This window comes from Pseudomonas fluorescens (assembly GCF_003732425.1).
GTDB classification, from domain to species: Bacteria; Pseudomonadota; Gammaproteobacteria; order Pseudomonadales; family Pseudomonadaceae; genus Aquipseudomonas; species Aquipseudomonas fluorescens_BE.
This window is the reverse complement of the sequence record NZ_MOBX01000005.1, coordinates 1-115343: the sequence shown is the minus strand read 5'-3', so window position 1 is coordinate 115343 and position 115343 is coordinate 1. Positions and strand designations below refer to the sequence as shown.

Here is a 115343-nt window from a genome sequence, read left to right as displayed (position 1 = left end):
CTGAACGGTATTGCCGGTCTGGATCACACCGCCATGGCGGAAGACATGACCCCGCTGTACCAAGCGGTAGTCGACCACGTTCCGCCTCCGGCCGTTGACCGTGATGGTCCGTTCCAGATGCAGATCTCCGCTCTGGACTACAACAGCTTCCTGGGTGTTATCGGTGTTGGCCGTATCGCTCGTGGCCGCGTCAAGCCGAACACTCCGGTTGTCGCCATCGACGCCGAAGGCAAGCGCCGCAACGGTCGTATCCTGAAGCTGATGGGTCACCACGGTCTGCACCGCGTTGACGTTGAAGAAGCAGCTGCCGGCGACATCGTCTGCATCAGCGGCTTCGACGAGCTGTTCATCTCCGACACTCTGTGCGACCCGCTGAATGTTGAAGCGATGAAGCCGCTGACCGTTGACGAGCCAACCGTTTCCATGACGTTCCAGGTAAACGACTCGCCATTCTGCGGTAAAGAAGGCAAGTTCGTGACCTCCCGTAACATCAAGGATCGTCTGGACAAAGAGCTGCTGTACAACGTTGCCCTGAAAGTTGAAGAAGGCGACACCGCCGACAAGTTCAAGGTTTCCGGCCGTGGTGAGCTGCACCTCTCGGTTCTGATCGAAACCATGCGTCGCGAAGGCTTCGAACTGGCCCTGGGCCGTCCGGAAGTGATCATTCGTGAAGTGAACGGCGTGAAACAAGAACCGTTCGAAAACGTGACCATCGACATCCCTGAAGATTCGCAGGGCAAGGTCATGGAAGAGATGGGTCTGCGTAAAGGCGACCTGACCAACATGGTGCCGGATGGCAAGGGCCGTGTTCGTCTGGAGTACAACATCCCTGCTCGTGGTCTGATCGGTTTCCGTAACCAGTTCCTGACCCTGACCAACGGTGCTGGCATCCTGACCTCGATCTTCGATCGTTACGACACCGTCAAGTCGGGCCACATGTCCGGCCGTCAGAACGGCGTTCTGGTTTCGGTTGAAACCGGTAAGGCACTGACCTACTCGCTGGAAACCCTGCAGGCTCGTGGCAAGCTGTTCGTAGAACACGGTCAAGAGATCTACAACGGTCAAATCGTTGGCCAGAACAGCCGCGACAACGACCTGGGTGTGAACCCAACCAAAGGCAAGAAGCTCGACAACATGCGTGCTTCGGGTAAAGACGAAACCATCGCTCTGGTCCCACCTGTTCGCTTCACTCTGGAACAGGCTCTGGAATACATCCAGGAAGACGAGCTGTGCGAAGTAACTCCTAAGTCCATCCGTCTTCGCAAGAAGATCCTGGACGAAAGCGAGCGTACCCGCGCTGCCAAGAAAGCCAAGGCGTAATAATTAGCCCGGCTTGAAAAAAACGCCCCCGGTCGCGAGACCGGGGGCGTTTTTGTTTGTCTGGGGTTTACGCGCTGTTTGTGCCGGCCCCATCGCGAGCAGGCTCGCTCCCACAGGGGAGCGCATTCCAATGTGGGAGCGAGCCTGCTCGCGAAGGCGGCGGATCAGCCGCAGCAAATTCCAGAAGAGATCAGAACTTCTCGATTGCGCGGAAATTCTGCACTCGCTCGACTTCCTTCGGCTTGTACGCGCAATATCCCGGGCGCGGGCCGATTTTCGGGTGATTGCGGCACGTGTCGGGGCGCTTGTCATAAATGGTGCACAGGCGGCTCTTACGATCCAGGTAGTAGCAATCGTTGTTGCTCATGCGCTGGAGGGTGAAGATCCCCGACTTCTGATTGAAGCGCTCGACCAGGCCTTCCTTTTGCAGACGCTTGGCGATGTTCTTCGGCGGGTCGCCCAGTTCGAACTCGTCGACCACACCGATGCGCACCAGATCCTTGATCTTCACTTCGACCGGCAGCGTGCAGCAGCTGGACATGCAGGAACCGCACATCGGGGCCGAGTATTTGGCCCACGTATCGAGACGATCGATCTCGGCGGCGGCAATCAGGTTGGGCTTCATCATCGGGAGTTACCAGGCGTGTGTGCATCAGGGCGCGCGATCATACCGGGACTGGTGGATTTTTGAACAACCTTTCGCCAGATTTTTTCTCCATGCAGGCATTTTTCCGAACAATTCGGCACGGCCCCTGCATTCATTAGCTGATCCGCCAAGGTAATGCCGGGCCAGCTCAAAGTCTCTGGAAAAACTGCCGAACCAGAGCCTCTACCGTCGGTCAGACCGTCTAGGCTCAGACAATTCCCCGTTCGCCCGAGGTCCTATCGATGACTCAAGAACCACTAGTTCGCGAAGCAGAGGTGGCCGCATTTCGCGACGCCGTCCTGACCAAACTCACCTACGCGGTGGGCAAAGACCCCGATCACGCCTTCGATCATGACTGGTTCGAAGCCATCGCTTTGGCGGCGCGTGATCACATGGTCGAGCACTGGATGGACCACACCCGGCAGATCTATCGCAAAGGCCAGAAGCGGGTGTATTACCTCTCGCTGGAATTCCTTATCGGCCGTTTGCTTTACGACAGCCTGAGCAACCTTGGCTTGCTCGACGTCGCCCGCGAAGCGTTGACCGAACTTGGCGTCGATCTGGAGCGCATTCGTTTGCTGGAACCTGATGCGGCGCTTGGCAACGGCGGCCTCGGTCGTCTGGCCGCGTGCTTCATGGAAAGCATGTCGACCCTCGGCATCGCCGGCCACGGTTACGGCATTCGTTATGAGCACGGTTTGTTCCGTCAGGCCATCGTCGATGGCTGGCAGCAGGAGCAGACCGAACACTGGCTGGATTTCGGCAACCCGTGGGAATTTGAGCGTCCGGAAGTCGTGTACACCATTGGCTTCGGCGGCAGTGTGGAAACCGTCACCGATGTCAGCGGCCAATCCAGACAAGTCTGGTCGCCGGCGGAAACCGTCCGTGCCATTGCTTACGACACCCCGGTCGTCGGCTGGCGCGGGGCAAGCGTCAACACTTTGCGCCTGTGGCGTGCCCGCGCCATGGAAGACCTGCACCTGGAGCGCTTCAACGCCGGTGACCATTTGGGCGCGGTGGCCGAAGTGGCCCGCGCGGAAAGTATCTCCCGCGTGCTCTACCCGGCGGACAGCACCGAAGCCGGGCAGGAACTGCGCCTGCGTCAGGAATACTTCTTTGTCGCCGCTTCGCTTCAGGATCTGCTGCGCCGCCACCGCAACATGCACACCTCGGTGCTGACCCTGGGCGATCACGCGGCGATTCAGCTCAACGACACCCACCCTTCGATTGCCGTGGCCGAACTGATGCGCCAGCTGGTCGACGTCTACGACGTGGCGTGGGATGCGGCGTGGCAAGTCACCGTTGACACGCTGTCGTACACCAACCACACGCTGCTGCCGGAAGCGCTGGAAACCTGGCCAGTAGGCTTGATGGAACGCATGCTGCCACGGCACATGCAGATCATTTACCTGATCAACGCCCAGCACATCGACTCGCTGCGGGCCAAAGGCATTCACGATTTCGACGTGCTGCGCGCGGTGTCGCTGATCGAAGAAGACAATGGTCGCCGCGTGCGCATGGGCAACCTCGCGTTCCTTGGTTCGCACAGTGTTAACGGTGTGTCCGGGCTGCACACTCAGCTGATGCGCAGCACGGTATTTTCCGAACTGCACAAGCTCTACCCGGAGCGGATCAACAACAAAACCAACGGCATTACCTTCCGCCGCTGGCTGTTCCAGGCCAACTCCGAACTGACCTCGATGCTGGTCGATTCTCTAGGCCCGGAGGTGCTGGATAACCCCGAAGAACGCCTGCTCGATCTCGAACCGTTCGCCGAGAAAACCGCGTTCCGCAAAGCCTTTGCCGAGCAACGGCTGCACAGCAAGAAAGCCCTGGCCTATCTCATTCACGAACGGCTGGGCATCGCGGTCAATCCGGCGGCGATGTTCGATGTGCAGGTCAAACGCATCCATGAATACAAACGCCAGTTGCTCAATCTGATGCACACCGTGGCGCTGTATCAGGCGATTCGCGCCGAGCCGGAAGTCGACTGGGTACCGCGAGTGAAGATCTTCGCCGGTAAGGCAGCGGCGAGTTATCACCAAGCCAAACTGATCATCAAGCTGACCAACGATATCGCCCGGGTAGTGAACAACGACCCGACGGTGCGCGGCCTGCTGAAAGTGGTGTTCCTGCCCAACTACAACGTCAGCCTGGCGGAGAGCATCATTCCGGCGGCGGACTTGTCCGAGCAAATTTCCACCGCCGGTTTCGAGGCGTCGGGCACCAGTAACATGAAGTTCGGCCTCAACGGCGCGCTGACCATCGGCACGCTGGACGGCGCCAACGTGGAAATGTGCGAGCGCATCGGCGCCGAGCACATGTTCATCTTCGGCCTCAGTGCCCAGCAGGTGGAGGCGCGCAAACAGAACCACGAGTTCAGCGCCGCGCCGGATATCGCCGCGTCTCATCGTCTGAACGATGTGCTGCAAGCAATCCGTAGCGGGGTGTTCTCGCCGGATGACACCTCGCGTTATACCGGGCTGATCGATTCGCTGGTGGATTACGACCGTTTCCTGGTTTGCGCCGACTTCGATTCCTACTGGGAAGCGCAGAAACGCGTTGAAGCGCATTGGCACGACTCCAATAACTGGTGGCGTTCGGCGGTGCTCAATACGGCGCGGATGGGTTGGTTCTCGTCAGACCGGACGATTCGCGAGTACGCCACGGATATCTGGAAAGCACTGGAGTAACTTTCCGTTCGGCTCGATATAATCGCGTGCCGAAAAAGATCGCAGCCTTCGGCAGCTCCTACACAGGTGTTCGCATAACCCTGTAGGAGCTGCCGAAGGCTGCGATCTTTTTGGGTCCGGCTGCGCTAATCTTCCCGGATTGGCCTTTGCGCTTAGGGATATCGACCATGCAATGGATGTTCATGTTGATCGGGCTGGTGCTCGGCTGGCTGCTCGACGAGTCGTTTAGTGATGCGCTGTTGGGCGCGTTGCTGGGACTGGTGCTCGGGCAGACGATCCGCATCGCGCGGCTGGGCTCGCTGGCGACGGAGCAACAACGTCAACTTGAGCAGGCGAAGGTCGCTTTGCAGGGTGTCGAACAGCGTCTGTTTCTGCTCGAAGGTGCGCCGCTTCGTGCCGCGCCGCCACCGAGTGCGGCGCCTGTTTCCGCGCCAGTCGTAGAACCCCTCACAACAGCCGAAGAAGCCCCGGCGCCCGAACTGGTCTGGGAGCTGCCGCCCGAACTCGAACCGATTTCCGCCGTCGCCAGCGAAACCAGCCAAGCGCTGCCCGCTGATGTCTGGCGCCTCGACGCCGTCACACCCGAACCGCCAAAACCTGCCGAACCCCGAGGCCCGAACCTCATCGAGCGTGGCATCAGCGCCGCGCGCAACTGGCTGTTCGGCGGCAACACCGTGCTGCGGGTGGGCGTGGTGTTGCTGTTCTTCGGTCTGGCGTTCCTGCTGCGCTACGCCACTGAAGGCATGGTCGTGCCGATCGAATTGCGTTACGCCGGTGTCGCGGCAGCCGCGTTGGGCTTGCTCGCGCTGGGCTGGTGGCTGCGGCGGCGCAATAGCAATTACGCGTTGATGCTGCAAGGCACCGGCATCGCGGTGCTGTATCTGACGGTGTTTGCGGCGATGCGCCTGCACCCGTTGCTCGATCCGTCCGCTGCGCTCGGACTGTTGGTCGCGGTCACCGTTTTCTCGGCAATTCTCGCCATCACCCAGGATGCTTTGGGACTGGCCGCAGCGGCAGCGCTGGGCGGGTTTGCCGCGCCAATCCTGACCTCGACTGGCGCTGGCAATCACGTCGCGCTGTTCAGTTATTTCGCGCTGCTCAACGCCGGCATTCTCGCCATCGCCTGGTTCAAGGCCTGGCGTCTGCTCAACCTGATCGGTTTCGTCGGCACCTTCGGCATCGGTTTCGCCTGGGGCCTGCGCTCGTATGCGCCGGAGCTGTTGTGGAGCACCGAGCCGTTCCTGATTCTGTTCTTCCTGATGTACCTCGCCATTGGCTTGCTGTTCGCTCGGCGCAAGTTGCTCGACATGCCCGATGCGCCGGCGGAGGGCGACCGCGACGCGTTGCTGCACTGGTCGGCGCGCAAGGGCGATTACGTCGACGGCACGATGCTGTTCGGCCCGCCGATCATTGGCTTCGGATTGCAGTTTGCGTTGGTGCAGCATCTGGAATTTGCAGCGGCATTCAGTGCGCTGGTGCTCGGCATGATCTACATGGCACTGGCCAAGGTGTTGATGGGTGGCCGGGCGGTGTTACTGGGCGAAACCTGTCTGGCGCTCGGGGTGATTTTTGCCAGTCTGGCGATTCCGCTGGGGCTGGATGCGCGTTGGACCTCGGCCGCATGGGCGGTGGAAGGTGCGGGAATTTTCTGGCTCGGTCTGCGTCAGCATCGACCGTTCGCCCGGGCCTTCGCCTTGCTGCTGCAACTGGGTTCGGCGTTGGCGTTTCTCAGTCAGTTACGCGTCGGCGAAAGCAGTCTGCTCGACGGTGCACCGCTGGGCGCGTTGATGCTCGGGATTGCGTTGCTGTTCAGCTTCTATCAACTGCGCAAGGCCTCGCCGGAACAGACCTCACCTTGGGAGCGTCAAGGCTTGCCGGTGTTGGCGTGCCTGGGCCTGACCTTCCTCTATCTGCTGGCGCCGCTGTTTTTCTTCGTTCAGGCCACAGCGATCAGTTGGGCGCTGGCCGGATTGGCGACTCTGTTTGTCGGTCTGCGCATTCAGTCGCGCACGTTCCTGTTCACCGCGTTTGCCGTGCAGTTGCTTGGCGGTGCGTTGTTCCTGTTGCGTCTGCAAGGCGCGGGCGAGGATTCGGCGGCGGTGTTCAATGCCGGTTGGAGCGGCTTGTTCAGTGCGTCGTTGATCGGTCTGGCGTTGATCGCCGGCATGCTGTTGGCGGCTCGCGACGAGATGGTGCGCGGCGACGTGCGTCTGCTGCGTGGTCTGTCGGTGGTGCTGCTGGCCGGTCTGGTGCTGATCAATCTGGCGGTGCTGTTCGTGCTGCCGTGGCAAACGGCGAGCGCGGTGTGGGCCGCCAGTGGTTTGCTGATCATCTGGCTGAGCCTGTACCTCAAACAACGCGTGAGTTTCGTATTCGGTTTGTTGTTGCAGGTGATCGGTGGCGCGGCGTTTTTACTCGCCGGTCCCGAATGGCTTGGGCCGCTGTCCAGCGAAGGCCTGAAACCGTTGGCCCATGGCGGATTCTGGACGCCACTGGTATTGGGGCTGGCGGCGCTGATCGGTGCCTGGCGTCTGCAACTGGGCAACCATGCTTCAGCGTTCGACGCGTTGAGTCTGCAGCGCTTGTCCGACGTGTTGCTGGTGTGGGGCGCCGGTTGGTGGGCGCTGGCGTGGATCAGTGAAGTGCTGCGGTTTGCTTCGCCGAATCTGCAAGGCACGTTGTTGCTGTTGGTCGCGGCCATCAGTGTGGCGCTGTGGGCGGTGCTGTCGCTGCGGTTGAAATGGCCGGCGCTGGGCCTGCTCTGTACGTTGCTGATTCCGGCGGCTGCTCTCGTGCTGCTCGGCGCATGGCATTCGCGATATCACCCGGCGGCCGATTTTGGCTGGTTGGCATGGGCTGTGGTGTTCGCCGTGCACTTCTTCAGCCTGCGACGCCTGGCGCCGATGCTGCCGGCGCGTGCCTTGAGCACGGCGCATGTGCTCGGCTGCTGGCTGCTGATCGGCGTGCTGGCGCTGGAGTTACGCTACGGTCTGCTGCTGTTGTCCGAGCAATACAACGCCTGGCGCTGGCTCGGCTGGGCGATTCTGCCGAGCGTTTATCTGTTGCTGGCCGCGGCACCGCGCACCTGGCCGTGGCCGGTGGCGGCATTCCCTCGCGAATACCGCTTGTATGCCGCCGCGCCGTTGGCGGTGTTGATGCTGGTGTGGTTCTGGCTGGCCAATGGCGTCAGCGATGGTAATGCCGAGCCACTTCCTTACGTGCCGCTGCTCAACCCATTGGAGTTGGGGCTACTGTTCGCGCTGTTCGGCGTTTATGTGTGGTCGCGCAGCGCCGTTGCGCAACTGTCGATTCGCCAGGACTATGCCGAATACGCTACGCAATTGATCGCCGGGGTTTCGCTGTTCGTCTTCTGCACCGCACTGGTGACCCGCGCGGCGCACCATTGGGCCGGGATTCCGTTCGAACTCGATCAACTGCTCGCCTCGATGCTGGTGCAAGCCGGGTTGTCGATCGTCTGGACGCTGATGGCGCTGGGGTTGATGATTGGCGGCCATCTGCGCCATCGCCGCGAAGTGTGGCTGATCGGCGCGGCGCTGATTGCACTGGTGGTGGCCAAACTGATTTTTGTCGAATTGAGCAACCGTGGCGGTCTCGCCCGGATCGTCTCGTTTATCGGTGTCGGCGTGTTGCTGCTGGTGGTCGGCTATTTCGCGCCACTGCCGCCCAAACGCGTCGACGCTCAACCGGTGGCGGACAAACCGGCCCCGGACACCGAAGGAGTTTCATCTTGAGTCGCATGCGAAACCTGGGTTGGTTGGCGTTGGGCGTGGTGATGGTGGTCGGCGCTCAGGAAAAACCGGCGGACTTCGCCACGCAGGTGCCGCTGACGGTGAGCGGCAACGGCCCGTGGTATCGCCTCGAATTGCCGTTGAGCGTGCAATTGCAGGCGCGCCAGACGGATCTCAGTGATCTGCGTGTGTTCAACTCGGCCGGCGAACCTCAGGCCTACGCCTTGGCGCGCGAATCAGCGCAGACCCGCGACGACGGTCAGTTGCATGAGGTGAAATGGTTCCCGCTGTACAACGCCGCCGACGCCAGCGAACGCGCGCCGAACGTGCGCGTGCAATCGACCACCAACGGCACGCTGATCGAGGTGCAGCCGTCCAGCCAGTTGGAGGCGGGTGAGGAGGTGCTGCGTGGCTGGCTGCTGGATGCCAGCGCGATCAAGGCGCCGCTGCAGCAGTTGATCCTCGACTGGACCAGCGAGCGCGACGGCTTCCAGCGCTTCAGCATTGAGGCCAGCGACGACCTGCAACACTGGCAAGCGTGGGGCGAGGGGCAGGTCGCACGACTGACCTTTTCCGATGAGCGCATCGAGCAACACGAAGTGACGCTGCCGGGGCAGTCGGCGCGTTATGTGCGGTTGCTGTGGGAGTCGCCGAATTCGGCGCCGATCCTGACGGCGGCACAACTGAAAAGCAGTGATCCGCGCAATGTGCCGCTGCCGTTGGTCTGGTCGCAGGCATTGGCCGGCAGCAGCACCAAGGCCGGGGAATACACCTGGCAATTGCCGATGGGCTTGAACGTCGAGCGGGTGCAGGTTGAGTTGAAACAGCCGAACAGTCTGGCGCCGGTGACGCTGGCGGGACGTCGCGAAAGCAGCTTGCCGTGGCAGACGCTGAGCAGTGGTTTGCTCTATCGCCTGACCCAGAATGGTCAGGACGTGGTGCAGAACGAATTGCAGCTCTACGGGCAGACCGTGCAGCAGTTGAAACTGAGCGTGGATGAGCGTGGCGGTGGTCTGGGTGAGCAGGCGCCTGGCTTGAAATATGCGGTGCGGGCGACGCAGGTGATTTTCCTTGCGCGCGGGGAGGGGCCGTACAGTCTGGCGTTGGGCAACGCGAGCGTGAAAACGGCGAACTTGCCATTGACGACACTGATCCCGGATTTCAAACCGGAGAAGCTGGCGGCGTTGGGTAAGGCTGCGGTTCAGGGTGAGGCGGTTGTCACGCAGACTTCGACCGCTACAGCGGCAGCGGTGGCTGAGACCAATTGGAAGAAGATCGGCCTGTGGGCGGTGTTGTTGCTGAGTGTGGTTTTTCTCGGGGCGATGGCGTTCAGCCTATTGCGCAAGCCTCCTGCCAAATCCTGAAAAGGCGGGTGCTGCGCACCCGATCGCGAGCAGGCTCACTCCTACAGTTAATTGCATTTCTCCAGATGGAATGCGATCAACTGTAGGAGCGAGCCTGCTCGCGATAGTGGCCTACCAGCCAATAAAAATACTCAAACTGCCGCTTCACTTAGGCACCACCCGTCCCGAACCGGTCTACGCTAAACCCGCTACCTGAACTCTCCACCGACAATCACGTCTCATACAGGCAATTACACCCCAACGCACGTTACCGGGCGTCTTCGCTCGCTACGTTTTCAGACTCCCTGTAAACTGCGCGGGTTTTTAGCCCCCCATTCCACCGGAGCCGTCCATGTCCCGCGTTACCCTGAGTCGCTATTTGATTGAGCAGACCCGCAGCAATAACACTCCTGCCGATCTGCGTTTCCTGATCGAAGTGGTGGCGCGTGCCTGCAAGGAGATCAGCCACGCCGTGTCCAAAGGCGCCCTGGGTGGTGTGCTGGGCAGCATGGGCACTGAAAACGTCCAAGGCGAAGTGCAGAAGAAACTCGACGTGATCTCCAACGAGATTCTGCTCGAAGCCAACGAATGGGGCGGTCACCTGGCCGGCATGGCGTCCGAAGAAATGGACAATGCCTACCAGATCCCGGGCAAATACCCGAAAGGCGCGTACCTGCTGGTATTCGACCCACTGGACGGCTCGTCGAACATCGACATCAACGCCCCGGTCGGCACCATCTTCTCGGTACTGCGTTGCCCGAACGAATACCTGAGCCAGAACGAGCCGCTGAACGAAAAAGCGTTCCTGCAGCCAGGCACCCAGCAAGTTGCCGCCGGTTACGCGATCTACGGTCCGCAAACCATGCTGGTGCTGACCCTGGGCGACGGCGTCAAAGGCTTCACCCTCGACCGCGAAATGGGCAGCTTCGTCCTGACCCACGAAGACATCACCATTCCTGAAACCACCCAGGAATTCGCCATCAACATGTCCAACCAGCGCCACTGGGAAGCCCCGGTACAGCGCTACGTTGGCGAGCTGCTGGCCGGTGAAGAAGGTCCGCTGAAAAAGAACTACAACATGCGTTGGGTCGCGGCGATGGTTGCCGACGTTCACCGCATCCTGACCCGTGGCGGTCTGTTCATGTACCCGCGCGACAGCCGTGAGCCGTCCAAGCCGGGCAAACTGCGTCTGATGTACGAAGCCAACCCGATGTCGTTCCTCGTGGAACAAGCGGGCGGCGCGTCCACCGATGGTCACCAGCGCATCCTCGACATTCAACCGGAAGGCCTGCACCAGCGCGTAGCGGTGTTCCTCGGTTCGAAAGAAGAAGTGGCCCGCGCCACGGCTTACCACAAGGAATAAACCATGCACGCGCCCTGGCAGCCGTTGCTCGATTGGTGGTTCGGACAGGCCGAATCCCCGGACGAGATATCGGCTGACAAGGGCAAGTTGTGGTTCGGTAAGAAAGACAGTCAAGACCTCGAAGCGCGTGAGCGTTTCGGGGTCTTTGTCGATCAGGCCCTGGCCGGCGAATTGACCGAGTGGACGCAACGTCCCGAAGGTTGGCTGGCGGTGGTGTTACTGCTCGATCAACTGCCGCGAATGATCTTTCGCGACACCCCCAAAGCGTTTTCCGGTGATTTGCGTGCGCAGAAACTCGTCGCGCAAGGTATTGCTGCGGATTTCGACCGGCAATTGAAGCCGATCCAGCGGGTATTCATTTATCTGGTGTTCGAACACTGTGAAAACCTCGCGGTGCAGAATGAGGCGGTTTCACGGTTTATCGATCTGGTGGCTGAACAGCCGGAAGCCGAGCGGGCGGTGTTTGCCGACAATCTGGACTACGCCGAGCGGCATCGGAAAGTGATTGCGCGGTTTGGTCGGTTTCCGCATCGCAATGCGGTGTTGGGGCGGGAGTCGACGGCTGAGGAATTAGTGTTTCTCTCCGAACCGGGTTCCAGGTTCTAAATCTTCATTGCGGCTGAATCCTCCTTCGCGAGCAGGCGCGCTCCCACTTTGAAATGCATTCCAATGTGGGAGCGAGCCTGCTCGCGAAGGCGTCAGTGGCAGCGCTTTAAATCCTGAAGCTACCGACCAATTGCTTCAACCGCGCCGCCTGCTGCTCCAGATCCGAGCACGCGCGCAACGTCGCCTGCAAGTTCTCCACACCTTCCTGATTCAGCGTGTTGATCTCGTTGATATCGACATTGATCGACTCGACCACTGCGGTCTGCTCTTCGGTCGCGGTGGCCACCGACTGGTTCATCCCGTCGATCTCGCCGATACGCTGAGTCACGCTGCCCAGACGCTCGCCGGCCTGGTTGGCGATGCCGACGCTGCTTTCGCTCTCGCGCTGGCTCTCGGTCATGATGCTGACTGCCTGACGCGCGCCGACTTGCAGCTCTTCGATCATCTTCTGCACTTGCTGCGCCGAATCCTGGGTACGGTGGGCGAGGTTGCGCACTTCATCAGCGACCACGGCGAAACCACGCCCGGCTTCACCGGCACGCGCCGCTTCGATCGCGGCGTTGAGCGCGAGCAGGTTGGTTTGCTGGGAAATGCTGGTGATCACTTCAAGAATCTGGCCGATGTTCACCGTGTTGCTGTTCAGGGTTTCGATGTTGCCGCACGAATCGCTGATCTTCGCCGACAGCTGCTGCATGGCGTGGATGGTTTTATCCACAACCTGCTGACCGTCGACCGCGAGGCTGCGCGCATCGCTGGAGTGTTGCGAGGCGAGTGCGGCGTTCTGGGCGATTTCCTGAGCGGCTGCGCCGAGCTGGTTGATCGCCGCGGCCACGCTGTTGGTGCGACTGGCCTGTTGGTCGGAGTTGTACATCGACGAGTTCGATGCCGCGACCACGCGCAGGGCGACTTCGTTAACCTGGCCGGTGGCCGAGGACACTTCGCGGATCGAGGTGTGAATGCGCTCGACGAAGCGGTTGAACGAGGTGCCCAGTGCGCCGAATTCGTCGTTGCCGTGAATGACTAGACGTTTGGTCAAATCGCCTTCACCTTCGGCGATGTCGTGCATGGCGCGGCCCATGGTCAGCAGCGGTTGCATCAGCACGCGGATCAGCATGCCGAGCAGGGCGATGATGATGACCACGGCAATGACCATGGCGATCAGCGCCGAGGTGCGGAACTCGCTGAGCATCGAGAACGCGGTGTCTTTGTCCAGCACCAGCGCCACGTACCAGTCGGCCGATGGCACGCCGTTGACGTGGGTGAAGGAGATCAGTTGGGTTTTGCCGTCGAACTCGACCTCTTTCAGGCCCGGGCTGACTTTCGGCGCACCATTCGGGTAGGCCTCGGCGAGGGTCTTGAGCACCAGTTTGCTGTCCGGGTGGATCAGGATCTTGCCGTCGGCACTGACGATGAACGCGTGGCCGTGGCCACCGAAGTTCAGCGAGTTGATGATCGCGCTGACGCTGGTCAGGTCGATATCAGCACCGGCGACGCCGAGCATCTGCCCTTGGCGCTGCACGGGCGTAGCTACGGTGATCACCAGTTTGCCCGAGGACGCGGCGATGTACGGCTCGGTGACGATGGTTTGCTGGGCGCTGTTGGCCGCTTTGTACCAGCCGCGAGCGCGCGGATCGTAATCCGGCGCGCGATTGCCGGCCGGCACCGAGAACATCACGCCGTCGGCGCCGCCGAAGTAGCTGAGCTGGAAATTGCCGGTGTAGGCGGGCAGATCGATGATGCGCTTCAGGCTGGCCGGGGCATTACCGTCAACGGCCACTTGCTGCGACAGCGATTGCAGCAACTGAATGCGGCTTTCCAGCCAGGTCTGAATGTTGCTGGTGGTCAGGCTGCCCAGTTCCTGCATCGAGGCTTCGGTGCTGCTGCTCAGGGCTTCGCGCTGTCGATAGTCGTTGAACAAAATGAAACAGGCGAACGCAATGGCCACCACGAGGGCGGCAGCCAACAAGATCTTGTGGCTGAATTTCATGTTTCTGGTCATCGAATGAACTACCGCGAAGGGACTGGTCAAGAAAGGGCGGCAATTTGCCACACTCGGAGGCTTTGCGCTGCTTTTATGTCGACCGGGGCGCGCCAAAGATTAGGCGTCCTTGGTGAAATGCGACGAAATGCTCACTAGCGTTACAAAGTGACTGATTTATCGGCAAATGCCAGACGGGCGGGCTAATAAATAGCCGTCCAGCCACGGAACCAGATGAGGGTTTTCTCTTCTAAGCTTCTGGTTGGCACCATGCCATCCCCCCTCGTTCCAGGAGTTACACCATGTCGCTGCGATCTATCGCCCTTCTGACGTTTTGCGTGCTGTTGGCCGCATGCAGCAAGGTCAATCAGGAAAACTATTCGAAGCTCTCGGCCGGTATGGCCAAGGCCGAAGTCGAGACTCTGCTCGGCAAGCCCACCGATTGCTCGGGCGCGCTCGGCATGTCCAGTTGCACCTGGGGCGACAAGAACAGCTTTATCAGCGTGCAGTACGCCGGTGACAAAGTGCTGATGTTTTCCGGCCAAGGCCTGAAGTAAACCGGGGCTTCGCGCCCACGGAGAAGAAAAATGAAGCGGTTATTGCTGATCCTTTTTGCCGGCCTGGTACTGGCCGGCTGCGCCACTTCCGGCGTCGACCCGTTGGCGCCGAAAACCGTCAACAGCGTCAATCTCAAGCGCTATCAGGGCACCTGGTATGAACTGGCGCGCTTGCCGATGTACTTCCAGCGCAACTGCGCGCAATCCGAAGCCCATTACACCCTCAAGCCTGACGGCAATGTCGCGGTGCTCAATCGCTGCCTGACTCCGGACTGGCAATGGGAAGAGGCCAAGGGCACGGCTTATCCACAGGTGCCGGGCAAGACCGACAAGCTCTGGGTCGAATTCGATACCTGGTTCTCTCGTCTGATTCCGGGGGTGGCGAAAGGTGAATATTGGGTGTTGTACGTCAGCGATGACTACAAGACCGCTATCGTCGGCGACCCGAGTCGAAAGTACATGTGGTTGCTGTCGCGCACACCGAGCGTCAACGGTGTGGTGCGTGAAGAACTGCTGAGCAAGGCGCGTCAGCAAGGCTATGACACGACGCGATTGATCTGGCGCGCGTCGGATCGGCAGATGGCCAAGACTTCGAATTAAGCATCGCCACAAATCAAATGTGGGAGCGAGCCTGCTCGCGAAGGGGGCGTGTCAGTTAACGAAGATGTAACTGATACACCGCTTTCGCGAGCAGGCTCGCTCCCACATTTTTGTTTTGTGTCAGCCTAAAAGGTCGCGCAAGACCTGGGTGAACGCGCGAGCGCTGTCCTCTTCCCCAGCATGGCGGCCATCACGCACAACCCACTGGCCGTTGACCAGCACATCGCGCACCTGGCGATCGCCACCGGCAAACAACCAGCGATTCAAAATCCCGTCACCCGTGGCTGTTGCCAGATACGGATCGTTGCCATCGAGCACAATCCAGTCCGCACGCTTGCCCACTTCCAGCGCGCCAATCGGCTGCCCCAGCGCCTGCGCACCGCCATCCAGTGCCGCGTCATACAGCGTGCGCCCGACCATCGGCTGATCCGCGCCGTACAGGCGATTGCGCCGCTGATCGCGCAGGCGCTGGCCGTATTCCAGCCAACGCAACTCTTCCACCACGCTCAGTGACACATGGCTGTCGGAACCGATGCCCATGCGCCCGCCCTGGGCGAGGAAGTCCACCGCCGGGAAAATCCCGTCACCCAGATTCGCTTCAGTGGTCAGGCACAGCCCGGCGATGGCGCGACTCTTGGCCATCAGCGTGACTTCTTCCGGGTTTGCATGGGTCGCGTGAACGAGGCACCAGCGTTGATCGATATCGGCGTTTTCGTACAACCATTGCAACGGGCGACGACCGCTCCAGTTCAGGCAGTCATCGACTTCCTTTTGCTGTTCGGCGATGTGAATGTGCACCGGGCATTGCTTATCGCTGGCCGCCAGCACTTCGCTGATCTGCTGCGGCGTGACCGCGCGCAATGAGTGGAAGCACAGGCCAAGCGATTGGGCTTTTTGCTGCGCCAACAACGGCTGCAAGCGCGATTGCAGATTCAGGTAGTTTTCGGTGCTGTTGATAAAGCGGCGCTGGCCGTCATTCGGCGTCTGGCCGCCAAAACCGGAATGGCTGTAGAGCACCGGCAACAGGGTCAGGCCGATGCCGCTTTCACTCGCGGCCTGACTGATACGCAACGCCAGTTCAGCCGGATCGGCATAAGGCTGACCAGTGCTGTCGTGATGCACGTAGTGAAATTCAGCGACGGAGGTGTAACCGGCCTTGAGCATTTCGATGTACAGCTGACGCGCAATGACACCGAGTTGATCCGGGCTGATTTTTCCGACGAGCCGATACATCAGATCGCGCCACGTCCAGAAACTGTCGTTGGGGTTACCGGCCACTTCGGCCAGTCCCGCCATCGCTCGCTGGAAGGCGTGGGAGTGCAGATTCGGCATGCCCGGCAGCAATGGGCCGCTCAGCCGTTCGGCGCCATCTGCGGTGGAATCGGCCTGAATTTGGGTCAGCAGGCCCTCGGCGCTGACCTCAAGACGTACATTGTTGGCCCATCCGTTAGGCAGCAGCGCGCGTTCGGCAAAGAAGGCGGACATGGTTCAGCACCCCATCGTGTGTTATTTGTATATACATATACAGACGTTTGCCTGCCCGGTAAACTCCGGCAAGCTAGCCACTTTCACCAATGAACAGGGATCAACCGTGCCGACTCCGCCTCCAGTCTCCCCGTTGGCCGCGAACATGGGCGACAGTCCGGCGCCCTTGTACGCCCGCGTCAAACAGATGATCACCCAGCAGATCGACAGCGGAAACTGGCCGCCGCACTACCGCGTGCCGTCCGAGAGCGAGCTGGTCAATCAACTCGGTTTCAGCCGCATGACCATCAACCGCGCCCTGCGCGAGATGACCGCTGACGGTTTACTGGTGCGCATGCAAGGCGTCGGTACGTTTGTCGCCGAACCGAAGAGCCAGTCCGCGCTGTTCGAAGTGCATAACATCGCCGACGAAATCGCTTCGCGCGGCCATCGCCACACCTGCCAGGTGATCACGCTTGAAGAAGAGGCCGCGGGTTCCGAACGAGCCTTGGCACTGGACATGCGTGAAGGGCAGAAGGTGTTCCACTCGTTGATCGTGCATTACGAAAACGATATTCCGGTGCAAATCGAAGACCGTTTCGTCAACGCACTGGTCGCCCCGGAATACCTCAAGCAGGACTTTACCCTGCAAACGCCTTATGCCTATCTCAACCAGGTCGCTCCGTTGACCGAAGGCGAACACGTGGTCGAGGCAATCCTCGCCGAGCCGTCCGAGTGCAAGTTGCTGCAGATCGAAAAAGGTGAGCCGTGCCTGCTGATACGTCGTCGCACGTGGTCGGGGCGTCAGCCGGTGACTGCAGCTCGTCTGATTCACCCGGGTTCCCGTCATCGCTTGGAAGGTCGGTTCCATAAATAGAGAGCATAAATGAGTGCACTTAAGGTTTTACGCGCGGAAGGCTACCCGCGCATGCCGTGGAAAAACGGCGGCGGCAGCACTGAAGAAATCACCCGTGATGCGGGCGCCGGTCTGGACGGTTTTGGCTGGCGCCTGTCGATTGCCGACATTGCCGAGTCCGGCGGTTTCTCAACGTTTGCCGGTTACCAACGGGTGATCACCGTGTTGCAGGGCGATGGCATGACCCTGTGCGTCGACGGTGACGACACTCGACCGCTGTTACCGCTCGACCCGTTTGCCTTCAGCGGCGAAAGCCAGGTGTCGTGCACACTGCTCGGCGGCGCAATTCGCGACTTCAATCTGATCTACGCGCCGCAGCGCTACAGCGCACGGTTGCAGTGGCTGGACGGTGAGCAGCGGTTTTTCAGTTCGGCGGGCACGGTGTTGGTGTTCAGTGTCAGTGAGCTGCTACAAGTGCAGGTCGGTAACAGCGTTTCGCAACTCGGTCGCCATGATTGTCTGCAACTGGACGGTAACAGTGGCTTGGTCGAAGTCTCCGTCAATGCCGCTTGCTGCGTGATCGAGCTGACTGCGCGCTGATTCAAAAATCTCAAAAGATCGCAGCCTTCGGCAGCTCCTACAGGGTGTATATCAATCCCACTGTAGGAGCTGCCGAAGGCTGCGATCTTTTGCTTTTGGGTGTTCCCAACCCACGCACCACTTTGTTACCGAACGCCCCAGCGTGGCGCAAAATCACGCTTTCGTAACAAATCCTCAGCACCTCATTCCATCCCCACGAAAAATTTCATCCCCGCCAGAACCCCTGATTCAGGCGCCCTCCAGCCCTGTCCGCAATTTTTCCTGAACGCCCCTCCAACAAGTTGGCCGCTTGATTGCATATGCTTGTATGTACAAGTAAAGACGTATGCGTATGAGTTGTTCGAGACTCTCCGCAGCGTCCACTGATTCGCTTGTCGCGCATCGAAGCGCACAGGCTGCTTGCCCACTGCCAGGGTTGGTTTGAATTGATCGCTGAGGAGTCTTTTTCGTGACTGACAATAAGCCTACTAAGTTTCGTAACGTCGAAATCCGTGCATCGCGCGGCAACAAGCTGACCGCCAAGAGCTGGCTGACCGAAGCGCCGCTGCGCATGCTGATGAACAACCTCGACCCGGAAGTCGCCGAGAACCCGAAAGAGCTGGTGGTCTACGGTGGCATTGGTCGCGCTGCGCGTAACTGGGAGTGCTACGACAAAATCGTCGAGAGCCTGACCAATCTGAATGACGACGAGACCCTGCTGGTGCAATCCGGCAAGCCGGTCGGCGTATTCAAGACCCACGCTAACGCCCCGCGCGTGCTGATTGCCAACTCCAACCTCGTGCCGCACTGGGCCAGTTGGGAACACTTCAACGAACTCGACGCCAAAGGTCTGGCCATGTACGGCCAGATGACCGCCGGCAGCTGGATCTATATCGGCAGCCAGGGCATCGTTCAAGGCACCTACGAAACCTTCGTTGAGGCCGGTCGACAGCACTACAACGACAACCTTACCGGCAAGTGGGTCCTGACCGCAGGTCTCGGCGGCATGGGCGGCGCCCAACCGCTGGCAGCAACCCTCGCCGGCGCGTGCTCGCTGAACATTGAATGCCAACAAGTCAGCATCGATTTCCGCCTGAAAAGCCGTTACGTCGACGAGCAGGCCAAAGACCTCGACGACGCTCTGGCACGCATCGACAAGTACACCAAAGAAGGCAAAGCGATCTCCATCGCCCTGCTCGGTAACGCCGCAGAAATCCTCCCGGAACTGGTCAAGCGCGGCGTGCGCCCGGACATGGTCACCGACCAGACCAGCGCCCACGACCCGCTCAACGGCTACCTGCCGGCGGGCTGGACCTGGGACGAATACCGCGCCCGTGCCAAGACCGAACCGGCCGCGGTGATCAAAGCCGCCAAGCAGTCGATGGCCGTACACGTCAAAGCCATGCTGGAATTCCAGAAGCAAGGCATTCCGACCTTCGACTACGGCAACAACATCCGCCAGATGGCCCAGGAAGAAGGCGTCGAAAACGCCTTCGACTTCCCGGGTTTCGTACCGGCCTACATTCGTCCGCTGTTCTGCCGTGGCATTGGCCCGTTCCGTTGGGCGGCGCTGTCGGGCGATCCGCAAGACATCTACAAAACCGACGCCAAGGTCAAAGAGCTGATCCCGGACGACGCCCACTTGCACAACTGGCTGGACATGGCCCGCGAGCGCATCAGCTTCCAGGGTCTGCCGGCACGTATCTGCTGGGTCGGCCTGGGCCTGCGCGCCAAGCTCGGCCTGGCCTTCAACGAGATGGTCCGCAGCGGCGAGCTGTCGGCGCCAATCGTGATCGGTCGCGACCACCTCGACTCCGGCTCGGTGGCCAGCCCGAACCGTGAAACCGAATCGATGCAGGACGGTTCCGACGCCGTGTCCGACTGGCCACTGCTCAATGCTCTGCTGAACACCGCGAGCGGCGCGACCTGGGTTTCCTTGCACCACGGCGGCGGCGTCGGCATGGGCTTCTCGCAGCACTCGGGCATGGTGATTGTCTGCGACGGTACTGATGAAGCGGCCGAGCGTATTGCGCGCGTGCTGCACAACGACCCGGCCACTGGCGTTATGCGCCACGCCGATGCCGGTTACCAGATCGCCATCGATTGCGCCAAGGAGCAGGGGCTGAACCTGCCGATGATTACCGGCAAATAACGCACAACTCCTGTAGGAGCTGCCGAAGGCTGCGATCTTTTGATGTTGATTTTTTAAGATCAAGAGATCGCAGCCTCGTTTCACTCGACAGCTCCTACAGGCGTACGAACCAACCCAGAATAACAATCCACAGAGGTTGAATCATGGCTGTAACCACCGATCGTGCAGGCAACAAACCGTTGATCGAGAGGCGTTCGATCGACTACATCCCGGAAGCGGAAAGACACGGTCGTCTGTTGAGCCAGTTCACCCTGTGGATGGGTGCCAACCTGCAGATCACCGCGATTGTCACCGGGGCGCTGGCCGTGGTGCTGGGCGGTGATGTGTTCTGGTCGTTGATCGGTCTGTTGATCGGTCAACTGCTCGGCGGCGGCGTGATGGCGTTGCATGCCGCGCAAGGACCGAAGCTGGGCCTGCCGCAGATGATTTCCAGCCGTGTGCAGTTTGGCGTGTATGGCGCGGCGATCCCGATCGTGCTGGTGTGCCTGATGTACCTGGGCTTCACCGCCACCGGCACCGTGCTCTCCGGCCAGGCCTTGGGCCAGTTGTTTGGGGTCAGCGACACCGTTGGCATCCTGCTGTTCGCCAGTGTCATTGTGGTGGTCACGGTGCTCGGTTATCGGGTGATCCACTGGATTGGCCGGGTTGCCAGTGTCATCGGCGTGATCGCTTTCGTTTATCTGTTCAGCCGTCTGATCAGTCAGGTTGACGTGGGTGCGCTCCTGCAAATCCGTCACTTCAGCTGGAGCAGCTTCCTGCTGGCGGTATCGCTTGCGGCCTCTTGGCAGATCGCGTTCGGCCCGTATGTGGCGGACTATTCGCGTTACCTGCCGAGCAAGATTTCCTCGGTGAAAACGTTCTTTGCCGCTGGCGCAGGTTCCGTCATCGGTGCGCAGGTGGCGATGGTTCTTGGCGTGTTCGCCGCGGCTTCGGCCAACGGCCAGTTCGCCGGTCACGAAGTGGCTTACATCGTAGGCTTGGGCGGTACCGGTGCGACTGCTGCGCTGCTGTACTTCAGCATCGCGTTCGGCAAGGTGACCATCTCGACGCTGAACTCCTACGGCAGCTTCATGTGCATCGCCACCATCATCAGTGGTTTCAAAGGTCACCTGCAGGTCTCGCGTTTGCAGCGCCTGGTGTTCGTGCTGGTGATCGTCGGTGCGGCGACCCTGATCGCGCTGCTCGGTCAGCATTCGTTCCTCGGTGCGTTCAAGTCTTTCATCCTGTTCTTGCTCGCGTTCTTCACACCCTGGAGCGCGATCAACCTGGTGGATTACTACTGCATCACCCGTGAACGCTATGACGTTCCGGCCCTGGCCGATCCGAATGGGCGCTACGGTCGCTGGAACCTGCTCGGTATCAGCATCTATGTGTTCGGTGTGTTGGTGCAGCTGCCGTTCATCTCTACCAAGTTCTATACCGGTCCGCTGGTGGCCGCCCTCGGTGACGTGGATATTTCCTGGATCATCGGTCTGGTGCTGCCTGCTGCCCTTTACTACGTGTGCGCAAAAAAATGGCACGGCTCGGTGCCTGATCAACTGATTCTGCCGGTCGAGCAGAACAGCGTTGTACCACCTGAAAAAAGTGGGGCCGGGCGCGCTGCGGCGCAGGCCTGATTGGACGTGGACAGGGCTGGATGCCTCTTGACTGCCGTAAGCCAATTCATGATTAGGAGCGTCGAAACAATGAAATCGAACAAGACCCTGCTCACCACACTGCTGTCCATGGGCCTGTTGGCCAGTGCCGGCGCCACTCAGGCCGCCGGTTGGTGCGAATCGGGCAAACCGGTGAAATTTGCCGGCCTGAACTGGGAAAGCGGCATGCTGCTGACCGACGTGCTGCAAGTGGTGCTGGAGAAAGGTTACGACTGCAAGACCGACAGCCTGCCGGGCAACTCCATCACCATGGAGAACGCCCTGAGTAGCAACGATATTCAAGTGTTCGCCGAAGAATGGGTCGGCCGTAGCGAGGTCTGGAACAAGGCCGAGAAGGCCGGCAAGGTCGTCGGTGTCGGTGCGCCGATCGTCGGCGCCGTGGAAGGCTGGTACGTGCCGCGCTACGTGATCGAAGGCGATGCCAAACGCAAGCTGGAAGCCAAAGCCCCTGACTTGAAAAACATCGCTGACCTGGGCAAATACGCGGCGATCTTCAAGGACGCCGAAGAGCCCTCCAAGGGTCGTTTCTACAACTGCCCGGCCGGTTGGACTTGCGAACTCGATAACAGCGAAATGCTGAAAAGCTACGGCCTCGAAAACAGCTACACCAACTTCCGCCCGGGCACCGGTCCTGCGCTGGATGCGGCGGTGCTGTCGAGCTACAAGCGTGGCGAACCGATCCTGTTCTACTACTGGTCGCCAACCCCGCTGATGGGCCAGATCGACGCGGTGAAACTGGAAGAGAAACCGGGCGTCGACAAGACCGTGAGCATCAAGGTCGGCCTGTCGAAAACCTTTCACGACGAAGCCCCGGAACTGGTCGCCGTGCTGGAAAAGGTCAACCTGCCGATCGACCTGCTGAACCAGAATCTGGGCCGCATGGCGAAGCAACGTATCGAGTCGCCAAAACTGGCGAAAATCTTCCTCAAGGAACATCCTGAGGTCTGGCATGCGTGGGTCAGTGCGGACGCAGCCAAGAAAATCGACGCGGCGCTGTAGGTCGATACCTCCCGGCTAACCGTGAGGGCTGGCCGGGAGATATGCCGTAATCGCTTGATTGAGATTTCTGATTGAGAGCCGCTTATGTTTCCCGAAAGCTTTACCTTTTCCATCGCCGACTGGGTCAACGGTTGGGTCGATTCGCTGGTCACCAACTACGGTGATGTGTTCCGCCACATCTCTGACACGCTGCTGTGGGCCATCGTCAACCTCGAAGGCCTGCTGCGTGCGGCGCCGTGGTGGTTGATGCTGGCCATCGTTGGTGTGGTTGCCTGGCACGCCACGCGCAAAGTGGTGACCACCGCGGTCATCGTCGGTCTGCTGTTCCTCGTTGGCGCTGTCGGGCTGTGGGACAAGCTGATGCAGACGCTGGCGCTGATGATGGTCGCGACGATCATCTCGGTGCTGATCGGCATCCCGCTGGGGATTCTCTCGGCGCGCAGCAACCGCCTGCGTTCGGTGCTGATGCCGCTGCTCGACATCATGCAAACCATGCCAAGTTTTGTGTACCTGATCCCGGTGCTGATGCTGTTCGGTCTGGGCAAGGTCCCGGCGATTTTCGCCACGGTGATCTACGCCGCGCCGCCGCTGATTCGCCTGACCGATCTGGGTATTCGCCAGGTCGACGGCGAAGTCATGGAAGCGATCAACGCCTTCGGCGCCAACCGCTGGCAGCAACTGTTCGGCGTGCAATTGCCGCTGGCTCTGCCAAGCATCATGGCCGGGATCAACCAGACCACCATGATGGCCCTGTCGATGGTGGTGATCGCCTCGATGATCGGCGCCCGAGGTCTGGGTGAAGATGTGCTGGTGGGGATTCAGACCCTCAACGTCGGACGTGGCCTCGAGGCTGGTCTGGCGATCGTGATTCTCGCAGTGGTCATCGACCGCATTACTCAGGCGTACGGTCGGCCACGGCATGAGGTGAGCAAATGAGCAACGCAACCGTGAGCAAGATCGAAGTCAAAAACGTCTTCAAGATTTTCGGCAACCGCGCCAAGGATGCGCTGGCGATGGTCGGCCAGGGCAAGACCAAGGATCAGGTGCTTAACGAGACCGGTTGCGTGGTCGGGGTCAACGACCTGTCGCTGAGCATCGGCACTGGCGAGATCTTCGTGATCATGGGCCTGTCCGGTTCCGGCAAATCGACGCTGGTGCGCCACTTCAATCGCCTGATCGACCCGACCAGCGGCGCGATCCTGGTCGACGGCGTGGACATCCTGCAATACGACATGGACGCCCTGCGCGAATTTCGCCGGCACAAGATCAGCATGGTGTTCCAGAGCTTCGGCCTGCTGCCGCACAAGTCCGTACTCGACAACGTCGCTTACGGCCTGAAAGTGCGTGGCGAGAGCAAGCAAATGTGCTCGGAGCGCGCGCTGCACTGGATCAACACCGTGGGCCTCAAAGGCTACGAAAACAAATACCCGCATCAGCTCTCCGGCGGCATGCGCCAGCGTGTCGGCCTGGCCCGCGCCTTGGCGGCGGACACCGACATCATCCTGATGGACGAAGCGTTCAGTGCGCTGGACCCGCTGATCCGCGCCGAGATGCAGGACCAGTTGCTGGAGCTGCAAAAGACCCTGCACAAGACCATCGTCTTCATTACCCACGACCTCGACGAGGCCGTGCGTATCGGCAACCGCATCGCGATCCTCAAGGATGGGCGGCTGATTCAGGTCGGCACGCCAAGAGAGATCCTGCATTCGCCGGCGGATGAGTATGTTGACCGGTTCGTGCAGCGGCGGGCGGCGGTGGTTTGAGAGCTATCGAGGGAGACTGCTGTTGTGGCGAGGGAGCTTGCTCCCGCTCGAGCGCGCAGCGGTCGCAAAAACTTTGGGCCTGCTTCGCAGTCCAGCGGGAGCAAGCTCCCTCGCCACAGAGCGGTGTATCAACAGAATTGGTATGAGGTTTTAGATGTCCCAGGCTGAAAAAATCGTGATCACCGGCGCCCCTTTGCGTTGGCAGGACGTGGTCGCTGTCGCCCGTCACGGCGCGCCGCTGGAACTGTCCAGCGACACCTGGGCGCGCATCGAAAACGCCCAAGGCATCGTCCAGCGCATCGTCGCCAGCGGCGAACGGGCCTATGGTGTCAACACCGGCCTGGGCGGGTTGTCCAACGTCTCGTTGCAGGACGAACAACTCAGCCAACTCTCGCGCAACACCTTGCTCAGCCACGCCTGCGGCGTCGGCCCGGTGCTCGCCGACGAGCAGACTCGCGCGATCATCTGCGCGGCGATCCACAACTACAGCCACGGCAAATCCGGCATCTACCGCCAAGTGGTCGAAGGCCTGCTGGCGCTGCTCAATCGCGGCATCACTCCGCAAGTGCCGTCGCAAGGTTCGGTGGGTTATCTGACGCACATGGCGCACATCGGCATCGCGCTACTCGGCGTCGGCAATGTCAGCTATCGCGGGCAGATCACCTCAGCGCAACAGGCATTGGCCGAAGAAGACTTGAAGCCGGTGCAACTGGGTGCCAAGGACGGTTTGTGCCTGGTCAACGGCACGCCGTGCATGACCGGCCTCAGTTGCCTGGCGATTGCCGATGCGACGCGGCTGGTGCAATGGGCCGATGTCATCGGCGCGATGAGTTTCGAAGCCCAGCGCGGCCAGATCGACGCCTTCGATGCGGAAATCATCGCGCTGAAACCGCACCCGGGCATGCAGCAGGTCGGCAGCAATCTGCGCGCGTTGCTCGATGGCAGTGAAGTGATCGCCTCGAGCAAAGGCATTCGCACTCAGGATGCGCTGAGTATCCGCTCGATCCCGCAGGTCCACGGCGCCGCGCGCGATCAACTGGAGCACGCGATCAAGCAGGTTGAAGCCGAACTCAACGGCTGCACCGACAACCCGCTGTTGCTCGGCACGCCGGACAACTTCCGGGTGATGTCGCAAGCCAACCCGCATGGGCAATCGGTGGCGATGGCGGCGGACCTGCTGGCGATTGCCATGGCCGAAATCGGCTCGATCGCCGAGCGTCGCCTGGATCGTCTGGTGAACCCGCATGTCAGCGGTCTGCCGGCGTTTCTGGTGGCCAATCCGGGGGTGAATTCCGGGATGATGATCGTCCAGTACGTCGCCGCGTCGCTGTGTGCGGAAAACCGTCAATTGGCGCAACCGGCGGTGCTCGACAACTACATCACCTCGGGCCTGCAGGAAGACCATTTGAGCATGGGCACCAACGCCGCGCTGAAGCTGCACCGCGCGCTGGAAAACTGCACACAGATCCTCGCCATCGAATATTTGCTGGCGGCGCAGGCGTTTGAATTCCTCAAGGAACAGCGCTTTGGCGTGGGCACTGACCGAGCGTGGCGACTGCTGCGCGAAACGGTCCCGGCCTACGATCAGGATCGCTGGCTGGCGCCGGATATCGCTGCCGCTGCGAGCGTTTTGAAAGACTCGAATTCGCTGCACAACGTATTACCGAATCTGCACTGACAATACCCATACCAGCGTGCCAAGGCGCGGATCGCTCAGAAGGCGAGAGGCGACGGATAACGGAATGCTCCGGAGCGACTGGTAGTTAATAACAAACTCTCAAAAGGAGCATTTAAATGACTGCGCTTAACCTGATTCCCGGCCAACTGAGCCTGGCCCAACTGCGTGACGTCTACCAGAACCCGGTCAAGCTGAGCCTCGACAACAGCGCCTCCGCGCAGATCGAGGCCAGCGTCGCCTGCGTCGAGCAGATCCTCGCCGAGAATCGCACCGCCTACGGCATCAACACCGGTTTCGGCTTGCTGGCATCGACCCGCATCGCCAGCGAAGACCTGGAAAACCTCCAGCGTTCGCTGGTGCTGTCTCACGCCGCCGGCGTCGGCCAGCCGATCAGCGATGACCTCGTGCGTCTGATCATGGTGCTCAAGGTCAACAGCCTCAGCCGTGGGTTCTCCGGCATTCGCCGCGTAGTGATCGATGCGCTGATCGCGCTGATCAACGCCGAGGTTTATCCGCACATTCCGTTGAAAGGTTCGGTAGGTGCTTCGGGTGACCTCGCGCCATTGGCGCACATGTCGCTGGTGCTGCTCGGTGAGGGCAAGGCGCGCTACAAGGGCGAGTGGATGGAAGCCACCGAAGCGCTGAAAGTTGCCGGTCTGACCCCGCTGACGCTGGCGGCGAAAGAAGGTCTGGCGCTGCTTAACGGCACTCAGGTGTCCACCGCGTTCGCGCTGCGTGGTCTGTTTGAAGGTGAAGACCTGTTTGCCGGTGCACTGGCGCTGGGCGGTCTGACGGTTGAAGCGGTATTGGGTTCGCGCTCGCCGTTCGATGCACGCATTCATGCGGCTCGCGGCCAGAAAGGTCAGATCGACGCTGCCGCTGCTTACCGCGATCTGCTCGGTGAGCGCAGCGAAGTCTCCGACTCCCACCAGAATTGCGAGAAGGTTCAGGACCCGTATTCGCTGCGCTGCCAGCCGCAAGTCATGGGCGCCTGCCTGACGCAATTCCGTCAGGCTGCTGAAGTGTTGGCCGTCGAAGCCAACGCGGTTTCCGACAACCCATTGGTCTTCGCCGCTGAAGGTGACGTGATTTCCGGCGGTAACTTCCACGCCGAACCGGTGGCCATGGCCGCTGACAACATGGCCCTGGCCATCGCCGAAATCGGCTCGCTGAGCGAACGCCGAATCTCGCTGATGATGGACAAGCACATGTCGCAACTGCCGCCGTTCCTCGTTGCCAATGGCGGCGTGAACTCGGGGTTCATGATTGCTCAGGTGACTGCGGCAGCACTGGCCAGCGAAAACAAGGCGCTGTCCCATCCGCATTCGGTCGACAGCCTGCCGACTTCGGCCAACCAGGAAGACCACGTGTCGATGGCCCCGGCGGCCGGCAAGCGTCTGTGGGAAATGGCCGAAAACACTCGCGGAATTCTTGCGGTGGAATGGTTGGCGGCGGTGCAGGGGCTGGATCTGCGCAACGGCCTGAAGACCTCGGCGAAGCTGGAACAGGCGCGGGCGATTTTGCGTAAGGAAGTGCCATTTTATGAGAAGGATCGCTTCTTTGCGCCGGACATCAATGCAGCGACTGAGTTGTTGGCTTCGCGGTGTTTGACCGAGCTGGTTTCGGCGAAGCTTTTGCCTAGCCTGTAAGGGCCTCTTCGCGAGCATGCTCGCTCCCACATTGGAATATGCACCCTTGTGGGAGCGAGCCTGCTCGCGAAATCGATTTTGAATACTGTGGAGACTAAGGGATGAAAACCCTCTGGCAACACTGCCACGTCGCAACCATGGCGCAAGGCGTCTACTCGATCATCGAGGATGCGGCCATCGTGACGTCCGGTGCGCATATCGAGTGGATCGGCCCGCGTACTCAATTGCCGTCTGGTGAGTACCCGGCAGTCAATGATCTGCAAGGCGCATGGGTCACCCCCGGCCTGATCGACTGCCACACCCACACCGTGTTCGGTGGCAACCGCAGCGACGAATTCGAAAAACGTCTGCAGGGCGTCAGCTACGCTGAAATCGCAGCATCCGGCGGCGGCATCGCCAGCACTGTGCGTGCGACGCGCGAAGCCACTGAAGATGAACTGTTCGCCAGCGCCGCCAAACGCCTGAAAAGCCTGATGCGCGACGGCGTGACCACGGTTGAAATGAAATCCGGTTACGGCCTCGACCTGGCCAACGAACGCAAAATCCTCCGCGTCATCCGTCGCTTGGAAAAGGAGCTGCCGATCAGCGTACGCAGCACTTGCCTCGCTGCCCACGCGTTGCCGCCGGAATACAAGGATCGCGCCGACGATTACATCGATCTGATCTGCTCCGAGATGCTCCCGGCCCTTGCGGCTGAAGGTCTGGTCGATGCCGTGGACGCTTTCTGCGAATACCTGGCGTTCTCCCCGGAGCAGGTCGAGCGTGTGTTCATCGCCGCACAAAAACTCGGTCTGCCGGTGAAACTGCACGCTGAGCAACTGTCGTCGCTGCACGGCTCCAGCCTCGCCGCGCGCTATAAGGCGTTGTCCGCCGATCACCTGGAATTCATGGACGAAGCCGACGCCATCGCCATGGCCGCATCCGACACCGTCGCGGTGCTGTTGCCGGGCGCTTTCTATTTCCTGCGTGAAACCCAATTGCCGCCGATGGACGCCCTGCGCAAGCACAAGGTGAAAATCGCCATCGCCAGCGACCTCAACCCCGGCACCTCGCCGGCGCTGTCGTTGCGTCTGATGCTAAACATGGCCTGCACTTGCTTCCGCATGACCCCGGAAGAAGCCCTGGCCGGCGCGACCCTCCATGCCGCGCAAGCGCTGGGCATGGCCGACACCCATGGTTCGCTGGAAGTCGGCAAGGTCGCGGATTTCGTGGCCTGGCACATCGATCGTCCGGCGGATCTGGCCTATTGGCTCGGTGGTGATCTGGACAAACGCGTCGTGCGTCACGGCGTCGAATCAAATCTGTAGGAGGGCGGTTGTGGATAAGGTTCTGAACTTCAAACAAGGGCGTGTGCCGCTGCTGATCAGCATGCCGCATGCCGGGGTGCGGTTGACGCCTGCGGTGGAAGCCGGGTTGATCCCGGACGCGAAAAGCCTGCCGGACACTGACTGGCACATTCCGCAACTGTACGACTTCGCCGAAGAGTTGGGTGCGAGCACCCTGGCAGCCGAGTATTCGCGCTTCGTCATCGACCTGAATCGTCCGTCTGACGACAAGCCGCTGTACGCCGGCGCCACCACCGGGCTGTATCCGGCGACGCTGTTCGATGGCATCCCGTTATTCCGCGAAGGCCATGAACCTTCGAAAGAAGAACGTGCAACTTACCTGGAACAGATCTGGACGCCTTACCACCGCACGCTTCAGGAAGAACTGGCGCGGTTGAAGGCCGAGTTCGGCTACGCGCTGCTGTTCGATGCGCACTCGATCCGTTCGATCATCCCGCACCTGTTCGACGGCAAACTACCCGATTTCAACCTTGGCACCTTCAATGGCGCCAGTTGTGATCCGCAGCTAGCGACTCAACTGGAGGCGATCTGCGCGCGCCACAGCGACTACAGCCATGTCCTGAACGGACGCTTCAAGGGCGGCCACATCACCCGCCATTACGGCAACCCGGCCGAAAACATCCACGCCGTGCAACTGGAGCTTGGCCAGTGCACCTACATGGAAGAGTTTGAACCGTTCCGCTATCGCGCCGACCTGGCCGAGCCGACGCGGGTGGTGCTCAAAGAGTTGCTGCAAGGCTATCTGGCCTGGGCAAAGTCTCACTACACCGCATAACCCCTGTGGGAGCGAGCCTGCTCGCGAAGGCGTCAGGTCAGCCAACACCTGCGTTAAATGACAGACCGCTTTCGCGAGCAGGCTCGCTCCCACAGGTTTTGTATGCACCAGAAAAATTGCGACAGCGGACAGGCATGCTCATTGACGTAAATCGGGTTTATGATGCCCAACGGCAGAATAATAGAAGTCCCCCCAGGGATGACCTCGACCCCTTACGGAGCGCGCAATGCAGACTTTGTTTCCGCAGATCAAACCTCACGCCCGGCACGATCTGGCTGTCGATGACACCCATACGCTGTACGTCGACGAAAGCGGTTCACCAGAGGGTTTGCCGGTGGTGTTCATCCACGGCGGCCCCGGCGCCGGTTGCGACGCGCAGAGCCGGCGCTATTTCGATCCGAACCTGTACCGCATTGTCACCTTCGACCAGCGCGGCTGTGGTCGCTCCACACCGCACGCCAGCCTGGAAAACAACACCACTTGGGATCTGGTCGCCGACCTTGAGCGCATCCGTAAACACCTGGGCATCGACAAATGGGTGCTGTTCGGTGGCTCGTGGGGCTCGACCCTGGCGCTGGCTTACGCGCAAACCCACCCCGAGCGTGTGCACGGTCTGATCCTGCGCGGGATCTTTCTTTGCCGTCCGCAGGAAATCGAATGGTTCTATCAGGCCGGCGCCAGCCGTCTGTTCCCCGATTACTGGCAAGACTACATCGCGCCGATCCCGCTGGATGAACGCGACGACCTGCTCAGCGCTTTCCACAAACGCCTGACCGGCAACGACCAGATTGCCCAGATGCACGCGGCCAAAGCCTGGTCGACCTGGGAAGGGCGCACCGCGACTCTGCGGCCGAACCCGCTGGTGGTCGATCGCTTCTCCGAGCCGCAACGTGCGCTGTCGATTGCGCGAATCGAATGCCATTACTTCACCAACAATGCCTTCCTTGAGCCGAACCAGCTGATCCGCGACATGGGCAAGATTGCCCATTTGCCGGGCGTGATCATTCACGGTCGTTACGACGTGATCTGCCCGCTCGACAACGCCTGGGAATTGCACCAGGCCTGGCCGAACAGTGAACTGCAGGTGATTCGCGACGCCGGACATGCGGCGTCTGAGCCGGGCATCACCGATGCGCTGGTGCGCGCGGCGAGCAAAATGGCTCGGCGCCTGCTCGACCTGCCGCCTGAAGAAGCATGAAGGGGCTGTTACAGCGCGTACGCGGTGCGCGGGTTGAAGTCGCGGGCGAGGTGGTGGGCGCGGTAGATCACGGTTTGCTGGTGCTGGTGGCGGTAGAACCCGACGACACGCGTACCAGCGCCGACAAACTTCTGCATAAACTGCTTAACTATCGGGTATTCAGTGACGCGGAGGGCAAGATGAACTTGTCCCTCGCCGATGTCGGCGGTGGGTTGCTGCTGGTCTCGCAGTTCACCCTCGCGGCCGACACCAAAAGCGGGTTGCGCCCGAGCTTTTCGACGGCCGCGCCGCCAGCCTTGGGCGAGGAATTGTTCGACTATCTATTAAGCAGTGCGAAACAGGTGCATGGCACTGTGGCATCAGGTAGATTCGGCGCCGATATGCAGGTGCATTTGGTCAACGATGGCCCGGTTACCTTTTTGTTACAGACCTGAAAGCGCTTGAAACACCTTTTTGGGAAATTTCGACTGTTTTTAGGGTGTTTTCGCGATAAATACTTTGTTACCCCTGATGCGTTGTCATGCGGGCTACTAGATAATCGCGCGCACTGGGATCAGCGTTCGCTGATTCATTTTTGACTTAGGTAGAGACTTGTCTGGATCCGATTGGGGAATCATTTTGCCCCAGCGGAGTCGGAACAATGCTCGCCAACTTGGCAAGGGTGCTCTGGAAGGTCGGTTTTTCACTGCCGAAGCCTCACAGGCACTTCATCTGGCCGTTGGTTTTTTGATCTGTTTTCGGCGAGGGTTGCTCGTGATCGTTAGTCCCTGTAATGCAGCAAAAATGTCTGCCAAACGCATGCGAAGTGCCCTGGTAGCGGGTTCGGCGCTCCTGTGCCTGCTCAGTGCCGGTCAGCTTTGGGCGTTCAATCTTGACGATGTATCGGCCAAGGCCAAAGAACTGGCCGGGCAGAAGTTCGAAGCCCCGCGCAGCAACCTGCCGAACGAATTCCGCGACATGAAGTTCGCGGACTATCAGAAAATCCGCTTCCTCACCGAAAAGGCTGAGTGGGCTGATCAGAAGACTCCGTTCAAACTGTCCTTCTATCACCAGGGTATGCACTTCGATACACCGGTGAAAATCAACGAAATCACAGCGAACACCGTCGAAGAGATCAAATACGATCCGACGCGCTTCGATTTCGGCGACCTGAAATTCGATCCGAAAGCCACCGAACAACTGGGTTATGCCGGTTTCCGTGTGCTGTACCCGATCAACAAGGCCGACAAGCAAGACGAAATCATGACCATGCTCGGCGCGAGTTATTTCCGCGTTGTCGGCAAGGGCCACACCTACGGCCTCTCGGCCCGTGGTCTGGCGATTGATACCGCGCTGCCGTCGGGCGAAGAATTCCCGCGTTTCCGCGAGTTCTGGATTCAACAGCCGAAGCCGGGCGACAAGCACCTGGTGATCTTCGCCCTGCTGGATTCGCCGCGCGCCACCGGTGCCTACCGGCTGATCCTGCGTCCGGGCAGCGACACCATTGTTGACGTCAAAGCGCAGATGTTCCTGCGTGACAAGGTCGGCAAACTGGGTATCGCCCCGCTGACCAGCATGTTCCTGTTCGGCGCCAACCAGCCGTCGAAAGTCCTCAACTATCGTCGTGAGCTGCACGACTCCAGCGGTCTGTCGATCCATGCCGGCAACGGCGAGTGGATCTGGCGTCCGCTGAACAACCCGAAACACCTGGCCGTGAGCAACTTCAGCGTCGAGAACCCGCGTGGTTTCGGTCTGCTGCAGCGTGGTCGCGACTTCAGCCACTACGAAGACCTCGACGATCGCTACGACAAGCGCCCAAGCGCCTGGATCGAGCCGAAGGGCGAGTGGGGCAAAGGCACCGTTGATCTGGTAGAGATTCCGACCGCCGACGAAACCAACGACAACATCGTTGCGTTCTGGAACCCGGAAAAAATGCCGGAGCCGGGCCAGCCGCTGGAATTCGCCTACCGCATGCACTGGACCATGGACGAAGCGGCGATTCACGCGCCGGACAGCGCCTGGGTTTCGCAGACCCTGCGTTCGACCGGTGACGTCAAGCAATCGAACCTGATTCGTCAGCCGGACGGCAGTGTTGCCTACCTGGTCGACTTCGAAGGCCCATCGCTGGCCGCTCTGGCCCCGGATGCCGACGTGCGCAGTCAGGTCAGCGTCGGCGACAACGCCGAACTGGTCGAGAACAGCGTGCGCTACAACCCGGAAACCAAGGGCTGGCGCTTGACCCTGCGCATGAAGATCAAGGACGCGAGCAAGTCGACCGAGATGCGTGCCGCACTGGTGCAGCCAGTCGTGACCGCTGATCTGGCCAAGTCTTCGGTGCCGGCGTCCAACTCGTCCGTCGCCAAAGCCGACAAGGTTGCCGCCAAGCAACAAGAGAAAATCGACAAGGAAGCCAAAGCCGCCGAGGCCAAACAGGCCGACGCCAAGCCAGCCGCAGATGCCAAGGACAAGGCCAACAAAGACGCCAAGCAGCCTGTTGCTGCGGACGCGGCCCCAGCCACACCGGAATCGGCACCGACTGAAGAAGTCCTGACCGAGACCTGGAGCTATCAGTTGCCTGCCGATGAGTAACTCTCAAGTACAGCCAGAGACTCTGTCCGAGTATCTGGCGCATCTGCCGATGACCGACGAGCAGCGCGCGGAACTCGCGGGCTGCCAGTCGTTCAGCGAGCTGCATGAACGCCTGTCGTCTTCTACGTTCGACGCACCTGCCGAGGCCGCTCAGGCTTCGGTGGGCAAGCGCCTGATCCTCAGCACCGCCGAAGAGCTTGAAGACGCGGAGATGCTGGTGCTCGACGCCAGCGGTCGCGTCAGCATGAAGGCAACGCCGCCGATCCGTCGGACCAAGGTCGTACCGGAGCCGTGGCGCACCAATATTCTGGTGCGTGGCTGGCGCCGTATGACTGGTCGCACCAACCCGCCGCAGCCGCCGAAGGACGAAAATGTCCTGCCGGCCGCGCGCTGGCGCACCGTCGGCTCGATCCGTCGCTACATTCTGTTGCTGCTGATGCTGGGCCAGACCATCGTCGCCGGCTGGTACATGAAAGGCATCATGCCGTACCAGGGCTGGTCGTTCGTTGATCTGGAAGAAGTCCTGCACCAGCCGCTGCTGCAAACCGCCACGCAAGTGCTGCCGTATGCGCTGCAAACCAGCATCCTGATCCTGTTCGGGATTCTGTTCTGTTGGGTCTCGGCGGGTTTCTGGACCGCACTGATGGGCTTCCTCGAGTTGCTCACCGGTCACGATAAATACCGTATCTCCGGCAAAAGCGCCGGCAACGAGCCGATTGCCAAAGACGCCCGTACCGCGCTGGTCATGCCGATCTGCAACGAAGACGTACCGCGCGTGTTCGCCGGTTTGCGGGCGACGTTCGAATCGGTCGCTGCCACCGGTGATCTGGATCGCTTCGACTTCTTTGTCCTCAGCGACAGTAACGACACCGATATCTGCGTCGCCGAGCAACAAGCCTGGCTGGACGTCTGCCGTGAAGCCAAGGGCTTCGGCAAGATCTTCTACCGCCGTCGTCGCCGTCGTGTGAAACGCAAGAGCGGCAACCTCGACGACTTCTGCCGTCGTTGGGGCGGTGACTATAAATACATGGTCGTTCTCGACGCTGACTCGGTCATGAGCGGCGAGTGCCTGACCAGTCTGGTGCGCTTGATGGAAGCCACGCCGGACGCCGGGATCATCCAGACCGCGCCGCGCGCGTCGGGCATGGACACCCTGTATGCGCGCATGCAGCAGTTCGCCACCCGCGTTTACGGCCCACTGTTCACCGCCGGTCTGCACTTCTGGCAGTTGGGTGAATCCCACTACTGGGGTCACAACGCGATCATCCGCATGAAGCCGTTTATCGACCACTGCGCCCTGGCGCCGTTGCCGGGTAAAGGCGCGTTCTCCGGTGCGATCCTGTCCCACGACTTCGTTGAAGCCGCGCTGATGCGCCGTGCCGGTTGGGGCGTGTGGATTGCCTACGATCTGCCGGGCAGCTACGAAGAACTGCCGCCAAACCTGCTCGACGAACTCAAGCGTGACCGTCGCTGGTGCCACGGTAACCTGATGAACTTCCGTCTGTTCCTGGTTAAAGGCATGCACCCGGTGCACCGTGCGGTGTTCCTCACCGGCGTGATGTCCTACCTGTCGGCGCCGTTGTGGTTCTTCTTCCTGGTGTTGTCGACCGCGCTGCTGGCGGTGAACACGCTGATGGAGCCGCAGTACTTCCTCGAACCGCGTCAGCTTTATCCGCTGTGGCCACAATGGCACCCGGACAAGGCGATCGCGCTGTTCTCGACGACCATCGTGCTGCTGTTCCTGCCGAAACTGTTGAGCATCATCCTGATCTGGGCCAAGGGCGCGAAAGAGTTCGGCGGCAAGTTCAAGGTGACCCTGTCGATGCTGCTGGAGATGCTGTTCTCCATGCTGCTGGCGCCGGTGCGGATGATTTTCCACACCCGCTTTGTCCTCGCCGCGTTCCTCGGCTGGGCCGCAACGTGGAACTCGCCACAGCGTGACGACGACTCCACGCCATGGAGCGAAGCGGTCAAACGCCACGGTCCGCAAACCCTGCTGGGTTTCTGCTGGGCGCTGCTGGTGATCTGGCTGAACCCGAGCTTCCTCTGGTGGCTGGTGCCGATCGTCGGTTCGCTGATGCTGTCGATCCCGGTGTCGGTGATCTCCAGCCGTGTCGGTCTGGGCCTGAAGTCCCGTGACGAGAGCCTGTTCCTCATCCCTGAGGAATACAATCCGCCGCAGGCGCTGCTGGCGACCGATCAGTACACCCACGAAAATCGTTACCACGCCCTCAACGACGGGTTTGTCCGTGCGGTGGTCGATCCACAGCAGAACGCGCTGGCGTGCTCGCTGGCGACTTCGCGCCATGGTCAGGCCGAGCCAATTGAATGGCTGCGTCAGGAACGTGTGCGTCACGCGATCAAGGTTGGCCCGGCCGGGCTGAACAACCATGATCGCTTGCAACTGCTGAGCGATCCTGTGGCTCTGGCGCGTTTGCACGAGCAGGTCTGGGCCGAAGGTCACGCCGAGTGGCTGGATGCATGGCGGGCGTCGGTGAAAGCCGATCCGCATGCGCCGTTGCTGCCGCTGCGACCGGTGAGCCTGCAGGCGCAACCGGCCTGATAAAGAAACCCCGCGATGTTGCGGGGTTTTTTTTGCCTGCTGAAAAGCCCCTCACCCTAACCCTCTCCCAGAGGGAGAGGGGACCGACCGCGTTGAATATTCGAGTTACACCGACCTGATCCTGCTTTGCCGAATCCATAATCGACTCGATCTTTCAGGTCGGCGTATAGCTTGAGACACCTCGGTCGGCCCCCTCTCCCTCGGGGAGAGGCTGGGGTGAGGGTCAGCTCTTGATTGTTAAACAAATCGCCCATTAAACCTTGTGCAAAAAAACGAGTGCGTTAGCATCCGTCCCCGAATTGGCGCACCCGGGCTTTTTTGCCCGTCACTGTTGGTTTTCGCGCCGCAAACGCAATGGTTTTGGGGACTTGAAGATGAAGAAGTATCTGTCGATGCTGCTGGTCGGCGTCACGGCACTGGTTGCAGTCAATGCGGCGCACGCCGGTGCAATCGATGATGCGGTCAAGCGCGGCACCTTGAAAGTCGGTATGGATCCGACCTACATGCCGTTCGAAATGACCAACAAGCGCGGCGAAATCATCGGCTTCGAAGTCGACATCCTCAAAGCCATGTCCAAAGCCATGGGCGTCAAGCTGGAGCTGGTCTCTACCGGTTACGACGGCATCATCCCGGCGCTGATGACCGACAAGTTCGACATGATTGGCAGCGGCATGACCCTGACTCAGGAACGCAACCTGCGCCTGAACTTCAGCGAACCCTTCATCGTGGTTGGCCAGACCTTGCTGATCCGCAAGGAGCTGGAAGGCACCATCAAGTCGTATAAAGACCTCAACACTGCCGACTACCGCATCACCTCCAAGCTTGGCACCACTGGCGAGATGGTCGCCAAGAAGCTGATCTCCAAAGCCAAGTACCACGGCTACGACAACGAGCAGGAAGCCGTGCTCGACGTGGTCAACGGCAAGGCCGACGCCTTCATCTACGACGCGCCGTACAACGTTGTTGCGGTGAACAAGGTCGGTGCCGGCAAGCTGGTGTTCCTCGACAAACCGTTCACCTACGAGCCACTGGCGTTCGGTCTGAAGAAGGGTGATTACGACAGCCTCAACTTCATCAACAACTTCCTGCACCAGATCCACGAAGACGGCACCTACGATCGCATCCATGACAAGTGGTTCAAGAGCACTGAGTGGCTCAAGGACATGGAATAACGCCGGTCTGCCAGACCGCGTCGCCCCTTTCGCGAGCAGGCTCGCTCCCACATTGGAATGCATTTCAAATGTGGGAGCGAGCCTGCTCGCGAAGAGGGCCTTGTAAGCAACACCAATTCCGGAACCTGCAATGAAACAGAAAAAAGCCCAATGGCCCTGGCACGTCCTCACCGTGCTGGTGCTGGTCGGCCTGGCGGGCGCGTTGTATTACGCGACGTCGCTGATGTCCTACGAATGGCGCTGGAACCGTGTGCCGCAGTACTTCGCCTATCAAGCTGAAGAAACCCAGCGCGCCACGGATATTTCCACCGTCACCGAATTGGTGCGCAAGGGCAGCAGCGCGCAAGTCACTCTGCGCAATGACGTCGGCGACGAGCAGCATCTGACGGTCGACGAGAACAGCCTGCAGTTCGCTCAGGGCGACGATGTCGCCGAAGGTGACGTCGTGGGCGTGACCCGGCATTGGGCGGCAGGACCACTGTTGTGGGGCCTGTGGACGACGCTTTGGCTGTCGGTGGTGTCCGGCGTACTCGGTCTGTTGATCGGTCTGCTTACCGGCCTGTGCCGTCTGTCGAACAACCCGACCTTGCGCGACCTCTCGACGATCTACGTCGAACTGGTGCGTGGCACGCCGCTGCTGGTGCAGATCTTCATTTTCTACTTCTTCATCGGCACGGTGATGAACCTGTCCCGCGAGTTCGCCGGGATCGCCGCGCTGTCGCTGTTCACTGGCGCCTATGTGGCCGAGATCATCCGTTCCGGTGTGCAATCGATTGCCCGTGGCCAGAACGAAGCGGCGCGCTCGCTCGGCTTGAGTGCCGGCCAGTCGATGCGCCACGTGGTGCTGCCGCAAGCGTTCAAACGTGTGCTGCCGCCGCTGGCCGGGCAGTTCATCAGCTTGGTCAAGGACACCTCGCTGGTGTCGGTGATCGCCATCACCGAGCTGCTGAAGAGCGGCCGTGAAGTCATCACCACTTCGTTCTCGCCGTTCGAAATCCTGTTCTGCGTTGCCGGCCTGTACCTGTTGATCAACCTGCCGCTGTCGAAAATCGCCAGCCGGCTTGAGCGGAGGCTCGCGCAAAGTGATTGAAGTCCGCGATCTGGTAAAAGTCTTCGACACCCGTGGGCAAGTAGTGCGCGCGGTGGATAACGTCAGCACCACGGTGGCCAAGGGCGAAGTGCTTGTGGTGATCGGCCCGTCGGGTTCCGGCAAGTCGACCTTCCTGCGTTGCCTCAATGGCCTGGAAGAGTTCGACTCCGGCTCGGTGAGCATCGACGGCCTGCAACTGGCCGACCCGAAAACTGACGTCAACGCCTACCGCCGCGAAGTCGGCATGGTGTTCCAGCATTTCAACCTGTTCCCGCACATGACCGTGCTGGAAAATCTCTGCCTGGCGCAGAAAGTCGTGCGCAAGCGCGGCAAGCAAGAGCGCGAAGCCAAGGCGATGGAATTGCTGAAAAAGGTCGGGATTGCGCAGAAGGCCAACGAGTTTCCGTCACGCCTGTCCGGCGGTCAGCAGCAGCGCGTGGCGATTGCCCGGGCGCTGGCGATGGAGCCGAAGGTGATGTTGTTCGATGAACCGACCTCGGCCCTCGACCCGGAAATGGTCGGCGAGGTGCTGGACGTGATGAAGAACCTGGCCGTGGAAGGCATGACCATGGTCTGCGTGACCCACGAAATGGGGTTTGCCCGGGAAGTGGCGGATCGGGTGTTGTTTTTCGATCACGGCAAGTTGCTGGAAGATGCCGCGCCGGCAGAGTTCTTTGATGCGCCGAAGGATCCGCGGGCGCAGGCTTTCCTGCGTCAGGTCCTTTAAAAGCAGCGGCCTTGGGGGCCGCTAATCGCTAGCAGGCTGGCTCCCACAGGGTATCTGTGAGGTTCACAGTATTTGTGCAACACCACAAAACCCTGTGGGAGCCAGCCAGCTGGCGAGGGCATCACCTCGGTTCAGAGCGAACCGAGGTGGACGAATCACCTCAAACCTTGAATCGACCCACCAGCATCTGCAGATGCGTCCCCAGCCGCGCCAGCTCAACGCTGGAAGCCGCCGTCTCTTCACTCGCCGCCGACGTCTGATCCGACACATCGCGCACATTCAGCACGCTACGGTTGATCTCCTCAGCCACCGCGCTCTGCTGCTCGGCCGCTGCCGCAATCTGCTGGTTCATCGCCTGAATCGCCGACACCGTGCGGGTGATGCTTTCCAGTGAACCACCGGCGCGACGGGTCAGTTCGACGCTGCTGTCGGTCAGGGTGCGGCTGTTGTCCATGATCGTTGCGACTTGCTGGGTACCGTTTTGCAGGCCGACGATCAGCTCTTCGATTTCTTCAGTGGATTTCTGCGTGCGCTGCGCGAGGCTGCGTACTTCATCGGCCACCACGGCGAAGCCGCGTCCGGCTTCACCGGCACGTGCAGCCTCGATGGCAGCGTTGAGGGCCAGCAGGTTGGTTTGCTGGGCCACGGATTTGATCACGTCGAGGACGCTGCCGATCTTGTCGCTTTCACGCTTGAGTTCGCCCATGGCTTCGGTGGAATGGCCCACCTCAACCGCCAGACGCTCGATCTGTGCGATGGCTTCGCCGACGACTTTGTCGCCTTCGCGGGCCTGTTGGTCCGCAGCGACAGCGGCTTCGGAAGCCTCTTCAGCGTTGCGCGCAACTTCCTGAACGGTGGCAGCCATTTCGTTCATGGCGGTGGCGACCTGATCGGTCTCGATTTTCTGATTGTTGACCCCGGCGCTGGTTTGCTCGGTTACGGCGGACAGTTCTTCAGCGGCGCTGGCGATCTGCGTGACGCCATCGCTGATCCCGCCGACCAGTTCGCGCAGGCCTTGGGTCATGCTCTGCATCGAGCGCTGCAACTGGCCCAGTTCGTCACGGCGCAGCGAAACCAGATTGTGGGTCAGGTCGCCAGCGGCTACGCGCTCGGCGACTTTGAGGGTCTGATTCAGCGGGATGATGATCTGCCGGGTGATCGCCCATGCGGCCAGTAGTCCGAAAGCCACGGCCAGCAGGGTAGCGATGATCAGCATGTTCTTGGCGTGAGCGGCATCGGTGTCGCGCACCACGGTCTGCGATTCAGTGAGTTTTTTGCTGACGTCGATGAGGATGTCGCCCTGAGTCGACATGCGCGCGGCGGCCTTGGCATTGTTGACCTGCGAGTCGCGGAACTGCGCAACCGCTGCGCGATAGGCTTTGATCGACTCAGTAGCCTGTTGCAGGTTGGCAATGTGCTGTTCCGGCAGTTTGGCCGGCAGGCTGTCGAGGTTTTTCAGGGCGTTGTCGATGGCGTCGAGCGCCGGTTGTTCGGCTTCGGCCTTGCCGCTATAGGTGTAACCGCGCACTTGGTAGCGGGCTTGCTGCAGCAGCTTGCTCAGCTCGATCACGCTGTTGAATTGCGCGACGCTGTCACCCGCCAGCATGGATTTTTCCACTTCCGCGACTTTTGCCACGGCGTTGTCGGCATTCGCGCCAAGCTTGCTGCGGGCATCTTCGCGCTGCACGGTGGCCTGGGTCATGTCGGCGAAGGCGCGTTTGTATTCGGCAACGGCGGCCAGTTGTTGATCGACCATCGCTGCATCGGCCGGTTGCTCGATCAGGCTGCGCGCGGTTTGCAGGCCGCTGTCGAGTTTGCCGAGCAGGTCGTTGACCGCGCCCGGACCTTGTTCGCCACGGCGTGCTTCATAGTCCAGGCGCGCCAGGCGCAAGTCCTTGGTCAGCTCGTTGAGGCTGGAAATAAAGCCGAGCTTGTCACCACGGCTGATAATGCCGCTCATACCGGTCCAGCCGGTGAAGGTGATCAACAGTGTCAGCAACAGCACCAGGCCGAAACCGATTCCCAGCTTGCGTTTGACGCTGACGTTTCCAAGACTTTCGGCTAACCAACGGTACATGCGACGACTCCCGACCACTAATTGGACTTATGGAGAGTGTATCGGCCGAGTGATGGCAATCTGTAACCCGATTTGTCCTGAGCGCAGGGACATTGTGGCGAGGGAGCTTGCTCCCGCTTGGGCGCGAAGCGGCCATCGCTCTTTCTCCAAGAGCACCGCATTGGCCGGTATTACGACGGCTCCGCCGCCGAGCGGGAGCAAGCTCCCTCGCCACAGAAGTTTATGGTGTTAGAACAGGCGGGCGAGGAGGGCGGTGACGGCGGTTTCGACGCGCAGGATGCGTTCGCCGAGCTGCACCGGTTGCAGGCCGGACTTGGCCAGCAGATCGATTTCGTAAGGAATCCAGCCACCTTCGGGGCCGATGGCCAGAGTCACCGGTTCGCTCAGCGCGCGTGGACACGGCGGATAGTTGCCGGGATGGCCGACCAGACCGAGCGTGCCTTCGACAATCGCTGGCAGCCGGTCTTCCACGAAAGGCTTGAAGCGCTTTTCGATAATGATTTCCGGCAGCACGGTATCGCGGGCCTGTTCGAGGCCGAGGATCAAATTTTCGCGAATCGCTTCAGGCTCAAGAAACGGCGTCTGCCAGAAACTCTTCTCGACCCGATAGCTGTTGACCAGAATCACCTTCGACACGCCCATGGTCGCCACGGTTTGAAACACCCGACGCAGCATCTTCGGGCGTGGCAGAGCGAGGACCAACGTCAGCGGCAGCTTGGCCGGTGGCGGCTGATCGAGGCTGACGCGCAGCTCGGCTTCACCCGCTTCGAGGCGCAGCAGCTCAGCCGAACCCATGAGCCCGTTGATGCGGCCGACGCGCAGGTTGTCACCGACTTCCGAGCGGTGAACTTCCTGCATGTGGGTCAGGCGTCGATCACGCAGGACCACGCGGTCGGCCGCGATAAAGTCGGCTTCTTCGAGCAGCAGCAGGTTCATGCCTGGGTCGCTGGCGGCTGGTCGTTGTGATCGTCGGCCGGACTTTCGTCCGGACGTTCGCGCTTGCTGATCAAACCACCGAACAGAATGCCGATTTCAAACAGCATCCACATCGGCACGGCCAGCAGGGTCTGCGAGAAGATGTCCGGCGGCGTCAGGATCATGCCGACCACGAAGCAGCCGATGATCACGTACGGGCGGATCTTCTTCAGGTAGGCCACATCGACCACGCCGATCCACACCAGCAGCACCACGGCCACCGGGATCTCGAACGCCACGCCGAAGGCGAAGAACAGCGTCATGACGAAATCGAGGTAACTGGCGATGTCGGTCATCATTTCCACGCCGGCCGGGGTGGCTGCAGCGAAGAATTTGAAGATCAGCGGGAACACGAAGTAATAGGCGAACGCCATGCCGGTGTAGAACAGCAAAATGCTGGACACCAGCAGCGGTACCGCGATGCGCTTCTCATGTTTGTACAGACCCGGCGCGATAAAGCCCCAGATCTGATGCAGGATCACCGGGATCGCGAGGAACAGCGAGACCATCATCGTCAGCTTCAGCGGCGTCAGGAACGGCGACGACACGTCGGTGGCGATCATCGTCGCGCCGACTGGCAGGTACTGGCGCAGCGGCGTCGAGACGAATGTGTAGATCTGCTGGGTGAACGCAAACAGTCCGGCGAAGATGATGAAGATCGCCGCCACACAACGCAGCAGGCGGGTGCGCAACTCGGTGAGGTGCGAAACCAGCGGCATGTGCTGGTCGTTTTCGGGGAGATCGCTCATGGGGCTCGCGGCGGCAGAGTAGTGTCGTGAGGCGCTGTTGTGATCGGCGCGGCGTTTGGCGCAACGTGTTCAACAGAATGTTCCACGGCGGCTGGCGCCGTTTCTGTCGGAGCTACAACGGCAGCAGGTGCTGGTGGCGTCGTCGCGGCAGCAGGGCTGTGAATCGTCTGCTGCCCCACATGCTCAACCGGCGTCGGCTCTTGCTGAACCGGATTGAAAATCTTCCGCGCCTCCTGCTCCAGCGACAGAATGTGCTCGTTGTGCAGTTGCCGACGGATCTCGTCGGCACCGATTTCACGTTCAACTTCCTGTTTGATCGCGTTGAAGCTGCGCTTCAGCCGTCCGACCCACAGGCCGGCGGTGCGCGCAGCGCCCGGCAAGCGCTCGGGGCCAAGCACCAGCAGGGCGACGAGGCCGACGAGCAGCAGTTCAGAGAAGCTGATACCAAACATTAGTCAGTGCTCACACGTCTTTGCGGATCGGCTCTTCGACTTTCTGCGCCTGCACGTCGATAGTGTGCGGCGGGTTGGCCTGAGCGGTGGCTTGCGGCTGCACCGGTGGTACCGGTTGCGCAGGCGTCACGGTTGGATCTGCGGCTGGTTTTTCGTCGTCGTTCATGGCTTTGCGGAAGCCCTTGATCGACTCACCAACGTCGGTGCCGAGGTTTTTCAGTTTCTTGGTGCCGAACACCAGCACCACGACTACCAGAATGACGATCCAGTGTTTCCAGTCAAAAATGCCCATGTTGCTGTTCCTCTCTAGAAATTGTTCAGGCGGACGGACGCGAGGCTTTCTCGACGTGTCCGGACAGACCGAAGCGACGATCCAGCTCATCGAGCACGGCCTGCGGATGCTGCCCCAGTTGGGCGAGCATGACCATGCTGTGGAACCACAGGTCGGCGGTCTCGTAGATCACGTCGCTGCAGTCGCCGCTGACGGCGGCGTCCTTGGCGGCAATAATGGTTTCGACCGACTCTTCGCCGACTTTCTCCAGAATCTTGTTCAGACCCTTGTGATACAGGCTGGCTACATAGGAGCTGTCGGCCGCTGCGCCTTTGCGCTCTTCAAGCACTTGGGCCAGACGAGTCAGGGTGTCACTCATGTGTGTGTCCTGCGGAATAGATTGCGTGCGGATCTTTGAGGACCGGATCGACCGTTTTCCAGTCGCCGTTTTCGAAGACACGGTAAAAGCAGCTTTGACGGCCGGTATGGCAAGCGATGTCGCCGATCTGTTCAACCATCAAGATGATCACGTCGGCGTCACAGTCCAGACGCATTTCATGCAAGGTCTGCACATGGCCGGACTCTTCGCCCTTGCGCCACAGCTTGCCACGGGAACGTGACCAGTAGATTGCACGGTTTTCCGCAGCGGTCAGTTCGAGCGCTTCGCGGTTCATCCAGGCCATCATCAGTACGCGTCCGGTCTTGTGATCCTGGGCAATCGCCGGCACCAGGCCATCAGCGTCCCATTTGATCTCGTCCAGCCAGTTCTTCATTTTCGACTCCGACAGCGAACCCACACTTCAATAGTCGGGTTCAGGCGTTGAAACAGTGTGCCAGCCGATCACGGAACTGGCTATCGGCGAACGACCAGATACAAGCCGACGGCCACCATGATTCCGGCGGGCCAATGCCCCAATTCGTGCAGCGGGCCACCGATGGCGAGGATCACCCCGCCGGCCAGATGCGCGCAACCGAGCAGGCGCAGGAACCAGTCGTCCTTGCGTTTGTGCCACGGTGGCGGCGGGTCGTAGGCGTGCGGTTGCGACATGCGTTCGAGCAGATCGCGGGCCATGTTGGCCAGGTGCGGCAGTTGTTCGAACTGGCTCTGCACGTTGCCCAACAAGGCTTTCGGGCTGACGCGCTCGCGCATCCAGCGCTCCAGGAACGGCTGCGCGGTGTTCCACAGATCCAGATCCGGATACAACTGACGGCCGAGGCCTTCGATGTTAAGCAGGGTCTTTTGCAGCAGCACGAGTTGCGGCTGCACTTCCATATTGAAGCGCCGCGCGGTCTGGAACAGGCGCATCAGCACCTGGCCAAATGAAATATCTTTTAACGGTTTTTCGAAGATCGGTTCGCACACGGTGCGGATCGCCGCTTCGAATTCGTTGAGCTTGGTTTCCGCCGGCACCCAGCCCGAATCGATGTGCAACTGCGCCACGCGACGGTAGTCACGCTTGAAGAACGCGAACAGGTTGCGCGCCAGATAATCCTGGTCTTCCGGGGTCAGGCTGCCGACGATGCCGCAGTCGATCGCGATGTACTGCGGGCTCCACGGATTGACGGTGCTGACGAAGATATTGCCCGGGTGCATGTCGGCGTGGAAAAAGCTGTCGCGGAACACTTGAGTGAAGAAAATCTCCACGCCGCGCTCGGCGAGCATTTTCATGTCGGTGCGCTGATCGGCGAGGGTCGCCAGATCGGTGACCTGAATGCCGTAGATGCGCTCCATCACCAGCACTTTCGGCCGGCACCAGTCCCAATAGACTTGCGGCACGTAGAGCAGCGGTGAACCTTCAAAGTTGCGCTTCAACTGGCTGGCGTTGGCTGCCTCGCGCAGCAGGTCGAGTTCGTCGTAGATGGTTTTTTCGTAGTCCTGCACCACGTCGACCGGGTGCAGCAGGCGCGCGTCGGCGGAGACCTTTTCGGCGGCGCGGGCAAGGATGAACAGCCACGCCAGATCCTGCGCGATGATCGGCTTGAGGCCCGGACGGATGACCTTGACCACGACTTCTTCGCCGGTTTTCAGCTGCGCGGCATGCACCTGCGCCACCGAGGCCGAAGCCAGCGGTTCAACGTCGAAACGGCTGAACACGTCGCTGATTTTCTTGCCCAGCTGTTCTTCGATCAGCTTGATCGACAGTTGCGAGTCGAACGGCGGCACGCGATCCTGCAACAGCATCAGCTCATCGGCGATGTCTTCCGGCAACAGGTCGCGGCGGGTCGAGAGAATCTGCCCGAACTTGATGAAAATCGGCCCGAGATCCTGCAACGCCAAACGCAAACGCGCGCCGCGGCTCAGTTCCAGCGGCTTGCGCGGGAACCAGCGCCACGGCAGCACATAGCGCAGCGCCAGGAGGAACCAGGGCAGCGGCAGATCGAACAGCAGATCATCGAGGCGGTAGCGGATCACGACGCGCTGGATGCGCAACAGACGGCGGACGGCAAGCAGCTTCATGCGTTATCGCTTGGGTCGAGGGATCGGGAAAGGCGCTCGAAACGCGCCTCGAGACGTTCCAGATCAAGTTTGATCCGGTCCAGTTCGCTGAACCGTGCTTCGGCTTCGCGCTGCCCGACGAGGGTGCGCGATTCTTCGGCGAGGTATTCGGCGAGGTTCTGGTTGAGGCTGGCAAATCCTTGTTGATACCAGCGCGCGCGGCTGCGCAAATGACCGCCCACCAGTTGCGTCGCGACAGGTCCCAGCCAGCGCGAGAGTTCGTACTCCCAGTCCAGCTCGAGATCCTGCAGCACACCGGCCAGCTCCAGCAGCACGCCGCTGTCGCCATCGAGCTCGACTTCCGGGGCGTGCAACACCGCCGTCTTGTCTTTGCTCACGGCCAGTTTCACCAGGCTTGAGGCCGGCGCACGCAGGGTGCAGTCGACACCGGTTTCCCAGTGCGAGGCCAACATCAAACCTTCGTCACTCGGCAAAATGAACAGTTGCAGCGCCGGGCTGCGGCAGTCGACAGCAATCACCTTGCCGGTCAAATGCGCCAGTCGCGGCAGCGCCGTGCTGTCGAGACGCAGCACCCGGTTGAGGCCGAGTTCAACGCTGGCGAGCAGCCCGGTGAGCAACATCAGGGCTTGATGCCGCGGTGCAGGGCGACGATGCCTGCGGTCATGTTGTGATAGGTCACGCGGTCGAAACCGGCATCGACCATCATCGACTTCAGGGTTTCCTGATTCGGGTGCATGCGGATCGACTCGGCCAGGTAGCGATAGCTTTCCGAGTCATTGGTGATCAGCTTGCCCATCAGCGGCATGAAGGCGAACGAGTAGGCGTCGTAGGCTTTCGACATCAGCGCGTTGGTCGGCTTGGAGAACTCCAGCACCAGCAGACGACCACCAGGCTTGAGCACGCGCAGCATCGAGCGCAGGGCATCTTCTTTGTGCGTGACGTTGCGCAGGCCGAAGGCGATGGTCACGCAATCGAAATGGTTGTCCGGGAACGGCAGTTTTTCCGCGTCCGCCTGAACGAATTCGACGTTGCCCGACACACCCAGATCGAGCAGGCGGTCACGGCCGACCTTGAGCATCGATTCGTTGATGTCGGCCAGCACGACCTGACCGGTAGGGCCGACCAGATGTGAGAACTTTTTGGTCAGGTCACCGGTACCGCCGGCGATGTCCAGCACGCGGTTACCGCTGCGCACGCCCGACAGTTCGATCGCAAAACGCTTCCACAGACGGTGCATGCCGCCCGACAGAAGGTCGTTCATCAGGTCGTACTTGGCGGCTACCGAGTGGAAAACTTCAGCGACTTTTTCCGCTTTCTGGCTTTCCGGAACGTTTTTGAAGCCGAAGTGAGTGGTGGGTTCGGCATCGCTGCCTTTGCGCTGATCAGTCATATCGCTGTCACCAAAAGAGAATGCGCGACATTCTAATCCCCAAGCCATGCTTTGTCTTGGAATGGCTAAAGGTAAGATGGGCAACCTTCGGGACGATTTGCCGCAGCAGCGGTCAAGATTTACCGAGACCTATTCATAAAGCAGGAGTCATTCAATGGCCAAAATCAGTGTTGAGCGTGCCCACAAACTGGGTAAGGAAGCCGCCCGCGAGAAGGCCGACAAGCTGGCGCAGAAACTCTCCGACCAATATGGCCTGGAGCCGCAGTGGTCGGGCGACACCCTGAACCTCAAACGCTCGGGCGTAAAGGGCGCGGTGCATGTGGCGGACGATTCGATCAAGGTCGATGTCGAGCTGGGCATCATGATGTCGGCCATGAGCGGCATGATCAAAGCCGAGATCGAGAAAGCCCTCGACAAAGCCCTGGTTTGAACATCAAAAGATCGCAGCCTTCGGCAGCTCCTACAGACGCACACATTCCCCTGTAGGAGCTGCCGAAGGCTGCGATCTTTTCATTCAGGCCCCACCGATTCATGTCAGTTGTTAGGGTGCCGTTTCTAATTTTTCTACCTACTTTGTGCCTGAGCCCGACACATCTGCGGGCAGTTCCTCAAACCTTCTGCGCGTGAGGTGCACCATGGCCAAAGTTATTTTGAAGAAAAAAATCGACGCTTCGACTTCTGCTCTGAGCGACGTCAAATCCTATGCCCGCAAGATCTGGCTGGCAGGCCTGGGTGCCTACGCCAAGGTCGGCCAAGAGGGCAGCGACTACTTTCAAGAGCTGATCAAGGCTGGTCAAACTGTTGAAAAGAAAGGCAAAAAAGTCGTCACCGAAAAACTCGAAGCAGCCAACGCCGAGATTGATGAAGCCAAGAGCGAAGTGAGTTCTTTCAAAGGTCGCGTCGAAGTTCAACTCGACAAGGTCGAGAAGGCTTTCGACACCCGCGTAGCAAGCGCCTTGAATCGTATCGGCATTCCGTCTAAACATGACGTTGAGACACTCTCTGCTAAGCTCGATGAGCTGACGGCATTGCTCGAACGCGTCGCGCGTAAATCTTAAGGAGAACGGGATGGCTGGTAAAAAGAACACCGATAAAGAAGGCAGCTCGTGGATCGGGAAAGTCGAAGACTACTCCCGCAAAATCTGGCTGGCTGGTTTAGGCGTGTACTCGAAGATCGACACTGACGGCAGCAAGCTCTTCGATACATTGGTCAAAGACGGCGAGAAAGCCGAGAAGCTCACCAAGTCGGCAGTCGGCAAAAAAGTCGATGCCGCCAAGGACTCCGCTTCTTCGGCCAAGTCGCGCATCAGCGGCGTGAAAGATCGCGCACTGGGCAAGTGGGACGAACTGGAAGGGGCTTTCGACAAGCGCCTGAACAGCGCGATCTCGCGCCTGGGTGTACCGAGCCGCAATGAGGTCAAAGCACTGCATAGCAAGGTGGAAACCTTGACCAAGCAGATCGAAAAACTCACCGGTCTGAAAACCCAGCCCGTGGCGGCGAAAACCGCAGCAGCCAAACCGGCTGCGAAAACGGCTGCGGCCAAACCAGCAGCGAAAACTGCCGCCAAGCCTCTGGCTAAAGCAGCGGCCAAGCCTGCAGCCAAAGCAGCAGCCAAACCCGCTGCGAAAACCGCCGCCGCCAAGCCAGCAGCCAAAGCCGCAGCCAAACCGGTTGCCGCTAAAGCCGCTGCGAAACCTGCGGCCAAAACTGCAGCGAAACCCGCCGCTAAACCTGCAGCGAAAACCGCTGCCACCAAACCGGCTGCCAAGCCTGCAGCGAAACCTGCTGCGGCGAAGAAACCGGCAGTGAAAAAACCGGCCGCGCCGAAAGCCGCTGCGCCGAAACCGGCCGCACCTGCTGCAGCCAAACCGGCCACCCCGGCAGCTCCGGTGAGTGCGTCCAACTCCGCCGCAGCTCCGACTCCGGCGGCCACCCCGACTGCTGCATCGACCCCGTCGACGCCAACCAGTCAGTCCTGATTCTTCAGGGCAAAACAAAACGCCCGGCCTGTGAAGGTCGGGCGTTTTTTGTTTGAAGATCAAAAGATCGCAGCCTTCGGCAGCTGCTACAGAGGTCAGTGTAGGAGCTGCCGAAGGATGCGATCTTTTGATTCTGGGTCAATCATGGTCTTCAAGGTATTGCAGGGCCATCCGCTCCGTGGCGACCTTCACCGGCGGCAGCAGATGTGGCGCCACCAGCATCATGATCTGGTACACGACTAATCGAACCTCGCCTTCGCGATCCAGAATCCGCTGATAATCCAGCGAAAACAGCAGCGTCATAGTGATCTGCTCCACCAGTTGCCCCAACGCCTGCGTATCACTGACCAGTTGCCCCGAAGCCTTCAACCGTGCCAGCAACGACGCCAGTGTGCGCTTCAGCGCATTGAGCAGATGACGAATACCCTTGGCCAGTTTCGGCAAGCGCCCGGCCAGGTTCGACAGGTCCTGAAACAGGAAGCGGTACTGCGCCAGCCGCTCGACGATCAAATGCAAAAACAACCAGTAATCCTCCGGCGCCAGTTCCACATCCGACGGCGGATCGAGCAGTGGCGCCAGTTCATTCTGGAAACGTTCGAACAATCCGAGAATCAGCGGTTCCTTGCCGTGGAAGTGGTAGTAGAGGTTGCCCGGGCTGATCCCCATTTCATTGGCCACCTCCATGGTGGAGACGTTCGGCTCGCCCTTTTCGTTGAACAGTTGCAAAGCACATTCGAGAATCCGGTCGCGGGTTTTCATCCAGTCTTCTTAGAAAAGTTCGGTTAAGCGTCAGCGCACACGCACGTAAGTACCGGGCGCTGCCTCCATCGGTGGATAGTTCGGGTTGCCCAGGGCGAACGTGGTTTCGTGCTGCGCCCCGGAGCGTTGCTGAATCCACTCCAGCCACTGCGGCCACCAACTGCCGTCGACGTGCTTGCCGTCGTAGTACCAGGCACGCGGGTCGCTGCTCATCTTGCCGTTCTCGACGTAGGCAGCTTTCGGGTTGCTCGGCGGGTTGAGGATGCTCTGCACATGTCCGCTGTTGGACAGCACGAAACGCCGCTCGCCACCGAGCAGCAGGGTCGAGCGATACACCGCATCCCACGGCGTGATGTGATCATTCATGCCGGCGACGCTGAAGCTGTCGACAGTGACTTTCTGCAAGTCGATCGGCGTGCCGCACACTTCCAGGCCACCCGGATGGGTCAGCGGGTTGTGCTTGAAGAAGTCCAGCAGGTCGCCGTGAAATGCCGCCGGCAGACGGGTGTTGTCGTTGTTCCAGTAGAGGATGTCGAAGGCTGGCGGCTCTTTGCCCAGCAGGTAATTGTTGACGAAGTAGCTCCAGATCAAATCGTTGGGGCGCATCCAGGCGAAGACCTTGGCCATGTCACGACCATCGAGCACGCCCTTCTGATAGGAGCGACGCTTGGCAGCTTCGAGGGTCTGTTCGTCGGCGAACAGGGTGGCCGGGGTCTCGATCTGACTGTCCAGCAGGCTGACCAGATAGGTCGCGCTGGAAACCCGCCGCAGTTGCCGCTTGGCCTGCAAGTGGCCTTGCAGGGCGGCGATGGTCAGGCCGCCGGCGCAGGCGCCCATCAGGTTGACTTCGCGCGCGCCGGTGATCGCCCGGCAGATGTTCATCGCTTCTTCTACCGCTTCGACGTAGGTCGACAGGCCCCATTCGCGATGGCGGACATCGGGGTTGCGCCAACTGATCATGAACGTCTGCAGGCCGTTTTTTAGCGCGTACTGGACGAAGCTGTTGTGTGGGCTGAGGTCGAAAATGTAGTACTTGTTGATTTGCGGCGGCACCACCAGCAGCGGCTTGGCGTACTGCTTTTCGCTCATCGGTCTGTACTGGATCAGCTCCAGCATCTCGTTGCGAAACACCACCGAACCGGTGGTGGTGGCGACAGTCTTGCCGACCTCGAAAGCCTGCTTGGTCACTTGGCGCGGCAGGCCATCGTTGTGCAGCAAGTCATCGAACAAATGGCTGAGACCACGCACCAGACTGTGCCCGCCGGAGTTGAACAGCTCCTTGACCGCCAGCGGGTTGAGCAAGGTGTTCGACGGCGCCACGGCGTCGTTGAGCAGGGTGAAGGCGAAGTGCGCGCGGGCACGATCGTCGTCGCTCATGTTGCTCTCATCTATCCAGCTCTTGACCTGTTTTTGCCAGGCCAGATACGCCTGCAGGCTGCGCCGGTAGAACGGGTTGAGGCTCCACGCCGGATCAGCGAAACGGTTGTCGTTCGGATTGGTCGGGTGCAGGGTTTCGCCGAGGAGCACGCGGCCCAATTGACCGCCGAGCTTCAAGGCGTGCTTCGCACTGTGGATCGGGTTGCGCAGGCCATGGGCTGCCACACTGCGCAAGGTCGAAATCAAATCCCGGCCACGCAAACCGGTGATCGCACTTTGTGCATTGATGAACACGGCGGGGCTGGGCACCACGCCCGTCGCTGGTTTGTCGCGCATGACTCAACACTCCTTCGTCTTCAGGCCAAAAACAAACTCACCGAACCAGAACACCATAGACGCTGTTGCGGGTTGCTGCCTGCGCGGCGTCCTGCCGCGCACTCCATAACACTTGCATAAAGCCTGCCGCAGCGGTTAACCGCCCAGCGGTGTCGGGTGCGGGTGCATCACCGCGCGCTGACGTTCCTCCTGGAGAAATTTCATGATGATCGGCGCCACCGCTTCGGCACGGGTAATCAGGAACAGATGACCGTCGTCGATGATGTGCAGTTGGGCGTTGGGAATGCGCCAGGCGAGCATGCGCATGTTGATCAGCGGGATCAGCGGATCGTCATCGCCGGCCAGCACCAGCGTCGGTTGATGGATCTTGTGCAGCCAGTGAATGCTGGTCCAGCCGAGGCCTGCGAACAGTTGCCAGTAGTAACCGAGCTTGCCCGCCGAACGCACTTTCGCCGCATGGCTGGCTGCCAGCGTCGGGTCACGACGGAACGAGCCGCCGTAAATCAGCGGGGCAATGCGGATCACGTGGGACGGCTGAATGTAGCGTCGCGGACTGGCCATCATCCACAGCACTTTTGGCTTGCCCGGCACCATCACGGCACCGGCAGCGGTCGCCGCCAGCACCAGTTTCTTGCAGCGTTCGGGGTAGTCGTAGGCGAATTGCTGTGCGAGTGCGCCGCCCCACGACACGCCGATGACGTTGACCTGACCGTAGTCGAGGTAATCGAGCATGCGCGAGGTCAGCCTGGCCAGCCCGGGGAAGCGATACGGCCTGTTCGGCGTCGACGAGCCGCCGACACCGGGCACGTCGAACGCGATCACTTCCAGATCCGGGTCCAGCGCCGCGACAAACGGAAACACCAGCTCCAGGTTGGCGCCGATGCCGTTGAAAATCAGCAAGGGCGTCAAGTGAGGCTTGCCGGGGCGTACCGCCGTGCGGAGGGTCTGGCCATCCAGGTCGACGGTACGGAATATGAACGGTTGCGGCATGCTTCAGGCCCTGTGGATTTCAAGTACACCCGATTCCCTGTGTAGGAGCTGCCGAAGGCTGCGATCTTTTGATCTTGATTTTAAAAACAGAATCAAAAGATCGCAGCCTGCGGCAGCTCCTACATTGGGCAGGGTGGTGTCAGTTACCGCTCGTGAACGTAAGTGCCCGGCGATGCTTCACCCGCCGGATACGCTTTGTTGCCCAGTTTCAGCGGGGCCTTTTTCAGGTTGCCCGAGCGCTCGGCGTGCCACGCCTGCCAGTACAGCCACCAGGAATCGGTGTGCTTGGTCGAGTTCTCTTGCCACTCATCGGCATTGGCCGCCATTTCTTCGCCGGTCATGTAGCGCGATTTCGGGTTGCCCGGCGGGTTCAGAATGCTCTGGATATGCCCGCTGCTCGACAGCACGAACTCGACCTTGCCACCAAACAATTGCGCCGACTTGTAGCAGGACTTCCACGGGGTGATGTGGTCGTTGGTGCCGGCCAGCGAGAAGATGTCGGCCGTGACCTGCTTGAGGTCGATCGGCGTACCGCACACTTCCAGTGCATTGGGGCGAATCAGTGGGTTGTTTTTGAACATCTCGATCAGGTCGCCGTGGAACGCGGCGGGCAAGCGGGTGGTGTCGTTGTTCCAGAAGAGAATGTCGAACACCGGCGGCTCGTTGCCGAGCAGGTAGTTGTTGACCCAGTAGTTCCAGATCAGATCATTGGGGCGCATCCACGCGAAAACCTTGGCCATGTCTTTGCCTTCGAGCACGCCGGCCTGATACGAGTGGCGCTTGGCGGTCTCCAGGGTCTGCTCGTCGACGAACAGGGCGACATCGCTGTCCAGCGTCGTGTCGAGCACGCTGACCAGCAGCGTGAGGGCGTTGACCTTCTTCTCGCCGATCGCCGCGTAGTGGCCGAGCAGGGCGGTGCAGGTGATGCCGCCGGAGCAGGCACCGAGCATGTTCACGTCTTTGCTGCCGGTGATCGCCGTGACCACGTCGACGGCTTCTTTCAATGCATCGATGTAGGTCGACAGGCCCCACTCGCGCTGGGCCTTGGTCGGGTTGCGCCAGCTGACGATGAACGTCTGTACGTTATTGCGCAGGCAGAAGCGCGCCAGACTCTTGTCCGGGCTCAGATCGAAGACGTAGAACTTGTTGATCTGCGGCGGCACCACCAGCAGTGGACGCTCGTGGACCTGCTCGGTGATCGGCTTGTACTGGATCAGCTCCAGCACGTCGTTGCGAAACACCACCGCACCTTCGGTGACGCCGAGGCTCTTGCCGACTTCAAACGCGCCCATGTTGACCTGGCTCGGCATGCCGCCGTTGTGGACCAGATCCTTGGCCAGATGCGAGAGGCCATCGAGCAGGCTTTTGCCGCCGGTTTCGAAGAAGCGTTTCACCGCGGCCGGGTTGGCCGCCGTGTTGGTCGGGGCCATGGCTTCGGTCATCAGGTTGATGACGAAGTGGCCGCGGGCGATGTCTTTGGGTGAAAGGCTACTGTCATCGATCCAGGCATGGAGTTCCTTGCGCCACGCCAGATACGTTTGCAGATAACGTTTGTAGAGCGGGTTCTGGCTCCACGCAGGATCGGCGAAGCGACGGTCATCGCCTGCCGGTTGCAGTTCGGATTTACCAAACAGCACGTTCTTCAGTTCGAGGCCGAAATGGGTGACGTGCCTGACGCTATGGATCGGTTGTTTGATGGCCTGTTTCAGCACCATACGAGCAGAGGCCAGCAGATCCTTTCCGCGTAGCCCAACGACGGGATTAAGCCCCAGGGTGTTTTCCGAGGCTTGATACTTCAGGTCATCGTTATTCTTGTTACTCATCTACGACGCTCCATTGTCCTGAGACGAGTACCCGGTTTTCTGCTGTGCAGTTCCACAGCCAATGCCAGGTACTACTGCTCGGGTGACCGTTAATTCTGCATAGCTGCTTTACAGTCGTAGAGCACTGCAGGGAACTTGCCAGCTCCATTGGTTACCCGAGTTTAATTTTTTTCGCAAGCAGGCCGATCCTCGGCCACACAGCGGAGCATTCAAACAGATGAATTTAGAAAATGCCCTCTAAAGAGCAAGAGTCTCGGACTAGAGCATCAGCTTGACGATCGACTCGCTCGGGTCGCGGGTTTTTCCGGCGGCTTTGAGCTCAGCCAGATAATCGGCCCAGAGTGCGTCATAACGTCGCCCCAGCTCGTAGAGATAATCCCAGGTGAACAAGCCGCTGTCGTGACCGTCGTCGAAGGTCAGTTTCAGTGCGTAGTGACCGGCCGGTTCCAGTTTGCTCAGACCGACGTTGAGCTTGCCGAATTGCAGGATCGGTTTGCCGTGGCCCTGAACCTCGGCGGAGGGGGAATGCACGCGCAGGAATTCGGCGGGCAGAGTGTATTCCTCGCCGGACGCGTAAGTGAGCGTCAGGATTTTCGAGGCTTTGTGCAGTTTGATGTCGGTGGGGATCATGAGCAGGTATCCGTCTTGTGCGGAACCTTGTGGGAGCGAGCCTGCTCGCGAAAGCGGTGGTTCAGTCAACACAAGGGTTGAATGTACTGCCGTCTTCGCGAGCAGGCTCGCTCCCACAGTTCCATTACATCTGTAAGTATGGCTTACAGGATATAACGGGACAGGTCTTCGTTCTGCGCCAATTCGCCGAGGTGGCTGTTGACGTATTCGGCGTCGATCAGGATCGGCTTCTCATCGTGGGTGCTGGCCAGATCGCCAGCGCTGAACGACACCTCTTCGAGCAAACGCTCAAGCAGCGTGTGCAAGCGACGGGCACCGATGTTCTCGGTTTTCTCGTTGACCTGCCAGGCGATCTCCGCCAGACGCTTGATGCCTTCCGGCTGGAACTGGATGTTCAGGCCTTCGGTTTTCAGCAGCGCGCAGTATTGCTCGGTGAGCGAAGCGTGCGGTTCGCTGAGGATGCGCTCAAAGTCCGACGGGCTCAGGGCCTTGAGTTCGACACGGATCGGCAGACGACCTTGCAGCTCCGGCACCAGATCGCTCGGCTTGCTCAGGTGGAACGCGCCGGAGGCGATGAACAGGATGTGGTCAGTCTTGACCATGCCCAGTTTGGTGTTGACGGTGCAGCCTTCGATCAGCGGCAGCAGGTCGCGCTGTACGCCCTCACGGGACACATCGGCGCCGCCGACGTTACCGCGCTTGGCGACTTTGTCGATCTCGTCGATGAACACGATGCCGTGTTGCTCAACGGCTTCCAGCGCTTTGGCTTTCAGCTCTTCTTCGTTGACCAGGCGACCGGCTTCTTCGTCGCGCACCAGTTTCAGCGCTTCCTTGACCTTGAGTTTGCGCGCCTTCTTCTTGCCCTTGCCCATGTTGGCGAACAGCGACTGCAGCTGGTTGGTCATTTCTTCCATGCCGGGCGGCGTGGCGATTTCGATGCCGGCCACTTCGGCCACTTCGATCTCGATTTCCTTGTCATCCAGCTGACCTTCACGCAGGCGCTTGCGGAACAGCTGACGGGTGTTGGAATCGGTGCTTGGGGTTTCTTCATTGCTGAAGCCCATACGCGCTGGCGGTAGCAGTGCGTCGAGGATGCGATCCTCGGCAGCGTCTTCGGCGCGGTGACGCACGCGGGTCATTTCCTGCTCGCGGAGCATCTTGATCGCGGCGTCAGCCAGATCACGGATGATCGATTCGACGTCACGACCGACGTAGCCGACTTCGGTGAACTTGGTCGCTTCGACTTTGATGAACGGCGCGTTGGCCAGTTTCGCCAGGCGACGGGCGATCTCTGTTTTACCGACACCGGTCGGGCCGATCATCAGGATGTTCTTCGGGGTCACTTCAACACGCAGCTCTTCAGGCAGCTGCATGCGGCGCCAGCGGTTGCGCAGGGCAATCGCGACGGCGCGCTTGGCATCGTCCTGGCCGATGATGTGGCGGTTGAGTTCGTGGACGATTTCGCGGGGAGTCATGGACATAGTAATTGACGGTCCTCAAGCAGAAACAAGCCGTGGCACAGGGCCGCGTCAGGCTTATTCAGCGAGATCCTGCTCCTCAATGGTCTGAGTGTGGTTGGTGAATACACAGATGTCGCCGGCGATGCCGAGAGCGGTTTCGACGATTTCACGGGCCGACAGGTCGGTCTTTTTCAGCAGCGCGCTGGCCGCGGCTTGCGCGTAGCCGCCGCCGGAACCCATGGCGATCAGGCCGTCTTCGGGTTCGACCACGTCACCGTTGCCGGTGATGATCAGCGAAGCGTCTTTGTTGGCAACCGCGAGCATGGCTTCGAGGCGGCTAAGGGAACGGTCGGTGCGCCATTCTTTGGCGAGTTCGACAGCGGCGCGCACCAGGTGGCCCTGATGTTTCTCAAGCTGGCCTTCGAAACGTTCGAAGAGGGTAAAGGCGTCAGCAGTGGCACCGGCAAAACCGGCGATGACCTGGCCGTGGTACAGGCGACGGACTTTTTTCGCGTTGCCTTTCATCACGGTATTGCCGAGAGAAACCTGGCCGTCGCCGCCCATGACGACTTTGCCGTGACGGCGGACTGAAACGATGGTGGTCAAGGGAAGAGTCTCCACACAGCGGGGCGAAAGTGCCTTATGCCCATTCATATGGGGGTGCTGGAGAGGATTTCAACCGTAGCGCCGCAGAGGGGACGAGCGGCGTTGTGGGAGGGTGTAAATCTCTGTGGCGAGGGAGCTTGCTCCCGCTCGACTGCGCAGCAGTCGCAAAGCCGGCGCATTCGGTCTGTCCGATGCACCGGATTTACAGGGTTTGGGGGCGCTTCGCGCCCCAGCGGGAGCAAGCTCCCTCGCCACAAAGTCCGCCGAACGGGTTGGGCTCGGCGTCAGGTCAGCGGCTCTGGCGTTGTTGTAACAACAGGTTGCTGAAACCGGCGCCGGCCAGTTGTTTCTGGGCAGTGGTCAGCTGTTCACGGTTGCTGAACGGACCGACCAGTACGCGATACCAGGTTTCATCTTTCACTGTGCCGGACTCAACCGCTACGGCCTGACCGAGCAGAATAATCTGCGCGCGGACCTTGTCGGCATCGGTTTCCTTGCGGAACGAACCGGCCTGCAGGAAGAACTTGGTCACTGGCGCCGCTTTGCTCACCGGTGGCGCTGGCGGCGGGGTAATCCCGGCCAGCGCTGCCTGAGCGCGCGCGGTGTCGATCTTCGCCGCTTCCGCTGGGGTCACCGGCGTCGTCGGGATGGCCGGCACTTGTGGCGTCGGCAAAGTCTTCTCCGGCACCGCGTCCGGCGGCACGATCACTTCCGATTCCGGCAGCAGGGTGTAGAAATCGTACTTCGGCTTCACCGGTTGCGTCGGACTCGGCGGGGTCTTGTTGGCCTCGGCGATCTTCGACGCTTTTTGCTGTTGTGCCTGTTCGACTTTCTCACGCTTGACCGTGTCGCTGCCCTTGCCCGGTTCCAGCTTCATCAGGAACACGATGAACGCGCCGACCGTCAGGCCGATGGCCATCCACAGCCAACCCGGAATCGGTTGCTTCGCAGGAGCTTGGTAACGGCTGGCGCCACGCTTGGGTGCAGGTTTTTTCTTGGCAGCCAACTTACATACGCTCCAGAGTTTCCAGACCCAACAGCTCCAGGCCTTGCTTGAGGGTGCGACCGGTCAGCGCGGCCAGACGCAGACGGCTCTGCATCTGGGCCGGGGTTTCGGCAGCGAGGATCGGGCAGTTCTCGTAGAAGCTGGAGAACAGACCGGCAACGTCGTACAGATAAGTGCAGAGAATGTGCGGCGTGCCTTTGTCGGACACGTTGTTCAGCACTTCGCCGAACTGCGCCAGTTTCGCCGCCAGCTCTTGCTCATGCGCGGCTTCCAGCACGATCTGGCCATCGACTTGACTGAAATCCTTGCCCAGTTTGCGGAACACACCGGCGACACGGGTGTAAGCGTAGAGCAGGTACGGTGCGGTGTTGCCTTCGAAGTTGAGCATCAGGTCGAAGTTGAAGCTGTAGTCGCTGGTGCGGTGCTTCGACAGGTCGGCGTATTTCACCGCGCCAATGCCGACGACTTTGGCGATGTTGCGCAGTTCGTCTTCGGCCAGTTCCGGGTTCTTTTCTTTCACCAGGTTATAGGCACGTTCCTGCGCTTCGGTCAGCAGGTCGATCAGCTTCACGGTGCCGCCGTCACGGGTCTTGAACGGACGGCCGTCGGCGCCGTTCATGGTGCCGAAGCCCATGTGCTCCATCTCCATCGGATGGGTGACGAAACCGGCCTTGCGCGCCACGGCGAATACTTGCTGGAAGTGCAGGGCCTGGCGCTGGTCGACGAAATACAGCGCGCGATCGGCTTTCAGCTTGCCACTGCGGTAGCGCACGGCGGCGAGGTCAGTGGTGGCGTACAGATAGCCACCGTCAGCCTTGACGATGATCACCGGCAGCGGGTCGCCGTCGGCGTTCTTGAATTCGTCGAGGAACACGCACTGGGCGCCGTTGCTTTCAACCAACATGCCAGCCGCTTTCAAGTCGTTTACAACGTTGATCAGGTCGTCGTTGTAGGCGCTTTCGCCCATCACGTCGGCCATGGTCAGTTTGACGTTGAGCAGTTCGTAGATCTTCTGGCAGTGCGACAGCGAGATGTCCTTGAACCTGGTCCACAGCGCCAGGCACTCGGCATCGCCGGCCTGCAGCTTGACCACCAGGCCACGGGCGCGGTCGGCGAACTCTGCGGATTCGTCGAAACGTTGTTTGGCGGCGCGGTAGAAGTTTTCCAGATCCGACAGCTCGTCGCTGGTGATCGGGTTCTCCTGCAGATACGCCATCAGCATGCCGAACTGGGTGCCCCAGTCGCCGACGTGGTTCTGGCGGATCACTTCGTCGCCGAGGAATTCCAGCACGCGCGCCACACCGTCGCCAATGATCGTCGAGCGCAAGTGGCCGACGTGCATCTCTTTGGCCAGGTTCGGCGCCGACAGGTCGACCACGGTGCGCTGCGCCGGGCCGGCCTTGCGCACGCCAACGTGAGCGTCGGCCAGTGCGGCATCGAGGCGGTTGGCCAGAGCCTGAGTGTTCTGGAAGAAATTGATGAAGCCCGGACCGGCGATTTCGGCCTTGGTGACGTTCTCGTCAGACGGCAGCGCGGCAATGATTTTTTCCGCCAGATCGCGCGGTTTCATGCCCGCAGGCTTGGCCAGCATCATGGCGATGTTGCTGGCGAAGTCGCCGTGGGTCTTGTCACGGGCGTTCTCCACCTGAATCGCCGGCGACAGGCCTTCAGGCAACACACCTTCGTTGACGAGTTGGGTGAGGGCTTGTTGGATCAGCTGGCGAATGGTGTCTTTCATGGTCTTCTCTTTCGACCGCAAGCGCGGCGGGCGCATCGATGCGCGGGTGGAAAAACTGGGCATTATCCGTTGCGAAGACGGGCTTGCCAACCTTAGCAGGCAGCTTATGGATATGTGGTGACATTAAAGGCAAAAGATAGCAGCCTGCGGCAGCTCCTACAGGTAAACGCCTATTTCTCTGTAGGAGCTGCCGCAGGCTGCTATCTTTTCATCCTCAATACAAATCGACGGGATCGACATCCAGCGACCAGCGCACCGCGCGCCCGCTCGGCATCTGCTCCAGCACCAGTAGCCAACTGGCCAGCAACCGATGCAGCGGCGCCCGTGCTGTCGCCTGCAACAAAAGCTGTGCGCGATAACGTCCAGCACGGCGTTCCATCGGCGCCGGCACTGGCCCGAGCAGTTCGATGCCGGTCAAATTTTGCTCAGCCAACAAGCGCTCAGCCTCGCTGCACGCCTCATCGAGAAAGCCTTCCGCCTGCCCGGGCTTGTGCGCTTCGGCGCGCAACAACGCCAGATGCGCAAACGGCGGCAGCCCGGCGGCGCGGCGCTCGCTCAAGGCCTGTTCGGCGAAGGCGAAATAGCCCTGTTCGGTGAGTTGCACCAATAGAGGATGGTCGGCGAGGTGTGTCTGGATGATCACCTTGCCCGGCTCTTCCGCCCGCCCGGCGCGACCTGCAACCTGCACAATCAATTGCGCCATGCGCTCACTGGCGCGGAAGTCGCCGGAAAACAGGCCACCGTCAGCGTCGAGGATCGACACCAGCGTCACTCGCGGAAAATGGTGCCCCTTGGCCAACATTTGCGTGCCGACCAGAATGCACGGCTGGCCCTTCTGAATCGTCGCGAACAATTGATTCATCGCGTCCTTGCGCGAAGTGCTGTCGCGATCGACGCGCAGCACCGGGTAGTCGGGGAACAGAATCGCCAAGCGCTCCTCGGCGCGCTCGGTCCCGGCGCCGACCGGGCGCAGATCGACCTTGTTGCACTTCGGACATTGGCGCGGCGTACGCTCGACGTAGCCACAGTGGTGGCAGCGCAGTTCACCGTAGCGTTGGTGCACGGTCATCCGCGCGTCGCAGCGCGAGCATTCGGACATCCAGCCGCAATCGTGGCAGAGCAGTGTCGGCGCAAACCCGCGACGGTTGAGGAACACCAGCACCTGTTGGCCGTTGGCCAGGGTCTGGCCGATGGCTTGCTGCATCGGCCCGGAAATACCGCTGTCCAGTGGACGGCTTTTCACATCCAGCCGTAGGAAGCGTGGTTGCTTGGCACCGCCGGCACGTTCATTCAGGCGCAGCAGACCGTAACGGCCGGTGTAGGCGTTGTGCAGGCTTTCCAGGGAAGGTGTGGCGGAGCCGAGGACGATCGGAATGTTTTCCTGCCGCGCACGCACCAGCGCCAGATCACGGGCGTGGTAGCGCAAACCTTCCTGCTGTTTATAAGAGCCGTCGTGCTCTTCATCAATGATGATCAGTCCGGGGTTTTTCATCGGCGTGAACAGCGCCGAACGGGTGCCAATAATAATGTCGGCCTCGCCATCACGGGCGGCGAGCCAGGCGTCGAGGCGCTCGCGATCATTGACTGCTGAATGCAACAGGGCGATGCGCGCATTGAAGCGCTGTTCGAAACGCGCCAGGGTCTGCGGGCCGAGGTTGATCTCCGGGATCAGCACCAGTGCCTGTTTGCCGGCTTCGAGGGTTTCGCGGATCAGTTGCAAATAGACTTCGGTCTTGCCACTGCCGGTGACCCCGGCCAGCAGGAACGCATGATAACTGTCGAAACCGGCGCGGATCGCTTCGTACGCGGCGCGTTGCTCGGTGTTCAGCGGCAATTCCGGTTGCGCCAGCCAGTGTTCGTGGCGCGCGCCCGGTGCGTGACGGCGGATCTCGACCTGCACCAGATTTTTGGCCAGCAGCAGATCGAGACTGTCTTTGCTCAGCATCAGTTTGCTCAGCAACTGATGGGCGACGCCGTGTGGGTGCTGAGCCAGCGTCGTCAAGGCCTCACGCTGGCGCGGGGCGCGGGCGATGCGGGGGTCATCAAGGCTGGCGCCGGGGACGATCGACCAGAAACGCTCCTGCCGGGCCTCGGCCAGTTCACCCTGGCGCAGCAGCACCGGAAGTGCCCAGCTCAAGGTGTCGCCGAGGCTGTGCTGATAATACTGCGACGTCCACAGGCACAGCTTGAACAGCGCCGGTGGCAGCGGCGCTGTGGCATCGAGCAGGGCCAGTGCCGGTTTGAGTTTTTCCACCGGTACTTCGCTGGTGTCGGTGACCTCGACCAGAATCCCGATCATCTCGCGTCGACCGAACGGCACCCGCAGGCGCATGCCCGGCTGCAATTGCTCACGCAGCACACCGGCCGGGGCCCGATAATCGAACAGGCGGCGCAAGGGCGAAGGCAGGGCGAGGCGCAGAATGGCGTCGGGCACGCGGGGGGATCTCTATAAACGGGCGGTATGGCTAGGCATATAACCTTGTAGGAGTGAGCCTGCTCGCGATAGCGGTCTGTCATTCAACATTTATGTCGTCTGAAATACCGCTATCGCGAGCAGGCTCACTCCTACAAGGGAATCGCGTATTGGGCCGGGAGCCTAGCAGACGGTCGGTCTCGGTGACAGCTTGCGTGATTGAAAAGGTCTGGTAGAATCCGCGGCCTAATTACGTGCGGTATTCAACAATAGTGTTGGGTGGCGGCACGCTAGCCTGAGGAAGACACCATGAAAGCCGATATCCACCCGAATTACCCAGAAATCGCTGTTACCTGCAGCTGCGGTAACAAGTTCGAAACTCGTTCGACCTACGGCAAAGCCCTGGCGATCGACGTTTGCAACGAATGCCACCCGTTCTACACCGGTAAGCAGAAGACTCTGGACACCGGCGGCCGCGTGCAGAAGTTCGCAGACCGTTTCGCTACTTTCGGCGTCGGCAAAAAAGCCTGAGGCTGATCATTTTGGAAGGTCGTTTCGACTTCTCCAGACTGATGAAAAAGGCGTCCCTTGCGGGCGCCTTTTTTGTGTCCGCGATTTGGCTTTCCGGCGCACAAGCCTTTTGCCCGGCGCCTGCGGGACTGACCAGTGTCGTCGTGCAACGCGTGGTCGATGGCGACACGCTGCGCCTTAGCGATGGTCGCAGCGTACGGATGATCGGCCTCAACACGCCTGAACTGGGCAAGCAGGGGCGCAGCGACGAACCGTTTGCGGTGGCGGCACGCAATCGCCTGCAAGCGCTGGTGGATGCCAGCGGCGGACGCGTCGGTTTGCTGCCCGGCAAGCAAGCCAAAGACCATTACGGGCGTACGCTCGCACATATTTACAGCGCCAGCGGCGCCAATCTCGAAGCGCAAATGCTCGCCGATGGCCTCGGTTTCCAGGTCGCCGTTGCGCCGAATGTCGATCTTGTTGCCTGTCAGCAAACCGCCGAACGCAGCGCGCGAAAGGCCGGGCTGGGCCTCTGGCGGCAGTCACCTGTACTGAAAGCGCAGCAGATCCAGCGCTCGGGTTTCGCCGTGATCAGTGGCCGTGTGAGCAAGGTTCAGCGCAATCGCGGCGGAATCTGGATCGAGTTGCAGGATGCGCTTGTATTGCGCGTTGCACCCAATCTGGTCGGACAATTCGACAATGCCCGATTGCAGGCGCTGAAAGGCAAGCAGATCGAGGCTCGCGGCTGGATCGTCGATCGTTCGCGCCGCGGTGGGGTGCAATCCGGGCAGGCGCGCTGGCTGCTGCCGCTAACCGATCCTGCGATGTTGCAGAGTTCGCGCTAAACAAAAAATTGTAGACATTTTTTATTTCGATTGTGAACAGTCAAGCCCTTGTGCGCCGTGGCTCTTGGCCCAAAGTCGTAGGGCGGGGCGCTTGACAGGGGTGACCGCTCAGTCTTGTGGGGACTTTGCGAGGCGCGTATCCTCGCTGACCAGTCTGTCCAACAGTAAAAAGCGGAATGCCAAAATGTCTGATCTGAAAACTGCCGCTCTCGAATATCATGCCAATCCTCGTCCAGGGAAGCTGAGTGTCGAGCTCACCAAGGCCACTGCTACCGCTCGCGACTTGTCGCTGGCCTACAGCCCCGGCGTAGCTGAACCAGTGCGTGAGATCGCTCGCGATCCTGAACTGGCCTACAAATACACCGGCAAGGGCAACCTGGTTGCAGTCATTTCCGATGGCACCGCGATTCTCGGCCTGGGCAACCTCGGCCCATTGGCTTCCAAGCCAGTAATGGAAGGTAAAGGCGTACTGTTCAAGCGCTTCGCCGGCATCGACGTTTTCGACATCGAAGTCGACTCCGAAAGCCCGCAAGCCTTCATCGACACCGTCAAGCGTATCTCCATCACCTTCGGTGGTATCAACCTGGAAGACATCAAGGCGCCAGAGTGCTTTGAGATCGAACGTGCTCTGATCGAGCAGTGCGACATTCCGGTGTTCCACGATGACCAGCACGGCACCGCGATCGTGACCGCTGCGGGCATGATCAACGCTCTGGAAATCGCTGGCAAAACCCTGCCAGACGCCAAGATCGTCTGCCTGGGCGCCGGCGCTGCCGCCATCTCCTGCATGAAATTGCTGGTGAGCATGGGTGCACGTATCGAAAACATCTTCATGGTCGACCGTACCGGGGTGATCCACTCCGGCCGTGACGACCTGAACCAGTACAAAGCCGTATTCGCTCACGCCACCGACAAGCGCACTCTGGCTGACGCACTGGCAGGCGCTGACGTGTTCGTTGGCCTGTCCGGCCCGAACCTGCTGAGCGCAGAAGGCCTGCTGTCGATGGCGGCCAACCCGATCGTCTTCGCCTGCTCGAACCCGGATCCGGAAATCTCCCCGGAACTGGCGCACGCTACCCGTAGCGACGTGATCATGGCGACCGGCCGTTCGGACTACCCGAACCAGGTCAACAACGTACTGGGCTTCCCGTTCATCTTCCGTGGTGCTCTGGACGTTCGCGCCAAGCGCATCAACGAAGAAATGAAAGTGGCTGCCGCCAATGCCCTGCGTGAACTGGCCAAGCTGCCTGTTCCACAGGACGTGTGCGATGCCTACGGTGGCGCGCCACTGGAATTCGGCCGTGAGTACATCATTCCGAAGCCAATGGACAAGCGCCTGATCACCCTGATCTCCGACGCTGTGGCCAAAGCCGCAATCGAGACCGGCGTGGCGACCCTGCCGTATCCGAAGAACTACCCGCTGAAAAGCGTGGATGACGTGTTCAACGGCTAAGCCGTTGTAGCGCTTCAAACAAAAGCCCCGGCTCGTGAGAGTCGGGGCTTTTTATTGCCTGAAACTTTGGTGGCGAGCATCAGGGCCTCTTCGCGAGCAAGCTCGCTCCCACATTGATTGAGTTGTGCCTCAGCTTAGTGAGCACCACATAACCCTGTGGGAGCGAGCCTGCTCGCGAAGGCGTCGGATAAGTCAGCACATGAACTGGCAGGTATAAAAAAGCCCCGACTCTCACGAAGGCGGGGCTTTTTTTGCTGCTTCAGGATCAGAACAGATCGATCGGCGCCTGCTCATCCGCTGGCAGCGGGCTGCCCGGCGCAGTGCCATTGCCCAGTTCATTCACCGACGGCGGCGTGTCTTCCGACTTGAATAGCTCGAAGTATGCGCCCGGCGTGCTCGGCGTCGCCGCGCGGCCACTGACCGGATCCACCCGCAGGCTGAGGATGCCTTCCGGCTCAGGCTGCACGTGCGGCGGCTTATCCTTCAACGCCGCCGACATGTAGTTCATCCAGATCGGCAACGCCACAGTACCGCCGAACTCGCGACGACCGAGGCTTTCCGGCTGGTCGAAACCAGTCCAGACAGTGGTCACGTAGTCGGCGTTGTAACCGGAGAACCAGGCATCTTTCGATTCGTTGGTGGTACCGGTTTTACCGGCGATATCGCTGCGGCCCATGGCCAGCGCGCGACGGCCGGTGCCGAGCTTGATCACGTCCTGCAACATGCTGTTGAGGATGTACGTAGTACGACCATCGACAATTCGCTCAGCCACTGCTGGTGCTTGCGGTACGGCCGCGTTGCCTGGCACTTCGCCCGCAACCGGTGTGGCGTTGACCGTAAACGAATCGGTGTGCGGCGCGGCGATACCGTCCGTCGCCGACCCGCCCTGAGGCACGGTTGGCGGGTTGGCGACAAACAGCGTGTCGCCATTACGGCTTTCGATTTTGTCGATGATGTACGGGGTGATCTTGTAGCCGCCGTTGGCAAACGTACTCCAGCCGGTCGCAATCTCCATCGGCGTCAGCGTTGCAGTACCCAGCGCCAGCGACAGGTTGGGCGGCAGATCCTGCTTGTTGAAGCCGAAGCGGGTGATGTAGTCGATGGTCTTGCCTACGCCCATCGCCTGCAGCAGGCGGATCGACACCAGGTTACGCGACTTGTACAGCGCCTCGCGCAAGCGGATCGGGCCGAGGAAGGTGTTGGTGTCGTTCTTCGGACGCCAGACCTTGTCCAGGTACTCGTCGACAAACACGATCGGCGCATCGTTGACCAGCGTGGCAGCGGTGTAGCCGCTATCCAGCGCAGCGCTGTAGACGAACGGCTTGAAGCTCGAGCCCGGCTGGCGCTTGGCCTGCATGGCGCGGTTGTAATTGCTCTGTTCGAAGGCGAAACCGCCGACCAGCGAGCGAATCGCACCGTTCTGTGGATCCAGGGAAACCAGTGCACCTTGTGCCTGCGGGATCTGGCTGAATTTCAGCGAATTGTCTTTTTGGCGCTGCACGCGGACCAGGTCGCCGACCTGCGCAACATCCGACGGCTGGCGCGGATTGGCGCCCATGCTGTTGGTGTTGAGGAACGGTCGCGCCCATTTCATGGTGTCCCAGGCGACGTGTTCTTCGCCGGTGCGGGTCAGCACTTGCAGGCCGTTCTTGTCGACCTGGGTGACGATGGCTGGCTCGAGGCTGCTGATGGTGCGCTGCTTGGTCAGTTCGTTGGCCCAGGCCTCACGGGTCTTGCCCGGCAGACGCGACTCGGGGCCACGGTAGCCGTGACGCTGGTCGTAGGTCATCAAACCTTCGTGCAGCGCGGTGTTGGCCATTTCCTGCAGGTTGCTCGGCACCGTGGTGGTGACGCGGAAACCTTCGGTGTAAGCGTCGCTGCCATAACGGCCGACCATTTCGGCACGGGCCATTTCAGCGATATACGGTGCATTCACTTCCGGAGTCGGGACGTGATAGCTGGCGTTCAGCGGCTCGTTGATCGCAGCGGTGTAGTCCGCTTCGCTGATCTTGCCGAGCTTGTACATGCGCCCGAGGATCCAGTCGCGGCGTTCCTTGCTGCGCGCCGGGTTGGCCAGCGGGTTGAAGCGCGACGGCGCTTTCGGCAGGCCGGCGATCATCGCCATCTGCGCCAGGCTGACATCGCGGATCGACTTGCCGTAATACACCTGCGCCGCCGCTTCGATGCCATAGGCGCGGTTGCCCAGATAGATCTTGTTCACGTACAGCTCAAGGATTTCATCCTTGGTCAGCTGCCGCTCGATCTGCAGGGCCAGAAGAATTTCGGTGGTTTTGCGCGAGAAGCTGCGTTCGCTGGTCAGGAAGAAGTTCTTCGCCACCTGCATGGTGATGGTGCTGCCGCCGGACTGAATGTGTCCGCTTTTGACCAGTTGGGTCGCGGCGCGCATCAGGCTGCTCGGATCGACGCCATAGTGGTTGGCGAAATTGTCGTCTTCAGCACTTAGTAACGCATTAATGAAATTGGGGGGAATGTCGGCGAAACGGATCGGTGTACGGCGCATTTCGCCAAATTCGGCGATCAACTTGTTGTCGCTGGAGTAGACCCGCAGCGGAATCTGCAACTGAATGCTTCGCAGAGCCTCCACGGACGGCAAACCCGGACTAAGGTAAAGAAACGCGCCGCTGAGACCTAAAAGCAGTCCGCAGAAAACGGCGACGATGGACCAACCGAAAAATTTCAGCAGACGAATCAAGGCTTTTGGACATCCAGGGCAAAGAATGAATTTGGCGACGGGGCTCCGGCTACACACAGAACCATCCGCGCTTGCAGTAAAAAGCGGAAAAAAACGCTGGGCATTATAAGCACTTTTCTGCTGGGGGCGTCATTTGCGCTTCTGTCAAGACGGGGTGAAGGAACGCAATGCGTATTACAGAGTCCGTAACTCACGGAAAGTCATAGGGAATTGGTAGTGCTGGGACTCTTCAATAAAAAGGCCAATACGTTACTGGGGATCGACATCAGTTCCACGTCGGTGAAGCTGCTGGAACTGAGCCGTCAGGGTGATCGCTACCGCGTCGAGGCGTATGCGGTAGAGCCGTTGCCGGTCAACGCCGTGGTCGAAAAGAACATCGCCGAACTTGAAGGTGTCGGTCAGGCGTTGAGCCGTGTGCTGGTCAAGGCGCGCACCGGGCTCAAGAGCGTGGCGGTGGCGGTGGCCGGTTCCGCCGTGATCACCAAAATCATCGAGATGGACGCCGGGCTGTCCGACGACGAACTGGAAAACCAGCTGAAGATCGAAGCCGACCAGTACATTCCCTATCCGCTGGACGAAGTCGCCATCGATTTCGAAGTCCAGGGCGTGTCGCCGCGCAACCCCGAGCGTGTCAGCGTGCTGCTGGCCGCTTGTCGCAAGGAAAACGTCGAAGTCCGCGAAGCGGCGTTGGCCCTCGCCGGGCTGACGGCACGGGTGGTCGATGTCGAAGCCTATGCGCTGGAGCGCTCGTTCGGCTTGCTGGCCACGCAACTGGCAGCTTCTCAGGAGCGCCTGACCGTCGCGGTCGTCGACATCGGCGCGACCATGACCACCCTCAGCGTTCTGCACAACGGCAAGATCATCTATACCCGCGAACAATTGTTCGGCGGCCGGCAACTGACCGAGGAAATCCAGCGCCGCTATGGCCTCACCCTCGAGCAGGCCGGGCTGGCGAAAAAGCAGGGTGGTCTGCCCGATGATTACATCCGTGAGGTCTTGCAGCCATTTCGTGAAGCGCTGGTGCAGCAGGTGTCGCGCTCATTGCAGTTCTTCTTCGCCTCCGGGCAATACAACGCGGTCGATCACATTCTGCTGGCCGGCGGTACGGCGTCGGTGCCCGGGCTGGACCGGTTGATCGAGCAGCGCCTGAATACGCCGACGCAAGTGGCCAACCCGTTTGCCAGTATGGCCTTGAGCAGCAAGGTCAATGCCGGCGCGCTGGCCAGTGATGCGCCGGCGCTGATGATTGCCTGCGGGCTCGCGCTCAGGAGTTTCGACTGATGGCGCGGATCAACCTCCTGCCCTGGCGCGAAGAGCGTCGCGAAGAACGGCGCAAACGCTTTCTGCTGGCCTTGATCGGCGTGGTGGTCGGCTCGGTCGGCGCAGTGCTGATTGCCGATCAGGTGATCAGCGCGGCCATTGAGCGGCAAGTGGCGCGCAACGACTACATCGGCAAGCAGATCGCCGTGGTCGACGAACGGATCAAACAGATCAGCGATCTCAAGGCGCGCCGTCAGCAACTGGTCGAGCGCATGCGCATCATCCAGGACTTGCAGGGTAACCGGCAGATCAGCGGGCGAATCTTCGATCAACTGGCGCGCACGCTGCCGGACGGTGTGTATTTCACCGACGTGAAGATGGTCGGTAAAACACTGTCTATCAGTGGCGCCGCCGAATCGAACAACCGGGTCTCCGAGCTGATGCGCAATCTGGATGCCTCCGACTGGTTTGACGCACCGAGCCTCAACGAGGTGAAGGCGACGACCGCAGGCCAGGTGGATCAGGCCAACACCTTTGAACTGACGGTACGGCAGACCCAGCCCCGCACCGTGGAGGACGAGCAATGAAGCCGTCCGAATGGCTGGAAAGTCTGCGCGACATTGATTTCAACGATCTCGATACCAGCAACATCGGCTCATGGCCCGCTGCGGTGAAAGCCATCGCCGGGGCGCTGTTGATGGTGCTGGTATTGGCGCTCGGCTATAACTTTTTCATCAGTGATATGGAAAACCAGCTGGAGGCCAAGCGCGAGGAAGAGGCCACGCTCAAGGAGCAGTTCGCCAGCAAGGCACGCCTTTCAGCCAATCTTGAGTTGTACACCCAGCAAATGAAGGAGATGGAAAACACCTTTGGCGTGCTGTTGCGCCAATTGCCCAGTGACACCGAAGTGCCGGGCCTGCTCGAAGACATCACCCGTACTGGTCTGGGCAGCGGCCTGGAGTTCGAAGAGATCAAACTGCTGCCGGAGGTCACTCAGCAGTTTTATATCGAGCTGCCAATCCAGATTACCGTCACCGGTGCCTATCACGACCTCGCGACCTTCGTCAGCGGCGTGGCCGGACTGCCGCGCATCGTCACCTTGCATGATTTCGAACTCGCTCCTGCCGATAAAGAGGGCGGGCCGAAGCTGCGCATGAGCATCCTTGCCAAGACCTATCGCTATAACGACAAGGGGCTGCAGAAATGACCCCGATTCGTTACATCGCGTTGTCGATGACGCTGCTCGCGTTGAACGGTTGTGGTGGCAGCGATGACTTCAGTGACCTCGACGCCTACATGAATGAAGTGCGCCTGCGCCCGCCAGGCAAGATTGAACCAACCCCGACATTCCGGTCTTACCCGACATTCACTTACAGCGCGGCCAACCTGCGCAGTCCGTTCTCGCGCCAGGTGCGGGTTGATCTGGCCGGGCAGAAACATGGCTCACGCAACGTCAAACCCGACCCCAATCGGGTCAAGCAATACCTCGAAGGTTTCAACATCGAGCAGTTCGAGATGGTCGGCACGATTGCCAATGCTTCCGGCTCCTTTGCGTTGTTGCGCGGGGCTGGCGGCGTGCATCGGTTGAAGGTCGGCGATTACTTGGGGCGCAACGACGGTCGCATCGTCGCCATCAGCGCCACCCAGGTCGACGTGGTCGAGATCGTGCCCGACGGCGAAGGCGCCTGGCTGGAGCGTCCGCGCACCATTCCTTTGAAAGAGCACTCATAGTGGAAGTCGAACAATGAACAGGATTTTCTCCACCCTCGGTTTTTCGCTATGGATAGCGCTGATGTCGCCGATGGTACTCGCGGCCAATCTGAAGACGCTGGACGTGGCGGCGTTGCCGGGTGATCGCGTCGAGCTGAAGTTGTCGTTCGACGGCCCGCCGCCACAACCCAAGGGCTACACCACTGAATCACCGGCGCGGATTGCCCTGGACCTGCCCGGTGTCGCCAGTCAATTGGCCAGCAAGAACCTCGATCTGGGCAGCGGCAATGCACGCACGGCCACGGTGGTTGAAGCCAGGGAGCGCACGCGGCTGATTGTCAGCCTGACGCAACTGGCGCCTTACACCACGAGAGTCGAGGGTAATAACCTGTTCGTGGTGGTCGGTCAGGGCGCACCGGCATCCGCGTCGCGTCCTGCTGCCGTTGCGCCGCGTGCTACTGCTAAAGCGGTTGCGCCCGCCAAGGCAATCGTGCCGAAAAACCGGGCGATTCGCGGTGTGGACTTCCAGCGTGGTACGGCGGGGGAAGGCAATGTGGTCATCGACCTGTCCGATCCGACCATCGCTCCGGATATCCAGGAGCATGACGGCAAAATCATCCTCAGCTTCGCCCGCACGCAGTTGCCGGACAAGCTGCGGGTACGCCTCGACGTCAAGGATTTCGCCACCCCGGTGCAGTTCGTCAATGCCGGAGTGACCGCTGATCGAACGGTTATTACCGTTGAGCCCAGTGGTACCTATGAGTACTCCACCTTCCAGACCGACAACAAATTGACCGTCAGCATCCGCCCGATGACCGTCGATGACCTGCAAAAACGCAACGCTGACCGTCAGGCGTACGTCGGCGAAAAGCTTTCGCTGAACTTCCAGGACATTGATGTGCGTTCGGTGCTGCAACTGATCGCCGACTTCACCAACCTCAATCTGGTTGCCAGCGACACGGTGCAGGGGGGCATCACCTTGCGCCTGCAAAATGTGCCGTGGGATCAGGCCCTTGATCTGGTGTTGAAAACCAAGGGGCTGGATAAACGCAAGATCGGCAATGTGCTGCTGGTGGCTCCGGCCGACGAAATCGCGGCCCGCGAGCGTCAGGAGCTGGAGTCGCAGAAGCAGATCGCCGAACTGGCGCCGTTGCGCCGCGAACTGCTGCAGGTCAACTACGCCAAAGCCGCGGACATCGCCAAGCTGTTTCAGTCGGTGACCAGCGCCGAGGCGAAAATCGACGAGCGCGGTTCGATTACCGTCGACGAGCGGACCAACAACATCATTGCCTATCAGACTCAGGATCGGCTCGACGAACTGCGACGGATCGTGGCGCAGCTGGATATTCCGGTGCGTCAGGTGATGATCGAGGCGCGGATTGTCGAGGCCAACGTCGATTACGACAAAAGCCTGGGCGTGCGCTGGGGCGGCTCGATCCAGAACAAGGGCAACTGGAACACATCAGGCGTAAGCAACGGCACATCGACCACTATCGGCACGCCGGGCAGCACCAGCACCAACTCGCCGTTCGTCGACATGGGCACGGTGGGCAATACCTCAGGGATCGGCATCGCCTTCATCACCGACAACGTACTCCTCGATCTTGAGCTGACCGCGATGGAGAAGACCGGCAACGGCGAAATCGTCTCGCAGCCGAAAGTGGTCACCTCCGACAAGGAAACCGCAAAAATCCTCAAAGGCACCGAAATTCCGTATCAGGAAGCCAGTTCCAGCGGCGCGACGTCGGTGTCGTTCAAGGAAGCCTCGCTGTCACTGGAAGTCACCCCGCAGATTACCCCCGATAACCGCATCATCATGGAGGTCAAGGTCACCAAGGACGAACCGGACTACCTGAACAAAGTGCAGGATGTGCCGCCAATCAAGAAAAACGAGGTCAACGCCAAAGTGCTGGTCAATGACGGCGAAACCATCGTGATTGGGGGCGTTTTCTCAAATACTCAAAGCAAGGTCGTAGATAAGGTGCCATTTCTTGGCGATGTGCCGTATCTTGGCCGCCTTTTCCGGCGTGATGTGGTTTCGGAGAAAAAATCCGAGCTGCTGGTATTTCTCACACCACGTATCATGAATAACCAGGCGATTGCTGTGAGTCGTTGATTCTGTGCGAAATTTGATTCTTGTAGGACCGATGGGCGCTGGAAAAAGCACCATCGGCCGGTTGCTGGCCAAAGAGCTGCGCCTGCCGTTCAAAGATTCCGACAAGGAAATTGAACTGCGCACGGGCGCCAATATCCCGTGGATCTTCGACAAGGAAGGCGAACCCGGCTTTCGTGACCGTGAGCAGGCGATGATCGCCGAGCTGTGCGCGTTCGATGGCGTGGTGTTGGCGACCGGCGGTGGCGCGGTGATGCGTGATGCCAATCGCAAGGCCCTGCATGAGGGGGGGCGAGTGGTGTATTTGCACGCCTCCGTGGAACAGCAGGTCGGCCGCACGTCGCGCGACCGCAATCGGCCGTTGCTGCGCACCGCCAATCCGGAAAAGACCCTGCGCGACCTGCTGGCGATCCGCGATCCGCTCTATCGGGAAATCGCCGATCTGGTGGTGGAAACCGACGAACGGCCGCCACGCATGGTGGTGCTCGACATTCTCGATCGTCTGGCGCAACTTCCTCCCCGTTAAAGCATCGCTCGAAATGCGCTATCCTCGGCGTCCTGTCACAGCCCGCCGAGGTTGTGGCGGATGGCGTGCGAGCGGCGTCATACCCGCTATAGGCCGCAGACAACCAATAATTCAGGGCAGGACGCCTGCTTCCATCTTCACTGTGGGGACACATGCAGACACTCAAGGTCGATCTAGGCGAGCGCAGCTACCCGATTCATATTGGCGAAGGTTTGTTGGATCAGCCCGAGCTGCTGGCGCCGCATATCCATGGGCGGCAGGTGGCAATCATCTCCAACGAGACCGTTGCGCCGCTCTATCTTGAACGTCTGACCCGCAGCCTGGCGCAGTTCTCGGTGATTTCTGTGGTGTTGCCGGACGGCGAGGCCTTCAAGAACTGGGAAACCCTGCAACTGATCTTCGACGGTCTGCTGACCGCCCGTCATGATCGCCGCACCACTGTGATCGCTCTTGGCGGCGGTGTGATTGGCGACATGGCCGGTTTCGCCGCCGCCTGCTACCAGCGCGGCGTCGACTTCATCCAGATTCCTACCACCCTGCTGTCCCAGGTCGATTCGTCGGTGGGCGGCAAGACCGGCATCAACCATCCGCTGGGCAAGAACATGGTCGGCGCGTTCTATCAGCCGAATGTGGTGCTGATTGATACGGCGTCCCTGAAAACCCTGCCAGAACGTGAGCTGTCCGCCGGTCTGGCCGAAGTCATCAAGTACGGGCTGATCTGCGACGAGCCGTTCCTGAGCTGGCTCGAAGACAACGTCGATGCCCTGCGTGCGCTGGACCAGAAAGCCCTGACTTACGCCATCGAGCGCTCCTGCGCAGCCAAGGCTGCGGTGGTTGGCGCCGATGAGAAGGAAACCGGCGTACGCGCCACGCTCAACCTCGGCCACACCTTTGGCCACGCCATCGAGACCCACATGGGCTATGGTGTCTGGTTGCATGGGGAAGCGGTCGCGGCTGGCACCGTGATGGCGCTGGACATGTCCGCGCGTCTGGGCTGGATCAGTGATGAGGAGCGTGATCGCGGCATTCGTTTGTTCCAGCGCGCCGGCCTGCCGGTGGTGCCGCCAACTGAAATGACTGAAGCCGATTTTCTTCGACACATGGCAATCGACAAAAAAGTGATCGACGGTCGTCTGCGCCTGGTGCTGCTGCGCCGGATGGGCGAAGCGGTAGTGACCGACGATTATCCGAAAGAGGTTCTACAGGCCACGCTGGGAGCGGATTACCGCGCCCTGGCTCAGCTTAAAGGTTAATAAGATTCCGATGACTAGTTTGCATGCCGACGAGGCGTTCCTCGGCCATTTCCAGTTAAGTCATGACCCGTTCGCGCCGCGCGTGCCGGGCTTCAAGTTCTTCCCGGCCCAGCGCAAACCGGTGCTGGGTCAACTGCATCATCTGGCGCGTTACAGCCAGTTGCTGCTGGTGGTCACTGGCCCGCAGGGCAGCGGCAAGACTTTGCTGCGTCAGGCGCTGGTCGCCAGCACCAACAAGCAATCGGTGCAGAGCGTGGTGGTTTCCGCCCGTGGTGCCGGCGATGCAGCGGGCGTGCTGCGTCAGGTCGCTCAGGCGCTGAACGTAGCCCAGGCCGAAGTCGGCGCGATTCTCGAACAAGTGGTGCAACTCGCGCTGACCGGTCAGGAAGTCTATCTGCTGGTGGACGACGCCGAGCAACTCGACGAATCCGCACTCGAAGCGCTGATGGCGCTGGGTGCCGGTGCGCCGGAAGGTCGCCCACATGTGTTCCTGTTCGGTGAGTCGTCGCTGATCGCTCAGCTCGAGGCTTTACACCTTGAGGAAGAGCGCTTCCACGTCATCGAATTGCAGCCGTACACCGAAGAAGAGACCCGCGAGTATCTCGACCAACGGCTGGAAGGTGCAGGCCGGGGTGTCGAACTTTTCACCGCGGATCAGATCTCTGATATTCACGAAAGCGCCGAGGGTTGGCCGGGCAACATCAACCAGGTCGCCCGCGATGCTCTGATCGAAGTCATGATTGCCAGCCGCTCTGCGGTGAAGCGTCCAAGTATGGGGTTCAACATGCCGAAGAAACACGTATTGGCGATTTCCGCCGTCGTTGTGGTCGCGGTCGCCGCCGCCTGGTTGATGCCGGGTCGCAACAAGGCGCCAACCACCGGCGCTCCTGCCAATGAACAGGCACAGTTGCCTTTGGGGCAGGGCGCAGCCAATGGCGGCGCGCCGAACGTCGAGTTCGCCGGTAATACGCAGCCGATGCCGTTGCCGCTGGTCGGCAATTCGCAACCGGTCATGCGTGGGCCATTGGCCGAAGCGGCCGGCGGGATCACCGAGGGTGACGATGGCGTGCCACTTGAGGGCTCCAGTGATACGCCGCCAACCGTGACCACTTCGGCGCCGCCGGCGGGCGTTCCGGCCGGTCCGGCACCAACACCAGTTCCAGTCCCGGCTGCCAAGCCGACGCCTGCGCCGACGCAAATCGCCACCGCCAAGCCTGCTCCGGCAGCGCCAGCGGCTAAACCGGCTCCAGCGCCAGCCAAGCCAGCCGCCGCTGCCAAACCGGCCGAGAAGCCGGTGACCGTCGCCAAAGCCGCCGGTGGCAGTTGGTACGCCGGTCAGCCGACCAGCAACTACGTGGTGCAGATCCTCGGCACCAGCTCTGAAGCGGCAGCGCAAAGCTTCGTCAAAGAGCAGGGTGGCGAGTACCGTTATTTCAAGAAAGTCCTCAACGGCAAACCGCTTTACGTGATCACCTACGGCAACTTTGCCAATCGTGATGCGGCCGTTTCTGCCATCAAGGCCTTGCCAGCGAAGGTTCAGGCTGGTAAACCTTGGCCTCGCACTGTCGCCAGCGTCCAACAAGAACTGGCAACAACTCGCTGAAGATTCGGCGGCCTTACCCAGGCCGCCTCTCCAAGCACCTCAAAATTTCTACGAGTGCGCGCTGCCTCCAGGGACGGTTGGCGCTTGCTGACGACCGCGACGCCGCCCCATTTTTTGCTGGGCAAGGCGCGAGGAACGCAGTTTGGTTTTTCCAAATAAGTTCCGAGCAACGCTGCCCAGCGAAAAATGGGGCGCGTCCCTTCGGGTTGCGCGCCAACGTGCGCGAGGCTGCGTTGCGGGATTTGCCAATGGAACAACCATTGGCAGCATCCCGCGCCTTGCCTCGCGCACGTTGGCGTGCAACGCGGTTCGCCAGCAAGCGCCAACCGTCCCTGCGGTCGCGTGCCTTGTGGTGTCTGCGTCACAGTAGTCTTTGAGTCGTTGCGGTCAAAATTAAAAAAGTTTTGACTAGCACAGCAGATCGCTTTAAACCTTTCACAAATGCGACATGAATTTGCGACATTTCGTCGTCAAATTTGTGAGCCTCTGTGTCGCTGTGTACAATGACCACCCTTTTGCCCCCGCCAAGCCGGCGTACGTTCGGCGCAGGATGCAAGTGGTTGAATTGAAAAGAAATTTGCCTCGAAAAGAGGCAGCCTGGTGAGAAAGTGTCTATGAAAGCAGGTCTGTACCAACCAGATGAATTCAAGGATAACTGCGGTTTCGGCCTGATAGCCCATATGCAGGGCGAGCCCAGTCATACCCTTTTGCAAACGGCCATTGAGGCCCTGACCTGCATGACCCACCGCGGTGGGATTAATGCCGACGGCAAGACCGGTGACGGTTGCGGTCTGCTGATTCAAAAGCCTGATGCGTTCCTGCGAGCCATTGCCCAGGAAACCTTCAGCGTCGAGCTGCCCAAGCAATACGCGGTGGGCATGGTCTTCTTCAACCAGGATCCGGCCAAGGCTGAAGCCGCTCGCGAGAACATGAACCGCGAAATCCTCGCTGAAGGCCTGCAACTGATCGGCTGGCGCAAAGTGCCCATCGACACCAGCGTCCTCGGCCGCCTGGCCCTTGAGCGCCTGCCACAGATCGAGCAGGTGTACATCGGCGGCGAAGGCCTGAGCGATCAGGACATGGCGGTCAAGCTGTTCAGCGCTCGTCGTCGTTCGTCGGTGGCCAACGCCGTCGACTCCGACCACTACATCTGCAGCTTTTCGCACAAGACCATCATCTATAAAGGCCTGATGATGCCGGCCGACCTGGCCGCGTTCTATCCAGACCTGAGCGACGAGCGCCTGCAAACCGCGATCTGCGTGTTCCACCAGCGCTTCTCCACCAACACCTTGCCGAAATGGCCGCTGGCCCAGCCATTCCGCTTCCTCGCCCACAACGGCGAGATCAACACCATCACCGGTAACCGTAACTGGGCGCAGGCCCGTCGGACCAAGTTCACCAACGATCTGATGGATCTGGAAGAACTCGGCCCGCTGGTCAACCGTGTCGGTTCCGACTCCTCGAGCATGGACAACATGCTTGAACTGATGGTCACCGGTGGCATCGACCTGTTCCGTGGCGTGCGGATGATCATTCCGCCTGCGTGGCAGAACGTCGAAACCATGGACCCGGATCTGCGTGCGTTCTACGAGTACAACTCGATGCACATGGAGCCGTGGGACGGCCCGGCCGGCGTAGTGATGACCGATGGTCGTTACGCAGTGTGCCTGCTCGACCGTAACGGTCTGCGTCCGGCGCGCTGGGTCACCACCAAAAACGGTTTCATCACCCTCGCCTCGGAAATCGGCGTGTGGAACTACCAGCCGGAAGACGTGCTCGCCAAGGGCCGTGTCGGCCCGGGCCAGATCTTCGCCGTGGACACCGAGACCGGGCAGATCCTCGACACCGATGCGATCGACAACCGTCTGAAATCCCGTCATCCGTACAAGCAATGGCTGCGCAAGAATGCCCTGCGCATTCAGGCGACCATGGAAGACAACGACCACGGTTCGGCGTTCTACGATGTCGATCAGCTCAAGCAATACATGAAGATGTATCAGGTCACGTTCGAAGAGCGCGATCAGGTGCTGCGTCCGCTCGGCGAACAAGGCTATGAAGCCGTGGGTTCGATGGGCGACGACACGCCGATGGCCGTGCTGTCGCAACGTGTGCGCACGCCGTACGACTACTTCCGCCAGCAGTTCGCGCAGGTCACCAACCCGCCGATCGACCCGCTGCGGGAAGCGATCGTGATGTCGCTGGAAATCTGCCTCGGTGCCGAGCGCAACATCTTCCAGGAGTCGCCGGAACACGCCTCGCGCGTGATCCTCAGCTCGCCGGTCATTTCGCCGGCCAAGTGGCGCTCGCTGATGAACCTCGACCGCCCGGGTTTCGAGCGGCAGATCATCGACCTCAACTACGACGAAAGCGTCGGCCTCGAAGCGGCCATCCGCAACGTTGCCGATCAGGCTGAAGAAGCCGTGCGCGCCGGACGTACCCAGATCGTTCTGAGCGACCGCCATATCGCGCCGGGCAAGCTGCCGATCCACGCCTCGCTGGCCACCGGTGCGGTACACCACCGCCTGACCGAAAAAGGCCTGCGCTGCGATTCCAACATCCTTGTTGAAACCGCGACCGCCCGTGATCCGCATCACTTTGCGGTGTTGATCGGTTTCGGCGCCTCGGCGGTCTATCCGTTCCTGGCCTACGAAGTGCTGGGCGACCTGATCCGTACCGGTGAAGTGCTGGGCGACCTCTACGAGGTGTTCAAGAACTACCGCAAAGGCATCACCAAAGGCCTGCTGAAGATCCTCTCGAAGATGGGCATCTCGACCATCGCTTCGTACCGTGGTGCGCAGCTGTTCGAGGCCATCGGCCTGTCCGAAGAAGTTTGCGACCTGAGCTTCCGTGGCGTGCCGAGCCGCATCAAGGGTGCGCGTTTCGTCGACATCGAAGCCGAGCAGAAAGCGCTGGCCACCGAAGCCTGGAGTCCGCGCAAGCCGATCCAGCAGGGCGGTCTGCTGAAGTTCGTCCACGGTGGCGAATACCACGCTTACAACCCGGACGTGGTCAACACTCTGCAAGCCGCTGTGCAGCAGGGCGACTACGCCAAGTTCAAGGAATACACCTCGCTGGTGGACAACCGTCCGGTGTCGATGATCCGCGACCTGTTCAAGGTCAAGACCCTCGACAAGCCGCTCGACATCAGTGAAATCGAACCACTGGAATCGGTGCTCAAGCGCTTCGACTCCGCCGGTATCTCGCTGGGCGCCTTGTCGCCGGAAGCGCACGAAGCCCTGGCCGAAGCCATGAACCGCCTCGGTGCGCGTTCCAACTCCGGTGAAGGTGGTGAAGACCCGGCACGCTACGGCACCATCAAGAGCTCGAAAATCAAGCAAGTTGCCACTGGCCGTTTCGGTGTAACCCCGGAATACCTGGTCAACGCTGAAGTGCTGCAGATCAAGGTTGCGCAAGGCGCCAAGCCGGGCGAGGGCGGGCAACTGCCGGGTGGCAAGGTCAACGGGCTGATCGCCAAGCTGCGTTACGCAGTGCCGGGCGTGACCCTGATTTCGCCGCCGCCGCACCACGACATCTATTCGATCGAAGATTTGTCGCAGCTGATTTTCGACCTGAAACAGGTCAACCCGAAGGCACTGGTTTCAGTGAAGCTGGTAGCAGAAGCGGGCGTCGGCACCATCGCCGCCGGTGTGGCCAAGGCCTACGCGGACTTGATCACCATCTCCGGCTACGACGGTGGCACCGGTGCTTCGCCGCTGACCTCGATCAAATACGCTGGCGCACCGTGGGAACTCGGCCTCGCTGAAACCCACCAGACCCTGCGCGGCAACGACCTGCGCGGCAAAGTCCGGGTGCAGACCGACGGCGGCCTGAAAACCGGCCTCGACGTGATCAAGGCTGCGATCCTCGGCGCCGAAAGCTTCGGCTTCGGTACCGCGCCAATGATCGCGCTGGGCTGCAAATACCTGCGTATCTGCCACCTGAACAACTGCGCCACCGGCGTTGCGACGCAGAACGAGAAGCTGCGCAAGGATCACTACATCGGTACCGTCGACATGGTGGTGAACTTCTTCACCTACGTCGCCGAAGAAACCCGTGAGTGGCTGGCCAAGCTCGGCGTGCGCTCCCTCGAAGAGCTGATCGGTCGCACCGATCTGCTGGAAATCCTCGAAGGCCAGACCGCCAAGCAACATCACCTGGACCTGACGCCGCTGCTGGGCAGCGATCACATCCCGGCAGACAAGCCGCAGTTCTGCGGTGTTGAGCGCAACCCGCCGTTCGACCAAGGCCTGCTGGCCGAGAAAATGGTCGATCTGGCGACGTCGGCGATCAACGACATGAGCGGTGCCGAATTCGACCTGGACATCTGCAACTGCGACCGTTCGATCGGCGCGCGCATCTCCGGCGAAATCGCGCGCAAGCACGGCAATCAGGGGATGGCGAAAGCGCCAATCACCTTCCGCTTCAAGGGCACTGCCGGTCAGAGCTTCGGTGTGTGGAACGCCGGCGGTCTGAACATGTACCTCGAAGGCGACGCCAACGACTACGTCGGCAAAGGCATGACCGGTGGCAAGCTGACCATCGTGCCGCCGAAGGGCAGCGTTTATAAGACTCAGGAAAGCGCCATCATCGGCAACACCTGCCTGTACGGCGCGACTGGCGGCAAGCTGTTCGCCGCCGGCACCGCAGGCGAGCGTTTCGCCGTGCGTAACTCCGGTGCCCACACGGTTGTGGAAGGCACTGGCGATCACTGCTGCGAGTACATGACCGGTGGTTTCGTCTGCGTTCTGGGCAAGACCGGTTACAACTTCGGCTCTGGCATGACCGGCGGCTTCGCCTACGTGCTCGATCAGGACAACACCTTCGTTGACCGGGTCAACCACGAACTGGTGGAAATCCAGCGGATCAGCGGCGAGGCGATGGAAGCCTATCGCAGCCACCTGCAAAACGTGCTGAACGAGTACGTCGCGGAAACCGACAGCGAGTGGGGTCGTGAGCTCGCCGAAAACCTCGATGACTACCTGCGCCGTTTCTGGCTGGTCAAGCCGAAGGCTGCCAACCTGAAATCGTTGCTTTCCAGCACTCGTGCCAACCCGCAGTGATATGCGCCTGAAGAGTTTGATGAGGTTTTAACAATGGCTGAACGTCTGAATAACGACTTCCAGTTCATCGATGTCGGGCGCAAAGATCCGAAGAAGAAACTGTTGCGTCAACGCAAGAAAGAGTTCGTCGAAATCTACGAACCGTTCAAACCCCAGCAGTCGGCCGATCAGGCCCACCGCTGCCTGGGTTGCGGCAACCCGTATTGCGAATGGAAGTGCCCGGTGCACAACTTCATTCCCAACTGGTTGAAGCTGGTGGCCGAGGGCAACATCCTTCAGGCCGCCGAGCTGTCGCACCAGACCAACACCTTGCCGGAAGTCTGCGGCCGGGTGTGCCCGCAGGATCGTCTGTGCGAGGGTGCCTGCACCCTTAACGACGGTTTCGGCGCGGTGACCATCGGTTCGGTCGAGAAGTACATCACCGACACCGCGTTCGCCATGGGCTGGCGCCCGGACATGTCCAAGGTCAAACCGACCGGCAAACGTGTCGCGATCATCGGTGCGGGCCCGGCGGGTCTGGGCTGTGCCGACGTGCTGGTGCGTGGCGGCGTGACCCCGGTGGTGTTCGACAAGAACCCGGAAATCGGCGGTCTGCTGACCTTCGGCATCCCCGAGTTCAAGCTGGAAAAGACCGTGCTGAGCAATCGTCGCGAAGTCTTCACCGGCATGGGCATCGAGTTCCGTCTGAATACCGAAGTCGGCAAAGACGTGACCATGGAACAACTGCTCGCCGAATACGATGCGGTGTTCATGGGCATGGGCACTTACACCTACATGAAGGGCGGTTTTGCCGGTGAGGATCTGCCGGGCGTCTATGACGCACTGGACTTCCTGATCGCCAACGTCAACCGCAACCTGGGCTTTGAAAAGTCGCCGGAAGATTTCGTCGACATGAAAGGCAAAAAGGTTGTGGTGCTGGGCGGCGGCGACACGGCGATGGACTGCAACCGTACGTCGATCCGTCAGGGCGCCAAATCGGTGACCTGTGCCTATCGTCGTGACGAAGCGAACATGCCCGGCTCGCGCAAAGAGGTGAAGAACGCCAAGGAAGAAGGCGTGAAGTTCCTCTACAACCGCCAGCCGATCGCCATTGTCGGTGAAGACAAGGTCGAAGGCGTGAAGGTGGTCGAGACCCGTCTCGGCGAACCGGACGCCCGTGGCCGTCGCAGCCCCGAGCCGATCCCGGGCTCCGAAGAGATCATCCCGGCCGACGCCGTGGTTATCGCTTTCGGCTTCCGCCCGAGCCCGGCACCTTGGTTCGAGCAGTTCGAGATCCAGACCGACAGCCAGGGCCGCGTTGTGGCGCCTGAGCAAGGTCAGTACAAGCACCAGACCAGCAACCCGAAAATCTTCGCCGGTGGCGACATGGTGCGCGGTTCCGACCTGGTGGTGACGGCGATCTTCGAAGGCCGCAATGCTGCCGAAGGGATCCTCGATTACCTGGGCGTCTAAACCCGGGCCCTGAGCCAAATGCAATAACCCTGTGGGAGCGAGCCTGCTCGCGAAAGCGGTCTGTCAGCCAACTACAATGTTGGATGTACCGGCCTCTTCGCGAGCAGGCTCGCTCCCACAGTTGTTTTTCAGTGTTGCCAATAGAGCATTTCCAGCGCGACAAATTGACCCGATAGACAAAAGGCTGACCTGCATCCGTGCCTTTTGCGTCGCGCTCTGAGAAAATGCCCGCACTTTTTTTCCGGATGCCGACATGACTGCCCTGAAGAACGACCGTTTCCTCCGCGCCCTGCTCAAGCAACCCGTTGACGTCACCCCGGTGTGGATGATGCGCCAGGCCGGCCGCTACCTGCCGGAATACCGCGCCAGCCGCGCCCAGGCCGGTGATTTCATGAGCCTGTGCATGAATCCGGAATTCGCTTGCGAAGTCACGATGCAACCGCTTGACCGCTATCCACAACTGGACGCGGCGATCCTGTTTTCCGACATCCTCACCATCCCCGATGCCATGGGCCAAGGCCTGTACTTCGAGACCGGTGAAGGCCCGCGCTTCAAGAAAGTCGTCAGCACCCTGGCTGACATCGAGGCCCTGCCGATCCCTGATCCGCACAAAGACCTCGGCTATGTGATGGACGCGGTCAGCACCATCCGTCGCGAGCTCAACGGTCGTGTGCCGCTGATCGGTTTCTCCGGCAGCCCCTGGACCTTGGCCACCTACATGGTCGAAGGCGGCTCGTCGAAAGACTTCCGCAAGACCAAGGCGATGCTCTACGACAACCCGCAAGCCATGCACCTGCTGCTGGATAAACTGGCGCAGTCGGTGACCTCGTACCTCAACGGCCAGATCATGGCCGGCGCGCAAGCGGTGCAGATTTTTGATACCTGGGGCGGCAACCTGTCGGCGGCGGCGTATCAAGAGTTCTCGCTGGCCTACATGAAGAAAATCGTCAGCGGCCTGATCCGCGAGCATGACGGTCGTAAAGTACCGGTGATCCTGTTCACCAAGAACGGCGGTCTGTGGCTGGAAAGCATCGCCGACGCTGGCGCCGACGCGCTCGGCCTGGACTGGACCTGCGACATCGGCAACGCCCGCGCCCGTGTTGGCGACAAAGTTGCGCTGCAAGGCAACATGGATCCGACCGTGCTGTACGCCAAGCCGGAAGCGATCCGCACTGAGGTAGGGCGCATTCTGGCCAGCTATGGCAAGGGCAGCGGCCACGTGTTCAACCTGGGTCATGGCATTACGCCTGAGGTTGATCCGGAACATGCCGGTGCGTTTCTGCGTGCGGTGCATGAGCTGTCGGCGCAGTATCACGAGTGATCGCGACACAATAAAAAACGCCCGGCTAAATGCCGGGCGTTTTATCAAGATCAAAAGATCGCAGCCTGCGGCAGCTCCTACATTGGGATTCGCGTTTCCTTGTAGGAGCTGCCGAAGGCTGCGATCTTTTGCATTTAAGCTTTCACACCGCCAAGTGGCGGCAACTTCGCTAGCTTCAACGCCACCAGCAGCGCGATCAGCAACAGCGAGCCGATAAACAGGCCGATCCCGTTCCAGCTGCCGAGATGCCAGAACACCCCGCCTGCCGTGCCGGCAATGCTCGACCCGGCGTAATAACTGAACAGATACAACGACGACGCCTGCCCCTTGGCCTTGGTCGCGCGCCGGCCAATCCAGCTGCTCGCCACCGAGTGCGCACCAAAGAAACCAAAGGTGAAAATCAACATGCCGACAATCACCAGCAGCAGCGGCGTAAACATCGTCAACGCTAGGCCGGCGAACATCAGCGCAATGGTCGCCCACAGCACTTTGCGTCGCCCCAGCTTGTCGGCCAGCGAGCCAATCTTCGCCGAGCTGTAGATCCCCGACAGGTACACCACCGACAGCAGACCAACAAACACCTGATCGAGGTTGTACGGTGCGGCCAGCAAGCGGTAGCCGATGTAGTTGAACAGGGTGACGAACGCGCCCATCAGCACGAACGCTTCGAGAAACAGCAACGGCAGGCCGGCATCGCGAAAGTGCATGGTGAAGCCGTCGAGCAGGCTGCGCGGGTGCAGCGAGCGTGAACGGAAGTTGCGCGACTCGGGAAGAATCTTCCAGAACACCGCTGCGGCAATCATCGCCAGACCGCCGATCACCAGCATCGCCGTGTGCCAGCTGACGAAGTCGATAAGCACCCCGGTGATCAAACGCCCGCTCATTCCGCCAATCGCGTTGCCGCCGATGTACAGGCCCATCGCCAAGCCGATGTGTTGCGGATGAATTTCTTCGCTCAGATAGGTCATCGCCACCGCTGCCAGCCCGCTCAACGACAACCCGATCAGCGCGCGCATGATCAGCACGCCGTGCCAGCTCGGCATCATCGCGCTGGCCATGGTGCACAGCGCTGCCGCGAACAGCGCCGTCACCATCACCGGTTTGCGCCCGACCCGATCAGAGATCGGCCCGGTGATCAGCAGGCCGATAGCGAGCATGCCGGTGGCCACGGAGAGGATCAGGCTGCTTTGCGCCGCGTTGATCCCGTACTCGTGGGACAGCAGCGGCATCATCGGCTGCACACAGTAGAGCAGGGCAAACGTTGCGAACCCGCCGCTGAACAGCGCCAGCACTGTGCGCATGAACATCGGTGTGCCTTTTTCGATGTAGATCTCTTGCAGTTCGGCGACGACATCGTCCGCCGCAGCAGGCGGGACTTCGTGGGCAAGGGGCGCGACAGCAGTTTTCACTTCAGACCTCGGAGGGCACGGCCAGGCAGGCAATGAAAAAATCATATAGCTGGCTAATGTTTCTATCCAATATATTGTTCGACCTGTTTGATAGCTTTAACGACCTAATGAGGTTTCCATGGAATTGCGTCATCTGCGCTACTTCATCGCCGTTGCCGAGGAGCTGCATTTCGGCCGCGCTGCACAGGTGCTGGGGATTTCTCAGCCACCGCTGAGCCAGCAGATTCAGGCGCTGGAGCAGGAGGTCGGTGCGCGGTTGTTCGAACGCACCAATCGTCGGGTCGAGCTGAGTGAGGCCGGCCGGCTCTTCCTGGAAGAGGCGCGGCTGGTGCTGGCGCAGGTGGATAAAGCGGCCGACGTCGCCCGACGTGCGCAACTCGGTGAGCTGGGCGAGTTGAAGATTGGTTTCACCTCTTCGGCGCCATTCAACTCGACTATTCCCCAAGCAATCTTTTCCTTTCGTCAGCGTTTTCCGGCAGTGCACCTCAACCTGCGTGAGATGAGCAGCACACAAGTTGCCGAGGGCCTGGTCGATGAGTCGATCGAGGTGGGCATTATGCGTCCGCTGGGTTTGCCGGATTCGCTCAGCGTGGTCGAGTTGATGCGCGAGCCGCTGGTCGCCGTGCTCGGTTCCAAGCATCCACTGGCGCAAGGCTCGGAGGAGGGCTTGTTCCTCTCGGCGCTGGCGCTGGAACCGTTCGTGTTCTTTCCGCGCAGCTACGGCAGCGGCCTGTATGCGCAACTGCTCAGCCTGGCCCGTGATGCCGGGTTCAGCCCGCACTTCGCCCAAGAGGCGGGGGAGGCAATGACCATTATCGGTCTGGTCGCAGCGGGGCTGGGGGTTTCGGTATTGCCGGCGTCCTATCAGCGCATGCGCATCGACGGTGTGGTCTATCGACCATTGCTGGATCCAGAGGCTGTTTCTGCGGTGTGGCTGGTGCAGCGTAAGGATCAGAAGTCACCGATGGCCAAGGCGTTTGTCGAACTGCTCACCCGTAAGGTCGAACCCTCAAAGGCGTGATTGCTGTGCAATCAAATCGCGAGCAGGCTCGCTCCCACAGGGAAACGCATTCCAAGGTGGGAGCGAGCCTGCTCGCGAAGGCGTCTGCTCAATCAACACAATGTTCAGGGCAACCGCACCAAATCCCCCTTCAACGCCACCCGCGTGACAAAGATCCCCGCCCGGCACTCGTAGGTATTCAAATCCTTGCGCACATGCTGGTCGTAGTAACTGACGATATTCACCACCGCATTCGCGCCGACCCGCTTGGCATCGGCCTGCAACTTGATCAGATTCGACTGCAACACCCACTCGCAGGAGTTGTGATCGCTCTTGTTGAAACCGTTGGTCTTCAAATCACTGACCACCCCTCGCCGCAACAACTGCTGCGTCCCCTGCGGCCCATTGCCAAGCAGATAGAACTTCACACTGCCATCCAGCCGCCCGGCGCGAATCGCGTCCGACAGCACGGTTTCGAAGGGCATGTACATCAGGTTGGTGGCGTGGCTGGAGCTGGGCAGTAGCGCGAAAAGCGTGGCGGCGATCAGGGCTTTCACTTGCATGGTCATCTCCTTGACGGTGAAAGAGAACCGCGAGTGCAGGGCTGATGGGCTCGCCGTTCCACCAGGCGCGGTGCGACGGCCTGTCCGGACGAGTGTAGAGCGGAAATGAGAAGGGCGCCGAATGGCGCCCTTTGTCGTTTCTACAATCCCATCAATCCACGTGCGCCAAATCACCGCGCAGCGCCACGCTCGACACCACCAGCCCGGCACGGCACTGGAATTTTTCGGTGTCTTTGTACAGGTCGCGCTGGTCGACGCTGGCGATGTTGATCACGGCGTTGGCATCGGCTTTTTTCGCCGCGTTCTGCAGAGTGGCCAGGGCCGACTGCAAGGCCCAGAAGCAGGCGTCTTCGTCGGATTTGTTCGAGCCGTTGGTCTTGCGGCTGCTGCTCACGGTATCGAGCTTGCGCACCTGTTTTGGCAAGGTTTCGCCGGCCAGGTAGAACTTCACGCTGCCGTCGAGCAGGCCTGCGTCGGTGGCGCGTTTGACGCCTTCGCGAAAGCTCAGGTAGGTCGGCTCGTCGGCGCCTTGTTTGACGATGCCCAGGTCGTTGACGAACTCGATGTCCGGGTTGATCGACAGTTCTTTGAGCACGTTGTCGCGCAGGCGGTTGACCCAGCGGTTGTAGTTACCGTGGATCTTGCCGTCCTTGGCATCGAGGCCGTAGCTGCTGCGGTAGTCGATTTCAAACGACGTCGGGGTGAACGGAATATCGACTTCGGCGTGATGGCGACCGCGTACGGTGATCGCCGCTTTGATCATGCCCGGACGTACCGATTGCACGACCCACTGGCGATCGTTCAGCGCAGTGACGATGGCGCGGCTCATCTGTTGCTGGGTGAAGCCGAGGTTGGGCGAGAACTCTTCCTTGGCGTTGTAAACCGGTTTGCTGGTGCAACCGCCGAGCACAAAAGCCAGTGCCAACAGAGCGGCGATGCGGTGAAACTGAGTCATTCCCTTCACTCCAAACGTGTTGCGGTCAGTGCCAGCGGCGGAAAATCAACGAGGTGTTGACGCCACCAAAAGCGAAATTGTTGTTCATCACGTAGTCGTGATGCATCTGGCGGAATTCGCCGCGCAGGTAATCGAGTTTGCCGCAGTGCGGATCGACCTCGTCGAGGTTGAACGTGTGCACGTACAGGTCGCGGTTCATCATCTCGATGCTGAACCACGACTCCAGCGCGCCGCAGGCGCCGAGGGTGTGGCCGAGGAAGCTCTTCTGCGAGCTGATCGGCATGCGTTCACCGAACAAACTGCTGGTCGCCAGTGTTTCGGCAATGTCGCCCTGTTCTGTAGCGGTGCCGTGGCCATTTACATAACCGATGGCCTCTGGCGCCAGCCCAGCGTCTTCCAGCGCCAGCTCCATGGCGCGGCGCATGGTCACTTGTTCCGGACGCGTGGTGTGCTGGCCGTCGGCGTTGCTGCCGAAACCGACGATCTCGGCATGGATGTGCGCACCGCGGGCGAGGGCGTGTTCCAGCTCCTCGAGCACCAGCATGCCGCCGCCCTCACCGATCACCAGACCGTCGCGGCCCTTGTCGTACGGGCGTGGGCTGGTCTGCGGCGCATCGTTTTTCAGGCTGGTGGCGTAGAGCGCGTCGAAGACCATGGCTTCGGTCGGGCACAGCTCTTCGGCGCCGCCGGCGAGCATCAACGGCAGACGGCCGAACTTGATCGCCTCGTAGGCGTAACCGATGCCCTGACTGCCGCTGGTGCAGGCGCTGGACGTCGGGATCAGCCGTCCGGTCAGGCCAAAAAAGATGCTGATATTGGCCGCGGTGGTGTGCGGCATCATCCGTACGTAAGAGTTGGCGTTGAGGCCTTCGGCGACCGAGTTGAGCAGCATATTGCCGAACGCTTTGATTTCGTCGGTGCTGCCGGTGGACGAACCGCAAGCCACGCCCATGCGCCCGTCCTTGATCGATTCGTCGCCGAGCAAACCGGCGTCAGCCAGGGCTTTTTCCGCCGCGCCCACCGCCAGTCGCGATACCCGGCCCATGCTGCGCAATTGCTTGCGGGTCCAGTGCGCGGGCACTGCAAAATCATCGATCGGCCCGGCCAGACGCGTGTTGAGTTCGCTGAATCGGTCCCACTCGTCCATCCGGCGGATGCCACTGCGGTTGGCCGCGAAGTTGCCGGCGATGGTCTCCCAGTCGCTGCCCAGCGAGGTGATGCCGGCCATGCCGGTGACGACGACGCGCTTCATCAGCACAAGCCTCCGTTGACCGCCAGAACCTGGCGGGTGATGTACGAGGCTTCCGCCGACATCAGGAAATTCACCGCAGCGGCCACCTCTTCCGGGGTGCCCATGCGTTGCGCGGGGATCATTTTCATCAGTTCTTCCACCGGCACGTTTTCATCCAGCATCGCCGTGTCGATCAGGCCCGGTGCGACGCAGTTAACCGTGATTTTGCGCTTGGCCAGCTCGATCGCCAACGCCTTTGCTGCGCCGATCACGCCGGCCTTGGAGGCGCTGTAATTAACCTGGCCACGGTTGCCGATCAGCCCCGATACCGAGGTGATGCAGACAATCCGACCAGCGGCGCGGCGGCGGATCATCGGCATCATCACCGGGTGCAGAACGTTGTAGAAACCGTCGAGGTTAGTGCGCAACACCACGTCCCAATCGTCATCGCTCAACGCCGGGAACGCGCCGTCGCGGGTCAGCCCGGCGTTCAACACCACGCCGTAATAGGCGCCGTGGGTTTCCACATCGGCTTCAAGAATGGCTTTGCAGGTTTCCCGATCGGCAACGTCGAATTGCAGAATCCGCGCCTGCCGGCCCAAGGCTTCGATTTCAGCCTGAACGGCTTGCGCTTCGACCACGCCGCTGCGGCAATGCAAGACGATGTCGTGCCCGGCTTGCGCCAGGCGCAAGGCAATGGCGCGGCCGATGCCACGGCTGGAGCCGGTGACCAGTACGGATTCAGTCATCGTTCGACTCCTGTGTCTGTTGCAGATATTGATTGACCTGAGGCGGACGGAACACATTCAGGCGCGCGCTGGCGTGAATGCCGGCGCCGTTGATATGGCATTCGAAGACGCCCATGCCGTTGTCGTCTTCCAGCGAGCGCAGGCCATGGATGGTCAGCTCGCTGCCGGCGGGAAAGGCTTCGACATTGCACTCAAACTTGCGCGTACCGAGCAGAAAGCCCAGCTCCACCGGATTGCCTTTCTGCCGCGCGTGGCACCCGGCAAACGCGGCGACGCTCTGCGCCATCAGCTCGATGCCGACCCAGGCCGGCAGGCTGCCGTCGGGCAGATTGAACAGGCCATCAGGCTGGACCGTGAGACGGGTGTAAATCTGCTCATCATCAAAGCTTGAGATGCTGTCGATCAGAATCATGTCGCCCGCATGGGGCAGCAGTTCGGCGAGCGGCCAGGGGGTCATGGAGCGTCTCCGATAATCAGGCTGACGTTGTTGCCGCCGAAGGCAAACGAGTTGCTCATCAGGTAGCGGGGTGCAATGGACGTCAGGCGTTCGCGCGCGGTCACCCAGTGCAGCGGCGGCAACGCGGGATCGGCCTGCGCATCCCAGACGTGCGGCGGCAAGGCGTGATCGGGGTTGTCGGCGCTCAGGCTCAGCCAGCAGAACGCCGCTTCCAGCGCACCGGCCGCACCGAGGGTGTGGCCGGTCATCGGTTTGGTCGACGAGCACGCGACGCCTTCGGGAAACAGCGTGGCAACCGCCAGGCTTTCCATCGCGTCGTTGTGTTGGGTGGCGGTGCCGTGCAGGTTCAGGTAGCTGATCTGCGCTGCTTGCAGATGGGCGCGGCTCAAGGCTTTCTGCATCGCTTGCAGGGCGCCGCGCCCCGTCGGTTCAGGGGCGGAAATATGATGAGCGTCGGAGCTGGCGCCGGCGCCGAGCAACGCGATGGCCGGGCCGTCGCCGGGTTGCTTGCTCATGATGAACAGCACCGCCGCTTCGCCGATATTGATGCCGCTGCGGTTGGCCGAGAACGGATTGCAGCGCTCGTCGGACATCGCTTCGAGTGACGAGAAACCGTTGAGGGTCAGTTTGCACAGGCTGTCGACGCCGCCGCACAGCACCGCGTCGCACAGGCCCAGATCGAGCAAACGCTGAGCGCTCATCAGTGCCCGGGCGCTGGAGGTGCATGCCGTGGAAATCACATAGGCCGGGCCGCTCAGTTGCAACCAGTCGGCGAGGAAATTGGCCGGGGCGCCGAGTTCCTGTTGACGATAATCGTATTCAGCCGGGAACTGCTGCTCGCGGATGTAGTGCGCCAGACCTCGGCTGGCCTCGTCGATGCCCGAAGTGCTGGTGCCGAGCACCACACCGATGCGCTCGCGGCCGAAGGTCTGGATCGCTTCTTCGATGTCATCGCGAATCTGCAGCGCCGCTTCCAGCAGCAACTGATTGTTGCGGCTGCGCTGATCGGCGAGTTCTGCCGGGATCGGCGCCAGTTCGCCTTGGACGGTCGCGACGGGCAACTCACGCTCCGCCACCCAGCCGGACTCGCGGCGCATGCCCGAGCAGTCGCCGGCGAACAGGTTGCGCGCGACGGTTTGTTTGTCGCGGCCCAGTGCGCAGATCACGCCGAGGGCATTCAGGTAAGCGGTCATGGCGTCGGTTCACCCAACGGAGAAACGCGATACTGCGGGCCTTGAGGCAGGTTCAATTCGAAGCTCAACGGTTGTGAATAACGGATATCCCAGCGCGATGGCAGGGCGCGTTGCTGGCCCTGTTGCAGCGCAGCGGGGTAATTGCGCAGCAGCTCGCCGGACGGGGTCAGGGCGAACAGCAGCGCAGCAAACAATTCCCGGGCTTCGGGGTTCGGCGGCAGCAGGCCATCGGCCTGCCAATGGCCGTCGATCAGTTGCTGACGCGCCTGGGGAATGCCCAGCGGGTCCATCATCGACCAGCGAATGCCCGGGCCTTCGCGCTGGATCACCAGCAACCAGTCCTGGCGTTGTTCGGCTTGTTGGCGTTCGATGTGCAATTGCAGCGGCAGGGGCAGCGTCGGGTTGCTCGCAGGCAGCGGCGCCTGGCTGGCGCAGGCACTTAACAAAAGCATCAAACCGACCACAAAAAGTCGCCACACCGCGGACACTGTGGGAGCGAGCCTGCTCGCGAAGACGCCGGCACATTCAACAAAGAGGCTGGCTGACCCATTGCTTTCGCGAGCAGGCTCGCTCCCACAGGTTATGTGTCGCATCAACGATCACCTTCAAGCGGTTTACGCGCTACCACGTTGACCAACGTCTCTTCCCGTTCACCAAACGGCTTCGGCTTGCGCAAGCCGAACCGCTCGAGCAAACCGAAATCCTTCGACCGGCTCCACCACAGATACGGGTACGAAACATTGCGTTCGCCGAACTCGAAACCCTGCCCGCGAATCATCTGCAGATACTGCGCCGCACTCTTTTGCACGTGCATCGGATGACGGAACAACCAGCGGATCACCCACGTATCAATGTAAGCCTCGGTGGACTCGGCGAACAGCAGATAGCCACCCGGTTTCAGCACCCGATAAAACTCGGCGAGGGCCTTTTCCTGCTCGACCAAATGATGAAAGGTCTGGTGGCAGAACAGCAGATCAACGCTGGCGTCCGGCACATCGAGCGTCGCGCAGTCACTGCCGACCAGCTCCACCTCCAGATCCAGACGCGCCGCTTCTTCGCCGCTCAATTCAAGGCTGTGCGGGTCGGCATCAACGCCGATCAGGCGCTGTGGCGCGAAGGTCTGGCGCAGATGAGCGAACGACTTGCCCTGACCGCAACCGGCATCCAGCAGTACCGGGTTTTGCGGCAGTGCTTCACTGAACAAACCGCGTAAATCATTGATCGCCACGCGCAACACATGGTGCTGCCAGGTGTGGCTGCGCAGGAACCAGAGACCGAAGCGGGTTTCCTCGACGTAGCTGTCGCTCAAGTAATTCATGGGGCGTCCTTTGCACAGAGTTCGGAAATCATCTTCAAGCGGCGGCGGGCTTCACTGACGAACGGGTTGCGTTCATCCCAGGCGTAGCCGGCGAGGATCGAGCAGATCATCCGGCGGATGTCGGCCTGGCTGTCTTGATAAAAAATCACGTCTTGAAAAGTACCGGCATACCAGCCCTCGACGTAGCAGCGGAAGGTGTCGACGCCGCGCTTGAGTGGCTCGGCAAATTCGCCTTGCCAGTCGACCGTTTCACCTTGCAACTGACGGTGCAGCACCGCTGCCGCCATGCTCGCCGAGCGCATGGCGATGGTCACGCCGGAGGAGAACACCGGGTCAAGAAATTCTGCCGCATTGCCGAGCAAGGCAAAGCCCGGCCCATGCAGGGTTTTCACATTGGCGGCATAACCACCGAGCGTGCGCGCCGGGGTGTCCCACACCGCGTTTTTTAATACGCCGGCAAGGCTCGGGGTTTCGGCGATGAAGCCGCGCAGGCAGGCATCCAGATCGGCATCGCGGCCGTTGAAATGCTCTTGCGCCGCGACCACGCCCACCGAGCAACGGCCGTTGCTGAACGGGATCGTCCAGAACCAGATATCGCGATGCTCCGGATGGGTGGTGACGAGAATTTTTTCGCGGTCGAACGCCGGGTTGTCGATGTGATCGTCGACGTGGGTGAACACGGCCTGACGCACGGGGAAATTCGAGGGTGCTTCCAGGTCCAGCAAGCGTGACAGCACACGGCCGTAGCCACTGGCATCAAGGACGAAATCGGCTTCGACGCGATACTCGCTGCCGTCTTCGCGACGCACCTCCAGTTGCGGTTTCACTCGGTCGAAATCGACGCTGACGATGGCGTCGCCGTAGCGGATTTCCGCGCCTTGCAACGCCGCTTGATCGGCCAGCAGCTTGTCGAAGTCGGCGCGCTGGACCTGGAACGTGGTCGGCTTGCCATCAGTGAAGGTGTCGCTGAAATCGAAGGCGCTGTAACGCTCGCCCCAGGCGAATGCGGCGCCGGTCTTGCGCTGGAATCCGGCGGCATTGACGGCGTCGAGCATGCCGGCTTCTTCGACGAAATCCAGGCAATGGCTGAGCAGGCTTTCACCGATCGAAAAGCGCGGAAAATGCTGGCGCTCGATCACCAGCACATCGTGGCCCTTGCGCTTGAGCAACGCCGCAGCGATGGCGCCGGAGGGACCGGCGCCGATGATCACGACCTGACGGGATTCCATTTCAACGATTGGCACGTGAACTCCGGGGCAAAGGATGTTGCAGATTCAATGGCGCGCGATGCAGGCCGATCAGGGCCGGTAGCAGCGTCGCGATCAGGCCCATCAGCATCAGCGCGAAATACAGCGCCGGCGTGATGAGTTGTTGTTGCAACAGCAAATTGAGGAAGACGATTTCGCTCAGGCCACGAATGTTCAGCAGCACACTTTCGCGCCAGCGGCTGGCGCCTTCGAACGAGGCGCCGGCCCAGCCGAGACCGAGCCAGTTGCCGAGCAGTTTACTGGCAATCGGCAACAGCAGCAGCGCCGCCCATTGCAGCGGACCAAGGCTGGCGAGGGCACTGTGCACGTCGATCTGGACGATGCCGAACGTCAGAATCAGCGGGATCGCCAGCCACGTCTGCAAACGGCTCATCCAGCGCGCCGGCAACGGCAGCACCAGCGGCACTTTCAGCGCGGCCATGCACAGCAGGTAGCCGATGCCGAAGATCAGCGCGTTGAGTTTGTAATGCTCGGCCATCACCAGCAGCGCAAAGAAACCGAGGCTGTAGGTCAACGGCCGGCGCACAGCGAGCAGGCGCAACAACAACGGCACACAGGCGAGCCCCAGCGGCAGTAACAGACTGCTCAGATGCAGACTGCCCTGAGCGAGGCCAAACAGCGTCCAGCAGGTCAGGTCAATGAGGATCGCGGTCTGCACCAGTCGCCGAGTGGCGGCCGGCGGATATTCGATGTGGCGCAGGTACAGGTACAGCACCGGGATCGCGGTAATCGCGAACACCAGACCGATCGCCAATGAGTTGAGCCACGGCTGCGCGGGCAACAGCCAATACGCTGCCGCCAGGCCGCAGGCGAACGGCACGAGGAAACTCGGCAGGGCGATTTTCACGCTCTGGCGATCGAGTTTCAGGTCGATCACATCACTGAGGATATGCCCGAGCAGCAGGGCAAAACTCAGGCTGTAGAGGTTCTTCAGCCAGTCTGGCGCGATCAGTTCGGCGCCACTGAGCTGCCAGCCCGGCTCGATCCAGAAATACATCAGCAGCGGCAAGCCGAAGCTCGCCAGTAGCAATTGGCTGACGATCGGGATCAGGCCGAAATGGCGCCCGATGCGCGTGGCCACGGCGAACAACGCCAGGGCCAGCAGCCAGAAGCCGACGACCATCACGCTGCTGGCTCCGTGACGGCGGCGGCCTGTTCGTGGCGTCCGGCCCACGGTGCGAGCATGAAACTGAACGCGAGGCCGAGGCTTACCGACAGACCGAAGTTGCTCACCGCCGGGGTGCTGGAAACCGCCAGCAAACCAAACGACAGCCATGTCGTCACAGCGGCCAGCAGGGTGCCGAGCAGGCTCACCGCCGCACCGCCGACTTGTTCACGCATGAGAATCGCGTAGTCAACGCTGATCGCCGTCACCAGCAGCAGGCCGAACAGGCTGAACAGGGTCAGCGGCTGACCGAGCCAGCCAAGGCTGGCCAGACTGCACAGCGCGGCGAGCAGTGGCAGGGCGACGATGCGCAGGGCACCGCCGAGACCGAACGGCAACATCAGCATCAGCACGATCAACGCACAGGAAGCGAGTTTCAGTTCAGCGGCGCTGATTTGCGTCGCCGCAAAGACTTCATTCAACTCACCGAGACGATCGACCAGCGTCACCCCCGGCAAATCCAGCGCCTGCACCCGCAACAGCGCCGGGTTGTTCAAACCTTGCAGGCTGGTCATCGCCGCCACGCCGTTTTCGCTGGGGCCGAGCCAGAGCGTGCGATAAGGCTCGCCGAGCGGGCCGGCCAGTGCCGCGTCGATGTCCTCGGCGGGCACAGTCTGCAGCTGTTGCAGTTCGTTTTGCAGGGCGGCGAGCGGCACGCCGAGTTCGAGCAGTGGCTGCCAGTATTGCGGCAACTTGTTCAGCGCCTGGCGCACCTGTTCTTGCTGGTTCGGCGGGCTGACCAATTGATCGAGGGCCAGATAGCCTTGCAGCTTGTCGAGGTTGACCAGTTGCTGCAGACGCTCGCTCAGCGCGGCTTGCCGCTCGAGCAATTGCTGCTGATTGTCGGCGCGTACGAGGAAAAACTGGCTGGTCGGCTGATAGCCGGTGATGCGCGCGATGGTCTGCGCTTCATCGGTCAGGCGTTGCGGTGCGCCGACCCACTGGCGAATGTCATTCTTGCTTTGCAACTGCAGCAGACCGCCCACACAGAAGGCGATCAGCAGCGCCAGCAACACTGGCGTGCGCACGCGTTCGAGGAGTTTTTCGCGCAGCGCGACCATGCGCTCGGCCAGGTGCAGCGGCCATTGCGCGGGACGCAGTTCAACGTTTTTCAGCAGTGCCGGCAACAGGCACACCGCCGACAGATAGGCACCGAGCAAGCCGGCGGCGGAGAACACGGCGATTTGCGTCAGCGCCGGGAACGGCGTCCACGCCAGCGCCAGATAACCGATGGCACTGGTGATCAGGCTCAGGGTCAGCCCGGAAAGCGTCAAACGCAACGCCGGCCAACTGCGCCATGGCTTCAGGCTCCAGCTCTTCGACAGATAGTGCAGCGGGTAATCCACGGCCACGCCGATCAGGCTGGAGCCGAGCACCAGTGTCATCACGTGCATATGGCCGAACAGCGCCACACACGCCACCGCGCCGAACAGCATGCCGACCAGCACCGGCACGAACGCCAGCAACACGCGCCAACGGCGGAAAGCGAGCAACAGCAGCAACAGAATACCGACCGTGGCACCGCCGCCGACCCAAGTCATTTCGCGAGTCGCTTGCTGTTGACCGTTGGCGGCGTACAACAAGCCGCTGGCGGCCAGCAGTTGCACGTCGGATTTCGCCGCCTGCTCGCGGCTGGTTTGCAGCAGTGCCGCGACTTGCAGCGGCAGGTTCATATCGAAAGCATTGCCGGTGGTCCGTGCCCGTAGCAGCACCCAGCTCTTGCCGTCGGCATCGGCAATCAGCGCGCCGCTGCCGATGTCCAGTTGCACCGAACCGTGCTGCGGCTGGCTGTTCTGGATGCGCCCGGTCAGGCCCAGCCAGTCATCCTGACTCGGCACCAGACTGAAACCGCTGAACGGGTCGAACAGGGCTTGTACGCGTTGCTGAATGAACACGTCGGGGTGTTCGATCAGCAGTTGCCGATCATCCGCCGAGAGCATCGCCAGTCGCCCGTGCAGCAGTTGCGTGCGCAGCGCGGGCAGATCCGCCTGCAGGTTCCACTGCACTTTCTCGAACAGACCACTGGCCTGCCATTGCTCGCCCAGCGTTTGCGCCATCGCCACCGCGTGCTGACGATCGGCGTGGCCGACCAGCACCAGCATTTCGCGGTTGAGCGGTTCCTGCATGCGTTGTTCGGCGCGCTGTTCGAGGGCGTCCGGGTGAGTGCCGGGCACCAGCTCCATCAGGTTCGCTGATAGCGGCGCACCGTCGCGCCATTGCCAACCGGCCAGCGCGATGACCGCCAGCAAAAGGATCAGAAACAGCCAGGGCAGCCTGCGTTCACTCGGCAAAGTCATGTTGCTCCGCGTCGCTCAACGGTTGCCCGGCGGTGCTGTCCTGCATGCGCAGCACGGTGCTGTCGCCCTGGGTTTCGAGCAGTTCGATGGTTTGCACCAGCGCGCCGCCGTCGATGTTGATCTGGTTGAACACTTGCTTGAGCAGCAGCGAGCGCGGGGTCAGGGTGAGTTTCCACTGCTGTGCATCGCCGCTCAGGGCCAGTTCGAAGTCGCGTTGCAGGCCACTGCTGTCACCTTGCAGTACGGCGAGGAACAAGCGGTTCTGCTCGGCCCCGGCGCTCTTGTTCGGCAGCAGTTGCCAGCCGTTGCCTTCACGCCGGGCGATGCCCTTGGCGGTGATGCGGTAGTCCTGTTGCAGCGGGGTTTTCAGCAGCCAGAGCAGACCGTGGTTTTTCGCCAGGACGAAGTGGCCCTTACTGAGCAACGGCTGGGGCAGGGCGCGCAGGTGTTTTTCCTGGATGAACTGGCCGTGGATCACGTCCGGTTTCGCCAGTTGCTCGCTCAGTTGTTGCAGGTCGAAGGCGTTGGCCAGCGACGACACGGCCAGCAGCGCCACTGCGCCAAGGCTTCTGAATAACAGGTTCATCGCAGCATCCTTTCCACGGCATCGGTGAAGACTTTCGGTGAGGCAAGTTGCATCTCGCGACTGCTCACTTCGACGGCGACCTGCACCGAGCTGGCGCGGGTCAGGCGTTCGCCGCTTTGCAGGTCGGTGATCAGGTAATTGATCTTCAGGCGGTTTTCCCACTCGACCAGGCTGGCGCGCACATTCAGGCGCTGACCGAACACTGCACCGCGCACGTAGCGCAGTTGCAGGTCGATGATCGGCCAGGCATAACCGGCCTCGACCATGTGCGTGTAGTTGTGGCCGATCTTGTCGAGCAGCGCGCAACGCGCCACTTCCAGATACTTGACGTAATGGCCGTGCCACACGACGTGCATGGTGTCGACGTCAAAGAACGGCACGAGGATTTCGGTGTCGGCGTGAAGCACTCCGGCGCTACGCATGCAGCCTCCAGTGTTGCGCGGCGATGCGTTGCAGGCACAGGCGCAATTCGCCTTCCAGGGCGCGGTCTTCGATGACCGGCGGGAAGTCCTTGGCCAGTTCTTCATACATCGCGGCCAGCGACGGTGGCAGCGGTCGCGCGTCTTCGGCTTGAGCACGCAGCCACACGCCTTGATTGGCCGCCAGCAGGGTGGCGGCGGCGACCTGTTCGGTCAGTTCCAGCACGCGGATCGCGTCGCGGGCGGCGATGGTGCCCATGCTGACTTTGTCCTGGTTGTGGCACTCGGTGGAGCGTGAGAACACGCTGGCCGGCATGGTGTTTTTCAGTGCTTCGGCGGTCCACGCGCTGGTGCCGATCTGCACGGCTTTGAAACCGTGGTTGATCATGGCGCGATCCGCCGGAGCACCGGAGAGGTTGCTCGGCAGGCCGTGGTTGTAGCGTTCATCAACCAGCAGCGCGAGTTGCCGATCCAGCAGGTCAGCAACGTTGGCCACCAGGTTTTTCAGGCTGTCCATGGCGAACGCGATGTGCCCGCCGTAGAAGTGCCCACCGTGCAACACGCGTTCGGCTTCGGCGTCGATGATCGGGTTGTCGTTGGCGCTGTTCAGTTCGGTTTCGATGAATGAACGCAGCCAGGTCAGGCTGTCGGCCAACACACCGAGCACGTGCGGGGCGCAACGCAACGAGTAACGATCCTGCAGGCGATGCAGCGGCGCGGTCGGCGCATCGATCGCCAGATCCTTGCGCAACCATGCGGCCACCTGCATCTGCCCCGGATGCGGTTTGGCGGCGAACAGGCGTTCGTCGAAGTGCTCCGGGTTGCCTTGCAGCGCGACCACATTGAGCGCGGTGATGCGTGTGGCCAGTTGCAGCAGGTAGTCGGCGCGGGCGTAAGCGAGGCAGGCGAGACCGGTCATCACCGCAGTGCCGTTCATCAGTGCCAGCGCTTCTTTGGGGCGCAACACCAAAGGCGTCCAGCCGAGTTCGCGATGCACATCGGCAGACTGACGACGTTCGCCACGGAACATCACTTCACGCTCGCCGGACAAGGTCGCGGCGACGTAGGACAGCGGCGTCAGATCACCGCTGGCACCGACCGAGCCCTCTTCGGGGATCAGCGGCAGGATGTCGTTTTCGAGAAAGGCGTGCAGGCGTTCGAGAAGCTCTACGCGCACTCCGGAGACGCCGTGGCACAGCGACTGCAAACGCGCCGCCAGCACTGCGCGGGTGGCTTGCGCGTCGAGCAGTTTACCCAGTCCGCAACCGTGAAAGGTGTAGAGGTGACGCGGCAGCGCTTCGACGTGATGCAGCGGCACCGCAACCACGCAGGAGTCGCCGTAACCGGTGGTCACGCCGTAGATCACGCCTTCCTTGTCCAGCAGCGAATCGAGAAACCGCGCGCCCTTGGCGATGCGTTCGCGATAGTCGGCATCGCTCTGCAACTGCACGGGTGCCTGACGGTTGGCCAGAGCCAGCACGTCTTCGATGTGCAAAGGGCGTTCGCCGAAGGTTACCGGCTCATGGGTTGGCGTCGTCATCGGTCTTCCAGAAAGGGTAAAAGTTGAACCATTGTTGCGGCGCTTCGAGGCAATAGTGACTCAGGCGCTGCGCATAGCGGGTGGCCCACTGATGAATGACCTGCTCGCGCTCGCTGCGCTTCCACACCACGGCATCGGCGAAGGGTTCGAGGGTCAGACGGTAGTGGCCGTCCGGTTGCTTGAGGCACATCAGCAGGTTGACCGGGCATTTCAGCAGGCCGGCGAGCAGCCACGGGCCTTGCGGGAACGGCGCCGGATGGCCGAGAAAGTCCACGGTGACACTGCGCCCGCCGTGCAGCGGCACGCGGTCGCCGGCAATCGCCAGCCACTCGCCGCGCTCCAGCCGTTCGTGCAGTTGCAGCATGATCACCGGGTCGAGTTCGCTGACCTGAATCAGGCGCAGATTGGTCGCGCCAGCTTCACCGAGCAGGCGGTTGAATTGCTCGGCGTGCTTGGTGTGCACCAGCACGTTCATGGTGACCTTTTCGCCGATCTCGGCCAGTGCGCGACACACTTCAAGATTGCCCAGGTGCGCGCCGACCAGCAGTTGCCCGCGACTGCCGCGCAATTGATTGCGCAGCAGGGCCGGGTCGATGATTTCGATTTGTTCGATGCGCAGTTTGCCGTTCCATACGTCGAGCTTGTCGAGCATCGAATCGGCGAACGCCATGAATTGACCGAACACCCGCCAATGAGTGGCGCGTAAATCTTCGCGCTGGCTCCACGCGGCCAGGCGCTGCTGGTATTGCCAGGCACTGCGCCGTGCGGTGCGGCCGAACAGGAAAAAGTACAGGACGATGCCGTACAGCAGCGGACTGAGCAGGCGTCGCCCCAGAACCTTGGCGGCGAATGCGGTGAATTTCATCAGCAAGAAGCTGCCGCGCTCTTCGCGGTCGGCCCAGTGCTTTTTGTCGGCCTCGCCAGTCATGCGCGCCACCGCCGCCAGAGGATCACCGGGAAACGCAGCAACATGCCGAGAAACAGCCGTGTGTGCATGCTGGAAATCAGCGCGTTGTCGTGGAACAGCCGGAAGTGCGACACACCGTCCAGCGGGTAATGCACGCTGGTTTGCAGCCAGCGCATCGGCTGATTGCGCCACGACAGGCGCACGAGAATGTCCGAGTCGAAATCCATGCGCTTGCCGACTTTTGCCGAGTCGATCACCGCCAGCGTCGGCGCCAGCGGATAGACGCGGAAACCGCACATCGAATCGCGAATCTGCAGCGACAGCGTGTTGATCCAGACCATCACATGGGTCAGGTAGCGCGCGTACAAGCGGCCTTTCGGAACGCTCTCGTCGAACAGCGGATAACCGCAGATCATTGCCTCGGGATGGGCGCGGGATTCCTCGACGAAGCGGGCGACATCGTGCAAATCGTGCTGCCCGTCGGCATCGACCTGCAGCGCATGGCTGAAACCCAATAGCGAGGCTTCACGCAAACCGGTCATCACCGCGCCGCCCTTGCCCTGATTGGCAGTCAGGCGCACCAGGTGCACGTTGTCGCGTTCGGCCAGTACGTCGAGCACTTTTGCGCAGGACGGGCTGCTGGCGTCGTCCACCAGAATGCACGGCAGGTCTTGCGCGAGCAGAGCATCGACCACGGAGCCGATCGCGGTTTCGTGGTTATAAACCGGGATCACTGCACAGGGGTTATGCATGGAGTACCTGCCCTTTGTGGCGAGGGAGCTTGCTCCCGCTCGAGTGCGCAGCGCTCGCCCCCGGTAGGGTGTCGAGTATGTTTGGGGCTGCTGCGCAACCCAGCGGGAGCAAGCTCCCTCGCCACAGGTTATGCATCGGCAGCTCCTAGCAGGATTCGTCCGCTGGAGCAGGTCGCCGTGTCATTACGGTAAGCGAAATACAACTTGCGGCGCTCCGGGTCGAAACGCAGGTGCAGTTGGACTTCATCGCCGGGACGCACCAGTTGCTGGAATTTCAGCACTTCCATGCCGGCGAACGGACCGGTCAAATTGAGCAATTGGCGACCGAGGTTCAGTGCCCATTCCACCTGGACCACGCCGGGCAGGACGGGAGCCTTGGGGAAGTGGCCGCTGAAGTAGGCCAGATCCGGCGGCACGCTCAGTTGCAGGCTCCACTCGCCAGCAGTTTCGACTTGTTCCAATACCTCGGGCGCTTTCGGTCGCGGCGCCAGCAACAGCGCTTCGATATCGGCCTGCGGCAACTTGCCTTGGCTGTTCAATGGCAATTGCCGCACCAGCCGCCAGCGCCGGGGCAGGGCCAGGGCTTCACAGTGTTGGCGCAAATGCTGGCGCAGGGTTTCGGTCAGGCTGCGACGGCCGTGCTCACGCAAGGCAAACAGGCCGGCATCGCTGAGCACCAGCAGAGCACCGAGAGAGGCGCGATTTTCCTGGACCACGCCCAGACGTGCTTCGGCGACCCAGTCGTGGGCGACCAAAGCTTGTTCGAGCATGGGCAGCGAGATGCGTTTTTCTTCGAGCTTGACGATCCGGTCCAGTCGCCCGAGCAGTTCGAAGCGACCATCGCTGCCAATGCGCGCGGCGTCGGCGGTGTGTTCGACGTGCCCGGCAGGCAAGTAAGGTGAGGCGATCAGCAGGGCGCCGTCGCTGTCCTGACTCAGTTCGACATTGGCGAACGGTTGCCACAGCGGTTGGCCCTGACGCCAGGCGATACCGCCGGTTTCCGAGCTGCCGAGGATTTCCGTCGGCCATTGCTGCAAGCGTTGCTGCAGACTTTGCGCAGCCTCGAATGGCAACGCACCGCCGGAGGAAAACACCCGGCGTACGGCACTCAGGGCCGGCCAGTCGAGGTTGTCGCCCATGCGCTTGAGCAATGCCGGGCTGGCCACCCATGCAAAGGCTGGATGTTCGCGGCTGGCGCGCTGCAAGTCTTCGGGGAACGCCAGTTGCCGGCGCACAAACGGACGCCCGGCGCACAGCGGCCACAGCACGCGAAACAGCAAACCGTAGATATGTTGAGTGGCGACGCTGCCGATGACGCAGGCCTCGCCGAGATCCGCGCCCCACAGTTGCTCCAGCGCTTCGACTTCATTGGCCAGTTGACGCAAGGTTTTGTCGATGCGCTTGGGCTCGCCGCTGGAACCGGACGTGCACAGACTCAGACGACACTGGTCGAGATCCAGTTCGGCGCCGGGTAGCGGCGGCTGCTGAACGTCGCTCAGATGAGCGTCATCGGCTTGATCCGTCAGCCACAGGTCGACTTCGCTCGCCCAGCGCTGGCGGGTTTGCGCTTGCAGATCCGAGGGCAACAGAACACTGACGCCCGCGCGCCATGCGCCCAGCAAAGCGATGGCCAGTTCGGCGGCATCTTCCAGATGCACAGCCAGGCGTTTCACGCCTTGCGCTTGCAGACCGGCGGCAACGCTCAAGGCCTGTTCGCACAGTTGCGCATGTTCGAGGGCCGGGGCGTGGCTGATGGCCCGCGCCGGCACAGGCTTGAGCAATAGCTGCTCAAGTTTTATCCAGTTCATGTACGGCCTCTTACCCGTTGTCGTATCAGCCATTCAATGGCAAACATCAGGCCGATCAATCCATAGGAGATCAGGCCGGTGTACAACATCCACCAATTCAGCGGCGCCCACAGGGTCAGGAGGGCGGCGCACAAACCGTTGCAGAAGAAAAACACACTCCAGGCCACGGTGACCTTTCGCGTATAGCGAATCGCAATGTCCGGTAGCTCCGGCTCATGCAAGCGCGCCAGGCGCTCAACCATTGGTGGCCCGAATTTCAGGCTCAGGCTGAACAGCACCAGCATGAAACCGCTGATCAGCACCGGATACCAGCGCAGCAACAACGGGTTGTCGAACAGCGCCAGCAGCAGGCAGAACACAATGGCCACGACAGCCATCCACAGGCTGCCGGGTTTGCGTTCGCCAGTCAGTGCGCGCGCCAGCCACAGGCTGCCCAACAGCAGGCCGAACTGCCACGGGGCAAAGTGCTCCATGCCGAAATACACCGCAAAGGGGTACAGCAGACCGGCCAGCAGCAGGCCGAGGCCGATCAATCGGCTCATGCGGCCGGTTGAACCAGACGGTAGACCGCCTCGACCACGTCGCCGACAGTGCGCACCGATTTGAATTCTTCGGCGGCAATTTTCTTGCCGGTCTGGCGCTTGATGTGATCGATCAGATCGACCGCGTCGATGCTGTCGATTTCCAGATCCTGATACAGGTTGGCGTCCAGGCTTACACGGGCAGGATCCAGTTCGAACAGCTCGACCAAGGCATCGCGCAGGGTGTTGAAAATATCGTCACGAGTTTGCATGGTCCGGTCTCAAGCTGCCTGTTTTGCCGTGACGAACGCCGCAAGGCTGGCCACGTTGGTGAAATGGTTACGGGTGTCTTTGGCGTCGGCGTCGATCTTGATGCCGTATTTTTTCTGGATGGCCAGACCCAGCTCCAGCGCGTCGACGGAATCCAGGCCCAGGCCTTCGCCGAACAGCGTCTGGTCGTCACCGATGTCGTCGACGCTGATGTCTTCGAGGCCGAGGGCGTCGATGATCAGCAGTTTGATGTCACGCACCAGGCTAGGGGTGTTCAGATCGCTCATCTTCGGCGAGCTCCTTAATGAAGTAGGTGTGCAAATAATCGTTGAGCTTGCGCGAGGCCTGCGGTGCAGGGCCTTGCGCGGCGAAGGCTTGTGGGTCTATATCGGCCCCGACGCGAAAACTGAAGTGCACGCGGCGGCTGGGGATCCGATACCAGGGTTCGGCTTTGGTCAATGTGGTCGGGCTGACCTTGATGATCACCGGCGTGAGGATTTTCGCACCGCGCAGGGCAATCGCCGCAGCGCCCCGATGAAAGGCCGGGGCCTGACCGGGCTGGGTGCGCGTGCCTTCGGGAAAGATGATCAGGGTCTGGCCGTTCTGCAGGGACTGCGCGGCGGCATCGAGCATGTCCATGCTGCCGTCGTTGCTGATGTATTCGGTGCGGCACAACGGACCACGGGTGAAGGGGTTTTCCCACAGGCTTTTTTTCACCACGCAATTGGCCTGGCGCACCAGACCGATGAGGAACACCACGTCGATCAGCGACGGGTGGTTGGCGATAATCATCTGCCCCGGCCGGCCGAGCCGCTCGGCGCCCTGAATGTCATAGGTCAGTACGCCGGTACGAGCCATGAACCGCACGAAAAACCAGAACAGCCGGCTGACGGTCTGCCGCGCGCGTTGGCGATGCACAACCGCGTCACCGGGCAGGCAAGCCAACAGCGGAAACACCAGCACACGCAGGCACAGCCCGCCTAGCCCGAACAGGGCGAAGCTTGCGGCGGTGGCCAGCAGGCGCCAGTAATAGGCATCACGGTGTTTTTCGGTCACGGGTTGCGTTGCCAGGTCCATACACGATTTTTCCACGCATGTTGGCAATGGGTTTGCTGGCCGAGCAGGGTTTGCAACAGATTGAGCGCGTGGGGCCAGTGCGCTTTTGACCGTGTTTCTGTGGCGCTGTTCAGGGTCAGCCGCCAGTCGGTACCGGGGGTGAGCAAAAGCCCGAGTGCGTAGGGAAAAGGGACATCGTCGATCCACGCCGAATAGGCTTCGGGCGGTTGCTCTTCGGTAATGACCAGCAGCACCGCGGGGGCGCCTTCATTGAGCAGCGCCGCCGCTTCGAGCATGCCGTGCTCAAGGCCGTCGCCGGCCGCAGCGAGAGCGGTCATTTCGCTGGTTTCGCCACGCATGATCGACCACAGACCGATGATCGCGTTGTGCACGGAGAGGCTGAACTGGGTCGGCGACAGCGGCTGTTCGGTCGCCAGATCGCTAAGGATGTCGTAAGTCCGTGGGGTTTCACCGTGGCGCGAGACGAAGACCAGCGGCAGGTTGTCCCGCCCGTCGGCCAGGGGCCAGCCTACGCTGAACGCCATGCGCGCCAGTCGGCTGAGGCGACGGCGCTGCATGGCCGGTAAAAACGACACATCGGGCGCGGCATCACTGCGCTGGAGTACGACCGGTTGTCGGCTCCAGGCCTGCCAGGCGTCCACGCTGTCGAGGCCAGGGGCCCACGCGCGCCATTGGGCGATGTTGAAGTTGATCACGGACATTCATCCCGCCCCTGCGGGCATTTGTTGACGCGTTGAGTGGCCAGAGCCGCAGCAGGCTTGACGTGGCGCATGGCGCCGGGTGGCGCGCATTATCCCGGTGCGACGAGTGTGTAGCAAATGCTGGTTACATGTTGCACAACGAAATGTACCGAGTGGTTCATGGTAAAGAGTGTCAATTGGCCATTATCCAGATAGACGGAGCTTTGTCTGTCGGACATTTCGGCGATCAATTGCAGTTTTTGCTCTGTTGCCATGGGGATATTTGCACCTGACCCTGTAGTCCGTGTCCATGAAGGTAGCGAAGCCAACCCGCACGCATCTACACTCGGTCATTCTTTGATACACGGAGGTTTTGTCATGCGGCGCGTGGTGTTCAATCAGAAAGGTGGGGTAGGCAAGTCCAGCATTGCCTGCAATCTGGCGGCGGTCAGCGCCAGCGAGGGTTATCGCACGCTGTTGGTCGACCTCGACGCCCAGGCCAACTCCACTCAGTATCTGACCGGGCTCACCGGCGACGACATCCCGATGGGCATTGCCGACTTTTTCAAGCAGACCCTGTCTTCCGGGCCGTTCTCGAAAAAGAATCAGGCGGACATCTACGAAACCCCGTTCGACAACCTGCACATCATCACCGCCACGGCCGAGCTGGCTGACTTGCAGCCCAAGCTTGAGGCCAAACACAAGATCAACAAGCTGCGCAAATTGCTCGATGAGCTGTCCGAGGATTACGACCGGATTTATCTCGATACGCCGCCGGCGCTGAACTTTTATGCGGTATCGGCGTTGATTGCTGCCGATCGCGTGCTGATCCCCTTCGATTGCGACAGCTTTTCCCGTCAGGCTCTGTACGGGCTGATCGCGGAGATCGAGGAGTTGAAAGACGACCACAACGAAGGCCTGGAAGTCGAAGGTATTGTGGTGAACCAGTTCCAGGCCCGGGCGAGCCTGCCGCAGCAGATTCTCGATGAGCTGATTGCCGAAGGTCTACCGGTGCTGCCGGTGTACCTGAGCAGTTCAGTGCGCATGCGCGAATCGCACCAGGCCAGCATGCCGCTGATCCATCTCGACCCGCGCCACAAGCTGACCCAGCAGTTCGTCGAACTGCACAACTTGCTCGAAGATCACTGATCTCCCAAATTGCACCCCCACACTGTGGGAGCGAGCCTGCTCGCGAAGAGGCCGGTAGATTCAACATCTGAGTTGACTGACCGGACGCCTTCGCGAGCAGGCTCACTCCTACAATTGGATTTGTGTTGGGTCAGATCCCCTGGCTACGCAGCCAGGCCATCAACTGCGGCAGCGGAAACGCGCCGCTCTGCCGCGCCACTTCCTTGCCGTTCTTGAACAGAATCAGGCTCGGAATCGAGCGAATCCCCAACTGCGCCGACAATTGCTGATTGGCCTCGCTGTCGAGCTTGGCCAACCGGCACTTGCCCGCCAGTTGCGCCGCCGCCTGTTCGAACACCGGTGCAAACGACTTGCACGGCCCACACCAGTCCGCCCAGACATCCACCAGCAGCGGCAGATCACCTTTGATCTGGCTGGCGTAGTCGCCTTGCTTGAGTTCGAAGGGTTTGTTCAGCAGCACGGCGGATTTGCAGCGCCCGCATTTTGGCTGGTCTGCGAGGCGCTCGGCCGGGATGCGGTTGAGGCCGTTGCAGGAGGGGCAGGGGATGAGGAGTGGGGTGGTCATGTTCGGCTCGTTGAGTTTAGCGGTTCGTACAACTTATCTGGTGCCGTACGAACTGTTTATCAAGATGAGGCGCTGGCACTCACGAAGAACAACTGATCTCCAAATGCTTGCCCCACTCCGGAGGCCGCTCGGCATAGCTCTCCATGCCCGGCTGCTCCTCAAACGGCTTGCTCAGCACCGCATGCAGCCGGCGTACCTCTGAGTAATCGCCTTGCTCAGCCGCATCGATGGCTTTTTGCGCCAGGTAGTTGCGCAGGATGTACAACGGATTGACCGCATGCATCCGTGCGCGGCGCTTTTCCTGATCGGCGTCGCCATCGCGGGCAACCCGGGCGACGTAGCGTTCGCCCCAGGCATCAAAGCCCTTGATGTCGACGAAATCGTCGCGCAAACGGGCCACGGCTTGTGCGGCTGCTGCTTCGCCGAGTCGACGGAAGAACAGCGTGTAATCGACGCCGCTGTTCTGCATCAGTTGCAGCAGGCTCTCCAGCAGTTGCTGGTCGTCCTCTTCAGCGCTGGTAAAGCCGAAACGACGGCGCATCAGGTCCAGGTAATGCGCCTGGAACAGCGGCAGATATAGCCCGAGAGTTTCGCGCAGCGCTTCGACGCTGATGAACGGCGTCAATGCCTGCGCCAGCGCACTGAGGTTCCACTGGCCGACCGGCACCTGATTGCTGAACGAATAGCGCCCCTGATCATCCGAGTGGTTGCAGATGAAGTTGGCGTCGAAGTCGTCAAGGAAGGCGAACGGGCCGAAGTCGAAGGTGATGCCGAGGATCGACATGTTGTCGGTGTTCATCACGCCGTGGCAGAAACCGTAGGCCTGCCACTTGGCGATCAGCTCGGCGTTGCGCTCGACGATCTCGCGGAACATCGCCAGATACGGTTCCGGTTGTTCCAGGCACTCGGGAAAGTGCATCGCCAGCACATGCTCGCCGAGTTGCTTCTGCTGCTCGGGGCGCTTGGTGTAATAGAAATATTCGAAGTGGCCAAAGCGGATGTGGCTCGGCGCCAAGCGCAGCACCATCGCCGCGCGCTCCTGCTTTTCGCGCCAGACCGGGGTGTCGGAGCCGATCACGCACGCCGCGCGCGACGAAGGAATGTTCAACGCGAACAAGGCTTCGGAGGCGAGGAATTCGCGGATCGACGAACGCAGCACCGCGCGGCCATCGCCCATGCGCGAAAACGGTGTCTGTCCGGCGCCCTTCAGGTGCAGGTCCCAATGCTCGCCGGCCGCGTTGTACACCTCGCCCAGCAATAAACCACGACCGTCGCCCAGTTGCGGCGTGTAACCGCCGAACTGGTGCCCGGAATAGACCATCGCCCGCGGCTCGGCATCGGCCCACAGCTTGTGGCCGCCAAACAGTTCGGCAAATTCCGCGGTTTCGGCAGTCGCCGGTTCGAGGTCCAGCAAGGCCAAGGCTGCCGGGCTGGCGACGACCAGGCGCGGATGGTCGATCGGCTCGGGCAGCACGTGGGCGCAGAACGCATCGCCCAGGCGGGCGAAGCGATTGTCGAAGGTCAGTTCGTCGAGGGCTTTCAAGGGCCGGCTCCAGCAGAATGTCCGAGCATTCTGCTGGGAATAGACCGGTTAGTCGAGTTTGGCCGGCGGCGGCTCTTGCAACGGTTTCTGATCGTCGGCAATCGGCACGATGGTTTTCGTTTCCGGCTCGATCGGCACCATCTTGTATTCCTGACCGTGAAGGTTCTTCAGGTACACCTCCATCTGCCGGAACGAGATGTTGATGTGCTGCTTCTTGAACTCGCGGTTGATGAAGCGGTTGACCTCATCGAGTACCGGGTTGCGGTCGCCGAGGTCACGCACGTGCATGCGCAACTCGTGGTCGAGGGTGCTTTCGCCGAAGTTGAGGAAGTACACGTGCGGCTCGGGTTCCTTGAGTACGCGCGGGTTCTCGCGTGCGGCCTTGAGCAGCAGTTCCTTGACCAGATCCAGGTCCGAGCCGTAATCGACGCCGAGTTTCAGTGTCACTCGGGTGATGGTGTCGGTCAGCGACCAGTTGATCAGTTGCCCGGTGATGAACGTCTTGTTCGGGACAATGATGTCCTTGCGGTCGAAGTCAGTGATGGTCGTGGCGCGGATGCGGATCTTGCTCACCGTGCCCGACAGGTTGCCGATGGTGATGGTGTCGCCGATCCGCACCGGGCGTTCGAAGAGGATCATGATGCCGGAGATGAAGTTCGCAAAGATCTCCTGCATGCCGAAACCGAGGCCGACGGACAGCGCCGCCACCAGCCATTGCAACTTGTCCCAACTGACGCCGAGGGTCGACAGGGTCGAGACGAAACCGACGCCGGCGATCACATACGACAGCAACGTCGTGGTCGCATAGGCACTGCCCTGGGCCAGATTGAGCTTGGACAGCACGAACACTTCGAGCAAACCGGGCAAGTTGCGCGCGAGGGCGAAGGTGATGCCGATGATGATCAGCGCGCCGAGCATGTCGCCGATGCTGATCGGCACCATGCTCATGTTGGCGCCGGTGCCGCTGGTGTATTCGTAGAGGGTGATGTTGTCGAGGTACGAGAACACCGAAATCAGGTCTGACCAGACCCAGTACAGCGCCGCGATGAAACCGCCGAGCAGGGCCAGACGGATCAGGCGCAGGGACTGTTCGTTGACCTTTTCGATGTCCAGGGTCGGTTCTTCGATCACCGCTTCGCCGTCGCCGGCCTCTTTCGCCGCCTGACGTTTGGCCAGGGCACGCTGATAAGCCAGGCGACGCGCGGCAACGCTCAGACCACGGACGAAGGTAGCTTCGATCACCAGCCAGAACATCAGCAGGTACAGGGTGTTGATCAGGCGGTCACTGAGTTTCAGCGCGGTGTAGTAGTAGCCGAAGCACACAGCGACAAACAACGCGATCGGCAGCAGGGTGAACATCACCCCGACGGCCTTACGGAACAGCGAGGCGTTTTCGTGGGCCGGGCTGCTGATCAGCAAGCGACTGAGCAGCCAGGCCATCAATGCGTAGCAGGTCAGTACCACTGGCATACCGAGTACATCGTCGGCGAGTGCTGCCGGTTGTAATTCGGCGACCGCCACCACGGCCACCAGTGCCATGACCACCAGTCCGAGCCGGCGTACCCAGCCTTGCAGGAATTCGACCTGGGGTTTTTCCCAGCGGAAGTGCAATTCTGCCACGCCGCCGGGCGCGAGAATCCGGTAAGCGGTGTAGAACACCAGCCAGGCCTGGCCCATTTGCAGCAGCGCCGCGCCCATGTTGGCATTCTGCCCTCGCGCGTCGATCTGCAAGGCCAGACCGCATAGCGCCAGACCCAGTGCCACCGGCATCGCCAGCAGGATATTGATCAGGATCGCCTGCGGGGTGTGCCACTGGCTGTCGCGTTTGAAGTGACCAATGTCCTGGTGAACCTTGTTCAATCGCGCGTACAGATTCTTGCGTCGCCACAACAGGGCGCCGATCAGCAGGGCCAGCGGCAGGAACAGCAACGGCCGTTGGGTCAGGCCGTCGGTCAGTTCGCTCAGGCTCGAGGCCCACGGCAGGGTGTCGACCTGACGCTTAAGGCGCTCCGGCACACCACGCATCCACTCAAGGTCCAGCGGCTTGTTGCTCGGAATCCAGAACATCTGCTCGTCCAGCGTTGCGCGCAGGCTCTGCGCGGTGCTCAGCAGTTGTTTCTGGTTGAGTTGCAGGGTGATCGATTCGTTGAGCATCGAGCTCAGTTCACGGTTCAGACGCTCCAGCAGATCAACTCGGGTATTGGCCAGATCCAGCAGGCTTTTGCGTAACTGCGGGGTGACTTGTTCCGGTGGCTGGGTGGCCAGCAGGTTGTCGACATAGGCCGCCGGATTGCTCAGCAGCTCGCGCTGCTGGCTGACATCAAACTGGTACAGGCGAATGTCGGCGATCTGGTCCGCCAGATCGCGGTCGACCTTGAGGCGTGGCAGCGCCTGTTTCTGCTTATAAAGAATCTTCGACAGCAGCAGGCTGCCCTTGAGCACGTTGATCTGCTCATCCAGCGCCGAGTCGCTTTGGGTCAACGTGTCGAGCTGCTGTTTGGTTTGCAGATTCTGCTGAGTGACCTCGTTGAGACGGTCGGTGCTCTTGAGCAGATAGTCCGATAGCTTGAGGTTGGCGGCGCTTTCGGTGGCGAGCAGGCTGCTGCTGCCGGCCTTCTGCGCTTCGATAGATTGCTGGGTGACGGTTTCCTGCGACTGCGCCAGACGCTTCTGGTTGATCAGGGTTTGCAGTTCCTGAATCTCGCGGTCGAGGCGGTCAGACTTCTCCGAGAGCAAGTCATGCTGAGCATTGCCCAGATCCTGCAACTGGCTGTTGCCGGCCAGCTCCTGACGGCGTAACGGGATCAGTGCGTTCAGCGCCGCCAGCTCGGCGTTCAACTGGTCGCGTTGCTCGGCGCTGACGGTCTTGCCTGCGTCCTTGCCGGACTTGAGGATGTTATTGATCTGCTGGATGCGCGTCTGACTGGTGGAAATCTCAGCCTGGGCGCGCTCGGGCCGGGTCTGGGCGGTGATGATCAGGCTGTTGGCGTCGGCCAGGGCCTTTTGCATATCACTTTGCTGGGTCGAGCGATCGGTGAGGATTTGCTCCAGCTGCGGAATCGACTCCTTGGGGAAACGCTGCGCCACCGGTACCACGGGCGTGGCTTTGAGGCGCGTCAGTTCGCGGGTGTTTTCGATCGTCTGCTTGGGCGCGGTGGCCAGTTGCTGCTTGAGATCAATCAGCTTCTGCTCGTAATCACGCTGATTGTTCAGTTGATTGAGCGTGTTCTGCAGGACGGTCTGCAGGCTCTTTTTATCGGCATCCGGCAGTTTGCTGTCGGCGAGTTTGTCCAGGCTGGCCTGCACGGCGTCGCTGGACGGTGGTTCGGCGGCGTACAGCGGGCCGACGGTAAGACTCAGGCCCAGCAGGGCCGCGGCGAAAAAGGAGCGCAGGGTAGGCATAGAGACCGGTCAAGCAAGTGAGAGTGAACGCAGTTTAGAGGAAGAGCCCGGGGCCCGGGCGACTTCCTTCGGGGAATCTGACGCCCACTTTGCCGATCTTGTTCCCGTCCATGACTGCAACCGTCCAGTGGGTATTGTTCCACTCAACCTGGTCGCCCACGATCGGAGCACCACCGACTTTGTGGGCGATGAAGGCGCCCAGGGTCATGTCCGGATCGATGCCCTCGGCGGGCAGGCCATAGAGTGCAGCAACCGCTTTAAGCTGGGCGTCTCCTTCGAGCACGAAATCGCCGAAGAAACGCAGATCGAGGCCACGTTGCGGCGCCTGACTGAACAGTTTTCCGAGGGCGCCAAGGTTGTGTTCATGACCGATAACGCACAGTAAATCATCGACTTCCAGCACCGTACTACCCGACGGATGGAGCAGTTGCTGGCCACGAAACAGGGCGGCGATGCGCGTACCTTCGGGCATTTTCAGTTCGCGCAGGGGCGAACCGATGCACCATTTCTCCGCGCCAAGCTTATAAACGAACAGTTCCCACTCGCTGGTGACGTGGACTTCCAGTGCTGCTCGGGAAATCGGCGCGGGCTCCGGCGGTACCGTCACCTTCAACAACTTGGCCACCCACGGCAGGCTCGTGCCCTGCACCAGCAGTGACACCAGCACGATGAAGAACGCGAGGTTGAAATACAGCTGCGCGTTCGGCAGCCCGGCCATCAGCGGGAACACTGCAAGAATGATCGGCACCGCGCCGCGCAGGCCGACCCAGGAAATAAAGGCTTTTTCGCGCCCATGGAACGCCTTGAACGGCAGCAGGCCGACCATCACCGACAGGGGGCGTGCAAACAGAATCATCCACAGTGCCAGACCGAGGGCGGGCAGGGCGATCGGCAGTAAATCGTGGGGCGTCACCAGTAGCCCCAGCACCAGGAACATGCCGATCTGCGCCAGCCACGCCATGCCGTCGAGCATGTGCAGAATGCCGTGACGGCTGCGCACCGGACGGTTGCCGATGACCAGGCCGCACAGGTAAACGGCGAGGAAGCCGCTGCCGTGCAGGGCGTTGGTCAGGGCGAATACCACCAGACCGCCGGCGATTACCAGAATCGGATACAGGCCGGCCGCGAGGTTGATGCGGTTGACCAGTTGCAGCATCAACCAACCGCCACCGAGGCCGATCACGCCACCGATGCCGAACTCGCGGATCAAGTGAGTCAGCAGGCTCCAGTGCAGGCCGGTCTGGCCGCTGGCGAGCATGTCGATCAGGGTCACGGTGAGAAACACCGCCATTGGGTCGTTGCTGCCGGATTCGATTTCCAGGCTGGCGGTTACCCGTTCGTTTAGGCCCTTGCCGCCGAGTAGCGAGAACACCGCTGCGGCGTCGGTTGAGCCGACGATGGCGCCGATTAGCAGGCCTTGAATCAGATTAAGGTCAAACAGCCACGCCGCAGCCATGCCGGTCAGCCCGGTGGTGATCAACACCCCGACCGTAGCCAGCGACAGTGCCGGCCACAAGGCCACACGGAAACTTGAAACCCGAGTGCGCAAGCCGCCGTCGAGGAGGATCACCGCCAGGGCGAGGTTGCCGACCAGATAGGCCGTCGGGTAGTTGTCGAAAATGATCCCGCCACCGTCGACCCCGGCCGCCATGCCGACCGCCAGGATGATGACCAGAATCGGAATGCCGAGACGAGAAGAAAGCGAGCTGACAAGAATGCTTGCGCCTACCAGCAACGCGCCGATCAAGAACAGGCTGTTGATGGTCGTCGCATTCAAAGGCAGTACTCCAGAAGCGTAAAGGCGGGCACAAACTGACCATGCAGTCTGCGTGCCAGCGATTCTAACCTGTTGAAATGTGATGCTGTCAAAAAGCTTTTTACGCTGGGGGATTCGAGGTTTGGGTTCGGCTGGCGATTGCTGCCCTCACCCTAGCCCTCTCCCGGAGGGAGAGGGGACTGATCGCGGTGTTTTGTGCGAGGTACATCGACTGAAAATTCTGAGTCGAACTCAGGTTTGAAAAGCACAGAGATCTGCTCCCTTTCCCCCTCTCCCTCTGGGAGAGGGCTGGGGTGGGTAAAGACCGGGTACATCCTTTACGTTTGAGACCGGGGACATGGTTT

Annotated in this window: 97 protein-coding genes and 2 pseudogenes (1 of these 99 running past the window's edge); 46 read left to right on the top strand and 53 right to left on the bottom strand. The window is 60.8% G+C overall.

Annotated features, from left to right (window positions below):
* On the top strand, positions 1 to 1320 hold the 3' portion of the coding sequence (typA, locus tag BK670_RS08350) for a translational GTPase TypA (protein ID WP_123449386.1). Its footprint begins 501 nt before the window's first position; the window shows 1320 of its 1821 coding nt (coding positions 502-1821); its start codon lies beyond the left edge, outside the window; it ends in the stop codon at positions 1318 to 1320.
* Between the two features lie 190 nt (positions 1321 to 1510).
* On the opposite strand, the gene BK670_RS08345 is transcribed toward typA, so the two are convergent.
* Positions 1511 to 1948: a YkgJ family cysteine cluster protein gene (locus BK670_RS08345; protein WP_025110918.1), complete on the bottom strand. Its 438-nt coding sequence runs from the start codon at positions 1946 to 1948 to the stop codon at positions 1511 to 1513.
* Positions 1949 to 2208: 260 nt separating this feature from the next.
* Between BK670_RS08345 and BK670_RS08340 the strand changes: the two genes are divergently transcribed.
* The 5 genes from BK670_RS08340 (at position 2209) to BK670_RS08320 (ending at position 11720) form a co-directional block, all read left to right on the top strand.
* Complete coding sequence (locus tag BK670_RS08340; RefSeq protein ID WP_123449385.1) at positions 2209 to 4659, top strand: glycogen/starch/alpha-glucan phosphorylase; 2451 nt, start codon at positions 2209 to 2211, stop codon at positions 4657 to 4659.
* A gap of 167 nt (positions 4660 to 4826) precedes the next feature.
* Positions 4827 to 8411 carry a DUF2339 domain-containing protein gene (locus BK670_RS08335; protein ID WP_123449384.1) on the top strand — a complete coding sequence of 1195 codons (3585 nt, stop codon included), beginning with the start codon at positions 4827 to 4829 and terminating at the stop codon, positions 8409 to 8411.
* A complete protein-coding gene (locus BK670_RS08330; protein WP_123449383.1) occupies positions 8408 to 9772 on the top strand; it encodes a DUF3999 domain-containing protein in 1365 nt (454 codons plus the stop codon). Before BK670_RS08335 ends, BK670_RS08330 begins: the two co-directional genes overlap by 4 nt.
* A gap of 331 nt (positions 9773 to 10103) precedes the next feature.
* Entirely contained in the window at positions 10104 to 11114 is a 1011-nt protein-coding gene (locus BK670_RS08325) for a class 1 fructose-bisphosphatase (protein ID WP_016772098.1), read from the top strand.
* A 3-nt stretch (positions 11115 to 11117) separates the two neighbouring features.
* Positions 11118 to 11720: a DUF924 family protein gene (locus tag BK670_RS08320; protein ID WP_123449382.1), complete on the top strand. Its 603-nt coding sequence runs from the start codon at positions 11118 to 11120 to the stop codon at positions 11718 to 11720.
* Between the two features lie 106 nt (positions 11721 to 11826).
* Here the strand turns inward: BK670_RS08320 and BK670_RS30190 are convergent, their stop codons facing one another.
* Both BK670_RS30190 and BK670_RS30185 read right to left on the bottom strand, forming a co-directional pair.
* Complete coding sequence (locus BK670_RS30190) at positions 11827 to 12591, bottom strand: methyl-accepting chemotaxis protein (RefSeq protein WP_371260421.1); 765 nt, start codon at positions 12589 to 12591, stop codon at positions 11827 to 11829.
* A 93-nt stretch (positions 12592 to 12684) separates the two neighbouring features.
* Positions 12685 to 13707 (bottom strand): annotated as a pseudogene (locus BK670_RS30185) (HAMP domain-containing protein); the annotation flags it as partial.
* 293 nt (positions 13708 to 14000) lie between these two features.
* Here BK670_RS30185 and BK670_RS08310 point away from each other — a divergent pair.
* Together BK670_RS08310 and BK670_RS08305 are read left to right on the top strand one after the other, a co-directional pair.
* A complete protein-coding gene (locus BK670_RS08310) occupies positions 14001 to 14255 on the top strand; it encodes a hypothetical protein (protein WP_003220802.1) in 255 nt (84 codons plus the stop codon).
* A gap of 30 nt (positions 14256 to 14285) precedes the next feature.
* Positions 14286 to 14855 carry a lipocalin family protein gene (locus tag BK670_RS08305; protein ID WP_123449380.1) on the top strand — a complete coding sequence of 190 codons (570 nt, stop codon included), beginning with the start codon at positions 14286 to 14288 and terminating at the stop codon, positions 14853 to 14855.
* Positions 14856 to 14975: 120 nt separating this feature from the next.
* Here the strand turns inward: BK670_RS08305 and BK670_RS08300 are convergent, their stop codons facing one another.
* Positions 14976 to 16340: a formimidoylglutamate deiminase gene (locus tag BK670_RS08300; protein WP_123449379.1), complete on the bottom strand. Its 1365-nt coding sequence runs from the start codon at positions 16338 to 16340 to the stop codon at positions 14976 to 14978.
* Positions 16341 to 16485: 145 nt separating this feature from the next.
* Between BK670_RS08300 and hutC the strand changes: the two genes are divergently transcribed.
* The 18 genes from hutC to BK670_RS08210 all read left to right on the top strand — a co-directional run bounded on the left by hutC (position 16486) and on the right by BK670_RS08210 (position 39089).
* Positions 16486 to 17196, top strand: a complete 711-nt coding sequence (gene hutC, locus BK670_RS08295; protein ID WP_163013658.1) for a histidine utilization repressor — start codon at positions 16486 to 16488, stop codon at positions 17194 to 17196.
* Between the two features lie 9 nt (positions 17197 to 17205).
* Entirely contained in the window at positions 17206 to 17775 is a 570-nt protein-coding gene (locus BK670_RS08290; protein ID WP_123449378.1) for a HutD/Ves family protein, read from the top strand.
* Between the two features lie 448 nt (positions 17776 to 18223).
* Entirely contained in the window at positions 18224 to 19906 is a 1683-nt protein-coding gene (gene hutU, locus BK670_RS08285) for a urocanate hydratase (RefSeq protein ID WP_123449377.1), read from the top strand.
* A 143-nt stretch (positions 19907 to 20049) separates the two neighbouring features.
* The gene (locus tag BK670_RS08280; protein ID WP_123449376.1) at positions 20050 to 21522 is read left to right on the top strand and encodes a purine-cytosine permease family protein; all 1473 of its coding nucleotides are present in this window, start codon (positions 20050 to 20052) and stop codon (positions 21520 to 21522) included.
* Positions 21523 to 21591: 69 nt separating this feature from the next.
* The gene (locus tag BK670_RS08275; protein ID WP_123449375.1) at positions 21592 to 22560 is read left to right on the top strand and encodes an ABC transporter substrate-binding protein; all 969 of its coding nucleotides are present in this window, start codon (positions 21592 to 21594) and stop codon (positions 22558 to 22560) included.
* Positions 22561 to 22644: 84 nt separating this feature from the next.
* On the top strand, positions 22645 to 23496 hold the full coding sequence (locus BK670_RS08270; RefSeq protein ID WP_007949591.1) for an ABC transporter permease: 852 nt from the start codon (positions 22645 to 22647) through the stop codon (positions 23494 to 23496).
* The gene (locus BK670_RS08265) at positions 23493 to 24323 is read left to right on the top strand and encodes a quaternary amine ABC transporter ATP-binding protein (protein WP_123449374.1); all 831 of its coding nucleotides are present in this window, start codon (positions 23493 to 23495) and stop codon (positions 24321 to 24323) included. The genes BK670_RS08270 and BK670_RS08265 overlap by 4 nt, the downstream gene beginning before the upstream one ends.
* 154 nt (positions 24324 to 24477) lie before the next feature.
* Positions 24478 to 26001 carry a histidine ammonia-lyase gene (hutH, locus tag BK670_RS08260; protein WP_123449373.1) on the top strand — a complete coding sequence of 508 codons (1524 nt, stop codon included), beginning with the start codon at positions 24478 to 24480 and terminating at the stop codon, positions 25999 to 26001.
* A gap of 116 nt (positions 26002 to 26117) precedes the next feature.
* Positions 26118 to 27650, top strand: a complete 1533-nt coding sequence (gene hutH, locus BK670_RS08255; protein ID WP_123449372.1) for a histidine ammonia-lyase — start codon at positions 26118 to 26120, stop codon at positions 27648 to 27650.
* A gap of 101 nt (positions 27651 to 27751) precedes the next feature.
* Complete coding sequence (hutI, locus tag BK670_RS08250) at positions 27752 to 28957, top strand: imidazolonepropionase (protein ID WP_123449371.1); 1206 nt, start codon at positions 27752 to 27754, stop codon at positions 28955 to 28957.
* A 10-nt stretch (positions 28958 to 28967) separates the two neighbouring features.
* The gene (gene hutG, locus BK670_RS08245; protein WP_123449370.1) at positions 28968 to 29771 is read left to right on the top strand and encodes an N-formylglutamate deformylase; all 804 of its coding nucleotides are present in this window, start codon (positions 28968 to 28970) and stop codon (positions 29769 to 29771) included.
* Between the two features lie 226 nt (positions 29772 to 29997).
* Positions 29998 to 30969 carry a prolyl aminopeptidase gene (gene pip, locus BK670_RS08240; RefSeq protein ID WP_123449369.1) on the top strand — a complete coding sequence of 324 codons (972 nt, stop codon included), beginning with the start codon at positions 29998 to 30000 and terminating at the stop codon, positions 30967 to 30969.
* Positions 30966 to 31403, top strand: coding sequence for a D-aminoacyl-tRNA deacylase (gene dtd / locus BK670_RS08235; RefSeq protein ID WP_007909321.1), 438 nt, complete (start codon positions 30966 to 30968; stop codon positions 31401 to 31403). The genes pip and dtd overlap by 4 nt, the downstream gene beginning before the upstream one ends.
* Before the next feature lie 349 nt (positions 31404 to 31752).
* Positions 31753 to 33537 (top strand): glucan biosynthesis protein G, encoded by a 1785-nt coding sequence (locus BK670_RS08230; protein ID WP_185036747.1) that lies wholly within the window; start codon positions 31753 to 31755, stop codon positions 33535 to 33537.
* Positions 33530 to 36100, top strand: a complete 2571-nt coding sequence (mdoH, locus tag BK670_RS08225) for a glucans biosynthesis glucosyltransferase MdoH (RefSeq protein ID WP_016984611.1) — start codon at positions 33530 to 33532, stop codon at positions 36098 to 36100. Before BK670_RS08230 ends, mdoH begins: the two co-directional genes overlap by 8 nt.
* Positions 36101 to 36474: 374 nt before the next feature.
* Positions 36475 to 37272: a transporter substrate-binding domain-containing protein gene (locus BK670_RS08220; RefSeq protein WP_123449562.1), complete on the top strand. Its 798-nt coding sequence runs from the start codon at positions 36475 to 36477 to the stop codon at positions 37270 to 37272.
* Positions 37273 to 37402: 130 nt separating this feature from the next.
* Positions 37403 to 38362, top strand: coding sequence for an amino acid ABC transporter permease (locus BK670_RS08215; protein WP_123449367.1), 960 nt, complete (start codon positions 37403 to 37405; stop codon positions 38360 to 38362).
* On the top strand, positions 38355 to 39089 hold the full coding sequence (locus BK670_RS08210; RefSeq protein ID WP_110719494.1) for an amino acid ABC transporter ATP-binding protein: 735 nt from the start codon (positions 38355 to 38357) through the stop codon (positions 39087 to 39089). Before BK670_RS08215 ends, BK670_RS08210 begins: the two co-directional genes overlap by 8 nt.
* A gap of 160 nt (positions 39090 to 39249) precedes the next feature.
* Here the strand turns inward: BK670_RS08210 and BK670_RS30180 are convergent, their stop codons facing one another.
* The 11 genes and pseudogenes from BK670_RS30180 to ubiE all read right to left on the bottom strand — a co-directional run bounded on the left by BK670_RS30180 (position 39250) and on the right by ubiE (position 47461).
* On the bottom strand, positions 39250 to 39963 hold the full coding sequence (locus BK670_RS30180; RefSeq protein WP_371850961.1) for a methyl-accepting chemotaxis protein: 714 nt from the start codon (positions 39961 to 39963) through the stop codon (positions 39250 to 39252).
* Positions 39964 to 40104: 141 nt separating this feature from the next.
* A pseudogene (locus BK670_RS30175) lies at positions 40105 to 41049 on the bottom strand (methyl-accepting chemotaxis protein); the annotation flags it as partial.
* A gap of 345 nt (positions 41050 to 41394) precedes the next feature.
* A complete protein-coding gene (locus tag BK670_RS08200) occupies positions 41395 to 42102 on the bottom strand; it encodes a 16S rRNA (uracil(1498)-N(3))-methyltransferase (RefSeq protein ID WP_123449365.1) in 708 nt (235 codons plus the stop codon).
* The gene (gene tatC, locus BK670_RS08195; protein WP_123449364.1) at positions 42099 to 42890 is read right to left on the bottom strand and encodes a twin-arginine translocase subunit TatC; all 792 of its coding nucleotides are present in this window, start codon (positions 42888 to 42890) and stop codon (positions 42099 to 42101) included. Before tatC ends, BK670_RS08200 begins: the two co-directional genes overlap by 4 nt.
* Positions 42887 to 43342, bottom strand: coding sequence for a Sec-independent protein translocase protein TatB (gene tatB / locus BK670_RS08190; protein WP_123449363.1), 456 nt, complete (start codon positions 43340 to 43342; stop codon positions 42887 to 42889). Before tatB ends, tatC begins: the two co-directional genes overlap by 4 nt.
* Before the next feature lie 10 nt (positions 43343 to 43352).
* Positions 43353 to 43634: a twin-arginine translocase TatA/TatE family subunit gene (locus BK670_RS08185; RefSeq protein ID WP_003220847.1), complete on the bottom strand. Its 282-nt coding sequence runs from the start codon at positions 43632 to 43634 to the stop codon at positions 43353 to 43355.
* A gap of 25 nt (positions 43635 to 43659) precedes the next feature.
* A complete protein-coding gene (locus BK670_RS08180; RefSeq protein WP_007952422.1) occupies positions 43660 to 43992 on the bottom strand; it encodes a phosphoribosyl-ATP diphosphatase in 333 nt (110 codons plus the stop codon).
* Positions 43985 to 44386 carry a phosphoribosyl-AMP cyclohydrolase gene (hisI, locus tag BK670_RS08175; protein WP_007899278.1) on the bottom strand — a complete coding sequence of 134 codons (402 nt, stop codon included), beginning with the start codon at positions 44384 to 44386 and terminating at the stop codon, positions 43985 to 43987. The genes BK670_RS08180 and hisI overlap by 8 nt, the downstream gene beginning before the upstream one ends.
* Positions 44387 to 44466: 80 nt before the next feature.
* Complete coding sequence (gene ubiB, locus BK670_RS08170; RefSeq protein ID WP_123449362.1) at positions 44467 to 46071, bottom strand: ubiquinone biosynthesis regulatory protein kinase UbiB; 1605 nt, start codon at positions 46069 to 46071, stop codon at positions 44467 to 44469.
* Entirely contained in the window at positions 46068 to 46691 is a 624-nt protein-coding gene (locus BK670_RS08165) for a ubiquinone biosynthesis accessory factor UbiJ (protein WP_086793910.1), read from the bottom strand. Before BK670_RS08165 ends, ubiB begins: the two co-directional genes overlap by 4 nt.
* Positions 46691 to 47461: a bifunctional demethylmenaquinone methyltransferase/2-methoxy-6-polyprenyl-1,4-benzoquinol methylase UbiE gene (gene ubiE / locus BK670_RS08160; RefSeq protein WP_003220857.1), complete on the bottom strand. Its 771-nt coding sequence runs from the start codon at positions 47459 to 47461 to the stop codon at positions 46691 to 46693. The genes BK670_RS08165 and ubiE overlap by 1 nt, the downstream gene beginning before the upstream one ends.
* A gap of 154 nt (positions 47462 to 47615) precedes the next feature.
* Here ubiE and BK670_RS08155 point away from each other — a divergent pair, with 154 nt between their 5' ends.
* The 3 genes from BK670_RS08155 (at position 47616) to BK670_RS08145 (ending at position 49441) form a co-directional block, all read left to right on the top strand.
* Positions 47616 to 47891: a polyhydroxyalkanoic acid system family protein gene (locus tag BK670_RS08155; RefSeq protein ID WP_123449361.1), complete on the top strand. Its 276-nt coding sequence runs from the start codon at positions 47616 to 47618 to the stop codon at positions 47889 to 47891.
* 205 nt (positions 47892 to 48096) lie between these two features.
* Positions 48097 to 48519 carry a phasin family protein gene (locus tag BK670_RS08150; RefSeq protein ID WP_123449360.1) on the top strand — a complete coding sequence of 141 codons (423 nt, stop codon included), beginning with the start codon at positions 48097 to 48099 and terminating at the stop codon, positions 48517 to 48519.
* Between the two features lie 10 nt (positions 48520 to 48529).
* A complete protein-coding gene (locus BK670_RS08145; protein ID WP_123449359.1) occupies positions 48530 to 49441 on the top strand; it encodes a phasin family protein in 912 nt (303 codons plus the stop codon).
* 138 nt (positions 49442 to 49579) lie between these two features.
* Here BK670_RS08145 and BK670_RS08140 read toward each other — a convergent pair whose 3' ends face one another.
* The 9 genes from BK670_RS08140 to argS form a co-directional block, all read right to left on the bottom strand.
* A complete protein-coding gene (locus BK670_RS08140) occupies positions 49580 to 50200 on the bottom strand; it encodes a TetR/AcrR family transcriptional regulator (RefSeq protein ID WP_095187463.1) in 621 nt (206 codons plus the stop codon).
* A gap of 30 nt (positions 50201 to 50230) precedes the next feature.
* On the bottom strand, positions 50231 to 51913 hold the full coding sequence (gene phaC / locus BK670_RS08135) for a class II poly(R)-hydroxyalkanoic acid synthase (protein WP_123449358.1): 1683 nt from the start codon (positions 51911 to 51913) through the stop codon (positions 50231 to 50233).
* Positions 51914 to 52048: 135 nt separating this feature from the next.
* Positions 52049 to 52903 (bottom strand): poly(3-hydroxyalkanoate) depolymerase, encoded by an 855-nt coding sequence (gene phaZ / locus BK670_RS08130; protein ID WP_123449357.1) that lies wholly within the window; start codon positions 52901 to 52903, stop codon positions 52049 to 52051.
* 143 nt (positions 52904 to 53046) lie between these two features.
* Complete coding sequence (gene phaC, locus BK670_RS08125) at positions 53047 to 54726, bottom strand: class II poly(R)-hydroxyalkanoic acid synthase (protein ID WP_123449356.1); 1680 nt, start codon at positions 54724 to 54726, stop codon at positions 53047 to 53049.
* Positions 54727 to 54984: 258 nt separating this feature from the next.
* Positions 54985 to 55356 (bottom strand): gamma-butyrobetaine hydroxylase family protein, encoded by a 372-nt coding sequence (locus BK670_RS08120; protein WP_185036746.1) that lies wholly within the window; start codon positions 55354 to 55356, stop codon positions 54985 to 54987.
* A 143-nt stretch (positions 55357 to 55499) separates the two neighbouring features.
* A complete protein-coding gene (gene hslU, locus BK670_RS08115) occupies positions 55500 to 56837 on the bottom strand; it encodes an ATP-dependent protease ATPase subunit HslU (protein ID WP_123449355.1) in 1338 nt (445 codons plus the stop codon).
* Between the two features lie 54 nt (positions 56838 to 56891).
* Positions 56892 to 57422, bottom strand: a complete 531-nt coding sequence (hslV, locus tag BK670_RS08110) for an ATP-dependent protease subunit HslV (RefSeq protein ID WP_016984593.1) — start codon at positions 57420 to 57422, stop codon at positions 56892 to 56894.
* A gap of 289 nt (positions 57423 to 57711) precedes the next feature.
* Positions 57712 to 58428, bottom strand: coding sequence for an SPOR domain-containing protein (locus BK670_RS08105; protein ID WP_007909385.1), 717 nt, complete (start codon positions 58426 to 58428; stop codon positions 57712 to 57714).
* A gap of 1 nt (position 58429) precedes the next feature.
* Positions 58430 to 60166 (bottom strand): arginine--tRNA ligase, encoded by a 1737-nt coding sequence (gene argS, locus BK670_RS08100; RefSeq protein ID WP_123449354.1) that lies wholly within the window; start codon positions 60164 to 60166, stop codon positions 58430 to 58432.
* On the opposite strand from argS, the gene BK670_RS29850 reads away from it, so the two are divergent.
* On the top strand, positions 60165 to 60287 hold the full coding sequence (locus tag BK670_RS29850; protein ID WP_256579857.1) for a hypothetical protein: 123 nt from the start codon (positions 60165 to 60167) through the stop codon (positions 60285 to 60287). The genes argS and BK670_RS29850 overlap by 2 nt on opposite strands.
* Before the next feature lie 93 nt (positions 60288 to 60380).
* Here the strand turns inward: BK670_RS29850 and BK670_RS08095 are convergent, their stop codons facing one another.
* On the bottom strand, positions 60381 to 62600 hold the full coding sequence (locus tag BK670_RS08095; protein WP_123449353.1) for a primosomal protein N': 2220 nt from the start codon (positions 62598 to 62600) through the stop codon (positions 60381 to 60383).
* 288 nt (positions 62601 to 62888) lie between these two features.
* On the opposite strand from BK670_RS08095, the gene rpmE reads away from it, so the two are divergent.
* The 3 genes from rpmE to BK670_RS08080 all read left to right on the top strand — a co-directional run bounded on the left by rpmE (position 62889) and on the right by BK670_RS08080 (position 65387).
* Complete coding sequence (gene rpmE / locus BK670_RS08090; RefSeq protein WP_041477565.1) at positions 62889 to 63110, top strand: 50S ribosomal protein L31; 222 nt, start codon at positions 62889 to 62891, stop codon at positions 63108 to 63110.
* Between the two features lie 41 nt (positions 63111 to 63151).
* Positions 63152 to 63934 carry a thermonuclease family protein gene (locus BK670_RS08085; RefSeq protein ID WP_123449560.1) on the top strand — a complete coding sequence of 261 codons (783 nt, stop codon included), beginning with the start codon at positions 63152 to 63154 and terminating at the stop codon, positions 63932 to 63934.
* Positions 63935 to 64118: 184 nt separating this feature from the next.
* Positions 64119 to 65387: a malic enzyme-like NAD(P)-binding protein gene (locus tag BK670_RS08080; RefSeq protein ID WP_007909407.1), complete on the top strand. Its 1269-nt coding sequence runs from the start codon at positions 64119 to 64121 to the stop codon at positions 65385 to 65387.
* Positions 65388 to 65652: 265 nt separating this feature from the next.
* Here BK670_RS08080 and BK670_RS08075 read toward each other — a convergent pair whose 3' ends face one another.
* Entirely contained in the window at positions 65653 to 68097 is a 2445-nt protein-coding gene (locus BK670_RS08075; RefSeq protein ID WP_404942475.1) for a penicillin-binding protein 1A, read from the bottom strand.
* 219 nt (positions 68098 to 68316) lie between these two features.
* Between BK670_RS08075 and BK670_RS08070 the strand changes: the two genes are divergently transcribed.
* The 11 genes from BK670_RS08070 to hemE all read left to right on the top strand — a co-directional run bounded on the left by BK670_RS08070 (position 68317) and on the right by hemE (position 84398).
* Entirely contained in the window at positions 68317 to 69381 is a 1065-nt protein-coding gene (locus tag BK670_RS08070) for a pilus assembly protein PilM (RefSeq protein ID WP_123449351.1), read from the top strand.
* Positions 69381 to 69947: a PilN domain-containing protein gene (locus tag BK670_RS08065; protein ID WP_123449350.1), complete on the top strand. Its 567-nt coding sequence runs from the start codon at positions 69381 to 69383 to the stop codon at positions 69945 to 69947. The genes BK670_RS08070 and BK670_RS08065 overlap by 1 nt, the downstream gene beginning before the upstream one ends.
* Complete coding sequence (gene pilO, locus BK670_RS08060) at positions 69944 to 70567, top strand: type 4a pilus biogenesis protein PilO (RefSeq protein WP_123449349.1); 624 nt, start codon at positions 69944 to 69946, stop codon at positions 70565 to 70567. The genes BK670_RS08065 and pilO overlap by 4 nt, the downstream gene beginning before the upstream one ends.
* Positions 70564 to 71091 (top strand): pilus assembly protein PilP, encoded by a 528-nt coding sequence (locus BK670_RS08055; protein ID WP_123449348.1) that lies wholly within the window; start codon positions 70564 to 70566, stop codon positions 71089 to 71091. Before pilO ends, BK670_RS08055 begins: the two co-directional genes overlap by 4 nt.
* Before the next feature lie 13 nt (positions 71092 to 71104).
* Positions 71105 to 73186 carry a type IV pilus secretin PilQ gene (locus BK670_RS08050; RefSeq protein WP_123449347.1) on the top strand — a complete coding sequence of 694 codons (2082 nt, stop codon included), beginning with the start codon at positions 71105 to 71107 and terminating at the stop codon, positions 73184 to 73186.
* Positions 73187 to 73190: 4 nt separating this feature from the next.
* Complete coding sequence (aroK, locus tag BK670_RS08045; protein ID WP_011332081.1) at positions 73191 to 73709, top strand: shikimate kinase AroK; 519 nt, start codon at positions 73191 to 73193, stop codon at positions 73707 to 73709.
* A gap of 152 nt (positions 73710 to 73861) precedes the next feature.
* Positions 73862 to 74962 (top strand): 3-dehydroquinate synthase, encoded by a 1101-nt coding sequence (aroB, locus tag BK670_RS08040; RefSeq protein ID WP_123449346.1) that lies wholly within the window; start codon positions 73862 to 73864, stop codon positions 74960 to 74962.
* A gap of 10 nt (positions 74963 to 74972) precedes the next feature.
* Positions 74973 to 76565, top strand: coding sequence for an AAA family ATPase (locus BK670_RS08035; protein WP_123449345.1), 1593 nt, complete (start codon positions 74973 to 74975; stop codon positions 76563 to 76565).
* A gap of 614 nt (positions 76566 to 77179) precedes the next feature.
* Complete coding sequence (gene gltB / locus BK670_RS08025) at positions 77180 to 81625, top strand: glutamate synthase large subunit (protein ID WP_123449344.1); 4446 nt, start codon at positions 77180 to 77182, stop codon at positions 81623 to 81625.
* A gap of 33 nt (positions 81626 to 81658) precedes the next feature.
* Positions 81659 to 83077, top strand: coding sequence for an FAD-dependent oxidoreductase (locus BK670_RS08020; protein ID WP_007909438.1), 1419 nt, complete (start codon positions 81659 to 81661; stop codon positions 83075 to 83077).
* Positions 83078 to 83330: 253 nt separating this feature from the next.
* Positions 83331 to 84398, top strand: coding sequence for a uroporphyrinogen decarboxylase (gene hemE / locus BK670_RS08010; RefSeq protein ID WP_016983859.1), 1068 nt, complete (start codon positions 83331 to 83333; stop codon positions 84396 to 84398).
* Positions 84399 to 84532: 134 nt separating this feature from the next.
* Here the strand turns inward: hemE and BK670_RS08005 are convergent, their stop codons facing one another.
* Positions 84533 to 85807 (bottom strand): MFS transporter, encoded by a 1275-nt coding sequence (locus tag BK670_RS08005; protein ID WP_123449342.1) that lies wholly within the window; start codon positions 85805 to 85807, stop codon positions 84533 to 84535.
* Positions 85808 to 85925: 118 nt separating this feature from the next.
* Here BK670_RS08005 and BK670_RS08000 point away from each other — a divergent pair, with 118 nt between their 5' ends.
* Complete coding sequence (locus tag BK670_RS08000) at positions 85926 to 86828, top strand: LysR family transcriptional regulator (RefSeq protein WP_123449341.1); 903 nt, start codon at positions 85926 to 85928, stop codon at positions 86826 to 86828.
* A 104-nt stretch (positions 86829 to 86932) separates the two neighbouring features.
* Here the strand turns inward: BK670_RS08000 and BK670_RS07995 are convergent, their stop codons facing one another.
* The 22 genes from BK670_RS07995 to BK670_RS07890 all read right to left on the bottom strand — a co-directional run bounded on the left by BK670_RS07995 (position 86933) and on the right by BK670_RS07890 (position 106584).
* A complete protein-coding gene (locus BK670_RS07995; protein WP_123449340.1) occupies positions 86933 to 87370 on the bottom strand; it encodes an excinuclease in 438 nt (145 codons plus the stop codon).
* A 151-nt stretch (positions 87371 to 87521) separates the two neighbouring features.
* Positions 87522 to 88325, bottom strand: a complete 804-nt coding sequence (locus BK670_RS07990; RefSeq protein WP_116255739.1) for a hypothetical protein — start codon at positions 88323 to 88325, stop codon at positions 87522 to 87524.
* Between the two features lie 25 nt (positions 88326 to 88350).
* Positions 88351 to 89577 (bottom strand): beta-ketoacyl-ACP synthase, encoded by a 1227-nt coding sequence (locus tag BK670_RS07985; RefSeq protein WP_123449339.1) that lies wholly within the window; start codon positions 89575 to 89577, stop codon positions 88351 to 88353.
* Positions 89577 to 90305, bottom strand: coding sequence for a 3-oxoacyl-ACP reductase FabG (gene fabG, locus BK670_RS07980; RefSeq protein ID WP_123449338.1), 729 nt, complete (start codon positions 90303 to 90305; stop codon positions 89577 to 89579). The genes BK670_RS07985 and fabG overlap by 1 nt, the downstream gene beginning before the upstream one ends.
* Positions 90298 to 90762, bottom strand: a complete 465-nt coding sequence (locus tag BK670_RS07975) for a hotdog family protein (protein ID WP_123449337.1) — start codon at positions 90760 to 90762, stop codon at positions 90298 to 90300. Before BK670_RS07975 ends, fabG begins: the two co-directional genes overlap by 8 nt.
* Complete coding sequence (locus tag BK670_RS07970; protein ID WP_123449336.1) at positions 90759 to 91955, bottom strand: beta-ketoacyl-[acyl-carrier-protein] synthase family protein; 1197 nt, start codon at positions 91953 to 91955, stop codon at positions 90759 to 90761. The genes BK670_RS07975 and BK670_RS07970 overlap by 4 nt, the downstream gene beginning before the upstream one ends.
* A complete protein-coding gene (locus tag BK670_RS07965) occupies positions 91952 to 92407 on the bottom strand; it encodes a hypothetical protein (RefSeq protein ID WP_404942472.1) in 456 nt (151 codons plus the stop codon). The genes BK670_RS07970 and BK670_RS07965 overlap by 4 nt, the downstream gene beginning before the upstream one ends.
* Positions 92408 to 92547: 140 nt before the next feature.
* Positions 92548 to 93273, bottom strand: coding sequence for a class I SAM-dependent methyltransferase (locus tag BK670_RS07960; protein ID WP_123449334.1), 726 nt, complete (start codon positions 93271 to 93273; stop codon positions 92548 to 92550).
* Positions 93270 to 94517 carry an NAD(P)/FAD-dependent oxidoreductase gene (locus BK670_RS07955; protein ID WP_123449333.1) on the bottom strand — a complete coding sequence of 416 codons (1248 nt, stop codon included), beginning with the start codon at positions 94515 to 94517 and terminating at the stop codon, positions 93270 to 93272. The genes BK670_RS07960 and BK670_RS07955 overlap by 4 nt, the downstream gene beginning before the upstream one ends.
* Entirely contained in the window at positions 94504 to 95667 is a 1164-nt protein-coding gene (locus tag BK670_RS07950; RefSeq protein ID WP_123449332.1) for a cation:proton antiporter, read from the bottom strand. The genes BK670_RS07955 and BK670_RS07950 overlap by 14 nt, the downstream gene beginning before the upstream one ends.
* On the bottom strand, positions 95664 to 98003 hold the full coding sequence (locus tag BK670_RS07945) for an MMPL family transporter (RefSeq protein ID WP_123449331.1): 2340 nt from the start codon (positions 98001 to 98003) through the stop codon (positions 95664 to 95666). Before BK670_RS07945 ends, BK670_RS07950 begins: the two co-directional genes overlap by 4 nt.
* A complete protein-coding gene (locus BK670_RS07940; RefSeq protein WP_123449330.1) occupies positions 97987 to 98589 on the bottom strand; it encodes an outer membrane lipoprotein carrier protein LolA in 603 nt (200 codons plus the stop codon). Before BK670_RS07940 ends, BK670_RS07945 begins: the two co-directional genes overlap by 17 nt.
* Positions 98586 to 99011, bottom strand: coding sequence for an acyl-CoA thioesterase (locus tag BK670_RS07935; RefSeq protein ID WP_123449329.1), 426 nt, complete (start codon positions 99009 to 99011; stop codon positions 98586 to 98588). The genes BK670_RS07940 and BK670_RS07935 overlap by 4 nt, the downstream gene beginning before the upstream one ends.
* Positions 99004 to 100548 (bottom strand): HAL/PAL/TAL family ammonia-lyase, encoded by a 1545-nt coding sequence (locus BK670_RS07930; RefSeq protein WP_123449328.1) that lies wholly within the window; start codon positions 100546 to 100548, stop codon positions 99004 to 99006. Before BK670_RS07930 ends, BK670_RS07935 begins: the two co-directional genes overlap by 8 nt.
* Positions 100529 to 101476, bottom strand: a complete 948-nt coding sequence (locus tag BK670_RS07925) for an LpxL/LpxP family acyltransferase (RefSeq protein WP_123449327.1) — start codon at positions 101474 to 101476, stop codon at positions 100529 to 100531. Before BK670_RS07925 ends, BK670_RS07930 begins: the two co-directional genes overlap by 20 nt.
* The gene (locus BK670_RS07920; protein WP_123449326.1) at positions 101473 to 102207 is read right to left on the bottom strand and encodes a glycosyltransferase family 2 protein; all 735 of its coding nucleotides are present in this window, start codon (positions 102205 to 102207) and stop codon (positions 101473 to 101475) included. Before BK670_RS07920 ends, BK670_RS07925 begins: the two co-directional genes overlap by 4 nt.
* Before the next feature lie 128 nt (positions 102208 to 102335).
* Entirely contained in the window at positions 102336 to 104015 is a 1680-nt protein-coding gene (locus tag BK670_RS07915) for an acyl-CoA synthetase family protein (protein ID WP_123449325.1), read from the bottom strand.
* Positions 104012 to 104557, bottom strand: coding sequence for a COG4648 family protein (locus BK670_RS07910; RefSeq protein WP_123449324.1), 546 nt, complete (start codon positions 104555 to 104557; stop codon positions 104012 to 104014). Before BK670_RS07910 ends, BK670_RS07915 begins: the two co-directional genes overlap by 4 nt.
* Positions 104554 to 104808 carry an acyl carrier protein gene (locus tag BK670_RS07905; RefSeq protein ID WP_123449323.1) on the bottom strand — a complete coding sequence of 85 codons (255 nt, stop codon included), beginning with the start codon at positions 104806 to 104808 and terminating at the stop codon, positions 104554 to 104556. The genes BK670_RS07910 and BK670_RS07905 overlap by 4 nt, the downstream gene beginning before the upstream one ends.
* Before the next feature lie 9 nt (positions 104809 to 104817).
* Positions 104818 to 105093: a phosphopantetheine-binding protein gene (locus BK670_RS07900; RefSeq protein WP_123449322.1), complete on the bottom strand. Its 276-nt coding sequence runs from the start codon at positions 105091 to 105093 to the stop codon at positions 104818 to 104820.
* Positions 105071 to 105883 (bottom strand): lysophospholipid acyltransferase family protein, encoded by an 813-nt coding sequence (locus tag BK670_RS07895; protein ID WP_123449321.1) that lies wholly within the window; start codon positions 105881 to 105883, stop codon positions 105071 to 105073. The genes BK670_RS07900 and BK670_RS07895 overlap by 23 nt, the downstream gene beginning before the upstream one ends.
* Positions 105859 to 106584 (bottom strand): beta-ketoacyl synthase chain length factor, encoded by a 726-nt coding sequence (locus BK670_RS07890; RefSeq protein WP_034152928.1) that lies wholly within the window; start codon positions 106582 to 106584, stop codon positions 105859 to 105861. The genes BK670_RS07895 and BK670_RS07890 overlap by 25 nt, the downstream gene beginning before the upstream one ends.
* 357 nt (positions 106585 to 106941) lie before the next feature.
* Between BK670_RS07890 and BK670_RS07885 the strand changes: the two genes are divergently transcribed.
* Positions 106942 to 107712 (top strand): ParA family protein, encoded by a 771-nt coding sequence (locus tag BK670_RS07885; protein ID WP_016772022.1) that lies wholly within the window; start codon positions 106942 to 106944, stop codon positions 107710 to 107712.
* 130 nt (positions 107713 to 107842) lie between these two features.
* Here BK670_RS07885 and trxC read toward each other — a convergent pair whose 3' ends face one another.
* The 4 genes from trxC to BK670_RS07860 form a co-directional block, all read right to left on the bottom strand.
* Positions 107843 to 108277 (bottom strand): thioredoxin TrxC, encoded by a 435-nt coding sequence (gene trxC / locus BK670_RS07875; protein ID WP_123449320.1) that lies wholly within the window; start codon positions 108275 to 108277, stop codon positions 107843 to 107845.
* Between the two features lie 79 nt (positions 108278 to 108356).
* A complete protein-coding gene (selO, locus tag BK670_RS07870) occupies positions 108357 to 109820 on the bottom strand; it encodes a protein adenylyltransferase SelO (protein ID WP_123449319.1) in 1464 nt (487 codons plus the stop codon).
* Positions 109821 to 109868: 48 nt separating this feature from the next.
* The gene (mscK, locus tag BK670_RS07865) at positions 109869 to 113222 is read right to left on the bottom strand and encodes a mechanosensitive channel MscK (protein ID WP_123449318.1); all 3354 of its coding nucleotides are present in this window, start codon (positions 113220 to 113222) and stop codon (positions 109869 to 109871) included.
* A 34-nt stretch (positions 113223 to 113256) separates the two neighbouring features.
* Complete coding sequence (locus BK670_RS07860; RefSeq protein WP_007909521.1) at positions 113257 to 114999, bottom strand: potassium/proton antiporter; 1743 nt, start codon at positions 114997 to 114999, stop codon at positions 113257 to 113259.
* Positions 115000 to 115343: the final 344 nt, after the last annotated feature.

Bases quoted from the DNA above. Each gene is read 5' to 3' on its own strand.
- BK670_RS08345 (WP_025110918.1), bottom strand. From the start codon at position 1,948: ATGATGAAGCCCAACCTGATTGCCGCCGCCGAGATCGATCGTCTCGAT.
- BK670_RS08340 (WP_123449385.1), top strand. From the start codon at position 2,209: ATGACTCAAGAACCACTAGTTCGCGAAGCAGAGGTGGCCGCATTTCGC.
- BK670_RS08335 (WP_123449384.1), top strand. From the start codon at position 4,827: ATGCAATGGATGTTCATGTTGATCGGGCTGGTGCTCGGCTGGCTGCTC.
- BK670_RS08325 (WP_016772098.1), top strand. From the start codon at position 10,104: ATGTCCCGCGTTACCCTGAGTCGCTATTTGATTGAGCAGACCCGCAGC.
- BK670_RS08320 (WP_123449382.1), top strand. From the start codon at position 11,118: ATGCACGCGCCCTGGCAGCCGTTGCTCGATTGGTGGTTCGGACAGGCC.
- BK670_RS30190 (WP_371260421.1), bottom strand. From the start codon at position 12,591: ATGTACAACTCCGACCAACAGGCCAGTCGCACCAACAGCGTGGCCGCG.
- BK670_RS08310 (WP_003220802.1), top strand. From the start codon at position 14,001: ATGTCGCTGCGATCTATCGCCCTTCTGACGTTTTGCGTGCTGTTGGCC.
- BK670_RS08305 (WP_123449380.1), top strand. From the start codon at position 14,286: ATGAAGCGGTTATTGCTGATCCTTTTTGCCGGCCTGGTACTGGCCGGC.
- BK670_RS08300 (WP_123449379.1), bottom strand. From the start codon at position 16,340: ATGTCCGCCTTCTTTGCCGAACGCGCGCTGCTGCCTAACGGATGGGCC.
- hutC (WP_163013658.1), top strand. From the start codon at position 16,486: ATGGGCGACAGTCCGGCGCCCTTGTACGCCCGCGTCAAACAGATGATC.
- BK670_RS08290 (WP_123449378.1), top strand. From the start codon at position 17,206: ATGAGTGCACTTAAGGTTTTACGCGCGGAAGGCTACCCGCGCATGCCG.
- BK670_RS08280 (WP_123449376.1), top strand. From the start codon at position 20,050: ATGGCTGTAACCACCGATCGTGCAGGCAACAAACCGTTGATCGAGAGG.
- BK670_RS08275 (WP_123449375.1), top strand. From the start codon at position 21,592: ATGAAATCGAACAAGACCCTGCTCACCACACTGCTGTCCATGGGCCTG.
- BK670_RS08270 (WP_007949591.1), top strand. From the start codon at position 22,645: ATGTTTCCCGAAAGCTTTACCTTTTCCATCGCCGACTGGGTCAACGGT.
- BK670_RS08265 (WP_123449374.1), top strand. From the start codon at position 23,493: ATGAGCAACGCAACCGTGAGCAAGATCGAAGTCAAAAACGTCTTCAAG.
- hutH (WP_123449373.1), top strand. From the start codon at position 24,478: ATGTCCCAGGCTGAAAAAATCGTGATCACCGGCGCCCCTTTGCGTTGG.
- hutH (WP_123449372.1), top strand. From the start codon at position 26,118: ATGACTGCGCTTAACCTGATTCCCGGCCAACTGAGCCTGGCCCAACTG.
- hutI (WP_123449371.1), top strand. From the start codon at position 27,752: ATGAAAACCCTCTGGCAACACTGCCACGTCGCAACCATGGCGCAAGGC.
- pip (WP_123449369.1), top strand. From the start codon at position 29,998: ATGCAGACTTTGTTTCCGCAGATCAAACCTCACGCCCGGCACGATCTG.
- dtd (WP_007909321.1), top strand. From the start codon at position 30,966: ATGAAGGGGCTGTTACAGCGCGTACGCGGTGCGCGGGTTGAAGTCGCG.
- BK670_RS08230 (WP_185036747.1), top strand. From the start codon at position 31,753: ATGTCTGCCAAACGCATGCGAAGTGCCCTGGTAGCGGGTTCGGCGCTC.
- mdoH (WP_016984611.1), top strand. From the start codon at position 33,530: ATGAGTAACTCTCAAGTACAGCCAGAGACTCTGTCCGAGTATCTGGCG.
- BK670_RS08220 (WP_123449562.1), top strand. From the start codon at position 36,475: ATGAAGAAGTATCTGTCGATGCTGCTGGTCGGCGTCACGGCACTGGTT.
- BK670_RS08215 (WP_123449367.1), top strand. From the start codon at position 37,403: ATGAAACAGAAAAAAGCCCAATGGCCCTGGCACGTCCTCACCGTGCTG.
- BK670_RS30180 (WP_371850961.1), bottom strand. From the start codon at position 39,963: ATGAACGAAATGGCTGCCACCGTTCAGGAAGTTGCGCGCAACGCTGAA.
- BK670_RS08200 (WP_123449365.1), bottom strand. From the start codon at position 42,102: ATGAACCTGCTGCTGCTCGAAGAAGCCGACTTTATCGCGGCCGACCGC.
- tatC (WP_123449364.1), bottom strand. From the start codon at position 42,890: ATGAGCGATCTCCCCGAAAACGACCAGCACATGCCGCTGGTTTCGCAC.
- tatB (WP_123449363.1), bottom strand. From the start codon at position 43,342: ATGTTTGGTATCAGCTTCTCTGAACTGCTGCTCGTCGGCCTCGTCGCC.
- BK670_RS08185 (WP_003220847.1), bottom strand. From the start codon at position 43,634: ATGGGCATTTTTGACTGGAAACACTGGATCGTCATTCTGGTAGTCGTG.
- BK670_RS08180 (WP_007952422.1), bottom strand. From the start codon at position 43,992: ATGAGTGACACCCTGACTCGTCTGGCCCAAGTGCTTGAAGAGCGCAAA.
- hisI (WP_007899278.1), bottom strand. From the start codon at position 44,386: ATGAAGAACTGGCTGGACGAGATCAAATGGGACGCTGATGGCCTGGTG.
- ubiB (WP_123449362.1), bottom strand. From the start codon at position 46,071: ATGAAGCTGCTTGCCGTCCGCCGTCTGTTGCGCATCCAGCGCGTCGTG.
- BK670_RS08165 (WP_086793910.1), bottom strand. From the start codon at position 46,691: ATGTTGCTCACCGGGCTGCTCGCCAGCGTTGAACTCGGCCTCAACCGG.
- ubiE (WP_003220857.1), bottom strand. From the start codon at position 47,461: ATGACTGATCAGCGCAAAGGCAGCGATGCCGAACCCACCACTCACTTC.
- BK670_RS08155 (WP_123449361.1), top strand. From the start codon at position 47,616: ATGGCCAAAATCAGTGTTGAGCGTGCCCACAAACTGGGTAAGGAAGCC.
- BK670_RS08150 (WP_123449360.1), top strand. From the start codon at position 48,097: ATGGCCAAAGTTATTTTGAAGAAAAAAATCGACGCTTCGACTTCTGCT.
- BK670_RS08145 (WP_123449359.1), top strand. From the start codon at position 48,530: ATGGCTGGTAAAAAGAACACCGATAAAGAAGGCAGCTCGTGGATCGGG.
- BK670_RS08140 (WP_095187463.1), bottom strand. From the start codon at position 50,200: ATGAAAACCCGCGACCGGATTCTCGAATGTGCTTTGCAACTGTTCAAC.
- phaC (WP_123449358.1), bottom strand. From the start codon at position 51,913: ATGCGCGACAAACCAGCGACGGGCGTGGTGCCCAGCCCCGCCGTGTTC.
- phaZ (WP_123449357.1), bottom strand. From the start codon at position 52,903: ATGCCGCAACCGTTCATATTCCGTACCGTCGACCTGGATGGCCAGACC.
- phaC (WP_123449356.1), bottom strand. From the start codon at position 54,726: ATGAGTAACAAGAATAACGATGACCTGAAGTATCAAGCCTCGGAAAAC.
- BK670_RS08120 (WP_185036746.1), bottom strand. From the start codon at position 55,356: ATGATCCCCACCGACATCAAACTGCACAAAGCCTCGAAAATCCTGACG.
- hslU (WP_123449355.1), bottom strand. From the start codon at position 56,837: ATGTCCATGACTCCCCGCGAAATCGTCCACGAACTCAACCGCCACATC.
- BK670_RS29850 (WP_256579857.1), top strand. From the start codon at position 60,165: ATGGTCTTCTCTTTCGACCGCAAGCGCGGCGGGCGCATCGATGCGCGG.
- argS (WP_123449354.1), bottom strand. From the start codon at position 60,166: ATGAAAGACACCATTCGCCAGCTGATCCAACAAGCCCTCACCCAACTC.
- rpmE (WP_041477565.1), top strand. From the start codon at position 62,889: ATGAAAGCCGATATCCACCCGAATTACCCAGAAATCGCTGTTACCTGC.
- BK670_RS08085 (WP_123449560.1), top strand. From the start codon at position 63,152: ATGAAAAAGGCGTCCCTTGCGGGCGCCTTTTTTGTGTCCGCGATTTGG.
- BK670_RS08080 (WP_007909407.1), top strand. From the start codon at position 64,119: ATGTCTGATCTGAAAACTGCCGCTCTCGAATATCATGCCAATCCTCGT.
- BK670_RS08065 (WP_123449350.1), top strand. From the start codon at position 69,381: ATGGCGCGGATCAACCTCCTGCCCTGGCGCGAAGAGCGTCGCGAAGAA.
- pilO (WP_123449349.1), top strand. From the start codon at position 69,944: ATGAAGCCGTCCGAATGGCTGGAAAGTCTGCGCGACATTGATTTCAAC.
- BK670_RS08055 (WP_123449348.1), top strand. From the start codon at position 70,564: ATGACCCCGATTCGTTACATCGCGTTGTCGATGACGCTGCTCGCGTTG.
- BK670_RS08050 (WP_123449347.1), top strand. From the start codon at position 71,105: ATGAACAGGATTTTCTCCACCCTCGGTTTTTCGCTATGGATAGCGCTG.
- aroB (WP_123449346.1), top strand. From the start codon at position 73,862: ATGCAGACACTCAAGGTCGATCTAGGCGAGCGCAGCTACCCGATTCAT.
- BK670_RS08035 (WP_123449345.1), top strand. From the start codon at position 74,973: ATGACTAGTTTGCATGCCGACGAGGCGTTCCTCGGCCATTTCCAGTTA.
- gltB (WP_123449344.1), top strand. From the start codon at position 77,180: ATGAAAGCAGGTCTGTACCAACCAGATGAATTCAAGGATAACTGCGGT.
- BK670_RS08020 (WP_007909438.1), top strand. From the start codon at position 81,659: ATGGCTGAACGTCTGAATAACGACTTCCAGTTCATCGATGTCGGGCGC.
- hemE (WP_016983859.1), top strand. From the start codon at position 83,331: ATGACTGCCCTGAAGAACGACCGTTTCCTCCGCGCCCTGCTCAAGCAA.
- BK670_RS08000 (WP_123449341.1), top strand. From the start codon at position 85,926: ATGGAATTGCGTCATCTGCGCTACTTCATCGCCGTTGCCGAGGAGCTG.
- BK670_RS07995 (WP_123449340.1), bottom strand. From the start codon at position 87,370: ATGCAAGTGAAAGCCCTGATCGCCGCCACGCTTTTCGCGCTACTGCCC.
- BK670_RS07990 (WP_116255739.1), bottom strand. From the start codon at position 88,325: ATGACTCAGTTTCACCGCATCGCCGCTCTGTTGGCACTGGCTTTTGTG.
- BK670_RS07985 (WP_123449339.1), bottom strand. From the start codon at position 89,577: ATGAAGCGCGTCGTCGTCACCGGCATGGCCGGCATCACCTCGCTGGGC.
- fabG (WP_123449338.1), bottom strand. From the start codon at position 90,305: ATGACTGAATCCGTACTGGTCACCGGCTCCAGCCGTGGCATCGGCCGC.
- BK670_RS07975 (WP_123449337.1), bottom strand. From the start codon at position 90,762: ATGACCCCCTGGCCGCTCGCCGAACTGCTGCCCCATGCGGGCGACATG.
- BK670_RS07970 (WP_123449336.1), bottom strand. From the start codon at position 91,955: ATGACCGCTTACCTGAATGCCCTCGGCGTGATCTGCGCACTGGGCCGC.
- BK670_RS07965 (WP_404942472.1), bottom strand. From the start codon at position 92,407: ATGCTTTTGTTAAGTGCCTGCGCCAGCCAGGCGCCGCTGCCTGCGAGC.
- BK670_RS07960 (WP_123449334.1), bottom strand. From the start codon at position 93,273: ATGAATTACTTGAGCGACAGCTACGTCGAGGAAACCCGCTTCGGTCTC.
- BK670_RS07945 (WP_123449331.1), bottom strand. From the start codon at position 98,003: ATGACTTTGCCGAGTGAACGCAGGCTGCCCTGGCTGTTTCTGATCCTT.
- BK670_RS07940 (WP_123449330.1), bottom strand. From the start codon at position 98,589: ATGAACCTGTTATTCAGAAGCCTTGGCGCAGTGGCGCTGCTGGCCGTG.
- BK670_RS07935 (WP_123449329.1), bottom strand. From the start codon at position 99,011: ATGCGTAGCGCCGGAGTGCTTCACGCCGACACCGAAATCCTCGTGCCG.
- BK670_RS07930 (WP_123449328.1), bottom strand. From the start codon at position 100,548: ATGACGACGCCAACCCATGAGCCGGTAACCTTCGGCGAACGCCCTTTG.
- BK670_RS07925 (WP_123449327.1), bottom strand. From the start codon at position 101,476: ATGACTGGCGAGGCCGACAAAAAGCACTGGGCCGACCGCGAAGAGCGC.
- BK670_RS07920 (WP_123449326.1), bottom strand. From the start codon at position 102,207: ATGCATAACCCCTGTGCAGTGATCCCGGTTTATAACCACGAAACCGCG.
- BK670_RS07915 (WP_123449325.1), bottom strand. From the start codon at position 104,015: ATGAACTGGATAAAACTTGAGCAGCTATTGCTCAAGCCTGTGCCGGCG.
- BK670_RS07910 (WP_123449324.1), bottom strand. From the start codon at position 104,557: ATGAGCCGATTGATCGGCCTCGGCCTGCTGCTGGCCGGTCTGCTGTAC.
- BK670_RS07905 (WP_123449323.1), bottom strand. From the start codon at position 104,808: ATGCAAACTCGTGACGATATTTTCAACACCCTGCGCGATGCCTTGGTC.
- BK670_RS07900 (WP_123449322.1), bottom strand. From the start codon at position 105,093: ATGAGCGATCTGAACACCCCTAGCCTGGTGCGTGACATCAAACTGCTG.
- BK670_RS07895 (WP_123449321.1), bottom strand. From the start codon at position 105,883: ATGGACCTGGCAACGCAACCCGTGACCGAAAAACACCGTGATGCCTAT.
- BK670_RS07890 (WP_034152928.1), bottom strand. From the start codon at position 106,584: ATGTCCGTGATCAACTTCAACATCGCCCAATGGCGCGCGTGGGCCCCT.
- BK670_RS07885 (WP_016772022.1), top strand. From the start codon at position 106,942: ATGCGGCGCGTGGTGTTCAATCAGAAAGGTGGGGTAGGCAAGTCCAGC.
- trxC (WP_123449320.1), bottom strand. From the start codon at position 108,277: ATGACCACCCCACTCCTCATCCCCTGCCCCTCCTGCAACGGCCTCAAC.
- mscK (WP_123449318.1), bottom strand. From the start codon at position 113,222: ATGCCTACCCTGCGCTCCTTTTTCGCCGCGGCCCTGCTGGGCCTGAGT.